The sequence below is a fragment of the Actinoallomurus oryzae genome (assembly GCF_039541955.1).
Classification (GTDB): domain Bacteria; phylum Actinomycetota; class Actinomycetes; order Streptosporangiales; family Streptosporangiaceae; genus Actinoallomurus; species Actinoallomurus oryzae.
Genome location: NZ_BAABHF010000016.1, coordinates 113818 through 229160, shown reverse-complemented (window position 1 = coordinate 229160; position 115343 = coordinate 113818). Strand labels below are relative to the sequence as shown.

Below are 115343 nucleotides of genomic sequence, written 5' to 3'. Positions count from 1 at the left end.
CATGACAGTGTCCGCCCGTCGACGAGCACAATGTCGCCGTGACCGGGGTCACCATCGCCGGGGGAGGGGGTGGATCCCGGACGCGTCATGCGAATCGGCAATGGTCTCCCAATCGTCCAGGATCATCTCGTCGATACGGCGGCGAGCAGACCTTCGTAGTCGTCCACGCAGGGGTCGCAGATCCGCAGGTGGGCGGCGACGCCGGGGAAGCGTCCTTCGGGATCGCCGCCCGCGAGCCGTTCTTCCACGTAGAGGTCGAGTAGATCGAAGGTATCGGCGCAGCCCGCGTCGAGTGGATCCGTTCGCAGGAACCGCTCGAGAGATGACCAGTCGCTCATGATCGCTCCACCTCGTCGAGCGTCAGATACCCGTTGGCGACCAGGTTCGCGCGTATCTTACGCCGTGCGTCGAACAAGGCCTTGTAGAGAGCGTTGCGAGTCGTTCCCAGCTTGCCGGCCAACGCGTCCGCCGGCACGCCGCCCAGTACGAGGGCCGAGAAGATCGTGCGCTGGTATTCGGTCAGTTCCTCATCCACCGCGCGGCGCAGTGCCGAGACCAGGTCCCGCCACTCGGCCTGATCTTCCGGCCGGAGGCCGAACCGGTCAGGCAGCCGATCCCAGTCCTCTTGCTCGATCGGCCATGTCCGCCGCTGCCAGAAGTGACGTCCGATCTTGTTGGACACCTCGAGTATGACGAACTTGTAGGCCCACGTCGTGAACCGGCTGTCTCCTCGGAACTGGCGGACCTTCGCGGTGATCGCGACCAGCGCGTCCGCCGCGGCCTGGTGGGCCAGGTCGTCGAGTTCGGGTCCGTCGATGCCGAGGGCCGCCCGGCGTCTGAGCGCCTCCCGCCGGGCGGCTCGCAACAGCAGGGCGTGGAGGTCCGCGATCGCCTGTTCACGCACCGACCCCGTACCGGCCAACGCGCTCACCCAGTCACGCGAGTCCCGGTACGCGGCCTGCGGGCGCGCGCGCTCGCGTTCCGCGCTATCGGGCGGCTCCGATGGCGACATGATCCGAGCCTACGGTGCCTGGTCCGGACCGGCTCGCATCGGCCCCCGCCACGGTGGCAGATGCCGATTGATCTTACGAAACGCGAACGCCGAACGGATTCGGCGGGATCTCCAGGTAAGCCCGGCCCTCCCCGGCTGCGCTAACCGTCTATTCGGCACCACTACCGAAAGGACACCTCACATGCCGCTCCTCAACCCGGGCGACCGGTTTCCGTCGCTGACGGTCCCGTCTCTGGACGGTGGTTCACTGGCACTGCCTGACGCCCTGCGCGGCCACTTCGGCGTCATCCTGTTCTACCGGGGGCACTGGTGCCCGTACTGCAATGCGCAACTGCGCGCCTTCCAACGTGCCCTCGACACACTCACCGGACTCGACGCCAAGGTCGTCGCGCTCACCGTCGAGGACGAGGCCACAACGCGGGCCTTGGCCGACCGGCACGGCCTCACCTTCCCGATCGGGCACAGCGCCGACGCGGACGAGATCGCCGAGGCGACGGGCGCGTTCGTTAATCAGGACCCGAAGTACCTGCAGTCGACGGGCTTCGTACTCGACGGCGATGGCAAGATCATCGTCAGCGTGTACTCCAGCGGAGCCATCGGCCGACTCGTCCCCGAAGATGTGGCCGGCCTGATCCGTTACCTGCGAGAGCACGCGGCCGACTAGCCACCGGCGCACGAGACTTCGCACACGGCGCTCCAGCAGGCGGAAACGCGGCACAACGCCCGATTTCCGCCTGCGGGCTCCGTCACCACACCCGCCATGCCCACGACTCGGGACAACCCGAAGGTAAGACAGACGCGCTGTGTAGCCGCCAACCATCCATGACTACTTCGCTCAACGGCCGCACAGCGCTGGTGACCGGTGCGGGACGCGGCATCGGGCGGGCGATCGCGCTCGAACTGGCCAAGACGGGCGTCAGTGTGGCACTGGTCGCGCGCTCGCGCGACGAACTCACCGACAGCGCCGCGTCCGTCCGCGAACTCGGCGGCACGGCAATGGTGATCACGGCGGACGTCGCGGATCCGAACCAGCTCGCCCGGTGCGCGACACGCGCCCGTGACGAATTCGGGGGCGTGGACATTCTCGTCAACAACGCCGCCGTCGTGTGGCCGCTCGGTCCGAGCGCCGAGATCGATCCCGACGACTGGGCGGCCGCGATCGGCGTCAACGTCGTGGCCGTCGCCTCGCTGACCTTCGCGCTGCTACCTGCCATGCTCGAGCAGAGGTGGGGCCGAATCGTCAACATCTCCAGCGGCGTCGTCGCCCGCCCCACATCCATGATCGGCGGTAACGCCTACGTCACCGGCAAAGCGGCTCTCGAGACGCACACCGTGAACCTCGCCGCCGAACTGGCCGGCAGCGGTGTCACCGCCAACGCCTTCCGACCCGGATCGGTCGACACCGCGATGCAGGCATGGATCCGCGGTCAGGACCCGGACCGGATCGGTGCGAACCTGCACCAGCGGTTCAGCCGCTCGTACGCGGAAGGCTCTCTGATCGCCCCGGAGCGGTCGGCGAGGTCGCTGCTCGACCGGCTTCCGGGCGAGGAAACGGGGCAGATCTGGGATGTCACCGACTCCGTCTCCCATTCCAGCCCGTAATGGGCCCCTGAAGCAGACCGGCGCTCACACGAGGAGACAGGCCATGACCAAGCTGATCGCATTCGACGTCAACGAAACCCTGCTGGATCTCAGCTCTCTCGATGACGCCTTCGAGGACCTGCTGGGCTCGGCCGCCCTGCGCGGGCAGTGGTTCGCACAGATGCTCCAGCTGTCGTTCGTCGGCGGACTGACCGGCGAGTACGTGGACTTCACCACCGCACAACACGCGGCACTGCACATGCTCGCCGAACGACACGGACGTACCATCACAACCGATGAGGCCACTGCCGTGGTGAACCGGATGAGCTCGTTGCCGGCCCATCCGGAGGTCCCCGACGCCCTACGGCGGCTGCGCGCCACCGACCTCACGCTCGTCGCCTTGACGAACTCCGTCCGAACGGTCGCCGAGGCACAACTGACCAATGCCGGGATCCGCGAGCACTTCGACGAGGTCGTCTCGGCCGACGCTGTGAAGCGGCTCAAGCCGGCTCCGGAGCCCTACCTCGCGGTCGCGCGGGCATTCGGCGTCGATCCGGCGGAAGTTCGCCTGGTCGCGGCGCACTCCTGGGACGTGTCCGGAGCACTCGCCGCCGGGTGCAAGGCCGCCTTCGTCGCACGCCCCGGCATGGTGCCGAGCCCGCTCGGCGGCCGGCCCGACATCGTCGGCGCCGACATCTCCGAAGTCGTCGACCAGATCATGACGATGGACATCGAACAGCAGCGCCCCCACGACCGCGCCGCGACATGGCCGAGGAGCCTCCGTCGGCCTGGCCGAGACCTAGGCCAAGAGTCCTCACGGGCGTACGCGGATGATCGTCTTCCCTTTGCGTCGCGTGGTCGGGTTGAGGGCGGCGACGGCGTCGTCGAGGGGTGCGATGTCACCGATGTTCGTCCGTAGTCGTCCGTCCCGTACCCGCTGGACGATTTCACCCAGTTGGGCACGATCGGCCTCGACGACGAAGTCGACCGCCAGGCCGTTGGTGGGTCGTGCCTCGACCGGGCCGACGACGGACACCAGCGTTCCTCCGGCCCGGATCAGGCCTGCGGACCGCTGCTGGATGTCGCCGCCGATGACGTCGAAGACCAGGTCGACGCCGCCGATGTCTTCGAGTGCGTCGTTGTCGAGGTCGAGGAACTCATGCGCGCCGAAGTCGAGTGCCTTTTGACGGTCGGCGGCGCGTCCGGTGCCGATGACGTACGCGCCGGCCTCACGTGCGAGTTGGGTCACCATGGTCCCGACCGCGCCGGCTGCGCCGTGGGCGAGGACGGTCTGACCGGCCTGAAGGCGGCCGTGCTGGAACAGTCCCTGCCATGCGGTCAGACCTGAGATCGGCAGGGATGCGCCTACGGTGAAGTCGACGTCGCCCGGGAGCGGTGCGAGGTTGCGTGCTTCGATGGCCACGTACTCCGCAAGGGTGCCGTCGCGGTGCCAGTCGGCGAGGCCGAACACGCGTTGCCCGATGGACAGTCCGGTCGTGCCGTAGCCGAGGGCGGTGACCACTCCGGCCAGCTCGTGGCCGGGGATCGATGGTGTCTTGTCACGGCCGGCGCGATCGGTCCAGGTCGATGGCCACTCCATCTCGGTCGGGACGAAGCCCGACGCGTGAATCTGAACGATCACGTCGTTGATCGCTGCCGGCGGCTCGGGCCGCTCGGTCAGCGTCATCCCGGCCGTTCCCGCGGCCTCGTCCGTCACCACAATCGCCTTCATCGGGAAGCTCCCTCCGTCCAGTCCTCGCCGCCACACTCTGTGTGCGACTCTATGGACTGTATCGTCCAGTACAGGTCCGGTACACAGCCCCCGACTGGACGAGGGTCGCCGTCACGGGCCGCCAGGACTGTGCTGCGCCAGTCATATTTGGACGTCACGGTTCAGTTAGTTGAGGGGGCCCGTAGGCTCGCAGCGTCCTCGTGGGCTGATTGTTCGCCACGTTGCGGCGGAATCGGGCTGGGGTTGATCCGGTTGCGAGGCGGAACGCTCGGCTGAAGGCGGACTCGGAGCGATATCCGACTTCGGCGGCGACGGCGGCGACGGGGAAGTCGGTGTCGGTGAGCAGGTCGGCGGCGGTCATCAACCGGATGTGTGCGAGGAGTGCGCCGACGGTCATACCGGTGCAGTGAGAGAAATGCCGGACGAACGTGGCCCGCGACATGTTCACGATCTGCGCGAGACGCGCGATCGGCCAGTCGGCGCCGGGCTCGCGAAGGACGGCGTCGATGACGGCGCGGATTCGGTCGTCGTCGGCCGCGGTCCAGAGCGCGGCTTCGGTGAACCGCCGGTTCGTCTTCCGTAGCACCATCGCGAGTAGCGCACTGCAGAGGTGGGAGAGGACGGCGGCGGTGCCCGGCCCATCGTTCTCAGCCTCCTGTCGCAGGATCGTGCTCAGCATGCGAAGGATCTCGCTCGCGTTGCCCGACCCGGCGAAGGAGATGTGAAGGGGGTTGGGGAGGCTTCGGAAGAACATGGTGCCGGCGCCGGCGCCGTACATGTAGTAGCCGCAGAACAGGTCGATCACCGGCTCACCCGCTGGGCTGTGGAAGGTGGCGAAGTTGTCGCCTGGTGTCATCACCGCTTCCTGCGCGGGCCCGTCGCCTGTCGTATGGATCCGGTGGGCCGGGGCGCTCCACGGGAACAGGACGACATCGCCCGGCAGTAGCTCGATGGGCCGGTTCGGGAGTTCGAGCGTGCAGGTGCCCTCGACCAGCACGTGGAAGGGCGCCTCACCCTCGCCGCACGCAGGCATGTCCATGACGGTCGCGCCGGCAAGGAGGCAGCGCCGGTCCAGATTCGCCTGAACTCTCGCCATGCGAATGATCTCAGTGATCGTGTCCATGAGACGCTCGCGCGGAAAAATGAGACTTTCATGCCTTGTTCACTACATACTACACATCCGAGTCTGGAGCCATGGATGTTCCGAACCGCAGTCTGCGTGCCGATGGCCTCGTCACCGAAAAGGATCTGAGGATGAGCGCGACCGCCGGCGGGAGGGCGGCAAGCGTGTCGGATGAGACGCAGGTACACGGCGTTGACCTGGGCCCGATGCTGGCGGCGATGAAGGCGTTGCGTGACGGCGATTTCCGGCGACGACTGCCCGTCCACGACGGGAGTGCCACGGCGGAACTCTCGCTCGCGTTCAATGAGATCGCCGACCGGAGTCAACACCTCGCGGATGAACTGAACCGAGTTCAGGGTGAGGTGGTGCGTCACGGCCGCCTCGACGAGAGACTTTCGGCCGGCTCAGGCCGAGGGTCGTGGGCCGCAAGCGTGGAACGGGCGAACACGATCATCGACGCACTGGTCCGTCCCATGCTGAACGCCCAGCGTGTCGCGGACGCGGTGGCGGACGGTGACCTCACCCAGCGCATGGATCTGTGTGACGGCGGACGCCCGCTGCGTGGTGAGCTGCGTCGGTTGGGGCTCAGGACCAATCAGATGGTCGACGAGCTCTCGCTGTTCACCGGGGACATGACCAGGCTCGCCCGAGAACTCGGCACCGAGGGGCGGCTGGGCGGTCACGTCCAATTGAACGGTCTGTCGGGCAACTGGCGGGTCGCCACCGAGGCGATCAATACGATGGTGGACCGGCTTACCGCCCAGATCCGCGACATCGCAGCGGTGACCAAGGCGGTGGCCGGCGGCGACGTCACCCGCTCGGTAACCGTCGAGGCGACCGGCGAGCTTCTGGAAGTGAAGTCGACCGTCAACGCGATGGTGGATCACCTGTCGTCTTTCGCCGATGAGTTCACGCAGGTCGCCTGGGAGGTGGGCACCGAGGGACGGCTGGGCCGTCAGGCCCGGGTATGTGGCGTCTCCGGGGTCTGGCGAGACCTGACCGACAGTGTCAACTCGATGGCCGGCAATCTGATCTCGCAGGTCCGTAGCATCGCCCAGGTCGCCACCGCGGTCGCGGAAGGAGACCTCGGCAAGAAGATCGACCTCGAGGCACGCGGAGAGATCCGCGAACTCGAGACGGCCGTCAACACCGTGGTCGACACCCTGTCCTCCTTCTCTTCGGAGGTGACGCGGGTGGCGTCTGAGCTGTGCGGGGAAGGGCGGCTGGGCGGTCAGGTCCGGGTCGAGGGAGTCCACGGCACCTGGGAGCGCCTGACGACGAACGTCAACGAACTGGCCCGGACTCTGACCGATCAGGTCCGCGCGATCGCCGACGTCACGTCGGCCGTGTCGCGGGGGGACATGACCCACCAGATCACCCTCAAGGCCGACGGCGAGGTATCCGCGCTGAAGGACACCGTCAACTTCATGGTCCGCAACCTGCGCGCGAAGGACTGGGTGCAGTCCAATCTGACCCGATTGGCCACGCTGATGCAAGGTCACCGGAATCTGACGGAAATCGCCGATCTGACGTTGCGTGAGCTCGCACCGCTGGTCGACACCCGGTACGGCGCCTTCTTCCGCGCCGGCGCGGACGGCGACGGCGAGCCGATCACGCTGCCGGACGGTCAGGTGCGGCGGCTCACGCTCATCGCCGGGTACGGTCTGCCGGGAGCGGACGCCGACGCACCCACGGTGCTCCCCAAGCGGCTGGTGCGCCAGGCCGCGCTGGAGAAAAGGCCCATCCTCGTGGAAGACGCGCCGATCGGCTACGACAAGATCGGCTCGGGGCTCGGTGAGAACACCCCGGTCAGCGTCGTCATCATTCCGATCCTGTTCGAGGACAAGCTGCTCGGCGTCATCGAGCTGGCCTCGCCGGCGCGCTTCTCCGACGTGCACCTGACTTTCTGCGATCAGATCGCCAACGTGATCGGATTCGCGATCAACGCCGCCCTCGCGAACACCCGTACCGAGGTGTTGCTCGCCAACTGCCGGCGGCTGACACGGCAACTGCAACAGCGATCCGACGACCTGCAGAGGCAGCAGGTCGAGCTGCGGAACTCGAACAACGAGCTGTTGGAAAAGGCGGCCTTGCTCGCCTCGGCGTCACAGTACAAGTCGGACTTCCTGGCGAAGATGTCGCACGAGCTGCGCACACCACTGACCTCGATGCTCATCTACGCCCGACTGCTCGGTGACAACCCGCACGAGAACCTCTCCGAAGAAGAGGTGGACTTCGCCGCCCGCATTCACCGGACCGGTTCCGACCTGCTTCAGCTGATCAACGACAGCTTGGACCTGTCGAAGGTCGAGGCGGGGCGACTTGACGTACGGCCGAGGGAGTTTCCGCTGCGCAGGCTGATCCACAACGTGAGCAGCACGGTCCATCCACTCGCCCGTGACCGTGGCCTCGATTTCCGGGTCGAGGTTTCCGACGACGCGCCCGACGAGATCTGCTCGGACGAGCAGCGAGTTCAGCAGATCCTGCGCAACCTGCTGTCCAACGCGATCAAGTGCACCCCGGCCGGTTCGGTCAGCCTGCGGGTGTGGCGCACCGGTGACCCCGACAAGATCCTGGACGGGGCCCGGGACGTCATCGCCCTCACGGTGCAGGACACCGGAGTCGGCATAGCACGCGACAAGCTCGCCATGATCTTCGATGCGTTCGAGCAAACCGATCCCGCCGGCGGGAAGCACGACGGTACGGGCCTGGGCCTGTCCATCAGCCGGGAACTCGCCACACTGCTCGGTGGCCGCATCGTCGCCGAGAGCGAACCGGGCAAGGGCAGCACGTTCACGCTGTACCTTCCCATCCTCGGTCCCGGACAGGTGTCCGCCGGCGAACCGGAACGACCGGTCACCGAGGGACGCGCGGTCCCCGAGCGGCGGTCCGTCGCCATGGGCGCGGGCGACGGCAAGCGGCCGGTCACCGTTGGCGAAGCAGCGGCCGGTCCGTCAGCGAACGTGAGCCCGTTCGATGAGCGACAACCAGAATGCGCGAGGCGCCGGCTACCGGGCAAGGTTCTCGTCGTCGACGACGACGTCGGCGTCGTCGAGGCGCTGACCGCGCTTTTCGCACGAGTGGGCACTCCAGTGCTGCACGCGCCGAACGGCCAGGAGGGATTGGCACTGCTGCAGCGCACGTCCGACGTGTCACTCGTCCTGATGGACATCATGATGCCCGTGATGGACGGCTATGACGCCGTCGAGGCGATCCGTCGTGTGCCTCGCTACGCCGATCTACCGATCATCGTGCTCAGCGCGGCGGCCACCCCCGGAGGGCGCGAGAAGGCGCTGGCCCGGGGCGCCAGCGAATACCTGCAAAAGCCGATCGTCGACGTGGATCGGCTACTAAAGATCGCCCACGACCTCCTGGACGACGAGCCCCCGCCGCCAACCGTCGGGGACAACGCCGGCTACCGGGCGACGAGCGAAGCGGAGCCGCCGAACCCCGCGTCCGAGGCGCCATCCCACTGAAGGCATGACCCGATCACGCCGAGGGAATTGATCGACGGCGCCGTTTCCAGCGCTTTGCGCCGCTTTGACCGAAATAGGGGAATGGTGACTGATATGGCGGTTCATGCTGAGGCGTTGCGGGGGACGGGAGACCGGAATGGCGGAGGGGAATGACGTCTTCGATGTGATCGTGATCGGTGCGGGCCCGGTCGGCGAGACCGCCGCCGCGCGCGTCGTGCGTGGTGGGCTGACGGCGGCCGTCATCGAGGAACGACTGGTCGGCGGTGAGTGCAACTACTACGCGTGTGTGCCGAGCAAGGCGCTCCTGTGGCCGATGGAACTCGCCGCCGAGGTGGATCGGATGCCGGGGCTCGGGCTTCGCGGCCCGATCGAGGCGCCTGCGGTGTTCGACCGCCGGGACGAGGTGGTGTCCCACTTCGACGACGGCGGCTACGTGAACTGGCTGGAGAAGCTGCCGGCGACGTTCATCCGGGGCCGTGGCCGCCTGGCCGGCCCGTTGCGGGTCGATGTCGCGGGGCCGGAGGGCGGAACCCGGTCGCTGGGCGCCCGGCACGCGGTCGTACTGGCGACCGGTAGCGCGCCGACGATCCCGGATGTTCCCGGGCTGCGGGAGGCGCGTCCGTGGACGAACCGGGAGGCGACCAGCACCCGGCAGGTGCCCAAGCGGCTCATCGTGATCGGCGGCGGGCCCGTCGCGTGCGAGATGACGCAGGCGCTGCACGCCCTCGGCGCCGTCGAGAGCACCGTCCTCGTGCGCGAGGACCGCCTGCTCACCCGGACCGAGCCGTTCGCCGGTGAGCTGGTGGCCCGGTCGTTCGAGGAATCGGGCATCGACCTGCACTTCGGCCGGTCAATCGCTCGGGTCGAACGCCAGGGGACCGACGGGCCGGTGATGGTGCAGACCGATGACGGCTCGCGGTTCGAGGCCGATGAGATCCTCGTCGCCACCGGCCGCCGACTGGGAGTGCACGACATCGGCCTGGAGACGGTCGGGATGCGGCCGGACGGCCCCATCGAGGTGGATGCGACCATGCGGGCGACCGCGGTCCCCGACGGCTGGCTCTATGCGGTCGGCGATGTCAACGGGCTCAACCTGCTCACCCACATGGGCAAGTACCAGGCCCGGATCTGCGGGGACGGCATCGCGGCCCGCGCCCACGGGCGCGCGGACGACCTGCCGTCGCTCCGTGATCGCGCCGACGCCCTGGGCGCTCCGCAGGTCATCTTCACCGACCCGCAGGTGTGCGTGGTGGGACGTACGGGGGCTCAGGCGCACGCGGACGGTTTCCGCACACGCATCGTCGACTACGACATCGGCGCGGTCATCGGCGCCCAGCTGCAGGTGCCCGGGTACGTCGGGCGGGCCCGGCTGGTCGTCGACGAGGACCGCCGGGTGCTGCTCGGCGCGACCTTCGTCGGCCCCGCCGCGGCCGACCTGCTCCACGGGGCCACGATCGCGGTGACCGCCGAGATCCCGCTCGAGGAGCTCTGGCACGCCGTCCCGACGTTCCCGACCACCAGCGAGATCTGGCTCAACCTCCTGCAGGAGTACGGCCTCTGAGGCCCGCACGGCGCCCACAGCCGCAAGGACCGGTCGCGGGGCGCGTGATACCGGGGTGCGGGCGCCACGGCCGGGCCGCTTCGCCTCCGTGGCGGCGTCGATCGCACCGGGCGAGTGCGAGCGCGCGACCAGGCCGGAGCCCGCGCGGTCCCTACCGATCGGAGCTGACGGAGTCATCATGATCACGAATTCGGCATTCGCCGTAGAGCCGTGGGTGGTCCGAGAGCGCGACCTGGACATGGGCACCCTCGCGCAAACGGAGTCGGTGTTCGCGCTGTCGAACGGGCATATCGGCATGCGCGGCAACCTTGACGAAGGTGAGCCGCACGGACTGCCAGGAACCTATTTGAACTCGGTGTACGAACAGCGGCCACTGCCGTACGCGGAGGCCGGCTACGGGTATCCCGAATCCGGGCAGACGGTGGTCAACGTCACCAACGGTAAGTTGATCCGGCTCTTGGTCGACGACGAGCCCTTCGAGATCCGTTACGGCCGGCTGCACGAGCACGAGCGCCTTCTCGACCTGCGCGCCGGCACGCTGACCCGCCGGGCGCACTGGAGTGCGCCGTCCGGCTGTCCGGTGCGTGTCACCTCCACGCGGCTCGTCTCGTTCACCCAGCGAGCCGTCGCGGCGATCCGCTACGAGGTCGAAGCCCTCGGCAGCCCGGTGCGGATCGTCGTCCAATCGGAACTGGTCGCCAACGAGTCGCTGCCCGCACTGAGCGCGGACCCGCGAGCGACCGCGGTACTGGAGTCGCCGCTGGTCATGGAGGAGAACGTCACCACAGAGGACTGCGCCATCATGATCCATCGGACCCGGGTCAGCGGGCTGTCGATCGCGGCCGCCATGCAACACGACGTCGATGCCCCCGACGGCACCCACATGGACATGAGCGGCTCGGGGGATACCGGCCGCCTCACGGTGGTGACCAGGCTGGAACCCGGCCAGCGGCTACGACTGGTCAAGCTCCTGGCGTACGGCTGGTCGGCGGAGCGTTCACGGCCGGCCATGCACGACCAGGTCATGGCGGCGCTGGCCGGTGCGCGTTCGACCGGGTGGGACGGCCTGGTGAGTGAGCAGCGTGCGTTCCTCGACGATTTCTGGTCGGGCGCGGATGTGGAGATCGACGGCGATCCGCAGGTGCAGCAGGCGGTCCGCTTCGGGCTCTTCCACCTCCTGCAGGCCGGCGCGCGGACGGAACAACGGCCCATCCCGGCGAAAGGACTGACCGGCCCCGGCTACGACGGGCACACGTTCTGGGACACCGAGACCTTCGTCCTGCCGGTCCTCAGCTACACCTATCCGAGCGCGGTCGCGGACGCGCTGGACTGGAGGCGGACCACCCTTCCGCAGGCCAAGGACCGCGCCAAGCGGCTCGGACTCCGTGGGGCCGCCTTCCCCTGGCGGACGATTCATGGCGAAGAATGTTCCGGCTATTGGCCGGCCGGCACCGCTGCGTTCCACATCAACGCCGACATCGCATGCGCGGTCGCGCGGTACGTGGACGCGACGCACGACATCGAGTTCGAGCGCGAGATCGGCCTGCCGCTACTCGTGGCGACGGCCCGGCTGTGGCGCAGTCTCGGTCATCACGACGTCGGCGGCCGATTTCGCATCGACGGCGTCACGGGCCCCGACGAATACAGCGCACTGGCGGACAACAACGTCTACACCAACCTCATGGCACGGCGGAACCTGCGCGCGGCGGCCGACGCGACCGTCCGTCACCCGGACGGGGCCCAGCAGTTGGGAGTGACGGTCGACGAGACCGCGTCCTGGCGTGCCGCCGCCGACGCCACATATCTGCCGTTCGACGATCGCCTCGGCGTTCATCCGCAGAACGAGGGATTCACCGAGCACGCGCGCTGGGATTTCGCCGCCACCGAACCCGAGCAATATCCGTTGATGCTTCATTTCCCGTACTTTGAGCTTTATCGGAAGCAGGTGGTAAAGCAAGCCGACCTGGTTCTGGCCCTGTACCTTTGTGGCGAGGATTTCAAATTCGAAGACAAGGTGCGCGACTTCGCCTACTACGAGGCGCTCACCGTACGCGATTCATCGCTGTCCTCGGCCGTCCAGTCCGTGATCGCCGCCGAGATCGGCCAGCTCGACCTCGCCTACGACTACCTCGGTGAAGCCGCGCTGATGGACCTCGACGACCTGGAGCACAACACCCGGGACGGAGTGCACATCGCCTCGCTCGCCGGCGCCTGGACCGCGCTCGTCGCCGGATTCGGCGGAATGCGGGCCGGCGGCGGCCGCATCAGGTTCGACCCGCGCCTGCCGGACGGCATCACGCGGCTCGCCTTCCGGTTGTGCTATCGCGGTCGCCGACTGCAGGTCGTCGTCACCGCGGATACGACGACCTATCACCTGCTGGAGGGCGATCCGCTCTCGGTGATGCACCACGGTGAGGAATTCCTGCTCGGCGAGCAGCCGGTCACGCTCCCGACACCGGCCGCGGCGACTCCGGACTGCTGGATCCGCCAGCCCCGCGGACGCGAGCCCCTGCCACGCCGCGCCGGCGCCCTGCGGCGCCCCCGACCTTAGGACCCCATCAGCCGTCACGTAGGAATCGCCCGAAGCCTGCCCCAACTGACAAGGTTGACAACAATCGTTGAATGTGCGGTTGAAACATTTCCGTATCACCTTGACGGGATCTCTCGCCCGCGCGGGATGAAACTTCAACCACCGTTATTCGGCGTTAACTTGACGGTCCCTCGTCGGGGGACCCGGTGCCCTCTATCGGGTGATCTTCGACGGTGGTAGCGTCCGAATTGGGGGAATCATGGATGCTCTATCCATCAACACGATCCGCGGGCTGTGCCTGGACGCGGTCCAACAGGCGGAGTCGGGGCATCCGGGCACGCCGATGGATATCGCGCCGGTCGCCTACACGCTGTGGCAGCGGTTCCTGCGCTTCGATCCCGCCGATCCGATTTGGCCGAACCGTGATCGCTTCGTGCTTTCGGAGGGGCATGCGTCGGCGCTGTTGTGGTCTCTGTTGCACCTCACGGGCGTGCGTGCCGTCGATCCCGATTATGAGGTGCTCGGACGGTCCGCGGTGACGCTCGAGGACCTGAAGACCTTTCGCCGGTTGGACTCCCACGCGCCGGGCCATCCGGAGTACCGGTGGACGAGCGGGGTGGAGGCGACGACCGGACCGCTCGGCCAGGGCGTGGCGATGTCGGTGGGCATGGCGATGGCCGGGCAGTGGCTGGCGGCCCGATATAACCGGAACGGTTTTCCGATCTTCGACTTCGACGTTTACGCGATCGCGGGGGACGGCTGCATGATGGAGGGGGTCTCCTCGGAGGCCGCCTCCCTGGCAGGTCATCAGCGGCTGACCAACCTGTGCTGGATCTACGACTCCAACCGGGTGACCATCGAGGGGCGTACCGACATCGCCTTCACCGAGGACCTGGCGGCGCGTTTCATCGCCTACGGCTGGAACGTCGCGACCGTGGCCGATGCGAACGATGTGGATCAGGTGGCCCGTGCGCTGCACTCGTTCAAGGCCGAGCGCGAGCGCCCCACGCTGATCGTGGTCCACAGCCACATCGGCTACGGCTCGCCGCTGGAAGGCTCGCCGAGAGTGCACGGCGAGCCTCTGGGCGTCGAGGCGGTCAAGGCGACCAAGCGCTTCCTCGGGATGCCGGAGGACGCGGAGTTCTTCATCCCGGACGGCGTGTACGACTGGTTCGCCAAGGGAATCGGCCGGCGCGGCGCGGATGCCAGAGCCGAATGGGAGGCGCGCTTCAAGGAGTACGCGAGTGTCCATCCGGAGCCGGCCGATGAGATCGAGCGCATGCAACGCCGGGAGTTGCCGGATGGCTGGGAGGACGTGCTGCCGTCGTTCCCGCCCGACCCCAAGGGTACGGCGACGCGCGCGTCGTCCGGACAGGTGCTCAACGCGGTCGCGGAGGCCGTACCGTGGCTGCTGGGGGGTTCGGCGGACCTCGCGCCTTCGACCAAGACCCGCCTCACGTCCGACGGCGCCGGAGACTTCCAACCCGGCGAGCGCGGCGGACGCAACTTCCACTTCGGGGTCCGGGAGCACACCGCGGCCGCGATCGCGAACGGCATGGCGCTGACCAAGCTTCGCCCGTACTGGTCGGGATTCTTGATCTTCTCCGACTACGCCCGAGGCGCGATCCGGCTGTCCGCGCTGATGGAGATCCCGGTCGTGCACATCTTCACGCATGACTCGATCGGCGTCGGCGAGGACGGTCCGACGCATCAGCCGGTCGAGCAGCTCGCGTCGCTGCGGGCCATGCCCGGGCTGCTGGTCTTCCGGCCGGCCGACGCCAACGAGGTCGTCGAGGCCTGGCGGCTCATCGCGGGTCTCCGCCGGGAGCCCGCCGCTCTGGTCTTGTCCAGGCAGCCGCTTCCCACACTGGACCGGTCACGGCTGAACGGCGCGGACGGGGTGGCGAAGGGCGCCTACGTGCTCGCGGACGCCCCGAACGGGCGGGTCGATGTCATCCTGCTCGCCACCGGCTCGGAGGTGGCGCTGGCCGTCGCCGTGCGGGAGGAGCTGGCCGGCGAAGGCATCGGCGTGCGGGTGGTGAGCATGCCGTGCTGGGAGCTGTTCGAGCGGCAACCGCGTGAGTACCGCGACCGGGTGCTGCCGCCGGAGGTGACCGCCCGGGTGGGGATCGAGCAGGCGTCGACGCTGGGCTGGGACCGGTATGTGGGGCCCGAGGGCGCCGTCGTCGGCATGCACACCTTCGGCGCGTCGGCGCCCCTCAAGCAGCTGCTCTCGAAGTTCGGCTTCACTCCCGAGAAAGTGTCCGGAATAGCTCGTGAGCTGGCGATGAGGCGAAAGGAAGTCCGGTGAAACCGACCCAGACCCTGCACGAGCGCGGCCAGAGCCTCTGGCTGGACAACATCACCCGCGGCATGCTCGACTCCGGGCGAATCCGCCGCTACATCGACCGCTACGCGGTGACCGGGCTGACCTCGAACCCGTCGATCTTCGATAAGGCCATCGAGTCCGGCGACTACGACGACGCGATCCGTGCCAAGGCCGGTAAGGGACCCGCGAACGAGGACCTGTTCTTCGAGCTGGCCATCGAGGACCTTCAGCGCGCCGCCGATGAGTTCCTGCCCGTCCACGAGCGCACCGACGGCGTCGACGGATGGGTGTCGTTGGAAGTGTCGCCGCTGCTGGCCTACGACACCGCCGCCACGATCGAAGCCGCGAAGACGTTGCACCGGCAGGCCGCGCGACGCAACCTTCTCATCAAGATCCCAGGCACCACCGAGGGCTTGCCGGCGATCACCGAATGCGTGGCCTCCGGTGTTCCCATCAACGTGACGCTGCTGTTCTCCGCCGACCACTATCGGGCCGCCGCGGACGCCTACCTCACCGGATTGCAGCGCCGGGTCGACCAGGGCCTTGACCCTGCCGTGGGCTCCGTGGCCTCGGTGTTCATGTCCCGATGGGACGTGGCGGTCGCGGCCACGGTGCCCGACCACCTGAAGGACCGGCTCGCGCTCGCGGTCGGGCTGGACACCTACCGGGCGTACCGGCACTTCATGGACTCCGACCGCATGCAGCGGCTGGAGAACGCCGGCGCGCGGGTGCAGCGCCTGCTGTGGGCGAGCACGCGGACCAAGGATCCGGCAGCATCCGACACCCTGTACGTGCACGGGCTGGCCGCACCGCTCACGATCAACACCATGCCCGACAGGACGCTGGAGGCCTTCTACGACCACGGTGAGGTCGGCGCCCCGATGCCCGCCGACGGCGGTGACGCCGATGAGGTCCTCGCCCGCTTCGCCGACGCCGGCGTCGACGTCGCCGCTCTCGCCGAGAGGCTGCAACGTGAGGGCGCGGAGACGTTCGTGACGGCCTGGAACGATCTCATGACCAGAATCTCCGCACAGAGCGCCTCGCTCGTCTGACCTGATCGGAGGACACCGCACCGATGCCCGCAACCCGGCTTCGCGACCGCCCGGCCTGGCAGGCACTCGCAGGGCATCACGCGCAGATCGAGCGACGCCACCTGCGCGAGCTCTTCGCGGAAGACCCCGGGCGCGGCGAGCGTCTGTGCGCGGAGGCCGCCGGGCTCTACCTGGACTACTCCAAGAACCGGATCACCGACGAGACACTGGACCTGCTGGTCCGGCTGGCGCGCGAGTCCGAGGTTGAGCAGCGCCGGGACATGATGTTCGCCGGCAAGCCGATCAACACGTCCGAGCACAGGTCCGTGCTCCACATCGCCCTCCGCATGCCCAAGGGCGCCTCACTGACCGTGGACGGTGTCGACGTGGTCGCCCAGGTCCATGACGTGCTCGACCGGATGGCCGACTTCGCACACCGGATCCGATCCGGTGAGTGGAAGGGGCACACCGGCCGGCCGATCAGGAACATCGTCAATGTCGGCATCGGCGGCTCCGACCTGGGGCCGGTGATGGCGTACGAGGCGTTGCGTCACTACAGCGCGCGCGACATGACGTTCCGCTTCGTGTCCAACGTCGACTCGACCGATCTCGTCGAGGCGACTCGTGATCTGTCGGCGGAGGAGACGCTGTTCATCGTCTCGTCGAAGACGTTCGGCACCCTGGAGACCCTCACCAACGCTCACTCCGCCCGCGACTGGGTGGTCGGGCAACTGGGGTCGGAGGAGGCCGTGGCCCGGCATTTCGTCGCCGTGTCGACCAACGCGGAACGCGTCCGTGAGTTCGGCATCGACACCGCCAACATGTTCGGCTTCTGGGACTGGGTCGGCGGGCGCTACTCCATGGACTCGGCGATCGGCCTGTCGACCATGATCGCGATCGGCCCGGAGCGGTTCGCCGACATGCTGGCCGGATTTCACGCCATGGACGAGCACTTCCGCACTGCTCCGCTGAGCGAGAACCTTCCGGTGCTGATGGGCTTGCTGGCGGTGTGGTACGGCAACTTCTTCGGCGCGCAGAGCATCGGGGTCATGCCTTATGAGCAGTACCTCAAACGCTTCCCGGCCTATCTGCAGCAGCTGACGATGGAGTCGAACGGCAAGCGCGTCACCGTCGACGGCGTGCCGGTCGGCTACGACACCGGCCCCGTCTACTGGGGCGAGCCCGGCACCAACGGCCAGCACAGTTTCTACCAGCTCATCCACCAGGGCACGCGACTCATCCCGGTCGACCTGATCGGTTTCGGTAAGACCCTCAACCCGCTGGGTGACCACCACGACATCCTGTCGTCGAACGTCTTCGCGCAGGCGCAAGCACTGGCATTCGGCAGGACCGAGGAGGAGGTACGGGCCGAGGGCACACCACCGGACGTCGTACCCCACCGCGTGATGCCGGGCAACCGGCCGACCAACGTGCTCCTCGCCGAGAAGCTCACTCCGCGCATCCTCGGCGCGCTGGTCGCGCTCTACGAGCACAGTGTGTTCACACAGGGGACGATCTGGGGCATCGACTCATTCGACCAGTGGGGGGTCGAGCTGGGCAAGCAACTCGCCGTCCGCATCATTCCCGAGCTCACCGGCGAGACCGAACCGCGGCTCACCCACGACTCGTCGACGAACGCGCTGATCCGCCACTACCGGAGGTTGAAGCAGACCTGAGGACAACCGTTTGGGGGGACCATGGCAACGGACAGACCCATGCAGCTGGGCATGGTGGGCCTGGGCCGGATGGGCGCGAACCTCGTCCGCCGGCTGATGCGCGACGGGCACGACTGCGTCGTCTACGACGTCAACGAAAGCACGGTCGACGAACTCGAGGCGGAGGGCGCGACCGGCGCTAAATCGCTTCCCGAGCTGGTGCGCGAGCTCCGCAAGCCCCGAGCCGTGTGGCTGATGCTCCCCGCCGGCATCGTCCAGTCCACGCTCGACCAACTGGTCGAACTGCTCGACGCCGGCGACACGGTGATTGACGGCGGTAACTCCTACTACCGCGACGACATCACCCGAGCCCGCCAGCTCGCCGACAAGCAACTCCACTACATCGACTGCGGCACCTCCGGCGGAGTGTGGGGACGCGAACGCGGCTACTGCCTGATGATCGGTGGCGAGGAGCAGCCTGTGCAGCGACTGGACCCGATCTTCGCCACCATCGCGCCCGGCGCCGCGACCGCGGAACCGACGCCGGGCCGGACCCGCGACGGCACCGCTCCCCACGGCTACCTGCACTGCGGTCCGAACGGAGCCGGACACTTCGTGAAGATGGTTCACAACGGTGTCGAGTACGGAATGATGGCCGCGATCGCCGAAGGGCTCTCCATCATCAGGCACGCCGACGCGGGCAAGAAGGAACGGACCGTCGACGCCGAGACCGCGCCGCTTCGCGATCCCGAGGCCTACCAATACGAGATCGACGTCGCCGAGGTGGCGGAGGTGTGGCGCCGGGGATCGGTGATCTCCTCCTGGCTGGTCGATCTGCTGGCCGACGCGCTGGCCCGATCCCCGCAACTCGACGATTTCCAGGGGCGCGTCTCCGACTCCGGCGAAGGGCGCTGGACGCTGATCGCCGCGATCGAGGAAAGCGTGCCCGCACCGGCCATCAGCGCGGCGCTGCTCGAACGGTTCTCCTCACGCGGGCTCGGGCACTTCTCCGACGCGGCGCTTTCAGCGATGCGAGCCGAATTCGGCGGTCACGCGGAGCAAGCCGCCGGCCGGTGATCCACCAATCCGCGCCGGGGGAGTGGAGGCGGCGCGCTCGCCGGTGCTCGTTGGACAAGGACACGGGGCCCTGATGAGGCCGATCCGGAAGTCGTCACGGCCGGTCCCGCACCGTTCGCCGCTCGACCGAATCACCGCGGCCGACCAGCACGCTCGCGACGAGCCGGGGTGGAAACAGGCCGTGGCCGACGACGCCCGGAGTTGCCGACAGCCGTTCCGCCAGAGTCGCCGGGTCCTCCACCGCACCGTGATAGTCGGCCAGAATCCCACCATCCGGGCTCCTCGGCGCCGTACGCACCGCAACGGGCTCCAGTCGGCGAAGGGTGGCGGGCAGGCCGAACTCCAGCAGCTCGAGCGGGACCGGGCCGTGTAACGCGTCGACGGGCTTCCTCGAATCAGCGATCACGATGAAGCGGCTCGCCGCAGCGGCGACGATCTTCTCCCGGGTGTGCGCTCCTCCACCGCCCTTGACCAGCCAGCCGTCCGGAGCGATCTGATCCGCGCCATCGATCGTGATGTCGAGATGATCGAGGATGTCGAACGGCCGGACGTCAAGGCCCAACTCCGAAGCCGCCCGCATGGTACGCGGCGACGTCGCGACGCAGATGATCCGCAACCTCCGCCGGGCGAGGGCGGGCAGCAGGTAACGGACCGTCGACCCGGTGCCCAGACCGACGGTCATTCCGTCTTCGACGAGTTCGGCCGCGGCCTCGGCGGCCAGCCGCTTCTCCTGCTCGACGTCCACGCTTTCTCATCTCCCCGCATTCCGGAAACAGCATTCCTCGGGGAGGGGCATGACCCAGCGGGATTATGGACGGATGTTGGTGGGGATCCACTGGCCCTCGGAGGTGAGCCGGTCGGCGGTGGCCGGGCCCCACCCGCCGGGTTCGTACGGCTCTGGCGGCGTCTCGAGGTCGAGGACGGGCTCGACGATGCGCCATTGCTCTTCCACGGTGTCCTCGCGGGCGAAGTGGCGCGGGTCGCCGGCGAGCGCGTCCGTGAAGATCCGTTCGTAGGCGCTCTCCACCCGACAGGGGAAATCGACCGATACGGACGCCTCGCGTGTCGCGTCGACCTGTTCAGGATCCTTGGCGAGCAACTCGAACGTCACGCCGGGGTCGGGCGCCAGCCGGAAGCGCACGATGTTGGGGCGCGGCCGGTCGGCGTCGCCGTCCATGAACAGCATGCGTGGCGGCCGGCGGAGCCGGACGGCGATCTCGGTGCTGGTGACCGCGAGCGCCTTACCCGCCCTGATCAGGAACGGCACGTCCGCCCAGCGCCAGTTGTCGATCCACAGCCGCACCGCCGAGTACGTCTCGGTGGTCGACCCCGGGGCGACGCCGGGCGTGTCGAGATAGCCGGCGTACTGACCGCGCACGACGTCGCCAGGGTCGATCGGGCGTATCGCACACATCAACCGGCGCTTCTCGCTGCGTTCGGCCTCGGCGTCGTCGTCGGCCGGAGGATCCATGGCCAGGTATGCCAGGACCTGCAGAAGGTGGTTCTGGACGACGTCGCGGATGGCTCCCACCGCATCGTAAAAAGCCCCCCGGCCGGCGACGTCGAACGCCTCGACCATTGTGATCTCGACCCCGGCGACGTGATCGCGGTTCCAGATCGGTTCCAGCAGGCTGTTGGCGAAGCGGAAGATCATGAGGTTCTGGACCGGGTCCTTGCCGAGGAAATGATCAACCCGGAGCAGCCGTTCCTCGGGGAAGTACCGGTGCAACGTGGCATTGAGCCGACGCGCCGAGGGGAGGTCGTGGCCGAACGGCTTCTCCACCACCAGCCGACCATGGGTGTTCAGGCCCGCGGCCCCTAGTCCTTCGGCTATCGGCCCGAACAATGTGGGTGGCACGGCCAGATAGTGGACGGCGAACGCGTCGCCGATGCGCCGCGCGAGTTCGGCGTAGAGGTCCGGCCGGGTCACGTCGCCGGTCACGGGGGGCGCGAGCCTGTCGGCGAACGTGCCGAAGACGTCTTCATCGACCGATCCGCAGGCGGTGGTGACGCTGGTCCGCGCGTGCTCGCGCAAGGTCGCCGCATCCAGCGGACCGCGATCCACGCCGATGACCTGAACGTCGAGCACACCGCGGGCGGTGAGCCGATACAGCGCTGGAATGATCATTTTTTTGGCGAGATCCCCGGCGATGCCGTACAGCACCAGGACCTGCCCTCGCGGTGTGTTCATTCTGCCCCCACTCGGCCCTCGCGGCACTGTCCAGGCCTTCTGTCCTTCGAATACGCCTATGGGCGGTGCGGGTGGGTATGGACGTATTGAAGTCGTATACCGGCCGGCGGCCCAGCCGTATGCATACCCGGGACCTGGTCCGACCCATCAAGGTCGACCGCTGGGATGGCCGACGGACGCGGGCCGGGATGGCGCGGGGAAGGCTGCGCCGAAACTCATCAGAGGCTGGTATCGGCGGGGGCGGCGGTGAACGAGGGACACAAGACGCATCGGGTGGTCGTGGTCGGCTCGGGATTCGGCGGGCTGTTCGCGGTGAGGGAGCTTCGCCGGGCGCCGGTCGAGGTGACCATGATCTCGCGCACCGCCTATCACCTGTTCCAGCCGCTGCTGTACCAGGTGGCCACGGGGATCCTGTCGGAAGGATCGGTCGCGCCGGCAACGCGCGAGGTGCTGCGAGGGCAGCGCAACGCCCGGGTGCTGACCGGGGACGTCACGCGGATCGATCTCGTCGATCGCACGGTCACGTCGGTGATGCCGGGAAAGGAGACGATCACGCCGTATGACAGTTTGATCGTCGCCGCCGGAGCTGGCCAGTCGTATTTCGGCCATGACGAGTTCGCGGAGCACGCCCCCGGTGTCAAGACGATCGATGACGCGCTCGCGCTGCGCGGATGCCTCTTCGGCTCCTTCGAGCTTGCCGAGGTGGAAACCGACCCGGCCGTGATCGAACGGTGGCAGACCTTCGTGGTGGTCGGCGGCGGCCCGACCGGGGTGGAGATCGCCGGACAGATCGCGGAGTTGACCCGCCGTACTTTGCCGGGAGAGTTTCGCAACGTCGACCCGGCCCGCAGCCGCGTCATCCTCTTCGAGGCGGGCCCGAAAGTGCTGGCCGGCTTCGGCGGGCGGCTGTCGGACAAGGCCGCGCGCGAGCTTCGGCGCGTGGGCGTGGAAGTACGGGTGAACACCAAGATCGTCGGCGTGGACGGGACGGGCGTCGACGTTGTCGCCGCCGACGGCACACGGTCCCGTGTCGACGCCATGTCCAAGGTCTGGGCGGCCGGAGTGGCCGCATCTCCGCTCGGCGCCCAGTTGGCCGGCCAGTGTGGCACGCAAGTCGACCACGCGGGCCGGATCAAAGTCGAACCCGACTGCAGCCTGCCCGGTCACCCCGAGGTTTTCGTCGTCGGGGACATGATGTCGCTGAAGAATCTCCCCGGCGTGGCTCAGGTCGCCATGCAAAGCGGGCGGCACGCGGCCGCCGAGATCCTGCGAAGGCTGCAAGGAGAGCAGTCCAGACGGCCGTTCCATTACCGAGACAAGGGCAGCATGGCCACCGTCGCCAGGTTCCGGGCCGTGGCCGGCGTCGGCCGACTACGATTTGCCGGGTTCCCGGCCTGGCTGATGTGGTTGGTGGTCCACCTCATCTACCTCGTCGGTTTCCGAAACCGACTCACGTCGCTGCTGGACTGGGCTGTCGCCTTCGGCACCGGCGGCCGATCCGAACGAACCGTTACGCGCTCTGCCATACGGCGGCTTCAAGCAGAGGCTCCGCCACGCCTGGGCTCGGACCACGGCTCGGCACAACCATCCCCCAGCGGCACGCCCGGCCGGCTCGGTTCGTCGGCGCCCCCCACGCGGCGACCACCGCAGTGAATGTGTTCGCTCAAGCTGGACGTGCAGATCATGATGGGCCCGCCAGGCCGCGAGTTCACTGGCACTCGGCTGCTTGCAGGGCGTCCGCGGCCGTCAGCAAGGCGGCTCCGAGAAGTACGACGTCCTTCACCAGGAACTGTCCCGCGAGGGACAGCTTCGGTTCCCCGCGGGTCTCCTGCCACGCCTCGGGCATTGTCGCCAAGAAGCTGAGGGTGGTGGCGAACATGCCGACGGCGGCGAGGCTGCCGAAAGCCGACGCTCTCGGCGCAATCGGTTTTGCTGCGATCAACGAACCCAGAACGATCTCGGTAACGCCGATCAATTTGGCGACCTTCTTCTCTCCCAATCTGGAGATAAGCATCGAGAACGGGGGGCTTGAGGTTACGAGGGGCCGGATATTCTCTACCTCGTAGTCTTCAAACTTTATTCGCCCGATCTCCAGCAGGTTGATCACGAGTCCATAGCGGGTGGCCAAAATTCCCGCGTCTTGCGCTATTCTTCTAGCGTCGTGAATCCCCATAATAATCAATCCCCGTCCGATGCGTCGGCTTTATCGATCAGTGTAGGACTCGAAACATCAACCGAGGCTGAGCATCAGGTCATGCTTCACCACCGATGTCGGGGCCGTCGCGATCACTGCCACGCGGAGACACCGGCGGCATCCCGACCGCCGAGGGGATGGAGGGCCTCGGGTACACGAGGCGCTACGCGGCGATGGGCTCGGTGCCGAGGAAGGTCGCCTGCCTTTCGACCTCCTCCAGACGCGGCGGCGCTCGGATGCAAGGACGGCCTCGAAGCGGCGGTAAGCCAGGCGAGCGTTCGCCGACCGTGGTAGGCGGCGCTACAGGGCAATGCCTGCTGGGAGGTCGTCGGGTCGCCGGTCACTCCCACGACGTGCCCGTCCTCCACGAAGTCGGCAAGGCCGCCGCTGGTCAGCCGGTCGCGGCTGATGCCGTCCAGCCAGATCGAAACCCTGTCGTGACATCGGCCACGGTCAAGTGACGGTCGAACCACCGAAAAGCCCGGCCACCCTGTCGGGTGCCCGGACTGCTCGCCAGGTGAAACCTGGTGGGCCGGGCGCCCGGTATCGCCGGAGGTCCGTCAGCCGGGTGCGGCTGCTCTTACTGTGATGGGTTCAGGTTCCCTCTCCTGCGCCACCGCATTCTCTCCAATGACGTCGTTCTCCGCTACCACCGAAAGAGCGACAGAGTCGAACGCTGGACAGGACCGATCAAATCCGGAGGTCCTCCGGGCCGCTCCGGCGTTACACCGCGCGACGCTTTAGCGTGCGCGTTCCGTATTCGATGGTGGTACCGGTCCGCCTTTCATGAGTTTTCATTGCGACCGGGTCCGGCGACCAATGAACGCGCAGGTGAGAGGCCTTCCTGTGGATCGACCGCCGAGGTCACTTGATATATCGCGGGGAAGCATGATGCTCGATCTGAGCGCGCTTTCGTCACCCTCTGCTGGCGGTCGAAGGGAAGAATGTTGAGGAGACAACGGAAAAGGGCGATCGCCCTCGTGCTGTCGATGCTCGTCGCGGCGCTGGTGGGGGCGAATCTGCTGACCGCCCGGTCGGCCATGGCACACGGCGCCTTTATGCAGCCGGGCAGCCGTACGTTCCTGTGCTGGGAGGACGGGCTCACCGAAACGGGCGAGATCGTCCCGCGGAACCCGGCGTGCGCGGCCGCGGTCGCGCAGAGCGGCACGAACTCGCTGTACAACTGGTTCGCGGTTCTGCGCTCGGACGGCGCCGGCCGCACCCGCGGGTTCATCCCGGACGGGCAGTTGTGCGCCGGCGGCAACCCGAACTACACCGGCTTCGACCTGCCGAGCGCGGACTGGCCGGTCACCCACCTGACGAGCGGGGCGAACTTCGACTTCCGCTACAACAAGTGGGCCGCGCATCCCGGCAGCTTCTACCTGTACGTCACGAAAGACGGCTGGGATCCGACCAAGCCGCTGACGTGGGACGAGGTGGAGTCCTCCCCGTTCCTCGTCGCCGACCACCCGCCGAGCACCGGCCCGACCGGCAGCGTCGACGGCTACTACTACTGGTCCGGCAACCTGCCGGCGAACAAGACCGGACGGCACATCATCTACTCCGTCTGGCAGCGGTCCGACAGCAACGAGACCTTCTATGGATGCTCCGACGTCGTCTTCGACGGCGGTAACGGCGAGGTCACCGGCGTCGGCCAGGGAGGCGATCCCGGAGCCAGACCCTGCGATGCCACTTTCGCGGTCACGAACTCCTGGTCCGGCGGATTCCAGGCCGAGGTGACCGTGAGCAACCCGGGCGATACGGCACTGAACGGGTGGACGGTGAGCTGGCTGCCGCCGAATGGTCAGACGGTGAACAGCGTCTGGAACGGCACCCTCACCGTCAGTGGCGACCTGGCGAGCGTACGGAACGCCGACTGGAACCGGTCGGTCCCCGTGGGCGGATCGACCACATTCGGGCTGGTCGCCGACGGCCCGGCCACGGCCCCCACCCTCACCTGCGCCAGCCCGTAGGTCCGGCCCTGTCATGAAAGGGAGAAACGCGATGCCATCCCGGCGACGACCGGTGGCCGTACTGGCCGTACTGGCCGTACTGGTCACTGTCCTCGCGGCGCTCACGGCACTAACGGCGCCCTCGGCCTCCGCCGCGTCGACGCTGAACCAGCTCGCCCGGACCCAGGGCAAGTACTTCGGATCGGCCACCGACAACCCCGAACTCTCCGACAGCGCGTACACCGCGATCCTCGGCGGGGGAGAGTTCGGCTCCACCACACCCGGCAACTCGATGAAGTGGGACGCGACCGAGCCCCAGCAGAACCAGTTCAGCTACGCCAGGGGCGACGCCGTCGTCGACTTCGCCGAAGCGCACGACATGATGGTGCGCGCCCACACGCTGGTCTGGCACAACCAGCTCCCGAGCTGGCTCACCTCCGGCAACTGGAGCGCCACCCAGCTCACCTCGATCCTGCAGAACCACATCGCCAACGTCGCGGGACACTACGCGGGCAAGGTCTACTCCTGGGACGTGGTCAACGAGCCGTTCAACGAGGACGGGACGTACCGGTCCGACCTCTGGTACAACACGCTCGGCTCCGGTTACATCGCCACCGCCCTGCGCGCCGCCCGCGCGGCCGACCCGAACGCCAAGCTGTACATCAACGACTACAACACCGAAGGCAGCGGCGCGAAGAGCGACGCGATGTACAACCTGGTCAAATCGCTGAAGGCGCAGGGCGTGCCCATCGACGGCGTCGGCTTCCAGGCGCACCTCGCGGTGCAGTACGGGTTCCCACCGGGCATGCAGGCCAACCTGCAACGCTTCGCCGATCTCGGAGTGGACGTCGCCATCACCGAACTGGACGTACGGATGGAGCTGCCCGCGGATTCCGCCAAGGTGGCCACGCAGGCCACCTACTACGCGAACGTCACCAAGGCGTGCATCGCCGTCGCCCGGTGCGTCGGGATCACCATCTGGGACTACACCGACAAGTACTCGTGGGTGCCGGGGACGTTCAACGGCCAAGGTTCGGCGCTGCCGTGGGACGAGAACCTCAACAAGAAGCCTTCCGTCTACGACGCCATCGCCACCGCCCTGGGCGGTTCCGGTGACGGCGGGGGCGGCGGCACCGCGAAGTGCGAGGTCGCCTACTCGACGAACGACTGGGGATCCGGCTTCACCGCGAACATCACCATCACCAACCAAGGCCCGTCCATCAGCGCCTGGACCCTGAAATACTCCTATGCCGGCGACCAGCGGCTGTCGCAGGGCTGGAACGGCACCTGGTCGCAGTCCGGAAAGGACGTCACGATCACCAACGCCGGGTGGAACGGAACCCTCGCCACCGGTGCCTCGACCTCGATCGGCGCGAACTTCACCTACAGCGCTTCCAACACCGCGCCGACCGCGTTCACGCTCAACGGCACTGCCTGCGACTGACCACCGCCGCACCCGATCACCCAGGCCGTCCCAGGGTGCCTGGGTGATCGCCGCGACCGTCCTCGCCGCTGACGCGGATGACGGAGGTCAGGCGCGGCGGTCGTAGGTGCGCGGATCCACGGGCTGCTCGGACTTGGGGAGCCCGCCGACCACGAGACGGTAGGAGTCGAGCACGAGCTCCTTCACCAGTTTCTCGTCGATGGTGCCCCCGCCTTCCACCGTGATCCAGTGCCGCTTGTTCATGTGATAGCCGGGGGTGATGTCCGCGTACTGCTCACGCAGGGCTGCGGCGTCGTCCGGATCAGCTTTCAGGATCACGACGGGGCGCCCCGGCATGTCGGTCATGAGCATGAAGACCTTGCCGCGCACCTTGTAGAGGTACCAGTCGGGGTCGAGACGATGCTCCAGTTCGGCGCCGGGCAGTCCCACAGTGCAGTCGCCCGCGATCTTCTGAAGCTCCTGTCCGTCCAAGGTGATCAACTCCTCTGTCGATCGAGTGCCCTGACCGCCCGGCCAGGGACAAGGTGGCGTCTCCCGTACGGCCGCCACGAACGGCGGCGCATGACCGCCGGTCGGGCTGTGGCCGTCCACTCCCTACGGGCGTACGCGGATGACTGTCTTCCCCTTGCGTCGTTCCGTCGGGTTGAGGGCGGTGACGGCGTCGTCGAGGGTTGCGATGTCGCCGATGTTGGTTCGGAGTCGTCCGTCGCGTACTCGCTGGATGATTTCGCCTAGTTGGGTGCGGTCGGCTTCGACGACGAAGTCGATCGCCAGGCCGTTGGTGGGTCGTGCCTCGACCGGGCCGACGATGGATACGAGCGTTCCTCCGGGTTTGATGAGGGCGGCGGATCGCTGTTGGATGTCGCCGCCGATGACGTCGAAGACCAGGTCGACGCTGCCGATGTCTTCGAGTGCGTCGTTGTGGAGGTCGAGGAAGTCGTGTGCGCCGAAGTCGAGTGCTTTTTGGCGGTCGGTGGTGCGTCCGGTGCCGATGACGTATGCGCCGGCTTCGCGTGCGAGTTGGGTCACCATTGTTCCGACCGCGCCGGCCGCGCCGTGGGCGAGGATGGTCTGGCCGGGTTGGAGGTGGCCGTGTTGGAACAGTCCTTGCCATGCGGTCAGTCCGGAGATCGGCAGGGAGGCGGCTACGGTGAAGTCGACGTCGCCGGGTAGTGGTGCGAGGTTGCGTGCTTCGATCGCCACGTATTCGGCGAGGGTGCCGTCGCGGTGCCAGTCGGCGAGGCCGAATACGCGTTGCCCGATCGAGAGTCCCGTCGTGCCGTAGCCGAGGGTGGTGACCACGCCGGCCAGTTCGTGGCCGGGGATCGAGGGTGTCTTGTCACGGCCGGCGCGGTCGGTCCAGGTCGATGGCCATTCCATCTCCGTCGGGACGAAGCCCGATGCGTGGATTTGAACGATCACGTCGTTGATCGCGGCGGGCGGCTCGGGCCGCTCCGTCAGCGTCATCCCGGCCGTCCCCGCGGCCTGGTCGGTTACCACAATGGCTTTCATCGAGATTGTCCCCTTCCTTGGTTTTGTCCCCGGGCGGATGTTCAGATGAAGGTGAATAGCTGGTCGGCGTCGAATCGTGAGATCGGGTTGGTGTAGACCTTCTCCGGGTCGGGGTAGCCGAGGGCCAGCAGCACGGTCGTGGTGTGTCCGGTTTCGCGGATTTTGAACGCTTTGTCGACGCTGGTCGGGTCGAACCCTTCCAGTGGTGTGGCTTCGACGCCGAGTTCGGCGGCCGCCATCATGGTCAGGCCCACCGCCATGTAGGTCTGTTTTTCCATCCAGTGGTTCAGGTCCTTGTAGCTGTAGTTGCGCAGGTTGAGGAAGTCTCGGGTCATTGATTCCCACAGCTCCTGCTTTGCCGGGTCGGGGAACCGGCCGTCGGCCCTCTCCTTCGTGAACACCGCCTCGATGTGGCTGTCGGGCAGGTCCGCCCGGGTGGTGAGGATGACGGTGTGCGACGCGTTCAGGATCTTCTCGCCGTTGTCCTGGAACCGTTCGCCCAGGTTGGCCGCGAGGCGCTCTTTGCCTTCGGGCGTGGCGAGGACGTAGAAGTGGTTGGGCTGAATGTTCGTCGACGACGGCGTGGACCGCAGGAATCTCAGCAGCTGTTGAAGGGTTTCTGCCGGGATGGTCTTGCTGGGGTCGAAATACCTGGTGAGGTGCTTGCTCATGAGCTTGTCGAGATCCATGTCAACCTGCTTTCTTCTTGCGATGAGTGGTGGGCTCGCGTCTTAGTTCTTGCCGCGGGCGATCCGCCGGGGAGATGAGGACGTTGACCGGTGTCGGTGCGACGGCGGTGACGATCGCTGGAGGAGGACGCCGATGCTCATCCCGGCGTACCGGCCGCACTGACGGCGGGGATGTCGATGTCGGTCTGGTTGAGGTTGTTGATGAAGTTGGTCAACTGGGCCTGCACCGCCACCGTGACGATCGCCAGGATCTGCGGGTCGGTGTACCCGGCACCTCGCACCGCCGCCAGCTCGGCGTCACTGACCTGACCGCGGCTCTCCACCACCCGCTGCGCGAAACGAGCGACCGCCGCACGCTTGGGATCGACCGAACTCCCGGCCCGGCCGAGCTCGACGTCCTCGGCCGACATGCCACCGAACTTCGTCGCGACGTGGGTGTGCATCGCCAGGCAGTAACCGCAACCGTTGGCTTGCGACACCGCCAGCGCAATGGTGTGCCGCGTCCTCGCGTCCAGAACCCGACTCAAAGTGCCCTGCAGCGTCATGACCACGTCGAGCACGGTCGGGTTCGACGCGAGAGTCTTGAACATGTTCGGGACGAAGCCGAACTGTGCACCGAGGTTGTCGAGGACGCCCTCCACCTCGTCCGGGACGTCGTCAGGAGAGGGAGCGTTCAGTCGTGACATGGCGAATCAGCCTCCAGTGAGTGGTCGTCAGCCTGGGTTTGCGCTTGAGATTTTTTGGGCTTGTCAGCCCACTTCCTGAAGTGAACACCGCTCGAGACTGGGCTGTCAAGCCCAATCCGGGTATCGTCTGAAGCATGAAACCCACCTCAGGAGCTCGGGAGCCCCACAAGCTCACCGGCAAGGGACAGGCGACGCGGGCCCGCATCCTGGAGCACGCCGCGGAGCTCATCTACACCAAGGGGGTCCACGCGACGAACAACGAACAGCTCCGCCGGGCCGCCGGCGTCAGCGGATCGCAGCTCAACCACTACTTTCCGACCAAGGAGAGTCTCGTCCTTGCCGTGATCGCCTGGCAGGCCGAGCGCGTTCTCGGGTTCCACCGCGGCGAGCGATTCGCCTGCTTCGACAACCTCGACGCGTTCCGGGCGTGGGCGGATTTCTACATCGGCTACGAGCGCGCCTACCAGGAAGGCTGCAGCCTCGGCTCCCTGGCGAGCGAGATCATCAAGACGGACCTTGACGTTCACGACGAGCTCGCGAGCGCGTTCGACCAGTGGAGGGGCATCTTCCGCGATGGAATCGAGCGCATGCAGCAACTCGGCCGCATCAGCGCCGAGGCAGATCCCACGCAGCTGGCCAATCTGCTCCTTGCCGCCTTCCAGGGCGGCATGCTCCTCGCCCAGGTCGCACGGGACATCACTCCACTGAAAGATGCGTTGCAGACGGCCATCGACTACGTGCAGACCTTCGCGACGTCTCACGACGCCGGCGTACTTCAAGCTCGGTAGCCGCTGGTCGCCGGTGTGTCGATGCGATATGTGGGAGTCGTTCCCGATGAAGAGTGGAGAGCGCTGCTGCGTGCCCACCTGGACCGCGCGGACGAGTTCCGGGTGCGCATGCCGGACGGGGAGGGCCCGCTCAGCTATGGACGGGCGCAGTTCGCGGCGCTGCCCGAGGTCACGGTGGGTCCCTGGAGTGGCATGCGCGACGCCGTCGAGTTCGCCGGACCGCTGACACCGGCCGTCCGGGAGCTGTTCGTCGAATTGGAGCCGTCCCTCGAGGAACTCCCTAAGCTCTGGGACTACAAACTCCTGCAGAACGGCAAGGTCATCCTGTCGATCGGCGACTTCCATGATGTGCTGATCGACGTGCCGAGCTGACCCCTGTCAGTAGACCGCTTTGAACACATGCGGCCGCCGGCCCGTCGGTCTTGGCCGGCCCCACGCAAGACGTCAGCGAGCACCAGAACGGCGTAGCAAGATCAACGCGCGCCTGCGCTCGTTCAGGCGGAGGCGCGTCGCACGAGTTCTGGTGCGAAGACGATCCGGCGTGGTGGCTCACCGGGGCCCTCGTCGATCCACTGGGCCAGCAGCCGGATCGCCTCGGTCGCCATCGCGCCGATCGGGTTGCGGAAGGTCGTGAGCGGCGGGTCGGTCCGCTCGGCGGTCCCGAGGTCGTCGTACCCGACCAGGGCGACGTCCTCGGGGACCCGCCGGCCGCGCGCCGCGAGCTCGCGTATCGCGCCCGCGGCCATCAGGTCCGACGCGGCGAAGATGCCGTCGAGACCGGGGAACTCGTCGAGGAGAACGCCGCAGGCTCGCGCGCCGCCGACCTCGGTGAAGTCCCCGTGCACGACGGCGTCGACGCCCAGTCCGGCCTCGCTCAGCTCCTGCCGCCAGCCTTCGAGCCGGTCGTGGCCGGCGTGCATGTCGGCCGGGCCGGCGATCGTCCCGATGGCCCGGCAGCCGCGGTCGATCAACAGCCGTGCCGCCTGACGACCGGCGCCGACGCCGTCGCTCTCAACGATGGACACACGATCGGTACTCGTCCAAGGCGACCCGATGAAGACGGTCGGCAGTCCGAGGTCGGCCAGGCTCTTCGCGAGTCGGTCACCGCGGTGGTGCGAGGCGACGACGACACCGTCGACGAACCGGCCGCGCAGGTACCGCATCAGCCGCTGCTCCTCCTTGCCCGGTTGGGTGAGCAGCAGCACCAGCTGCAGGTCGTGCGCCTTCACCGACCTCGTGACCACGTGCAGCATCCGCGCGAAGAACGGGTCGGCGAAGATCCGCTCGTCCGACTCCGGCACGATCAGCCCGATCGAGCCCGTACGCCGGGTCGCGAGCGAGCGGGCCGCGGCGTTGGGGATGAAACCGAGTCGCCGTACGGCATCGTCGACGGCCGCCTGAGCCTGCGGGCTGACCCGCGCCCCGCCGTTGACCGCACGCGACGCGGTGGCCTTGCTGACACCGGCCAGCCGGGCAACCTGATCTAGCGTGGGCGTCTCGCCCTCGGACCGCACCATCGCCGCCTACGGTACTGGAACGGCGTTGCGTGCGATGACGTCGGCGTACCACAACGCGCTGTTCTTCGGGGTCCGCGCCTGGGTCTCGTAGTCGACGTGCACGATGCCGAAGCGGTGTCCGTACCCGTAGCTCCACTCGAAGTTGTCGAGCAGCGACCATACGAAGTAGCCGCGGACGTCGACGCCGGCGTCGATCGCGTCGAGCGTGGCGTGCAGGTGCTGTTCGATGAAGTCGCGGCGAGCGTCGTCGTGCACCTCCCCGCCGACGACGACGTCGTCGCACATCGCACCGTTCTCGGTGATGTAGATCGGAGGTGCGGCGTACTCCTCGTGCAGCCGGACGAGCAGCCGGGTGAGCGCGGCCGGATCGATCTCCCAATCGCGGGCGGTCGTCGGCAGCCCGCGGCGCGGGAAGACGAACCCTCCGCCCGGGTACGGCGAGGTTCGCGGCCGCGCCGGCCCCTGGATCCGGCTCCCGAGCAGCTCGTCGGGGGCCGCGTCGTACGGCAGCGCGGCGGGTACGTCGCCGTGATAGAAGTTCACGCCCAGGAAGTCCAGCGGCGCCGAGATGAGCGCGAGGTCGCCGTCGTGCACGTACGACGACCACGGCCGCCCCTCGAATGCCATGCCCTCGGTGTCGGCGGCCAGGTCGTCGGCGTACCTCCCCCGCAGGAGCGGGTCGAGGAAGACCCGGTTGTGCAGTCCGTCGAGGCGCCGGGCCGCGTCGACGTCGGCGGGCCGCGCCGGGTCGAACGGGTCGGCGACGGTGAGGTTGAGCGTGATGCCGAGCTGCGGCCGACGGTCCGGCGTGGCGCGGCGACGCACCTCGTCGACGACCAGGCCGTGCCCGAGCAGCAGGTTGTGCGCGGCGACGATCCCGGCGGCCCCTTCCTGACGACCTGGTGCGTGCTGGCCGCCGGTGTAGCCCATGAACGCCGAGCACCACGGCTCATTGAGCGTGGTCCACGCCTCGACGCGGTCGCCGAGTGCGTCGTACACGCTGACGGCGTAGTCGGCGAAGCGGTAAGCGGTGTCACGGTTGGTCCAGCCGCCAGCGTCCTCGAGCACCTGCGGCAGGTCCCAGTGGTAGAGGGTGGGCCACGGAACCATGCCCGCCTCGAGCAACTCGTCGACGAGGCGGCTGTAGAAGTCCAGCCCCTTCTGGTTGACCGCTCCGCCATCCGGCCGGACCCGTGGCCAGGCAATCGAGAAGCGGTATGCCGCGTGGTTGAGGCGCTTCATCAACGCGACGTCCTCGGGCATCCGGTGGTAATGGTCGCAGGCGACCTCAGCGGTGTCGCCGGCGACGATGGCGCCCGGGACCCGGGTGAAGGTGTCCCAGATCGAGTCGGTACGCCCGTCCTCGTCGTAGGCACCCTCGATCTGGAAGGCGGCGGTGGCGGCGCCCCACAGGAAGTGCTGCGGGAAGGCGCGGTATGTCGAAGTCATCCCTTGATGGCTCCTTGCATGATGCCGGCGACGAGTTGCCGGCCGGCGGCGAAGAACAGGAGGAAGAGCGGGACCGTGGCCATGACCGTGCCGGCCTGCAGAAGCGCCATGTCGGCGATTCCCTGACCAGGCGCGATCTTGAGGTGGTCCAGCGCGGTCTGCAGGGTCTGGACGTCGGAGCCCTGAAGCACCACCAGCGGCCACATGAAGTCGGTCCACACCTGCATGAAGGTGAACAGGCCGAGGATCGCCATGGCCGGCCGAGCAGCAGGTACCGCGATGGACCAGAATGTTCGGAACATCGACGCACCGTCGACGCGCGCTGCCTCGATCAGCTCGTCCGGCAGCGCGTCGACGAGGTACTGCCGCATGAAGAAGACGCCGAACGCGGTCACCACCCACGGCAGGATCACGGCCGCACGGCTTCCGCTGAGCCCCATGTTGCTGAACTCCTTCAGCATCGGGATCAGAGCGAGCTGGGTCGGGACCGTCATCGTCGCGACGATGAAGATCATCATCGGGCCGTTGCCGCGGAAGCGCAGCTTGGCGAAGGCGAAGCCGGCGAGAGTGGAGAAGAAGACCACCGATGCCGCCGAGATGCCCGAGATCAGCACCGAGTTCCCGAGCGCGGACCAGAAGTCGATCTGATCGAAGACGCGGCGGGCGTTCTCGAAGAAGTGGCCGCCCGGGACGAGTGGCGGCGTGCTCGCCGCGGCGCGCTCCTTGGTGACCGAGCCGATCACGAACGACCAGTACAGCGGGAATACCGAGCCGACGACGAACGCCGCCAGCAGCGCATAGGTCATGAAGCCGGGACGACGGGCCATCAGGAGCTCCTTCGTTGCGCCGCGCGGGTCAGCAGGAAGCTGCCGAGCGAGACCGCGATGATCAGCAGAACCTCGATCCAGGTCGCGGCCGCTGCCCGTGGATAGGGGTCGGTGGAGCTGTTGGCGGTGTTGAAGACGTACATCGTGAGCGTCTGGAACTCATAGTTCGCACCGCCCTGGTGTTGCAGGTTCGTGTCGAAGAGCCGCGGCTCGGTGAAGATGTGCAGCCCGCCGATCGTCGAGGTGACGATCACGAAGAGCAGTGTGGGGCGGATGCTGGGCACGGTGATGCTCAGGAACTGTCTGACCCGGCCGGCGCCGTCGAGCGAGGCGGCCTCGTACAACTCGTTCGGGATCGCCTGCATCGCCGCGAGCAGGATCAGGGCGTTGTAGCCGGTCCAGCGCCAGTTGACCATCGTGGCGATCGCCAGCCAGCTGGCCGGACGGTTGGCGTGCCAATCGACCCCCGACAGCCCGAGCCCGTGCAACGCGCCGTTGACCAGCCCGGACTGGTCCGCGAACAGTGAGCCGAAGATCAGCGCGGTCGCGGCCGGTGCCACCACGAACGGCGACAGCACGCTCATCCTCCACCACGTCCGCCCGCGCAACTCGGTGTTGAGCAGAGCCGCGACGATGGTGGCGATGATGATCTGCGGGACAGACGAGATCACGAAGATCCCGAGCGTGTTGACCAGCGCCTTGCGGAAGATCGGGTCGTGCAGGACGTGGCTGTAGTTCGCCCACCCGACCCCGGGCCCGTGCGCCACGCCGAACCGCGGCCAGGAGAAGAAGGACAGGTAGGCGGAGTAACCCAGCGGGTAGAGCCCGATGATCAGGAAGACCACGAAGAAGGGCAGCACATAGACGTACGGCGACAGCTTCGTGTCGAGGAGTGAGAGCCGCTGGCGGAACGTGAGCCTGGGACGGACGGGAGGTGCTGTCTCGGCCGGCACGGCCCCCGCCGCCGTGCCGACCGAGGCAGGAGTGTTGTCGATCATCGACTCAGGAGAGACCGGCAACGGCCTGGAGGAACAGCCGCCACGACTCGTCCGCCGACTTGCCCTCGTCGACACGCTGGATCGCCGACTTGAACAGACCGAGGACCTCGGCGTACTTGTCGCCCTTGTACGGCAGCTTCGGGTCGACCGCCTTCGCCCGGTTAGCGAGGATCTTCGAGGTGGGCGCGCCGTGGAAGTACGAATCGGTCGCGTTCTGCGCCGCCAGGACCTGCTCCGAGGCGAGGTTGGCCGGGTAGTTGCCTGCGGCCTTGAACGCCGCGACCTGCTGGTCCTTGTCGGTCAGCCAGTTGGCGAACCGCTTGGCCTCGGCCTGGTGCTTCGACTGCTGCGGTACGGCGAGGAACGACCCTCCCCAGTTGCCACCGCCGCCCGGGAAGGCGTCGGCGATGTCCCAGCCGGTCGAGTGCGGCGCGGCGGCCTTGATGTTGGCGAACATCCAGCCGGGGCAGGGCATCGTGGCGACCTTGTTGTCGGCCATGTCCCTGGTCCAGTCGGGGGTGCCCTGCTGGGCGCCCGTGGAGAGCGTCGGGGCGTACTTGGCGACGGTATTGAAGACCGTGCGCAGCTCGTTGTTGTCGACGTTCACCTTGTTGTCGGCGGTCTGGAAGGGGTACTTCGTCTGGTTCAGCATCGCCTGCCCGACCGAGACGCTGTCGTCGATCCACTTCGCGCCGGGGACGGCCCTCTCGAACTTCACGCCATAGTCGAAGTAGGAGTCCCAGGTCGAGAAGATCTTCGCGACCTGGTCGCGGTCGCTCGGGAAGCCGGCCTTCTTGAACAGGTCGGCGTTGTAGCAGAACGCCTCCGGGCCGGCGTCGGTCGGATAGCCGATCTGCTTGCCGTCGGCGGTCTGCCCGGCCTGGTACTTGTACTCCAGCCAACGATTCGCGAGCGACGGGTCCTTCAGGTCGACGAACTGGTCGGAGGCGCCGGTGGCGAGGAACTCCGGCATCGAGTCGCCCTCGATCGCCACGATGTCGGGCAGCCCGGTGCCGGCCTGCAGGTCGGAGGTCAGGGTCTGCTTCCAGGGGTCCCAGTCGGCAATCTTGGTCTGCTTGACCAGGAACGGGTGCTTCGGGTCGGCGTTCCACTGGTCGACCAGCTTGTCGTAGCCGAAGTCGCTGAAGGTCGTGATCTTGAGGGTGTCGTCCGGGCCGAGAGCCGTCTTGCTCGAGGAACCGCTCGAGCCGCCGCAGGCGGCGGTGAGCCCCACGACGAGGGCGGCGGCCGCGCCGAGCGCGGCCACCCGGCGTACGACACGGCGGCCGCCGGGCTGGGAGAGGGGGTTGTGCATCGGGACGCTCCTGGGTCGGGCGTGTTGGGGTGATCGATGCGTGGAACCGGTTCCACGCATCACTGGCCGATGACTATGGCTCAGATCACAGGATCCCGTCAAGGAGTGCGTGAGAACGCTGATGCGTTCGTGTTCGATGACCGCCCCAGCGTGAGATCGGTTCCACAAAATGCGGAAGGCGGGCATGGAACGCTGTGGGTGCGGAGTGCCATCTGCTCCTCGCCCGCCCACACGAGGGCCGTGCCCTGCGGAAGTCGGTCGACGCTCCGCACGCAACAGCCGCGTGGGAGCGTCGTTCTACGGCCTGTTTCGCCGACAAGCCTCAGCGTGGTGTGGCAACCGAGCGTGGTCAGACGGGCTGGCCCATGGGCCGGATGGTCAGGGTGTTGAGGTCGACGCCCGCCGGCTGGTCGAGGGCGAAGCAGATGGCCTCGGCGATGGGCTGGGGAGGCAGGGCGAAGGGGGGAACGCCGGCGCCTTGCCAGAAGGGTGTGTCGATCATGCCGGGGTTGACAAGAGTGACACCGATGCCGCGGGTCGTGGCGTGCAGACGCAGGTTCTCGGCGAGTCCGGTGGTAGCCCACTTGGTGGCCGAGTAGAGATTGGCGGGAGAGTTCTTCAGCCCGGCGACGCTGCCGATGAGCACCAGCCGTCCGCCAGTGGCCTCCAGGTGGGGCAGGGCGGCATGGGCCAGCAGGGCGGGCCCGAGGACGTTGGTGAGGACCATGGGCGACCACAGTGTCGGGTCGCCGACCCCGATGGAGTCACCGGACATGAATCCGGCGTTGGCCACCGCCGCGTCAAGGGCACCGAAATGCTCCACGGTGCGGGTCACGACCGACTCGGTGGCCTGCCAGTCTGCCGCGTCCGCGACAAGACCCAACAGCCGGTCGGGGTGGCCGGTCTCGTCGAGGAAAGTCTTCAGTTTGCTCTCGTTGCGGCCGGTGACGGCCACACGGTGGCCGCGGTCGAGGAGCAGCCGCGCGGTGTGGGCGCCGATACCGCTGGTCGCGCCGGTGATCAGTACGGTCTTGCTGGCCATGGTCATGCTCCTGAGGTGTGGATGGGGAACGGCGGACGGCGGCCCGCGATGAAGGAGCGCGTTCAAGTGCGCCGACCCCAGGAAATCGGCGCCGTCAGAGGCGGGCAAGGTCGCGTCTATGGGGGGTATGAACGCAACCTCCCTATCGGCCGGACCATGAGTACGCTGGACGAATGGAACCCCCGTCCGAAAGCCGTACCGGTGATCCCACCGACAACCGTTCGGACATCCGTGACTTCCTCATCAGCCGACGCGCCAAGCTCACCCCGGAGCGGGTCGGACTGCCCACCAGCCGGCGCCGCCGGGTTCCGGGACTACGGCGCGAGGAGGTCGCGGCCCTCGCCGGCGTGAGCACCGAGTGGTACACGCGGTTGGAGAAGGGCCACATCAGCGGTGTCTCCGAGGACGTGCTGGAAGCGGTCGCGCGGGCATTGCTCCTCAATGAGGACGAGCGCACCTACCTGCTCGATCTGGCCAAGGCGGCTCGCCCCACCCGCCGCAGGTCACACCGCCGCAAGGACGTCAAGATCCCGTCTTCCGTCCAATGGATGGTGGACTCCATGACCATGGCCCCCGCCTTCGTACGCACCGGCCGTTTGGACATCGTCGCGAGCAACGCGCTGTGCAGGGCCCTGTACTCACCGATGTTCGACAGCGACACCACCGGCGACCGGGGCTGCGCCAACTTCCCCCGTTACTTCTTCCTCGACCCCGGCTCCCACGACTTCTTCGTCGACTGGGAGGAAGGCGCGAGGGCCACGGTCGCAATGCTCCGCGCCGAAGCCGGACGTGAACCTCACGACCGGGCCCTGCGTGAGCTTGTCGGCGAACTGTCCACGCTCAGCCCCGACTTCCGCACCATGTGGGCCAGTCACGATGTCCGAATCCATCACGAAGGCGTCAAGCGGCTGAACCATCCCGAAGTCGGCCGGCTGGAGATGACCTTCCGCTCCCTGAACCTGCCCCTGCCTCAACGGGCCGTACACGACCTGATCATCTACACCTCCGAGCCGGGCACCCCCTCGGAGGACCGCCTCAAACTCCTCGCCAGTTGGTCGGCACCGCAGACCTCACCCACGGAACCGATCCGCCCGCCCCGCTGACCTCACGCGTTCATGAGAGGGATTGATCAGAAATACAAAAAGTGTCCTTGACCTGCAACGACAGGAATTGCTGAGGGTCCTGCCGACTGCAAGGAAAGTGTTCCGGGCACCGAACGGCCCGGCACACAGCCTGCGGGCGAGGACGCGGTCCGCGCCGCCGAGACAGCGACTCGGCGTCCCGCTGCCGCCCAGCTACCGCAACTTCCTGTTGGTCAGCGACGGCTGGGCCGAGATGCCGACCAACGCGGGCACGTTGCGAACGCGGCGGCGACCTGTTGCCCAACGACAGCTTCGGCGCGCTGCTGCTCAGTGCACGCGACAAGTGGCCGGCCGAAGCGAAGGCGGAGGCCTGACGCTCACAGGCCCGGATAGCCCCGCCAAAGAGGCGACGAGCGAGGAATCAGCATCGGCCGCCGACACCCGGGCCACCGATGGTCTCCATCGTGCGAGCGACGTAGCCGCTGTAGGTTCGGCCGGCGCGACCGGGCACAGCGCACGGAGCGGACGGTCGCGTGTCAGGGAACACGCGCAGGCTCCCGGCGGGTAACCGGATCGGCATCGCAGTGCGTCCTGATAGTGGCCACGACGTCGTGGCCGTGAATCGGAGGAACGCGCTGTGATGACGATGGCCGGTCGATACATGGCCGGTGCCGCCGGGCTCGCGCTGGTCGTATCGCTGATGGGATGCTCGGCGAGCGGAAGCGGGAAGAAGACCAGCCGCGTCGAGGGTTCGCCCGTGACGGCGGCTGAGGCGCTGGACCAGGCGGCGAAACGGCTCCGCTCCGTGCAGACCTACCAGGCCTCGGTCTCCGTCTCCACCGTCGTGGGCAGCACCAGGAAACACCTGTTCGGCGAGATCACGAGCCGGTCGAAGGACCAGGCCCTGAAGTACGCCGTCCCCTTCTTTGACGAGGAGGGGAACGCCACCTCGGACTCGACCCAGCTCCTGCTCGGGGACAAGTTGTACATCAAGAACCGGAAGTTGCTCGAGGTCATCCACAAATCCTGGATCGGCATCCCGCTCAGCGGGCTGAAGCCGACCGACACCTACGTCGTGGCCCTGCTGGCCCAGATCCACCAGCCGGACCCGCTGCTGCACGCCAGGATGTTCACCGCGTCCAAGGACGTGCACCTGGTCGGCCGGGAGACGACGGGCGGGACCGCCACCACCCGCTACCAGGGAACGTTCGCCCTCAGCGAGGCGCTGGCCAAGCTGGACCCCACCGAACGTACCGAGGCACAGGCGGTCTACGGACCGTTCGGCACCACCCCGTACTTCGAAGTCTGGATCGACGACCACCAACTGGTCCGCAAGGTCAACATGGTCGGCAAACGCGGGGCGAAGCACCGGATCAACGCGACCATGAACTACTCCACCTTCGACACCCCGGTCTCGATCACCACGCCGCCCTCGAACGACCTGAAGAACCTCCCCGGCCCTGCCACGAAGAACATCCCGATCTGACGCTCAGCCCGAGCGGCGCCCGCGGGAAGGATGACCCGTGGGGCCGCCCCGGCCGGCCGATCAGCCTCTACCGCCTCGCCGAACGCCTCCACCAGATCGGCATCCAGCCCGGCCCCACCCGTTCCACCGCCTCTTCCAACTCGCCACCGAGGTCCCCGCCGCCATCCTCGCCCGCATGCTCGGCATCCACATCAAATTCGCAGTCCAACGGCAACGCGCATCCTCCGGCGACTGGATGACCTACGCCGCCGATGTCAGCCGCCGTATCCCGGAAAACCGATGAACGACGCGTCAGCCCTCGTCGGGTCGTGAGGTCCACCGGTTCTCGACCTTGGCCAGCCGCCAGTAGGCGATCGCGGCGGCCCAGACGGCGACGAACAGGCCGACGATGATGAAGCCGACGTTGTCCAGGTTCAGCCCGGCGACCCAGTTGGTCACCGGGCTGTCCAGGCCTGCGTCGTCGTGGAGCAGGCCGACGATTTCGATGGTGCCGATGACGAACGCGACGGCGACCGACAGGCCGGTGATGGTGAGGTTGTAGTAGACCTTGCGGACCGGGTTGGCGAAGGCCCAGTGGTAGGCGAAGTTCATGAAGGTGCCGTCGAGAGTGTCGAACAGGCTCATTCCGGCGGCGAAGAGCACGGGCAGGATGAGGATGGCGTACCAGGGCAGGCCGCCGGCGGCGCCGCTGCCGGCCAGGACGAGCACGGTGATCTCGGTGGCGGTGTCGAAGCCGAGGCCGAACAGCAGGCCGATCGGATACATCTGGGCGGGGTGGCCGATGGCGCGCAGGAGGCGGCCGAGGAAGCGGTTGAACAAACCGCGCTGGTCCAGCCGTGCCTCCAGCGCCTGCTCGTCGAACTCGCCACGGCGCATCGTGCGCCAGACCGCCAGGATGCCGATCAGGGCGAGCAGGTTGAGGAAGGCGATCAGATAGAGGAAGCCGCCGGAGATGCTCGTACCGATCAGCCCGAGTGTCTGATGGGTCTCAGAGTCCTGGTTCATGAGAGTGCCGGCGATGTGCGTGCCCAGGGTGATGAGCGCGGCCATCGCGATGACGATGCTCGAGTGTCCGAGCGCGAACCAGAACCCGACCGACACAGGGCGCTTGCCGTCGGCCATCAGTTTGCGGGTGGTGTTGTCGATCGCGGCGATGTGATCCGCGTCGAAGGCATGGCGCATGCCCAGGGTGTATGCGGTGACGCCCAGACCGACGCCGAAGACCTTGGTGCCGATCGTGTAATGCTGGGGCGCGACCAGCAGAATCAGCACGCCCCAGGCGACGACGTGCAGCGCGGCGATGACGCCGAGCAGCCCGGCGAGACGGAGCCAGTCCCGTCTGCTCAACGCGGAAAGGACCGTGGACAGACGGGAGGTCATGGTTCGCCTTCCAGCACCTCGTGGACGACTGCGTCGGTGCCGTGGCCGGTCTCCTGGCTGACGGGTCTCGCACCGCCCGCCTTCCCAGGCCCAACGGGCCCAGTGGCATGCGTGGACAGTGCACCCGATCACAGTGGCGAGGGCCGCGCCGGTCCTTCACCGGCTTCCCGAACACCACGGCGCTCACAACGTACGACGGAAGCACGAAGCCTGCAAGGCTGGTTGATCATGCACCCGCCGCGCAGAGTCGTCAGGGCGTGTCGGTCACTGGTGCCTCAGTCCCAGGTCATGGAGAGCGTCGAGGAGCGACTTTCGTGAGGTGCCGTGCCAGGCCACGAAGCCGTCGGGCCTGACGAGGGCGGTGTCGTCCATCGTGGGAAGCACGTGGACGGGCAGGTCGACGCCGGCTGAACCGGTCACCGTTCGCCATCGCCGGCGATCGGCTGGGGTGAAGAGGGTCCAGTGCGAGCCGATCAGGTCGAGCGTGGAGACCTGGCCGGCGGGGCTTGTCCAGCGGTGCGGGAAGCGGTGGCCGGGCCGGACGATGTCGTCCAGGACATTGATGGTGCCGTCGTGTGGGGGATAGCCGTAGAACATCATGCCTCGCAGGTAGTCGACGGCGGCTTTGTCGTACAGAGTGTCCGGGTCGCCTTCCAGCGACTGGTAGCCCTGATGCATTCGGCGGGAGAGAGACAGGGAGGCCCGGGCGGCGGCCTGGCGTTCGGGTTCGTAGGTGCGCAGGAGCGCCGGGGTGAACGGCCCGTGCAGGACCGCGGCGAGCTTCCAGGCGAGGTTGTGCCCGTCCTGGATTCCGGTGTTCATGCCGAGTCCGCCTGCCGAGCTTTGTACATGGGCGGCGTCACCGGCCAGGAAGACGCGGTCTTGCCGGAAGGAGGAGGCCATGCCGATGGCGGCCTCCCACGCGTTGACGGTGTGCAGTTCGATGGGGATCGTTCCGTCCCCGATCGCGGCTGACAGCAGTTCAAGCGTCTTTGCCTCGGTCAGGTCGGCGAGACCGTCCGGCTTGCCCGGATAGTCCATGATGTGCGAGGACCACTGGTCCAGGCCGTTCTTCGACATCAACGTGGCGTAGACCGCGTCGTTGCGCACGAAGCACATGTGCGTCCCCCAATCCCGCAGGACGGGCCCGAGATCGGCGCGGAAGAACGCGGTGTTCAGATGGGAGATGACGCTGCGGTCGGGCATGGTGATCCCCAGCCTGGCGCGCACGTCGCTGCCGGCCCCGTCGGCGCCGATGAGGTAAGCGGCCCTGACCTGTCGTTCCTGGCCCGTGGCGACATCGACGACCCGTGCACGTACGTGATCGGTATGGGCGGCGAGGTCGACCAGCCGTACGCCGAACCGGACCTCGCCGCCGTGGCGCCGGAGTTCCGCCAGCGCCAGGCGCTGAACCTGGTCGTGGGTCAGGACGAGGCGTGGGTTCACCGGGCTGCAGGTCTTGAGCCGCTCGGCGTACGGCGCAGGCAGCCGTCCTTCGTGGAGGGTGACGCCGAGCCCACGGTCCTTGAACACCGTCCGCAGGGGAGGGCCGCCCTCCCAGCCGACCTGCTCCAGCACCGGTCCCAGGCCGACGGAGCGGAAGACCTCCAGGGTGCGAAGGCTCGTGCTCGCACGCGGCACCGTGGATATCGCGTCTCGCTTCTCGATGACCAGTGGCCGGACGCCCCAGTGGGCGAGGAACATCCCCGTCGTCAGGCCGACCGGCCCGCCGCCCACCACCAGCACCGGCACTTCCTCGATATTCATCGCCTACCTCCATCACGTCTCTCGGGGCGATGGGCGACAACGCTGCACGCTCAAGTCGGCTTGAGTGCAAGATGACGGGGGTGGAAGACGAGCGCTACTCGATCAGCCAGGTCGCCCGATGCTTCGATGTGCCGGTATCGACGCTGCGGTACTACGACGACCTCGGCCTACTCCCCGCGGCCGAGCGCCGGGGGAACGTGCGCCACTACGGTCAGGCGGAGTTGCGCCGCCTCGCGCTCATCCAGCGACTGCACCACCGCGGTCTGGTCAGCCTGACCGGCACCGCCGCGCTGATCGCCGAGACCCCGGACTCGGGCGAGCCCTCGGGGCGAGAGGTATTGATCGCCTCAATCGAGACGATCACGAAGCGGATCCACGACCTGCAGGCCGCCCAGCAACTCCTGGAACACCTGCTCACCTGCCCGAAAGCGGATCCGGTACGCGAATGCACCCACCTGCGCGCCGAACTCGGCCAGGCCGTCAACGCCGCACTCGGCACCCGCGGAGCGGCTGGCTTAAACCTGGCGGGACGGTCACCACCGGTGCCGTCCACGGGCCGCGTGACATGGGGGCTCGCACACGCGTGCAGTGGCGAGTAATTGCAAGCTTGATGTAGCTGCAACCTATTTGCAATAGTGCTCCCATGGCTACCTACTCACTGCCGGATCTGCCCTACGACTACGCGGCGCTGGAGCCCGCGATCACCGGGGAGATCCTGGAGCTGCACCACTCCAAGCACCACGCCGCGTACGTCAAGGGCGCCAACGACACCTTGGAGCGGCTGGAGGAGGCCCGGGAGTCCGAGCGGTTCGGGGGTCTGGTCGGGCTGGAGAAGACGTTCGCGTTCAACCTGTCCGGGCACGTGCTGCACACGATCTTCTGGGACAACCTGTCCCCGGACGGCGGGGACCGGCCCGACGGTGAGCTGGCCGCGGCGATCGATGAGCACTTCGGATCCTTCGACGCGTTCGCCAAGCAGCTGTCGACCGCGACCTCCGGCGTTCAAGGGTCGGGCTGGGGGGTGCTGGCCTGGGAGCCGCTGGGCCGGCGGCTGGTGGTCGAGCAGGTCTATGACCACCACGGCAACGTCGGGATGAACACCACGCCGCTGCTGGTCTTCGACGCCTGGGAACACGCCTACTACCTGCAGTACCGCAACGTACGCCCCGACTACGTCCAGAAGCTGTGGTCGCTGGTCGACTGGAGCGACGTCACGGCGCGCTTCGAGGCGGCCCGCGCCAAATGAGACCGCGGCGCCCGCCGAACCGGTGATCGTGCTGCGAACATGTCTCTGCCGGTCCGGCGGGCGCCGCCCACATCGCGGGAGCCGCGATGGTTGATCGAGATCGATCTGCATCAGGATGCAACCGCGTTGAGCGCGGTGCATTCCCTCACCGACCCGTACCGGGTCGCATTTCTCGCCCCTCGTCGTGATATTCGTCCGGACGGTGCGGTTCGGCCGTCAGATCGGCCCGGCCGCCTGTCTACGGGTGAACACGGCCATCAGGTGGCCGAGGCGGACGGCGGCGAGAGTGAGCAGGAAAAGCGCTCCGCACAGGATGGCGCTGGCCGCGGAGGCCGCGAGGCGGTAGTGCAGCGAGAGTACGAGCCCGGCCGCGGCTGATCCGGCCGCGAGCAGGCCGCCGAGTACCGTGGCGGGCACGACCCGGCGGGTCCACAGCAGGGCGGTGGCGGACGGGCCGACGAGCAGCGCCAGTGGCAGGGTGGCGCCGATCGCCGGGGCGGCGGTCACCACGGTGACCGCGAGCAAGCTCAGCAGTCCCGTGTCGATCAGACGGGCAGGGTAGCCGAAAGCCTGTGTCACGTGCGGATCGAAGGCGGCCAGCAGCAGTTCCTTGTGCACGGCCGCGAGCACCGCTACGACGCATGCTGCCACGATGCCTGCCACCACGATGTCGCCGGTCGTGACGGTCAAAGGTGATCCGACGAGCGCTGCGGTCAGGTCTTTGCTGAAGCCTTGCCGGCTGGAGATCAGCACGACGCCGAGCGCCAGCGCGCCACTGACCAGGATCCCGGACTGCCGGCCGGGCTGACCGGAGGCGATACGGCCTCGGCCGGACAGCGCCACCGCGCCCGCCGCGGCGACCGCGGCTCCCAGCTTGATATCCGAGCCCACGATCGTGGCGGCGACGATGCCGAGGAACGCGACATGGCCGAGTGTCTCGGTGAAGAACGCCAGGCGCCGCAGGACGACCTGGACACCGAGGCTTCCGCAGGTCGCTCCCGTGAAGATCAACTCGGCTGCCGCCCGGACGCCGAACCCGGTCATCGGTCTCTCCTGATTGACAACAATTTTCGTTTTTCACTCATGTGGCCGATGCAAGGGAGGGCCGGCGGAACATCGCGCCGCGTTCCTCGGTGGCGATCCGGCAGAGGCGGCACGCTGCCGCGTGATCCGCTTCGGCGTCGCGAGACCCGGGCGCGCCGTGCCGTCGTGACGGCGAGGGAGAGCGTGAACAGTGCGCCCGTCACCACCGTGATCGCGCCACCGGCGGCGACGTCGTAGCTGTTGGAGACGAGTACGCCGATGAGGCCGCCGGTCGATCCGGTGAGGACCGCGACAGCGGTTATGGCGGGTATGCGATGAGTCCACAGGCGGGCGGTGGCGGCGGGGGCGACGAGGATGGTGACGGCGAGGATGGCACCGACGGCGGGTACGGCGACCACGATGACCGCCTCCACCGTCAGGAGCAGCGCGATGTCGATCACGGTGGGCCGGTATCCCGCGGCCGCGTAGCCGCCGGGGTCGAAGGCGCGGAAGGTGAGCTGCCGGCCCGCGACCCCGAGCAGGGCCACGACGAGCACGCCGACCACGGCGACGGCGACCAGGTCGCTGTCACCGACGGTGAAGATCTGACCGACGGTGTAGGCGCTGAGGTCCTTGGAGAAGCCGGACTGAGCGGACAGCAGGACGACGCCGAGTGCGAACCCGGCCGACAGCATGACGCCGATCGCCGTGGTGGTGTCCTGTTCGCGGCGGCGGGACAGGGCCAGGATGCCCAGCACGATGAGTACGCCGAACAGGCCGCCGCCGGCGTACAGGTTGATTCCGGCGATGGCGGCCAGGACGACGCCGGGGAAGGTGGCGTGGGTCATGGCGAGGGTGAAGAACGGCAGCCGGCGGAGCACGATCTGGACGCTGATGAGCCCGCCGACCGTGCCGAGCACGACGGCCTCGATGATGGCGCGGTCGACGGCGGTCACGAGGCCTCCCCTGTCGTACGGAGCCGTGCGGTATGGATCCGGCGGCCGACTGCCGCGGCGGCGAGCGCGACCAGGTAGAAGGCGATGAGGACGAGCACGACCGTGCCGCCGGAGGCGAGCCGCAGTCCGTGGTGGATGGAGGCGTCGTAGCTGATGGCCAGGCCGCTCCAGCCCGCGAGTGCGCCGAGGACGGCGGCGAGGGGAATGATGACGGCGAGCCGGTCCCAGACCGCTCGCGCGGCTGCGGCGGGCACGATGAGCAGCGCGATGACCAGGACGGTGCCGACGGCCCGTACGGAGGCGACCACGACGAGCGCGACGATCGCGTTGGTGGCCAGGTCCAGCGCGCCGATCCGGTAGCCGGCCGCCTGGGCACCCTCCGGGTCGAAAGCACGCGCGATCAGCGGCCGCCGAAGGACTACCAACGCGGCGATGACCAGCACGGTCACCACGAGGGTCTCGGTGAGCTGCTGCTCGGTGACGGTGAGGATCCGGCCGAACAGGAAGGCGGTCAGATCCGCGGTGTAGCCGGACTCCCGCGAGACGAGTACGACACCGATCGCGAAGAACGTGGTGAGGAGTACGGCCAGGGCCGTGTCTTCGGTGACGGCGCGGTGGCGGGTCAACAGGGTGAGGAGTACGGCGGTGAGGCCGCCGGCGATCAGCGCGCCCCAGAAGATGCCGCCCTCACCGGTGAGCAGGTAGCCGATGACCACGCCGGGGAAGACGGTGTGGGTGAGGGCGTCGGTCATGAACGCCAGCCGGCGCAGCAGGATGACCACCCCGACCGTGCCGGCCAGCGCGCCGAGGATGAGCAGTTCGACCAGCGCGCGGGCCATGAACGGGTAGGTGAACGGTTCGATGAAGATCTGATTCATGGGCTTAGGAGTGAGCGACGATGACGCGGTCGCCGCGCAGCTCGAGCGCATGCCCGCCGTAGGTGGCGCGGAGCCGTTCGGGGGTCAGGGTCGCCTGTGTCGGGCCGAAGCCGTACTGACGCCGGTTGAGCAGGCATACCTCTTCGCAGGCCAGGTGGGCCAGGGCGAGGTCGTGGGTGGAGACCACCACGGCCGCACCGTCGGCTTTGAGGGTGGCGATCGCGTCGAGGATAGCTTGTTCGCTGACGGCGTCGACGCCGTTGAACGGCTCGTCGAGTAGGAGCAGGCGGGGTTCGGCGGCGATGGCACGGGCGAGCAGCACGCGTTGCCGCTGCCCGCCGGACAGGGTCCCGAAGCGATGTTTCGCGCGGTCGGCGAGACCGACCTGTTCCAGCGCCCGTGCCGCCGCCTCCCGGTCGGCGGCACGGGGGCGGCGCAGCCAGCCGACCCGCCGGTACCGGCCCATCAGCACGACCTGCCCGACCGAGATGGGGAACTCCGGGTCGAGCATGTCGGCCTGCGGCACGTACGCGACGTCGCGGCGGGCCCCGGCGGGCGTGGTGCCGAGCACGGTGACGCGGCCCGAGGCCAGGGGGACGAGGCCGAGGATCGCCTTGATGAGTGTGGACTTGCCGGCGCCGTTCGGGCCGATCAGGGCGACGGCCTCGCCGGGGGCGACCGTGCCGTCGATGTTCTCCAGCGCGAGCGCCGGCCCGTACGCGACGCCGACCTCGTCGAGATCCAGCGCCGGGACCATCCCCATGGCCTTCAGCTCCTTCGCGGAGGGGTTGTCCACGGCTCAGCCCTTCAGCGCGTTGACGATGGTGGTCGTGTTGTGGCGCTCCATGTCGAGGTAGGTCGCGCCGGGCGAGCCCGCAGGGCCGAGCGTGTCGCCGTACAGGGAGTCCTCGCCGGCCTCGACCTTGACGCCCGCCTGTTTCCCGATGGCCTCGGCGGTCTTGGGCGGCAGTGAGGATTCGGAGAAGATCGCCTTCACTCCGGTCGTCTTGATCTTGGCCGCGAGGGTGGACAACTGCTTGCCGGACAGTTCGGCGGAGGTGTCGAAGCTCGGAATGATCGAGCCGATGAACGTCAGGTGGTAGCGGTCGACGTAGTAGCCGAACGCGTCGTGGTTCGTGACGAGCTTGCGCTGGTCGGCGGGCACCGTGTCGATCTGCTGGGTGATCCAGGAGTCCAGCTGGTCGAGCTTGGCGTCGTAGGTCTTGAGGTTCGCGTCGTAGGTCGCCTTGTCCTTGGCGTCCTTGGCGGAGAAGGCGGCGGCGATGTTGCCGCTCATGATCTCGGCGTTCTTGGGGTTGTGCCAGATGTGGGGGTCGCCGGCGGCCTCCTCGTCGGTGCCGTTGCCCTTGCGGATGGGCACGCCCTTGCTGGAGTCGACGCGGGTGCCGTGGAACCCGGCCGAGCTGATGGTCTGGTCGAGCCACTTCTCCAGGCCTACGCCGCTTTCGACGACCACGTCGGCCTCGGCGATGGCCTGGACGTCGGCAGGGGAGGGCTCGTAGTCGTGCGGGTCGACGTTCGGCTTGAGGATCTGGGTGACCTTGACCTTGTCACCCCCGATGTTGCGGGCGAAGTCGGCCACCTGCGTGGTCGTCGCGACCACCTTCAACTTTCCGCCCGTGGTGTCGGTGTTGCTCGCCGAGCTGGAACCGCTACAAGCCGTCGCCGCGGCCAGCAGCCCCGCGAAGGCAGGTGCGGCCAGCCGCACAGTTCGGATGCGCAACGTATCTCCCGTATCGCTAAGTTGGTAATGAAAACCGATCCCATAGTCGTCTTAATGGTAATGGTTGTCAATATCGATTGATGTCCGTACCGTCGAGCCATGGGACCGGACCCCACCACAGCACCCCGCGAGCCCCGCGCCGACGAGGACGTCGCCGAGCGGCTCCGCTCGGCCGGCCTGTCGCCGACACAGCGCCGGCGACGGGTACTCGAGGCGGTCGAGCACCGGCAGCGCCCGGTCAGCGCGCATGAGCTGTACGTCGAACTGGCCGGCCAGGGGCACCGGGTCGGGATGTCCACGGTGTACCGGGCCCTGTCAGCCCTCGCCGAGGCCGGTCTGCTCCACGTCTTCGCCGGCGACGGCGAAACCCGCTACCGGCTCTGCGCCGCAGGCCGTCACTATCACCTCGTGTGCCGCCGGTGCGGAACCGTGCGGGAGTATCCGGCCGACGACGACGGTGCCTGGCTGGACCGCATCGCGGCCGACGCCGACTTCCAACCCGATCCGCGCAAGGCCGAGGTCCAGGGCGTGTGCGGCACCTGCCTGCGGGCCGGTCAGAACGGTACGGCCGGTTGATGAAGTCGCGTGAACGATGAAGGAACCCGATCCCGTACCGGCCGGACCCACGCTGTGGTCAGTGATCGTCCCAGTGGTCCCCGTGTGCCGCACGGCGATGTCCGTACGACCGGTGAATGCCCGGGTTTCCCGGTAAAAGTCATGGCGAGGTCTTGTCCACGACCGTGAACGCGGCCGTCGCGGCCGTCGCGGCCGAGCGGGCCGGCTTCGAGCTGGGGCGGACCGAACGCGTCGTGGTGGGTATCGCCGTCGGCGTGCTGTCCACCCGGCATCCGGTGGCGCTCGCGGAGCAGACGGCGCTGCTCGACCTAGGCCTGTCCGCAGCGACGGCGGAACCTTTCGACCCGCCCGGCGGTGTCCAGCACGCGGCTTCGCCCCGTGTAGAAGGGGTGGCTCGCGGAGGAGACGTCCACGTCGATGACGGGGTAGGTCTTCCCGTCCGTCCATTCGACGGTCGTCTCGCTGCTCGCGGTGGATCGGGTGAGGAACGCGTAGCCGGCCGATCGGTCCCGGAAGACGACGGGTCGGTAGTCGGGGTGAATGCCAGGCTTCATGTGTCCTGTCCTTTCAGGCGGTCCGGCGGGTGCCGGGTTCGGCCGTGGCGGGCCCGAGCCAGGGAGTGAAGGGGTCGGGCAGCCGCGCCCAGCTGTGTTCTCCGGCGGTCATCTCGATGTCGGTCAGGACCGCCTCGTCCAGTGCGAGGCGAAGTTCGGTGGCGGTGATGTCGATGCCGGTGAAGCGGATCTCGGTGCGCCGGTCGCCGTGCTCGGGATGCCAGTCCAGCGACGCGGTCGTGCGGCGGATGGGAGACGCCTGGCGCCAGGTCGTCGGGTCGGCGGTGTGCAGCCAGCGTCCCGCCGGTTCGATGGCGAGGGCCTCGCCGGCGGACTCCCACGACAGCAGCGTCAGCGGGCGGCTGGCGAGCCAGAGATGGCCGCGAGCGCGCACGATCCCCGAATCCATGACCGGCTCCAGCGCGGCGTACAGACGCTCCGGATGGAACGGGCGGCGGCTGCGCCAGATCAGGGTGCTGACCGGGCCTTCAGGGGCCGGGCAGCCGGGCAGCGCGCCACCGGGTTGCATGCGCTCGTGCACGGCATTCAGGTCGAAGGCCGGCTTGCCCGTCGGCGCGGTGAGGTCCGTGACGGCCTCCAGCTCGAGGGACCACGCCCAGGGGGACAGGTGCGTGAGCAGGCTGTGGCCGATCGCGGCCTCGAACGGATCGGCGTGCGGGCGAACCCAGGTGAGGAAGAGGTCGGCGGTCTCGGCCTGGCGAGCCAGGACGCTCGCGACCGTACGGCCGTCGGTGGGCGCGCCGGCCATCCCACGGTCGGCGAGGCTTTCGCCGCCGCCGAGTTCGCGGGCGATCGCAGCCGGTTCGGCGATCATCGCGACGGTGTCGATCCGGACGCCGACGTCCGCCGTCTCGATGGCGGTGGCGGCGTCCAGCGGATCGGCGATCTCGGGGAGGATCAGCAGCAGCCGGTCGTGCCGGCCCGCCACGCCGGACAGGAAACGCGGCAGGTCCTCCCGGAGCGTGCAACTGACACAGTGGACCACCCGCAGGTGGACCTGCTCGCCGCCGTACGCGCGGGTGAGGAGGTCGCCGCGGTGCCGGTAACGGGCGACGGCGACGCCGAACGCCCGGGTCCGCGCGCACAGCAGATCGGCCAGATCGGCGGCCATGCCGGTGGCGATGGTGACGTGAAGGTCCTGCACCGTCCCTTACCTTTCGCTCGCGGCTACCAGCTGGACTTACGGACGCCGGGGAGCTGGCCGCGGTGGGCGAGCTCGCGGAACCGGATGCGGGAGAGCCCGAACTTGCGCAAAGTCCCCCGGGGGGCGACCGTCCACCGCGTCCCGGTTCCGCAGCCGGATCGGGCTGGCGTCGCGGGGCTGGCGGCTCAACTCGCGTACCGCCGCGGCACGAGCCCGCGGATCGGTGTCCGGCGCCTTGATGAGCCGTTTGAGCTCGGCGCGGCGCTCGGCGTGACGGGCGACGACGACCCGGCGCTGCTCGTTCTTGACGATCTTGCTCTTCTTGGCCATCAGACCCTTCCCCCACGGGCGCGGATCTCGGCGACGACCGCCTCGATGCCCCGCTTGTCGATCGTCTTGATGCCCTTGGCGCTCACGGTGAGCCGGACGTACCGCTGCTCACTCGGCAGCCAGAACCGCTTGCGCTGGATGTTCGGATCGAACCGGCGGCGGGTGCGCCGATGCGAGTGAGAGACGCGGTTGCCGAACGCGGGTTCGCGTCCGGTGACCTGGCAACGACGAGCCATCGTGCTCCTTCCGGGAGGGCTTCGGTTGGGAGCTTACTGGAAACAGTTTTCATTTTCACCTAGGATCGCAGTGCTGCCGTTTGAAAGGAGTCGAGGCATGGCCCGCAACGAGCTACGTCCGATCGTGAAGCTGCGGTCTACGGCGGGGACCGGCTACACGTACGTGACGCGCAAGAACCGGCGCAACACCCCGGATCGGCTGCAACTGCGCAAGTACGATCCGGTCGCGCGGCGGCACGTGCTGTTCCGCGAAGAGCGATGAGTGAGGCGGTCAGCACCGTGTCCGGCCGCCGGCGCCCCAAGCGCAACCCCATCGAGGGCATGACCTATGTGGACTACAAGGATGTCGACCTGCTGCGGCGCTTCATCTCCGACCGCGGCAAGATCCGCAGCCGCCGCGTCACCGGTGTGACCCCTCGCCAGCAGCGGATGCTCGCCGTGGCCATCAAGAACGCCCGTGAGATGGCGTTGCTGCCCTATCCCTCCAGGCCGCACGGGTGAACCTCGGTCGGGGTGGGTGAATTGGGTGCCGGGATCCTGGTTTCCAGAGCACGGGGCGGTTGAGCCGTGGTCGAGGATCAAAAAGCCGCCCGCCGGGCCGCAGCGCGTTTGCCGCGGCCCGCAGTACGCGTGCCGCCGGCGTCGCCGTCAGGGCTACGGCAACCGCTGAGCCAACGCCTTCTTGTCGATCTTGCCGACCGCGGTCAGCGGCATTCGGCCGGCTGCGACCACGGCGTCGGGTCCCTTGCAGGCGGATCAGGCCCTGGCGATCGCCCACTGCCATGCGGCATGTTGCAATTCCGATGCTCCAGGGCAGGGTCAACGAACTCCACGACGAGTTGGCAGAGCCGACCGTCGCCTCGATCTTCGCGCTGTTCTCCACCATCATGAACGCGGCCGTGTCGCGTCAGGAAGATCCCGGGTGGACGGCTACACCGGCGCCCGCTGGTCCGAGCTGATCTCCCAATAACCCGGCCAGTACGACCAGGCCAACCAGCAGATTCCCATCCGGCGGCCGATCCGCGAGGCCCGCGGCCAGATCGAGGAAGCCCCCAGGCCCAGGAGCCGGGCCAGTAGACGCTGGATCCAGCTCCCACCGTTCCTGGTGTGCGACCTGCGGCCGGCACCTGCGGCCGGCCCGCATTCAGTCCGACCGCCGTCGGGCGAGGGCGGGTGTTCCACGGCGCGCTTTCCATGGGTTCTTGCCGCCGCTCGCGCGGATGTGAGCCGCGGATTCGTTTTCACTGGTTTTCACGCCGGTGTCACCGGCGCCGACGCATGGCACGGGGCGTTTCCAGGCGTGTCTCCTGGGCGATTACAGCTCACTAACAAGCCGGACATCTTCCTCTTGACAAGAGCTCGTACGCCTTGGATGGTGTGGGAGCGCTCCCACACACGCCGGCCGAGCCCCCGCGCTCGAAGGGAGTCCTCGCCGTGACCCGGACGGAAACCACCACGCCCTCCGACGACGCGCTGGCGCTGTGGCCGCCGGGTGAGTCCGACGGCTCCAGCTCGGCGATCTCCAACGATGAGGGCAAGGGCTTCGACCGGATGTGCGACCCGGTCCATGGAGGCAACGCCCTCAACGGCAACTGCCCGTCCGGCGCACTGGCGAACGCCTCGCTGTCCAGGCGCTGGTTCTCGCCCAGTTCCACCAGTTGCCGCAGAACGCCTATCCGGCGGTGTCCTGACGGCACACGACGGGGCGAGGACGTCCACGGCGTCCCCCGCCCTCGCCGTGTCGCCGGCCCGTCGCCCCGGTGCCGTACGCGCCGGAGGCCTGAATCGCACAACGCGAGATGAGGTGGTGTCATGCTCGTCCCCGGAACACACCCGAGGACCAGATCCTTGTTGGTGGTGGCTTTTCTCCTGACGTTGCTCGCCGCCTTCACCGGCGGTGTCTCCCTCGCGCCGAAGGCGCGCGCCGCGGGTGGTGGTTACTGGCACACCAGCGGCCGGCAGATCCTCGACGCGAGCGGCCATCCGGTGCGCATCGCGGGCATCAACTGGTTCGGTTTCGAGACGGCGAACCACGTGGTGCACGGACTCTGGAGCCGGGACTACAAGGACCTGCTGAACCAGGTGAAGTCGCTCGGCTACAACACGCTCCGGCTGCCGTACTCCGACGACATCCTCAAATCCGGCACGGTACCCGACAGTATCGACTTCTCCAGCGGCAAGAACGCCGACCTGCAGGGCCTCACGTCGCTCCAGGTGATGGACCACATCGTCGACTACGCGGCGTCCGTCGGGCTGCGGGTCATCCTGGACCGGCACCGCCCCGACTCCTCCGGTCAGTCCGCCCTCTGGTACACCTCCAGCGTCAGCGAGGCCACCTGGATCGCTGACCTGAAGGCGCTCGCGACCCGGTACGCGAACAACCCGGCGGTCGTGGGCATCGACCTGCACAACGAGCCGCACGACCCGGCCTGCTGGGGCTGCGGAGACACCTCGATCGACTGGCGGCTGGCCGCCGAACGAGGAGGCAACGCGGTGCTCTCGGTCAACCCCGACCTGCTCATCTTCGTCGAGGGCATCCAGACCTACAACGGCGACTCCGGCTGGTGGGGCGGCAATCTCGAGGGTGCGGGCACGTACCCGGTGCGTCTTTCGGTGGCGAACCGGCTGGTCTACTCCGCGCACGACTACGCCACCAGCGTGGCCGACCAGACCTGGTTCCACGATTCTTCGTTCCCGGCCAACCTGCCCGGCGTCTGGAACCGGTTCTGGGGCTATCTGTTCACCCAGAACGTCGCGCCGGTCTGGGTCGGTGAGTTCGGCACCACGCTGCAGTCCGGCATCGACCAGCAGTGGCTCGCCGCGCTGGTGAAGTATCTGCGTCCCACCGCGCAGTACGGTGCGGACGCGTTCCAGTGGACGTTCTGGAGCCTCAACCCGAACTCCGGTGACACCGGCGGGATCCTCAATGACGACTGGACGACCGTCAACACCACGAAGGACGCCTACCTCGCCTCCATCAAGTCCGCCGCCTTCGATCCGATCGGCGACGGGGGAAGCGGCGGCGGGGGAGGGCCGGGCAGCGCTGCCTGCGTCGCCTCCTACCATGTGGACAACGACTGGGGCTCCGGCTTCACCGCCACCGTGACCGTGACCGGTTCCGGAACCACCGCCACGAAGAACTGGAAGGTGACCTGGTCCTTCGGCGGCAACCAGTCCATCACGAACGCCTGGAACGCCACCGCCACCCAGTCCGGCGCGAACGTGACGGCGACGAGCGTCTCCCACAACGGCGCTCTCAGCCCCGGCATGTCGACGACGTTCGGCGTGCAGGCGACCTACTCGGGCGCCAACCCCGCCGTCACCCCGGTATGCACCGCCGCATGACCCGTGCCTGATCGCGGTCTGAGGAGGCGTCCGGCCGCGGTGACCGCGCGACCGCGTCCACCGGCCGGCCCGTTGGCCGAGAACGGGTCGGTCGGTGGAGAGGCGCCCTGGTGTTGGCCGGCGACCGACGACGACGCGGTGAGGCGCCGCCTGGGCGCCGCGCCGTCGGACAGGGGTTTGCCGGACATGCCCTTGGGACGCGAGGGCGGTACTCGCCGTTGAAGCCGTTGCCGGGCGGCATGCCGGACAGGGTGGGTCCGGACCTCGTTGGTACGGGTTGCCGACGGGGGCGTCGCCGTTGTCGCCCCCGGCGCTCACGCTGATCGAAGCGCCGGAAGCGACCTCGGGCACGGCGGGCGGAATGTCATCGCTGACGATCCGGACGGTCGATCGAGCTCCTTTCTTCCGCGGGTCGGTCGAAGGTGGTGGTGGGGCGGAGCAAATATGAGCCGGGGAGATATGTCAAGCGCCCGCTGCGCATTGTGAAAACGCGTCGGGGCTGACTATGGCTCAGCTGGTGTTATCGGCGTGGATACACGTGACCGATGAAGCGCCGCCATGAAAGTTTTCATTGGCGAGTCACGCTCAGCGGGAGATCCTCGAAAGGTTTCGGCGGCATACCCGCCCACTGGGAGAGGCAGGGGACAGAGGTAGACCATGATCAGGACTCGAAACATTTTCGAAAGTATTGACACGTTTTCCGGGCGCTATCCACACTGATTCTCCGAGGCGGTTGGGCGTGCCCGGCGTGGCAAGGCCCACCAACTGGCGATGCCTTGGTGGTGTGCGCTCCCGGCGCAGGGACGCGGCGTCGATTCCGCGGGGCTGTCCCCGCGTTTCCGGCATTTCCCATGCTTCAGTTATGGAGGCTCAGGAGTGAGCACCAGAGAAACACTTTCGCCCAAAACGCGGCGATCCGTCCGCCGTTTCCGCCGGGCCCTGGTCGCCCTCGCCGTCGGCGTCGTCGGGACGACGACCGTTGCGCTGGCGGGGGCGGTTCCTTCGAATGCCGCGGAGAGTACGCTCGGCGCGGCGGCGGCGCAGAGCGGGCGGTACTTCGGCACCGCCATCGCCGCCGGCAGGCTCGGCGACTCGGCGTACACCACGATCGCTGGCCGCGAGTTCACCATGGTGACGCCCGAGAACGAAATGAAGATCGACGCCACCGAGCCCCAGCAGGGGCAGTTCAACTTCAGCGGCGGTGACCAGGTCTACAACTGGGCGGTGCAGCACGGAATGCGGGTCCGCGGCCACACCCTGGCCTGGCACAACCAGCAGCCCGGCTGGATGCAGAGCCTCAGCGGCAGCGCCCTGCGCCAAGCGATGATCAACCACATCAACGGCGTGATGGCCCACTACAAGGGCAAGCTCGCCTACTGGGACGTGGTGAACGAGGCCTTCGCCGACGACGGCTCCGGCGGCCGGCGTGATTCCAACCTGCAGCGGACCGGCAACGACTGGATCGAGGTCGCCTTCCGCACCGCGCGGGCGGCCGACCCGAACGTCAAGCTCTGCTACAACGACTACAACATCGAGAACTGGAACGCCGCCAAGACCCAAGGCGTCTACAACATGGTCAGGGACTTCAAGTCCCGTGGCGTCCCGATCGACTGCGTCGGCCTCCAGTCCCACTTCAACAGCGGCGACCCGTACAACAGCAACTTCCGCACCACCCTGCAGAACTTCGCTGCCCTGGGCGTCGACGTGGCCATCACCGAGCTGGACGTCCAGGGCGCCTCGCCCACGACCTACGCCAACGTGACCAACGACTGTCTGGCCGTCTCGCGCTGCGTCGGCATCACGGTCTGGGGAGTACGGGACAGCGACTCCTGGCGGTCCGGCGACACTCCACTCCTCTTCGACGGGAACGGCAACAAGAAGCCCGCCTACACCGCCGTCCTCAACGCCCTCAACGGAGGGTCGTCCTCCCCGCCGCCCGATGGCGGTGGACAGATCAAGGGCGTCGCCTCCGGCCGCTGCCTGGACGTGCCCAACGCGAGCACGACCGATGGAACCCAGGTGCAGCTGTGGGACTGCAATGGCAACAGCAACCAGCAGTGGAGCTACACCTCCGCCAATGAGTTCAAGGTCTACGGCAACAAGTGCCTGGACGCCGCCGGCACCGGCAACGGCGTCAAGGTGCAGATCTACTCCTGCCACGGTGGCGACAACCAGAAATGGCGCGTCAACTCCGACGGAACCATTGTCGGCGTCCAGTCCGGACTGTGCCTGGACGCCGCGGGCCAGGGCACCGGAAACGGCACCCAGATCCAGCTGTACTCCTGCTGGGGCGGCAGCAACCAGAAGTGGTCCGTCTCCAGCTGACTCGGGAGGAGGTTCCCATGTACAGATCACGTATCAGGAAGAAGCGCCGCGCGCTGACTTCGGCGCTGGTAACGGTGGCCACGACCGCGGCCGTCCTCGCGGTCGCCCCGATGGCCACCCCGGCTCGGGCCGACGTCACCGGTGCCCTGCGCGGCGTCGGCTCCAACCGGTGTCTGGACGTGCTGGGTCAGAGCCAGACCGACGGCACCTACCTGCAGCTCTATGACTGCTGGGGCGGCGCGAACCAGCAGTGGACCTCGACCACCGGCGGCCGGCTGACCGTGTACGGCAGCAAGTGCCTGGATGTGCCGAACCATGCGACCACCCCCGGCACGCGGGTGGAGATCTGGACCTGCAACGGTGGTGCCAACCAGCAGTGGCGCGTGAACTCCGACGGCACGGTGGTCGGCGTGGAGTCGGGACTGTGCCTGGAGGCCGTGGGCGCCGGCACGGCCAACGGCACCGCGGTGGACATCGGGACGTGTAACGGCGGTGCCGCCCAGCAGTGGACCGGCCTGTCCGGCCCGCCCGCGACGTGCTCTCTTCCGTCGACGTACCGCTGGACGTCGACGGGTGCGCTGGCGACACCGCAGCACGGGTGGGTCTCGCTCAAGGACTTCACCAACGTCGTCTACAACGGCAAGCACCTGGTCTACGCGTCGAACGTGTCAGGATCTTCGTACGGTTCGATGGCGTTCAGTCCCTTCACGAACTGGTCCGACATGGCCTCGGCCGGCCAGACCGGGATGAGTCAGGCCACGGTGGCGCCCACGCTGTTCTACTTCGCGCCCAAGAACATCTGGGTGCTGGCGTACCAGTGGGGTGCGTGGCCCTTCATCTACCGGACGTCGAGCGACCCCACCAATCCCAATGGCTGGTCCTCGCCGCAGGCGCTGTTCACCGGCAGCATCTCGGGCTCCAGCACCGGCCCGATCGACCAGACGCTGATCGGTGACGGTTCGAACATGTACCTGTTCTTCGCCGGTGACAACGGCAAGATCTACCGGGCGAGCATGCCGATCGGGAACTTCCCGGGCAGCTTCGGCTCGTCGTACACGACGGTGCTGAGCGACTCGACGGCCAACCTGTTCGAGGCGGTCCAGGTCTACAAGGTCCAGGGGCAGAACCAGTACCTGATGATCGTTGAGGCCATGGGGGCGAATGGGCGGTACTTCCGCTCGTTCACGGCCTCCAGCCTGAGCGGTTCGTGGACTCCGCAGGCCGCCGGCGAGAGCAACCCGTTCGCGGGCAAGGCCAACAGCGGGGCCACCTGGACCAACGACATCAGCCATGGTGACCTGGTCCGCGGCAACCCCGACCAGACCATGACCATCGATCCCTGCAACCTCCAATTCCTCTACCAGGGCAAGTCCCCCAGCGCCGGCGGCCCCTACGACCAACTGCCGTGGCGTCCGGGGCTGCTGACGCTGCAGCGCTAGCCCGCGTGACCACGGCGATCGCCAGCCGGCGACCGCCGGTCTGCAGGTGAGCCGGCTGCCCCTCCCGCAACGGAACCGACGGTGTCGAGTCGACCAGGTTCCCGCGCGGGAGGGGCACCTTCGCAGAGCGGCTCACGGTCGGCGACCGGGCCTACAGGAGTCGGGTAGATGTCCCGGCTTGCCCTTATCTCCCCATTGCGCGGCGTCATCCTGCATAGGGGAGGGTTTCACCAGTGGCTGTTCAGAGCGATGAGTTCGCCGACGAGGGCGGGGTGTTGCCGCCATGCATCGGTGAGCGCGGCGTGAACGGCGTGACGGGCCGGTGGGTCCAACAGCCGGGGTCGGCTGCTCTGCGCGTGGTGGGGTTCAATCCGAGGGCGGAGCCGTACCAAACGCGATGCTCTCGTCCTCAGCACGTCGTTCCTGCCGGGAGGCGGGTGATCGACGGTCGCGGACAACGAGGCCCCAAGCGTTTCCTCTGACCGCGGTATCCGCCTCACGACCGTGACCAGTGTCGTGCTGCTTGCGGTGATCGCGGCTGCCGTGAGTTTTGGGGACGGGCGTATGCTGAGCGTCGCTCTCCACGAGGGCCGTGGCTATTTGTGCTCGATTTCCTCTCTCTGAGCGTCGGCGTCCTGTTTCGGCGCGGCACCAGATGAGGGTTTGGCGCGGTCGAACTCTTGCCAGGCGCGGGACAGAAACGGCGGCATCGACGCCAGCAGGTAGATGAGCGTGAATAGGAGCAGGGTCGCCTTCAGATCGATGATGTCGGCGAGGGATCCGGCGAGAAGGCCGCCGAGCGGCATGCCCGCATAGGCTCCGGCGGTGATCGCGCCGAGTACTCGCGCTCGCAGGCGTGCTGGAATGCGCTCGAACTGCATGACGCCCAGCAGGGGGTTGATCGCTCGGGCGGCGAGCCCGGCGACGAAGGTGGTGCCGACCGCGATCCAGAACGGTGCGTCGACCGCCAGCACCAGCGGCCGTGGGATCGCTCCGATGAGGAAGCACACCGCGAAGGTCATTCTTCGCGGCAGACGTGCGCCGACGGCCCCGTAGATGATCGAACCGACGACCGAACCCGCGCCGACGGCGCCGAGTAGCAGGCCGAACGCCCGTGAATCGTGCAACACGTCACGCGCATATGTGGGGAGCAGCACCTGGCTGAGGCCGATGTCGAGCAGGTTGCTCACCAGGATCATGGCGACGGCCCAACGCTGGAGCCGATCGTGCCAGAGAAAGGACATGCCTTCCTTCAGGCCGTGCAGATATCGGCCGACGCCGGGTTCGCTGGTCTCGTGTACGAACTGGGGCACTCCGAAGTGGACGAGGAGCGCCGAGGCCAGGAAGGTGGCCCCGTCGACGAAGAGCAGTGCGGTCGGTCCGAGCCAGGCGATCAGTACACCGCCGAGGGCCGCGCCCGCCCATCTGAGCGCTTCGGTACACGCTGTCGTAGGCGGCGGTCGCGCGTTCCATCGACACTCGTCCGCGTTCGGCGAGATCGGGGATCATCGCCTCACGGGCCGTGTCGCCCGGGGTGGCCAGCAGCCATCGCACGAACAGGAGCGCGAGCATGAGCCCGTACGAGAGGCCGGTGGTGAGGAACAGCGTGGGGATGGCGGCCACGATGAGGCCGCTCATGCGACGCGCGGGGGAGGACGGGCGGAGGCCGATCCGGAGTCGATGTGGCGGGCGTTCGCGGCGGCGGTACGGGGGGCCATCGCCGCGACGCCCGCCACCGTGACGACGCTCGTGATCTCCACCCAGATGGCCGGGCTCGCCCTGCTCGGCGGGGACGGCCGGCCGCTCGGCCCGGTCATCCCTCGGCGTGGACCGCCGGGGCGAGCCCGTCCCGTACGACCCGCGCACAGGGTGCCCGCCCGGCGCCATCTACCCGGCCGGCAAGCTGGCGTGGCTCGCCGCGCACGAGCCGCGGCGACTGGCCGCGGCGCGATACGTCGGCGGGGTCAAGTCCGCCCTGGTGCGCCGGCTCTGCGGAGCCTGGGTCACCGATCCGTCCTCCGCTTCCGCCACCGGGCTTTACGACGTGACGACCGGCCGCTGGCTGGACGGCCCGCGCAACACCCGGCGCGGGTACCTGCCGCGCGTACTCCGTCTCCGGGACCTGGCTGGTCACGTCTCTTCCGAAGCGGCCGCGGAGCTGGGGCTGCCCGCGGGCACGCCGTTGCTCGTCGGCATCGGTGACGGCCCGGCGGCGAACCTGGCCTGCGGCGCCGCCGGTGGCTCACGGTTGTGCCTGTCGCTGGGCACCACCTTCGTGGCGCGGCTGCTGGTACGCGGCCGGGCGGTCCCGGACGGCGCTCTTCCGTTCTTCGTCCAGCACGTCGACGGCGACTGGCACTGTGTCGGCATCCGGCTGGACCTGGACGGCGACGCATACTCCCCGGTCGGAGCGCCGCGGACGCACGTGAGTCAGGCCGAGCTGCCGGCGCTGCTGCGTCCGCTGCTGGAGATGTACGGAGTGACGGAGCTACGCCCGGTCGGAAGCCGGTGCCGGGACGAGGATCTGGTGCGTCGCCTCGCCGCCGAGTGGGGGCTGCCGGTACGGATGAGCGACGCCTACGACGGTACCCGCGGCGCCGCCCTGCTGGCCTTGGACGACCGCGGCGACCTGACCGTGGCCCGCGGCGAGGCGGTCGGCCTGGTAGGCGAGTCCGGCAGTGGCAAGAGCCTCACCTGCCTGGCGGCGATGGACCTGCTGGCACCGTCGCTTCAGATCTCCGGCCAGATTTCGCTACTGATCCTCTCCCATCGGCGATCATGCGATCCGTTCCGTGAGGATCCGCATGATCACCGCGGGAGGAGGACGTGCTTGAAGAGGCTGTCAATCCCCGGCCACGGGCTGCGTGGGACGGGCAAGCCGAACGCGCTGGTCTTCCGGCGTCACGGTCATCCCGAACCGGCCGATGCCGGGCCGGCCAAGGGACTGCCATCGCAGGTAGACGTCGCAACGCCGAGTGCGGTCAGTCCCAGAGGGGGAGGGGCCGGCCGGCGCTATGTTCTCTGGCCGCCTCGTAGATTGCCTGGGCCGCGGCGACGTCCTGGACGGCAGTGCCGGTGGAGTCGAAAACGATGATCTCTTCGGGGCTCAGCCGTCCGGGTCGGACACCGGTGATCACCTCGCCGAGTTCGGCTCGTACGTCGTCCGCGGTCAGCGCGCCGGCCTCGATCGCATGGTGCAGCTCGCCGACCTCGGCGCACTGGTGAAGCACGTCCACGATTACGGCGGAGTCCTTCATCAGCTCGGCGTGGAGCTCCTGTTTGTCCGGGGCGTCGGAGCCGACCGCGGCGATGAACGTGCCCGGTGCGACATCGCGCCGGTCCGCGTACGGCTCGTGCGCCGGGGTCAGGGTGACCACGATCTGGCTCGCGCGGATCGCCTGTCCGGGTTCGGCGACGGCCGACGCCTCGACGGCGTACCGGTCCGCGAGGTCGGCGGCGAACGCGGCGGCGCGCTTCTGGTCGCGGCTCCAGACCAGGATCCGTCGCAGCGGGCGTACGGCGAGGAGCGCGTCGACATGGGCAGCCGCCTGCTCTCCCGCACCGCACAGGGCGAGCGTGCCCGCGTCATGGAGGGCGAGGTGCCGTGCGGCGACCGCGGTGGCGGCCGCGGTGCGCAGCCGGGTGACCGTCGCCGACTCCATCAGGGCCAGCGGCTGCCCGTCGTCGCCGCTGAACAGGGCGATGACGCCGACGATACTGGGCAGTCCCAGCCGGGCCGGGCGGTCGTAGAAGCATGCGCCGATCTTGACCGCCACCACCGTAGAGTCAGCGTCCCGCAAGCCGCTGGCCTTGATGTGAAACTCGCCGGATTCGCTGTCGAGGTGAGCAAGCCGGCTCGGCAACGTCTCTCTGTCGGCGCGACGGGCGAACGCCCGCTCCATGAGGTCGATGTACGCGTCCGACGGCAGAAGCCGTTCGATCTCCGTCCGCGTCAACAGCAGCGTGGGTGGCATCAGCATCGGATCATGGTCGCTCAGAATTCCCGACTCGGCCAATGGAAAATTTGCGGCGTGGGGCGCGTTGCCCTCGGGGGAACGCAGATGATCACGGCGGGCTCATTGCCGGCTGACGCATGCGACTTGTTACCCGTCGGCGCCGTGTTGCTCAGGTGCCCGAACGCCCTGTTCGCCGCATCCCCCCGACCGGCGACCACCACAACCGGAGTTGGGCGGTAGCTCCCACTGACCTCGACATCCCCGGCTCAGATGCGAGGAGGTCCTCGACGGCCTGATCAACGAGTGCATAGCCGCGGCGTAGAAGAAGGCAATGGTCACGGCCGTAATCGAGTATCTGCACCCCACGGGGCTCGCGGGGTTGAACCTGGCCGATCGTGGCCTCGGATTGTGATGGATAGTGGCTTGATTTATTTGCCGCCTAAAGAGTAAATAAATACTGTTTGTCCGTTTCTTGGGGGATCTTGCGGTATCTGTCAACGCCTTCATCCGTTCACACCGAGAGGCCTCCATGAGGATGATTCGCAAGCCTGCCTGGGCGAAGGGGCGCAGGAGATGGCTCGCCCTCCCACTGGCTCTGATGCTGTGTCTCCCCCTGATACCGGTTGCCAGTGGCGCGGTCACGCAGCCCGGCCTCGTACCACCGGACCGCAAGTCCAGCTTCGAGCAGGACGGCGTGGCGCTGGTGCGCATCGTCGTACCCGACCAGGCCGGCATCGAACGGCTCCAGCAGATGGGCGTTGACCTGGCCGAGTACACCAAGTCGGTGGCCGGCGGCATCGAGGTGAACGCCGTCCTCAGCCCGCAGGAGTCCGCGGACCTCAAGGCCAAGGGCTTCGACGTCCGTGGCGCCATCGCCGACCAGGCCGACGCGGCAAAGGTGCGCCGGCAGCGGTCGCAGACGTTGAACTCGCTCGCCGCCCAGGCGCAGGGCACCGACACGCTGACCGCGCTGCGGGCCGAGTGGTTCACCAGCCTGCCCGACGGGCAGCGGTTCCTGAACGTCGAGGTAAAGACGAGCGACAGCTCGGCGACCAACATCCTCACCGTCGCCTGGGACAGCGGGCGGGGCACCGAGATCGGCTCGGGCGGGACCGCGACGATGTCGCGGTTCACCGACGACGGCCAGTACATGTACGACCGGTTCAACTCACCGCTGCCGGTGAACGTGACGCCCAGCAAGGTGCGGATCACCAGCACGAGCGGCGGGTCGGTCACCGTCTCTGTGACGAAGTGGCTGGGTGAGCCCCGCAAGAAGCCGAACCCGCACTACGTGAGCGACTTCGTCGACCACTACATGGATCCAGAAGAGGTCTATCAGCGGATTGACTCGCTGGCCAAGGAGTTCCCCAAGCTCACCCAGTTGATCAATCTGCCCTACAAGACGAACGGCTACCGCCGCGCGGCGCAGGCGCAGTTCGGCACCGCCGCCGCCAGCACGTTCTACGTGTCGTCGAAGGCGTATGGCTCGGACGGCGGCAACGACATCTCGGTGGCGCTGGAGAACCCGGGCACCGCCGGCGCCGCCCTGTCGGTGTCCGTCACCGGCAAGGACGTCGTCGTCCACCTCGCCACGGACGCCGCGGGACAGGTCGCGAGTACGGCCGCGCAGGTCGTGGCGGCGCTTGGCGCCGACGCGTCCGCGGCGAAACTGCTCACCGCGAGCACGTACCGGGGCGACGCGGGGGCCGGCGTGGTGGCTGCCGCGCCGGCGACCAGGCTCTCCGACGGCCTGAAGGCTCCCGCAAGCGTCAAGCGTCAGCCGTTCCAGGTGCAGGCGTTGCGGATCGGCACGAAGCGCAACGGGTCCCAGCCCGGCGTCTTCCTCTACTGCCAGGAGCACGCGCGTGAGTGGGTCACCCCGCTGACCTGCGTGGAGACCGCCGAGCGGCTGCTGCGCAACTACCAGCACGACCCGGCCACCCGGAAGCTGGTCGACAACCTCGACATCTTCGTGGTCCCGTCGGTCAACCCCGATGGCGCCAACTACAGCATGTACGACTACAACTTCCAGCGCCGGAACATGACGAACTACTGCGGCCCGGCGGACTCCGACCCGGCACGCCGTAACGCGTGGGGCGTCGACGTGAACCGCAACTTCTCGGTCGGCTCGTACTTCGACGGCTACAGCGGCGGGTCCGCGAACTGCCGCGGCGAGACGTACTCCGGGCCGAGTGAGCTGTCCGAGCCCGAGGCCAAGAACGAGGTGTGGCTCACACAGAAGTACTCCAACATCAAGTTCGCGATGAACACCCACTCCTACGGCGGCTACTTCATGTGGCCTCCAGGGGCGTACAAGCTGGACGGCCGGCAGACGCTGCCGCCGGTCGACCTCGGCACCGAGACCTACTTCTGGTCCGCGTCCGACCACATCCTCAACGCGGTGCAGCAGTGGCGCGGCACGGCCATCTGGCCCGGCCGCACCGGGCCGGTGACCGACGTTCTGTACTCGGCGGCGGGGAACAGCGCCGACGAGGCCTGGTACAACAAGGGCATCATCGGCTGGGACTTCGAGGTCGGCGCGGACAAATACAACGCACAGACCGGGGAGTACGACGAGGTCGGCTTCCAGCCCGACTTCGCCGAGGGCCACGAGGAGGCGATGGAGTTCGCCAACGGCCAGATCGGCATCCTCGAGGTCGCCCTGGCGTACAGCAAGGACAAGAAGGACCCGAGGTCCAGCCTGTCGGTGACCGGCCAGGACGCGAGCAGCACGAAGTTCACGTTCAAGGTGAACGAGCCGGCGACCGTCTATTACACACTCGACGGCAGCCGGCCGACGCTGAAGTCGCCGAAGCTCGAGGCCGCCGGCCTGCGTGAGGGCGCCGAGTCACTCACCGTTGACAAGACGACCGACGTGAGATGGTTCTCGGTCGACATCGCCGGCAACGTGGAGAACAACTACAAGCCGGACGGACGGCACACCGGCTACCGCCATGAGGTCGTGAGGGTCGGCGGTCACTAGGAAGTGATCACGAGGGAGGTACCGGCTCCGGTCGGTACCTCCCTTCGCCGTCACCGGGCTCAGACGGTGAGGCGAAGCACCGGAGTGACACGGATGATGAGCCGGATCTTGCCGGGTTCGGTGGGCGCACACCCACCGGACGTGGCTGGCCGATGACGGGATCCCCGAGATCGGCCGCGCGGCCCGCCTCGGTCAGAAGATGCGCGGTTTGGGCGGCATCTACGAACATGTGACGCCCGAGACCAAGGAACGGATCCTCGCCCTCCTGCAAGCCCGCTGGGAGTCATCACTCCTCGCACTGCGGCCTCAGGAGCAGGCGGCGCTCATCGCGCTCCTGCCTCGGATGGAAGAAACGATCAAGCAACTGACAGCAGTGCAGCAGGCGGCGGCGAACCGGGGCGCCAAGATCATCGCCCAAATATCGCCCATAGACGCCTGTGGCCCTGCCCCCCAGAGAGGAGGCAGGGCCTCTGACCTACGCTTTCACGTGGTGGGCGATACTGGGATTGAACCAGTGACCTCGACCGTGTCAAGGTAGCCCGGGACAGCGGGCGACCAGCGACAACCTGTGAAGGCGCAGGTCAGCGGCGTCGATAGAGCGCAGTTCAACGAGGTTCAGGGAGACTCTGCGAGGTCGGCGTCGCCCAACTGACGCCCAGCGGCTGGCGTACCGCCTCGCCCTCTCCGCAAGTCGGCGTCGACATTTGCGTCCTTCACCTGAGGTCAGAACCAGCGGATTAAGAGCAGCATTGCGTCCTCGTCATGGCTCGTACGGCTTATCCGACTGCACGGCATCTGGCGGTCGGCTTGGTGTCGTGGCGGAACCACTGAGCGGTCACAGCGCGGCCGTCCGGCAGGTGGTGAACGTCCGGCCCGTCCGCCGGTACGAACCCGGCGGACCGCAAGGCCCCGATACATGCGGCGTTGGTCGTCTCGGTCCCCGCTCGCACCGCTGCAGCGCCGAGGACATGGTGGGCGAAGAACGCGCCGCCGGTGAACAACTCTCCGCCGAGGCCGCGCGAGCGGAAGCGGGGAGCCAGCCATCCGCCCAGTTCGCCAGTGTCGATTGGGACGTCGATCGCTCCTGCGAGCATGCCGCTCACCCGATCGATGGCGATAAGAGCCATGCCTTCCGCGACCGGTTCGCGGATGGGTCTCCCGCGGCCTGGACGTCTGGTGAGCAAGCGGTTCCGTCGGCGCTCAGGTAGCACGTACTCAGGGGGCCATCCGAACCATCGCTGTGCCTCCGGATCACCGGCGGCCGCAGCCGCCATCTTCAAGTCGCGGAGCGTGGGCGTCTGCAGCCGGAGGCGCGGCAGATCAAGCATGTATATGCCACCTGGATGCGCGATAAGGGAATCATGGACGCAACGTCGTGATTAATCATCTCGGCGGGATCTGTGAGGTGTACTGAATTGTGCTGACGCGGCTCCAGTCATTCTTCCCCGAGGTTCCGCGATGAAAATATGGACGCCGGGAGCTGTCGGGTCAGTCGAGTTTTGGGGTACAGCTTGATTCTGAATGTAAGAATTGGCGCCACATGGCATCATGCGGAAATATGGCCGGAGGTGGCTGGCCTGATTGACCTGGTCATCCGAGAGCAGCGGCTCTCGATTCCAGGTGTTGGTGTCGGCGATCCGGTATCGTTCAGCTTTGCCGGGCGGGCCCGGACTGCAGACACCAAAGGATGGTGGCCGGATAACTACTTGCGGGTTGGCGTCAATTCGGCCACTGGGTATGGTGGGCTGGTTTGGTATGTGAGCCCTAAGCGCGCTCAAGCGTCCGGCGATGAGAAGTCTCAGTGGTGTTGGGTTTCCGATAATCCAACACCGCCTGATTTTGATCCTCAGGTTCTTTCGGATCCAGGAAGTCCGCTTTGCTACGACCGGCGTAGCGCTCTGCCGGTTCCCCGTGTGCGTGAAGCTCTCGAGGAATTCTGTCGGACAGGTACAGGCGACAGGCCCGAGTGTATCAATTGGTTGCGCGGCGAGATTAACGGAGAACGCTGGGCTGAGTGAGAAGAAGGAAACAAATAACCTGCGGGTGTGGAGATCTGGATGGACGGTTTCGGTCTGCGGATTCATGGCTCGAACATTCCTAGGTAGACTATCTTGGCGTGCGCCGGAGCTTTGTGTGCCGAAAATCTCATCCGTACGGGTGAGAGTTATGGCGCCTGACTGCGACTGGCCTATCCCACTGTGACGACCACGTTTGCGGCCGTGCGACTTGTGTCCGCGAGCGATCGGGAAAGAACGTCGAGATCCTTGCTTTCCTCTACCTGGCCACCGCGATCGATCTGTGCTCGCGCCGCATGGCCGGCTGGCCGATCGCCGATCACATGCGCCACTGAGATGGTCGTCGACGCGCTGAAGGCCGCGACCCATACCCGGGACGGGTGACTGGGCGGCATGGTCTTTCACCCTGATCACGGCGCGCAATACATTTCGGCCGACTTCGCCGCAGCCTGGAAGAACAAGAACACATAACCGATGGGGACATCAGGGTGCCGCCGTCCGGTCGCTGGCCATCGCAGGTACGCCGCCCGCGCAGCGGGGTGCAGGGTGTTGCGTCCGCAGAGGTGGTGTATGAGTTTCGCCGGTGACAGGCGTAGCGTCGTGATGTGAGGACGGCCACCGCGTAGATCGTTCGAAGTCGTCGAAGACACGAAGGAGTGTGGTTACGCGATGGCCGCAGACAACAGTGTGGACCCTGCCGGCTGGTTCGCCGAGCAGATCGGGGCATGTGAGCCGGATCTGCTGCGAGATGGTCAAGACGATGGCCGAGGCGCTCATGAGCGCCGAAGCCGATGCGATTTGCGAAGCCTGTTACGGGCAGCGCAGCGAGGAACGCATCAACCGGCGGAACGCGTATCGGAAGCGGACCGGCACACCCGTGCGGGGACGGCGGAGTTGGCGATTCCGAAGCTGCGGTCCATAGTGGCTGCTGGAGCGACCCCGTCGCGCTGAACAGGCCTTGGTCCCGGTGGTGGCGACCAGCTATCTGCTGGGGGTTCCGACCCGGCGGGTGACATGCTGGTCGACCAGCTCGGGATCGAGGGCATCTCCAAAAGCCAGGTCAGCGAGATGAGCAAGGTGCTGGACGCGCAGGTGACCGTGTTCCGGGCCGGGTCCTGGACGCCGGCCCGTACTCCTTCGTGTGGATGGACGAGAACCCTTCCCAGCAAGCAATCACCGCTTAACCTGCAACAACGGATCACGCGGAGGCCGACTCATACACCACTCCGCTGGACGTGACCGATGACATCAGTTGCCGCGGTCTATTTGCCCCTTCCTCCGGAGCTGCGGATTGAACATCGGACGGCCGGAGCTTCCCGTCCTGGTTCGTGCATCGATTGGCTGACCTGCGTTGACTGGAGTGAGGGCCGTCAGATGCGGCGGCATTCAAGGTCATATGACGGTCAAATGATCAAGGTTGGTGATCAGGGCATGGGGTATGTGCGCATGCGGTATCGCCGGGATGGGTGTCCGCGGTATACCGCGTACTACTGGGATGTGCGGGGGCGGGAGCGTTCGGCGGGTACGTTCGGGGCGCGTCAGGATGCTGTCCGGGTTTGGCGGCGTGCCGAGGCCCGGGCGGGGAGGGGCGGTTCACCAGGGAGAGCGATTTCACCGGATAGTATTCCCGATGGACTTACAGATGCGGCTTTCCTGTGGAGCTTAAGCCTGATACGGGGAGCGGTATCAAGGCTGGCACAAGGCGGCTCCGACGGTACATGAACGAGATGGGCGTCGACTACGGCGAGCTCTGGACGTACACTCAGGCGCCAGATGGAGTCGCATTTCGTCTGGCGGCTACGCCAAAGAGTCCCTACAGGTGGTTTAAGTGGTGATTCGGAGTTGACCAAGCCGATGAGTGCCTCCGAGATTCTCAGAGGCGCGATGGAATCGGGCATCATCCCCGAAGTCGCCGATATATCAAGGCGTGGTGATGTTAAATGGATACAGGGTGAGCTATCTTATGTGACTTGGATCTCCAAGGGGCCTGAAGGTTTTTTGACCTGGAGCGTCAATGTTGGTGACGCTAAATTCTTCGGTACTATGAAGCCTTACGGGGGAATGTCTGTCAGGGTTCGGGCCATAAATGAAGGCGTACTTTCCTGGCCGCTAAAGGGAGAACGTGAGTCATTGAGGCTTTACCTCGACGAAATCCATCGCGGGATCGAATTTGTCCGCGACCGGGCCGATCTTGCGTCGCTTCTTGCAGAGGAGTCTGATGTGGTTCGCGGTGCGGCATATGCGTGGCAGCCGGCCGCCAGCTATCCCGCAAGATTGGTTCAATCGCTTGTCCTAGCGAGAGATATTGATGCTAACGACCTAATTGATTGTATAGTCGGTAGAATGTCGAACGATGTGCTCATTCTGCCGAATGGGGATCGACTTGAGATTCGAAAACCGGCGGCGTACTGGGCTAAGCAGTACTCCAAGGTCCTTGGCTTTGAGATCCCTTTGCCTCCTTGAATCCATTTCATCTTCTGGCGGAGGGCTGCTGGTCACAGCGTGATCGCGATGCGCCGGTTGGGGCCGTGACGCAGAGAAGCTGCTGGTAGATGGGTTGATCACCACAACCAACACCGGTTACAACCAGGAGCTTCGTTGGGCTGGTGCTCTGTCAGACTGAGGTTCACGCCGGTTAGTGCCTCAGCGTATGAGGCGGATGATCACGTCGGCAACGGATGATTCACCCCACGGTCGGCGGGAGCAGCTCCTCCGGCAGGCCCTGGAAGGTGACCGGGACCTGGAAGCGCCGGATCGCGGCCGTGCCGACGGACGTGTGCAGCGGCGCTGTCGTCGCGGGCCACGGCCCGCCGTGGTGCATCGCCCGGTTGACCGCGACGCCGGTGGGCCAGCCGTTGTAGACGACACGGCCGGCGTGCCGGGCCAGCTCGGCGACGAGCCCGCGCGCCAGGTCGGCGTCGGACGACTCGGCGTGCACGGTCGCGGTGAGCGAGCCGGGCACGGCGGCGGCAGTGGCGCGCAGCTCCTCCTCCGAGGCGTACTCGACGATGACGGAGGCCGGGCCGAAGCACTCCTCCGTCAGCTCGGGCCGGGCCGCGAACTCCGCGGCGGTCACCGCGACCAGGTGTGCGCCGGCGCTCTCCGCCACCGTGCGCGTCCCGGCGGCCAGCCGTTCGACCCCGGTACGGAACGCCTCCGCGATCTGCGGCGTCAGGAGTGACGGCGCCTCGACCGACGCGATCGCCTGGGCCAGCACGGCCTCGAGCCCGTGTCCGGCGGGCAGGAAGAGCAGCCCCGGCTTGGTGCAGAACTGCCCCGACCCGAGCGTGAACGAGCCGACGTACCCGCGCGCGATCTCCTCCCCGCGGGCGGCCACCGCCGACGGCGTGACGAACACGGGGTTGACGCTGCCCAGCTCGCCGTAGAACGGGATCGGGTCGGGGCGGCTGACGGCGGCGTCGAACAGCGCCCGGCCGCCGCGCACCGAGCCGGTGAACCCGGCGGCCTTGACGTTCGGGTCCTTGATGAGCGCCAGTCCCGCCTCCAGCCCGTGCGCGATCGCGAACGTCCCCTCGGGCGCGCCCGCCTTGGCGAGCGCGTCGGAGATGATCTCCGCCGTACGGACCGACGTGCGCGGGTGCCCGGGGTGGGCCTTTACGATGACCGGGCAGCCGGCCGCCCACGCGGACGCCGTGTCGCCGCCGGCGACGGAGAACGCGAACGGGAAGTTGCTCGCGGCGTACACCGCGACGGGTCCGATCGGCAGCAGCGCCCGTACGAACCCGGGTTCGGCGGCGTCCCGTTGGAAGCCTTCCCGGCGCGCCTCGCCGGCCAGGAGGCGCAGCTGCCCGGTGGTACGTTCCATCTCCCCGGTCAGGCGGGCGCGGCCGAGCGCGGTCTCGGCGTCGGCCAGCGTCACCAGCTCGTCGGCGGCCGCCTCCAGGGCGTCGGCGACGGCGTCCAGCAGCGCGACCCGGTCAGGCAGTGGCAGCTCCGCGAGCGGGCGGGCGGCGTTCGCCGCGGTCACGCCGAACGCGGCGACGGTCTCGGGGCTGGTCTCCGGCACGCCCGGCTCCAGTCGTGCGCCGGTCCGCGGGTCGACTCCGTACAGCAACGTCATCGCAGGTCTCCGTCGGTGGGGAAGCGGTTCAGCGTGCCGGGCAGCCGGGAGCCGAGCGGGGACATGTCCCCGTCCGCGCCGAGACGCTCAAGGATGTCCAGGGCCAGGCGGCCGCGATGCACCCGCTCCCGCATGGCGTTGACGGCCAGGTCGCGCAGGTGGCGGCCGACCGGGTAGACGCCGGGGGTGTTGCGCAGGCCGAACTTTAGGTAGATCGGCGCGCCGCAGCGGATCAGCTCGGCCGCGTCGTAGAGGCGGACGAAGCCGCCGAGGTCGTCGGGGGCCTCGACGTAGAAGTCCATCGGCGCGCCGCTCTGCGCCCGCAGCTCGGCGATCTGCCCGATGGTCAGGTCGCTCGGCACGTTGATGGAGTCGCCACCGAGCTTCTCCCAGATGGTGTACGCGGCCGGGTTGACCGGTCCGACCAGTGCCGACACCTTGAACGTGACGTCGGCCGGGAGCACGCCCGCGGCACGCAGCCGGTGCAGCGTCCACAGCACGCCCTCGTCGGCGACGAGCAGGCAGCGCACGCCGAGCGCCACGGCGCGCTCGGCCTCCTCGACGCACTGGGCGAGCTGGTCACGGCCCCGGGCGCGCGGGCCGGAACCGCCGGACGAGGCCTTGACCCCGGCGCCGATGTCCCACGTGCCGCGCGGGCCGACGAACAGGCACAGCTCGATGTCGCACTCCTCGCACGCCTTCACCATCTCGGTGATCTCGGCGTCGGTGAGCATCCAGATGCCACTGCCCTGGCTGATGCGGTGGATCGGCACCTCCAGGCGGTCGATCTCCTCCAGGGCGGCGGCCAGTACCTCCGGCCCCTCGCAGGAGGGCAGCTCGGTCCGCCAGCTCCCCCCGTCGGGGAACCGGGCCTCCGATCCGGCGGGGGCGGTGCTGCGGGCGGGCATGCCGAGCCGGTCGAGCAGGTGCTCGCCGGGATGACGCGAAAAACTCATCACGGACTCCTATGGTCTAAGAATGATCTTGCCGACGTTCTCGTCGCCTTGGCCGAGCAGCGCGACCGCGTCGGGATAGGCCTCGAGCGGCAGCTCGTGGGTGACCAGGGGCGCGAGGTCGAGCAGGCCGGAGGTGAACGCACGTACGGCGTGCGCCCAGGCCGCCGCCGGAGCGCCGAACACGCTGGTCACCGTCAGCTGGCGGCCGACGATGCTCGAGGGGGAGAGCCCCTCCGAAGCTCCGCCCGGGATGCCGGTCAGCACAAGCCGACCGCCCCGGCGCACCTGCCGGGCAGCGGCCGCCGCCGAGTCACGGGCGCCCGCGGTCTCCACGACGACGTCGAGGTCCAGCGCGTCGAGCCGGTCCGGGTGGAAGTAGGCCGTCGCGCCGCCCGCCCGCGCGACCGGCTCCCGGCCGGCGCGGGGGTCGCTGACGACGAGCTCGGCGGGGGAGGAGGCGGCCAGCAGCTGGATCGTCAGCAGGCCGAGGGTACCCGCGCCGACCACGCCGACCCGTTCTCCGGCCAGCGGAGCAGCCTGGAGAACGGCGGCGGCGGCGACCGCCGCCGGTTCGAGCAGCACGGCGGCCCGCAGGTCGGTACCCGCCGGCAGCGGATGCAGCAGACGCGCGGGCACGATCAGGTGGTCGGCGAACGCGCCGGGCCGGGTGAACCCGATCTCGTCGTAGCCGGCACCGCACAGGTTGGTGTCCCCGGCGCGGCATCGGTCGCAGACCTGGCAGTTCACGAAGCCCTCGCCGACCGTCGGCCGGCCGACCAGGGACGGGTCGACGCCGGGCCCGGCCTCTTCGATCGTTCCCGACCACTCGTGGCCGGGGACGATGGGGAACGTCCGGTACGGCTCGGGGCGGCCGCCCTCGTACAGCTCGCGGTCGCTGCCGCAGATGCCCGCCGCGGCGACGCGGACGAGGACCTCACCGGGCCCGGGTGCGGGTACCTCTCCCTTGACCAGCCGCTGGCGGCCCGGCCACTCCAGAAGTACCGACCGGCTCACTTGGTCCTGGCCGGGTCACGTAGGTGCCAGTTGTCGGCGAACAGGTTGAAGTTGGCGCGCTGCCGGGGGAACGCGGCGAGCGCGTCCAGGTCCAGCTCGACACCGAGGCCGGGGGCCTCCGGCAGGGTGAAGTAGCCGTCGACGACCTCGGGGAGGCCGGGTGCCACGCCCTTGATCGCCGAGTCGGCGAAGTCGTTGAAGTGCTCCTGGATCTTGAAGTTGGTGGTGCAGGCGGCCAGGTGGAGGTTGGCAGCGGTCAGCACGGGGCCGCCGACGTTGTGCGGGGCGATGAGCACGTAGTGCGTCTCGGCGGTGGCCGCGAGCTTGCGGGTCTCGGCGATGCCGCCGACGTGGGAGATGTCGGGCTGGATGACGTCGACGGCCTGGAGCTCGAACAGTTCGCGGAACTCGAAGCGGTCGTGGATGCGCTCGCCGGTGGCGATCGGCAGGTCGGTGTGGGCGGAGACCTTGGCGAGGGCCTTGAGGTTCTCCGGCGGGCAGGGCTCCTCCAGCCAGCTCGGCTTGAACGGCGCGAGCAGCCCGGCCAGCCGGATCGCGGTCGCCGGGGAGAACCGGCCGTGCATCTCGACGAGAAGCTCGGCCTCCTCGCCGATGGCGTCGCGGACCGCCTCGACGAGGCTGACCGAGCGCATCGTCTCGGCGTGGTCCAGCTCCATCGTGCCGGTGCCGAACGGGTCGAACTTCAGCGCCTGGTAGCCGTGCTCGACGACCTTCTTGGCCGCCTCGTGGAAGGCCTCGGGGGTGCGCTCGACGGTGTACCAGCCGTTGGCGTACGCCTTGATCCGCTCCCGTACCTTGCCGCCCAGCAACCGCCAGACGGGCTGGCCGAGCGCCTTGCCGACGATGTCCCAGCAGGCCATCTCGACGCAGGCGATGCCGGACATGACGATCTCGCCGGCCCGGCCGTAGTCGCCGTACTTCATCCGGTGGACCAGGTCCTCGGTGTCGAAGGGGTCCGAGCCCCTGATGTGGTTGACCTCGGCCTCGGCCAGGTAGCCGATGAGCGCGTCGGTGTGGTTCAGCATCCGCGCCTCGCCCACACCGACGAGCCCCTCGTCGGTATGGACCTGGACGAACGTGAGGTTGCGCCAGGGCGTGCCGGCGACGTGTGTCGAGATACCGGTGATGCGCATGTGTACGGAGTGCTCCTCGTGTTGCGGGACCAGAGGCGGGGCCACCACGACCTCACGACACGCGGATGTTACCGGTCGCATGGGCAAAGTCAACGGCTAGAAGGTGGTGGGCCGTGTTTTCGGAACTGTGTCTTGACATCAGATTTGTGACCGGTAACACTCCCGGACACGGCAGCGAAATCCAGTCGTAACCCCGGCGTAGCCGCCTGGCCCGACCCAAGGTGGGACATGAGATTCACTAAAATGGCCACGATGGCCACGGGGCTGTTCATGGCCCTCAGCGTGACCGCAGCGTGCGGCTCGAGCACCAAGACCGTCGACAAGAAGGGTGCGGCGGGTGCCGACTCGGCGAAGGGCGCGCTGGTCGGCGTCACCATGCCGACCAAGTCCTCCGAGCGGTGGATCCACGACGGCCAGAACGTGAAGGCCTCGCTGGAGAAGCTGGGCTACAAGGTCGACCTCCAGTACGCCGAGAACGACATCCCCACCCAGGTCAACCAGATCGAGAACCAGATCACCCGGGGCGCCAAGCTCCTGATCATCGCCTCGATCGACGGCACCTCCCTGACGACCCAGCTGCAGGAGGCGGCCGACAAGCACATCCCGGTCATCGCCTACGACCGGCTGCTCACCAAGTCGCCGAACGTCGACTACTACGCCACCTTCGACAACTACAAGGTCGGCGTCATGCAGGCCACGTCCCTTCTCGTCGGCCTCGGGCTGAAAAAGCAGGACGGTTCCGACGGCACCGCCAAGGGACCGTTCAACATCGAGGTCTTTGCCGGGTCGCCGGACGACAACAACGCGACGTTCTTCTACAACGGCGCGATGGCCACCCTGAAGCCCTACATCGACAAGGGCACCCTGGTCGTCAAGAGCAAGGAGACGGACTTCAAGACCGTCGCGATCCTGCGCTGGGACCCGGCCACCGCGCAGAAGCGTATGGAGGACCTGATCACCAAGGCCTACGGCGGCGGCACGAAGGTCCAGGGCGTGCTCTCGCCGTACGACGGGCTGTCGATCGGCATCCTGTCCGCTCTCAAGAGCGCCGGCTACGGCACCTCCGGACAGCCGTACCCGGTGGTGACCGGTCAGGACGCCGAGCTCGCCTCGGTGAAGTCGATCATGAAGGGTGAGCAGTACGCCACCATCTACAAGGACACCCGCCAGCTCGCGGCGGTCACCGTGAAGATGGCCGACACGGTCCTCAAGGGCGGCAAGCCCGAGGTGAACAACACCAAGGACTACAACAACGGCGACAAGGTCGTCCCGTCGATGCTCCTCCAGCCGGTCACGGTCTACAAGACCAACGTCCAGAAGACGCTCATCGACACCGGCTACTACACGGCTCAGCAGCTGAAGTAGCGGGCGGGGGCGGGCGGCGCCACGTGCGCCGCCAGCCCTTCCGGCGTGATCTGAAGGGCATGACATGACCGACGACGCGATTCTGCGGATGAGCGGGATCACCAAGGTGTTTCCCGGCGTCAAGGCGCTGCAGGACGTGAACCTGGTGGTACGGCGCGGCGAGATCCACGCGATCTGCGGCGAGAACGGCGCGGGCAAGTCCACCTTGATGAAGGTGCTGTCCGGGGTCTACCCGCACGGCTCGTACGAAGGCGAGATCGACTTCGACGGCGAGCCGTGCCGCTTCTCCGGCATCCGCGACAGTGAGAAGCACGGAATCGTCATCATTCACCAGGAACTGGCGCTCAGCCCGTACCTGTCGATCGCCGAGAACATCTTCCTCGGCAACGAACGCGCCCATCGCGGCCTGATCGACTGGAACCGGACCAACGCCGACGCCGCCGAACTCCTCGCCCGCGTCGGCCTGGACGAGAACCCGGTCACCCCGGCGATGGACCTCGGGGTCGGCAAGCAGCAGCTCGTGGAGATCGCCAAGGCGTTGTCCAAGGACGTGAAGCTGCTGATCCTGGACGAGCCGACGGCGGCGCTGAACGACGCCGACTCCGCGCACCTGCTCGACCTGCTGCGCGGTCTGCGCGAGCAGGGCATCACCTGCGTGATCATTTCCCACAAGCTCAACGAGATCAAGGCGATCGCGGACTCGACGACCATCCTGCGCGACGGCCGCACGATCGAGACCCTCGACATGGAGAAGGACCTCGTGACCGAGGACCGCATCATCTCCGGCATGGTCGGCCGCGACCTGGAGCATCGTTTCCCCGAGCACGAGCCGACCATCGGCGAGGAGGTGCTGCGGATCGAGGACTGGACGGTGCGCAGCCCGACACAGCACGAGCGCCTCGTCGTGTCCGGCGCCAACCTCACGTTGCGGCGCGGCGAGATCGTCGGCCTGGCCGGCCTGATGGGCGCCGGCCGTACGGAGCTGGCGATGAGCGTGTTCGGCCGCAGCTACGGCGTCGGCATCACCGGCCGGGTCTACAAGGACGGCAAGGAGATCCGCATCAAGTCGGTCGGCGACGCCATCAAGCACGGCATCGCGTACGCCACCGAGGACCGCAAGCGGTACGGCCTCAACCTCATCGAGGACATCAAGCGCAACGTCTCGACGGCGGGGCTCCGCAAGCTCGCCAGGCGGGGATGGGTCCCCGACAACGAGGAGTTCCGCGTCGCCGAGGGCTACCGCAAGAGCATGAACATCAAGGCGCCGAGCGTCCTCGCGGTCACCGGCAAGCTCTCCGGCGGGAACCAGCAGAAGGTCGTGCTGTCCAAGTGGCTGTTCACCGACCCGGACGTGCTGATCCTCGACGAGCCGACCCGCGGCATCGACGTCGGCGCGAAGTACGAGATCTATTCGATCATCAACGAGATGGCCGACCAGGGCAAGGCCGTGCTGGTCATCTCCTCGGAGCTGCCCGAGCTGCTCGGCATCTGTGACCGCGTCTACGCGATGTCGGCCGGGCGCATCACCGGTGAGGTCTCCCGCGCGGAGGCCACGCCCGAGCGGCTGATGCAGTTCATGACCAGATACGACGAGGAGCAGATCGCCCAATGAGCAGCGTCGCACCGGCCCGCCCGGACAAGGGCGAGGCTCCGCCCCCGTCCCGCGGCGGCGTGGCCGACCGGATTTTCTCCGTCAACCTGCGGCAGAGTGGGATCTATGTCGCGTTCGCGCTGATCGTCGCGCTGTTCGCGATCCTCACGCACGGGAGCCTGCTCTCGCCGGAGAACATGTCCAACGTTCTCGTGCAGAACTCCTACATTCTGATCCTGTCGATCGGGATGATCCTCGTCATCATCGCGGGCCACATCGACCTGTCGGCCGGCTCGGTGGTCGCCGTCTGCGGTGCGATCTCCGCCGTGCTGATGGTCAACCACCACGTGCCCTGGCCGCTCGCGGTGGTGCTGACGCTGGTCGCGGGCGCGCTGATCGGCGCGTGGCAGGGCTACTGGATCGCCTACTTCGAAATCCCGGCGTTCATCGTGACGCTGGCCGGCATGCTCATCTTCCGTGCCCTCACGCTCACCGTGCTGGGCAACCAGGGCATCGGCCCGTTCCCCGACCAGGTCCGCACGCTCGCCAACGGCTTCCTGCCCGGCTACTTCGGCAACGTAGGACTGGGCCCGCTGGGCGGCGCGGACCTGTTCACCCTGATCGTCGGCGTGATCGGCGTCGCGGGCATCGTGCTCACCCAGTGGCGGGCCCGCCAGGGCCGCGCGGGGTACGGCCAGAACGTCGGTCCGCTGCCGGTGTTCATCGTGCGGATGGCGCTGGCCGCCTTCGTCGTGATGTTCATCGTGGTGCAGCTCGCGCGGTTCAAGAACCTGCCCGTGGTGCTCATCCTGCTGACCGTCCTGGTCCTGGCATACACCCTGCTCACCACCCGCGCGGTCTTCGGCCGGCACATGTACGCCCTCGGCGGCAACCTCCAGGCCGCCCGGCTGTCCGGCATCAAGACCAAGTCCGTGGTGTTCCTGCTGTTCGTCAACATGGGCGTGCTGGCCGCCATCGCCGGCGTCATCTTCGCCGGACGGCTCAACCAGGCCGGCCCGACCGCCGGCACCAACTTCGAGCTCGACTCGATCGCGGCGGCGTTCATCGGCGGCGCGGCGGTGCAGGGCGGCGTCGGCAAGGTCGTCGGCGCCATCACCGGCGGTCTCATCATGGCCGTGATCAACAACGGCATGTCCCTGCTGGGCGCGCCCAGCGAGCGGGTCATGTTGATCAAGGGCCTGGTGCTGCTCGCCGCTGTCGCGTTCGACGTTTGGGCAAAGCGCCGGGCCGGCACCTCCCGATAAATAGGATCAATCCCATGACCACAGAGCCCGACGACCGAGGCGACGCGCGGGTCACGGCGCGCCCCGGCCTTCGGGACGTGGCCAAGCTTGCCGGGGTGTCGCACCAGACCGTGTCCCGGGTCTTCAAGGATCACCCGAGGGTGAGCACGGAGACCCGGGCGAAGGTCCTGGCAGCGGCCGCCCAGCTGGACTTCCGGCCCAACGCGTTCGCCCGTGCCCTGGCCACCGGCCGGTCGCGCACACTGGGCGTGGTCAGCTTCGACGCGACCCAGTTCGGGCCCGCCTCGATGATCAGTGAGATCGAGCGCTGCGCGCGGGAGGCCGACTACTTCACCAGCGTCATCGCGCTGCAGTCGGCCAGCGAGCGTTCGATCGCCGAGGCGGCCGAGCGGCTGCGCGGCCAGGGCGTGGACGGGCTCATCGTGATCCCCGGCCATGCCCCGCTGACCCAGACCATCAAGCACCTGCCACGGGACCTGCCCGTCGTGGTCATGGAGAGCGAGACGATCGTCCCAGCCGTCGGGGTGGACCAGTACACCGGGCCGAAGGCGGCCACCCGCTACCTCCTCGACCTCGGCCACCGGACCGTGCACCACCTGCCCGGCCCTATGTCGTGGTTGGAGGCGCGCGAGCGCCACCGCGGCTGGCGCGACGCGCTGACCGACGCCGGAGCACCGGTGCCGCCGACCATCCCCGGCGACTGGAGCGCCGGGTCGGGATACGAGCGCGGCCTGGCGCTGGCGGCCGACCCGGAGGTCACGGCGGTGTTCGCGGCCAACGACCAGAACGCTCTGGGCCTGCTGCGCGCCCTGCATGAAGCAGGCCGCAGGGTGCCCGAGGACGTCAGCGTGATCGGCTTCGACGACATCCCCGAGGCGGCGTACTTCATCCCGCCGCTCACCACGATCCGCCAGGACTTCGCCGCCGTCGGCCGGTCCAGCGTGAACCTGCTGCTCGAGCAGATCGAGAGCGGTCGCCGCAGCGAGAGCAAGATCATCATTTCTACCGAGCTGGTCAGCCGGAACAGCGCCGGGCGGGCACCCGCGTAGCCCGTCCCATCCCCGCGCTCGCTGCCCCGTGAAAGGAAGACCATGTCGGCCCATGCCGTCACCGCGTCCACCGCTCGTACGTCCGTGCGGCTCGCGGATGGAAGAGAGATCATCTACTTCGACGACGAGCCCGGGCAGGATCGTTCCACACCCGACCGGCGGGACCTGCCCCCGTACGCGCCCGCCGCCGAGCTGCGCTATGACGTGCTGCACGGCGAGGAGGTCCTCGTCGCCGCCCACCGGCAGAACCGCACCTACCAGCCGGCGCCCGGCGAGTGCCCGCTGTGCCCCTCTCACGGTGACCACCTCAGCGAAATCCCGGCCGCCGACTACGACGTCGTGTCGTTCGAGAACCGCTTCCCCTCGCTCGGCGGCTCGGCCGGCGGACGCTGCGAGGTGCTGTGCTTCACCAGCTACCACGACGGGTCCTTCGCGGCCCTTCCGCCGGAACGGCTGGCCACCGTCGGCCGCGCCTGGGCCGACCGCACGGCGGCCCTCGCGAAGCGCCCCGACGTGGAGTACGTCTTCTTGTTCGAGAACCGTGGCGCGGCGATCGGCGCCACCCTGCCGCACCCGCACGGCCAGATCTACGCCTTCCCGTATGTCCCGCCCACCCCGCGCCGGATGCTCGCCGCCGCCGAGCGGTTCCTCGAGGAGCACGGCCGATGCCTGATGTGCGAGGTGGTCGCGCGCGAAGCCGCCGGGCCGCGCGTCGTGGCCGAGACCGATGGCTTCCTCGCGTATGTGCCCGAGGCCGCCCGCTGGCCGTACGAGGTCTACGTCGCCCCACGCGTCTGCGTCCCCGACCTGCCCGCCCTCGACGCCGCACGGCGCGACGAGCTCATGCGCCTGTACGCCGACGTGCTGCGCCGCTTCGACGCTCTCTACGAGCACCCGACGCCGTACATGGCCTACTGGTACCAGGCCCCGGCTCGTACGAAACGCGACGCGGCGCACCTGTGCGCCCGCGTTTATACGCCCCAGCGCACCGCCGACAAACTGAAGTTCCTCGCCACGAGCGAGACCGGCGGCGGCGCGTACATCAACGACGTGCTCCCCGAGGCCGCCGCTGCGCGCCTCCGTGAGCTCTGAGCCGCTGCTTCATGCTCGACATGCTGGAACGATCATTGCGGGTGCGATAATTCATCCGCGCAGGTCACGAGGTTGATCAACGATCACGTGTCTTGATCTGACGGCGCGCGGGGACTCCGCCTCCGCGGCATGATGATCTGTCGCGCTGCTATGCCCGGCCTATCTCGCCGTAACGAACACGTTCTCCTTCATACGGCTACTGCCGATGAGCGATCGCGAGAAGGAGATAGAGATCTTGGTGCTGCGGCACCAGCTGACGATCTTGCAGCGCCAATCGGCCAAGCCGGCGTTCACGCCGGCCGACCGGTTCCTGCTCACCGGACTGCTCCATCGCCTGCCGACGGACAAGCTCCGGCAACTCCACCTGCTGGTCCGCCCGGACACCATCCTGCACTGGCACCGACGGGCACTCACAGGCCCGATTCTCCGGCGTTTTGCAGGAGAATGTCCACGCCCTGTTGGTCGAAAATTGAACACGACCGATGGCTCCCCTCGGGCCCCTGATTACCGGTTGCGCTTCGCTGACCTGCGGAAACTGAAAGGGGGACCGATCGCATCGGGATTGATCACGGTCGGGTGACGGTCAGCCGATCAAGGGGAGGTGACTGTCGGATCTTCTTGCGTCCGTGTAGCGGGGTGACGGCCCCGCCGGTGCCGAAGAGGCCGCTGAAGATACTCACGCCGGCGGAGTGCGAAGCGATCGTGACCGCGTTGCCCGGACGAGCAGTCGCGTCTGCTGGCCGAGGTCGCCATCCAAGCCGGGCTGCGCTGGGGTGAGCTCGCGGAACTCCGCGCAGGCGACCTGGATCCGGAGACGCGGATGCTCACGGTGGCGCGTACGGTCGTGGAGTTGCGGCCAGCGTTCCATCCGTCGGGTGGGCGGTTTCTGGTCAAGGACTATCCGAAGAATCGGGAGTTCCGCCGTCTGAAACTCAGCTGCCTGCTCGTCTCCCGTCTGGCCGCGTTCGCCGCAGCCCGAGGCATTGGACCAGGTGATCTGCTGTTCGCCGCGCCCGCGGTGCGTCGCCAGCCGACGGTAGGGTGTTGCGGGATCCGGGGAGCCTCGGCGTGACGAGGCCGAATGCGGCTGGGCGGCGGTATCGGCATGGGACGTTGACCGGATACTCGATGGGCCGCTGCCGGTGCTCCTACTGCCGGGGTGCGTATGCCCGATATCGGGCGATGCGTCGGGCGGCCGGGAAGGATCATCCCCGTCTCCGTCGGGGCCTGGACACTGATGGGCATATTCCGCGGGACTGGTTCCGTGAGCAGGTCTGGGATCCGGCGGTCAGGGCCGCCGACATTGACCGGCGGGTGAGGGTGCGGGATCTGCGGCACGCGCATGCTTCCTGGGTGCTGGCCGGGGGAGCGGACTTGCAGATCGTCCGGGAACGACTCGGGCATGCCGGACTGCGGGCTACCGAACGCTACCTGCACACCCTGCCTGATGCCGACGACACCGCGTTGGCCGCTTTCGCTCGGACCCGGACCCGCGTGTTCCGGGCGGCGTCGTGACACTGACCACGGTCAAATGACGGTCGGAGGAACGAAAGCCCGGCCACCGTCTCCGGTGCCCGGGCTGCTGACCAGGTGAAACCTGGTGGGCGATACTGGGATTGAACCAGTGACCTCTACCGTGTCAAGGTAGCGCTCTCCCACTGAGCTAATCGCCCTCGCGAAGCTGAGTGCTTCAGAGGTGGAGACGGGATTTGAACCCGTGTACACGGCTTTGCAGGCCGTTGCCTCGCCTCTCGGCCACTCCACCGAGTGAGGCCTTCGGCAAGACCTCTCCGAGCGGACGACGGGATTCGAACCCGCGACCCTCACCTTGGCAAGGTGATGCTCTACCAACTGAGCCACGTCCGCGTGGTGTCTCCCGGGGGCTTGACCCCCCTGGCGACACGCCAAACACTAGCGGATTCTCAGCCCGACCCCCAACTCGGTAACGCCCTACGGCCCACCGGCGTGGCGTTCCTTCGACCGACGTCTAAGTGTCCTGGGCGTAACGTCGTCGTATGCCCGAACCGTACGGCTCCGACATCGCGCCGGTGGCGGCGCTGCTCGCCGATCGTGCGCGGGCGGCGATGCTCACCGTGCTCCTCGACGGAAGGCCCCTGTCCGCCGGTGAGCTGGCCCGTACGGCCGGTGTCACCCCGGCCACGGCCAGTTCGCATCTCGGCAAGCTCCTCGACGGCGGTCTTGTGAGCGTCGTCAAGCAGGGGCGGCACCGCTACTACCGGCTCAAGGGCGCCGAGGTCGCCTCGGTGATCGAAGCGCTGAGCCTGATCAGTCCGAAGGTGCAGGTGCGCAGCCTGAGGCAGTCGAGGCAGGCGGCGGCGCTGGGGGAGGCGCGCACCTGCTACGACCACCTCGCCGGGCGGGCCGGGGTCGCGCTGTTCGACGCGATGATCGGCCGTGGCCTTCTCGAACCCGCGCTCGACGCCGTCGCCGACGAGCCCGAGCGCAGCGCGTACGAGGTGACCGACAAGGGGGAGGAGAGCCTCGCCGCCATCGGCGTCGACGTGGCCGCGGCCCGGGCGTCGCGGCGGAGGTTCGCCGGGCACTGCCTCGACTGGACCGAGCGCCGCCCTCACCTCAACGGCGCTCTCGGCGCGGCGGTGACGGCCGGCGTGATCGAGCTCGGCTGGTTCGAACGCGGCGCGTCCCGCCGTTCCCTCGTCCTTACCGACAGCGGGCGCGCCGGTCTCGCCGACGTTTTCGGCTGTGTCATCGGCTGAGCGGCCGCTCGGCCTCGCCGCCCGGCGGATCGGAGCCATCGCCACGGCAGAACCGCGGGCTTACGAGGAACCGGCTCGCCCGTTCGCGCGTCCAAGGGCTCGAAGCAAGCGACACCGGGCCTACGGACGTCCTCTTCACCGGAAAACGACGTCCATTTCGGTCACTCACCGTCGCTGGTCAGAGAAGTGTGTCACCAATTGGGCACTACCGACATTTGACCGGCTTGGACACATTAAGGTGACCCTTGCATCACCGATAGGCCGGGGTGTGACGCGCGGGAGGTAGGAACGGGTGAGCGGGGAGCGCAGGTTCTTCCGTCGTGATCGGCTGACCGGGCACATCGCGATCGGAGTCGTTGGTGTGCTGTGTGCCGCCGCCGTCGTGTTCGGCGTCGGAATGGCCAGCGCGAAATACCACCTGTCGGACGTCGGCGGCTGGCTGACGTCCGTCCGGCGTGGCGAGCTCGTCCACGTCAACGGGCTGTCCGGCAAGGTGGACGGCAAAGTCACGCTGTCCGGTTCGACCGGCCACCCGATGAAGGTGATCCAGCAGGGCGGCGTCGTCCTCATCGTCGACGAGGTGACCGGCGTGGTCAGCCGCGTCGACCCGGCGCATCTCAACGTCGTGCAGGGCGCCACGTACCGCGGTGCCGCCGGCATGCAGGTGGTGTCCGGCTCCGGCCAGGCGTACGCGCTGGACCAGCAGAAGGGCAGCGTCCAGCGGCTCGACCCGATGACCCTCGCGACGATGGGCTCGCCCCTCGCCCTCACCGGCCCGCTCGGCTCTTCCGCCATCGACGCGACCTCGGTGCTGTGGGTCCCGGTGCCCGCCAACGGCCAGGCCGCGCCCGTACGCAGCGGGCAGGCCGCGCGGCCCATCGGCATCGGCCGGGCGGGTGACGACCTGGCGCTCACGATCGCCGCGGGCGCTCCGGTGGTCACCGACTTCACCTCCGCCCAGGCCGTCATCATCGGCAGGAACGGCACCCAGGTGAAGGTCCGCCTGCCCTCGACCGTCGCCCAGGCGGCCAAGGGCTCGGTGCTGGCGCCCGCGACCACCGACGGCCAGCTCGTCCCCCTGCTCGCCGGCAACTCCCTCGTCGTGCTGAACACGGGCAGCGGCTCGCTCAGCAGCGTCGCGCTGAAGCTCCCGGCCAAGCACAAGCTCGCCCCGCCGCAGGCGCTCGGCCAGAAGGTCTACATCCCGGACCAGAGCACCGGCAGCCTGATCGTGTACGACCAGGCGACCAACCGGATGGGCCAGCAGGTTCCGGTCACCGGCCAGTCCGGCCCGCTCGACGCGTTCGTCAAGGACGGCCTGCTCTGGGTGAACGGCCCGGACAGCGCCAAGGGCGTCGTGGTCGACGGCGCGGGCGGGCACAAGCCGATCCAGAAGTACACGCCGGACGTGCCGGGCAGCCACAACAGCCCGATTCCGCGAGTGGGCGTGCCGGCCGGCGGTGCCAGCGGCAGGCCGAAGGCCGGCGGCGGTGACGGCCCGCACGGTGCTCCGACCCACCCGCGGCTGCCCAGCAAGCCGCCCATCACCCCGCCGTCGCACAAGCCCGACCCGCCCAAGGTCACGCCGCCGAACGCGCCGACCAACCTGCGGGCGACCCCGCAGCCGGACGGCACGATCAAGATCGACTTCGAGCCGGGCGGCGGAGGAGACGCGACCGGCTACAGGCTGCTCACCTCGGACGGACTGACCGCCACGCCGGACAAGATCGGGCCGCACGGGCCCGACTACACCTTCACCGTCAAGGGCGGCACCTGCGGCCAGGAGTACCAGTTCGCCGTGGCCGCGCTGTACAACAACCGCGACCATGAGTCGGAGGTCGACTCCCAGTACACGACGCCCACCCTGTCGTGCACCGAGCCGGACGCGCCGAGCAACGTCACCGGTACGGGCACGGCCCAGGGGGCGAAGATCGACTGGCAGGCGCCGCCGAGCGCCGACGCCAAGAAGGTCACCTACGCCGTGAACGTCAGCGGGCCGAAGAGCGGCTCCAACCCGAACGTCTCCGGCACCTCGGTGACGTTCGGCAACATCTGGAAGAACGGTACCTACACGGTGAAGGTCACCGCCTCCAACCCGGCGGGCAAGAAGATGACCAGCAACACCGTCAAGCTCGAAGGCCCGGTGAACACCTACGGCATCCACCACGGCGGTAACGAGGCGGACACGAGCTACGTCACGAAGACGCCGGACGCCACCAACCTCAACGACAGCAACGTCGCCGAGGAGATCAAGAACGCCAACACGCAGCAGGTCCAGGTCAGGTGCCAGAAGATGGGCACGCACTACCAGCACCCCAACGGCGATGCCGATTTCTCCGGCAGCCTCTACGACTACATCGAGCACAAGGGTCACATCGGCTACCTGATCGGCTACCTGCCGAACACGCCGCACACCCCGTGGCAGGAGCTCGCCGGACCGGCCATCTGGGAGTGTGCTGACTGATGACGGCGGAGGCGTACGGGGCGCCTGACGCGGAAGCCTTGGTCGGACGGTTCGCTCAGTTGTTCGGCGCGCTGGCCGGCAACATCGAGCGGGTGATCCGCGGTAAGCGGGAGAACGTCGAACTCGCGATGCTCTGCCTGCTCAGCGAGGGTCATCTGCTCCTGGAGGACGTGCCGGGCGTGGGCAAGACCACGCTCGCCCGCGCGATCGCGGCGAGCGTGGACGCGCAGTGGACGCGCATCCAGTTCACGCCGGACCTGCTGCCCTCCGACGTGACGGGTGTCTCGATCTTCAACCAGGCGACCAGCAAGTTCGAGTTCCACCCAGGGCCGATCTTCGCGAACATCGTCGTCGCCGACGAGATCAACCGCGGCTCGCCGAAGACGCAGTCGGCGCTGCTGGAGGTCATGGAGGAGCGGCGGGTGTCCGTGGAGGGGCGGCCGCAGTCGGTGCCGCGGCCGTTCATGGTGATCGCGACGCAGAACCCGGTCGACATGGACGGCACGTACCCGCTCCCGGAGGCCCAGCTCGACCGGTTCCTGATGAAGATCTCCATGGGCTATCCCGACCACACGTCGGAGGTCGCCGTCCTGACCGGCATGCCGTCCGGGCCGGCCGTCGACCACCTGCCCAAGGTCGCCGGGCGCGAGGACATCAAGAACATGATCGACTTCGCGAGCCGGATCCACGTGGCGCCGCCGCTGTACGACTACCTCGTGCACATCGTCGCCGCCACGCGCCAGCACTCCGACATCCGGCTGGGCGCCAGCCCCCGTGCCAGCCTCGCGCTGCTGCGCGCGGTCCGCGTCCGCGCCGCCGCGGCCGGCCGCTCGTACGTCGTCCCCGAAGACATCAAGGCCCTGGCGCCGCACGTGATCGGGCACCGGCTCATGCTCACGCCCGAGGCGGAGCTGCGCGGCCGTACGGCCGGTGACCTGGTCGCCGAGGTGCTCGGCCGGGTCCCCGTGCCCCAGGCGGCCGGGGTCTGACCGTGCTGACGCGGCTCGGCTGGGGGATCGCCGTGCTCTCGGTGCTGCTGTACGCCGCCGGGGCCTGGCTCGGGTACGCCGAACCGGTCGTGCTGGCCACCGGCGGCCTGGTGGCCGTCGTCACGGCCGTGCTGTGGACGCTGCCGCGGCCGCGGCTCGACGTACGGCGGGAGATCACGCCGGACCGGGTCGCGCGCGGCGAGGCGGCCGGCGGCGTCCTGCACGTCACCAACACCGGGCGGCTCCGGCGGGCCGGGATGCGCGCGCACGACGCGTGCGGCGCTGACGCCATCGACGTGGAGCTGCCCGGCCTGCGGCCGGACCGTCCCGAGACGGTGACGTACCCGCTGCCCACGGACCGGCGCGGGGAGATCCCCGTCGGCCCGCTGCGCCTCGTGCGCGCGGACCCGTTCGGCCTGGCGCGGCGCGTGCGGGAGTACGGCGATGTCCAGAAGCTTCTCGTACGCCCCCGCACCGTCGGGCTTCCGCTGATGCCCTCCGGCCGCAACCACCACCTCGAAGGCCCGACGACCGACACGGCCCCGGCGGGCACGGTCACCTTCCACGCGCTGCGCGAGTACGTCGTGGGCGACGACCTGCGGTACATCCACTGGCGGTCCAGCGCGCGCACGGGCACTCTCATGGTCCGCCAGCTCGTGGACGCGAGCCTGCCCCAGACGACCATCGTGATCGACACGAACGAGAACGCCTATCCCGACCAGGACGACTTCGAGCTGGCCGTCGACGCCGCCGCCTCGGTCGCGGCCGGCGCCTCCGCGGCGAGCTTCCCCGTACGGGTTCTGACCGGCGACGGGACTCTCGTCGAGACGCGCGGCGGACCGCACGACATCGAGCTGATCCTGGACCGGCTGGCCGTGCTCCAGGCGCACGACGTGCCGCACGAGGCGCTCGACGTCGCCCGCCGGGTACGCGCGGGCGGGTCGCTCGTGGTCCTCACCGGCGCGCGGGGGGACATCACGCGCGCGGGCACGCTGCGGCGCCGGTTCGACCGGGTCGTGTGCGTGCGGATCCGCCCGGAGGCCCCCGGACCCGGCCTGCCGGGCATCGCGCTGATCGAGATGGCGAACCTGGACGAGCTGCGCGCGGCGTGGGCGGGAGCCGTTCGATGACCACACCGGACGACGTGCCGCCGCCCCCGGCCCGCGGCCCCGTGGACGAGCCCCCTCCCGCGCCGGGTCCGGCGGCCGGCCCCGGCGCCGGCGAGCGATTCGGAGCCGAGGCCCCGCCAGCGGACCCGCACCGCGCGGGAGCGCCGTACAACCCGCGCTCCGCCCATGATCTCGGCACGGCCCAGGGCCGGAGCACCGGCGAGGGCGTGATCATCAACCAGGGTCTGATCACCAACCAGAGCCTGGGCGCCGATGACGGCGCGAGCGCCGACCAGGGTCCGACCATCAACCAGGGCCTGATCACCAACGCCGGTGTTGGTCCCGGCGCGGCCCAGGGCACAGGCGCCGCCGAGGCGTCCGCCGGGAACGGCCCGGGCCGCCCCGCGGCGAAGACCTCGCCCGTACGGCGGACTCCGGCTCCCGGGCCCGTACGCCTGGGTCTCGCGCTCGCCGTCACCGCGGCGCTGGCGGCGGCGGCCGGGCTCGGCTTCCAGCGCGTCTTCGCCCTCCGCGACATCGCGCCGGTCGTCGCGGTCGCCGCCGTCGTCCCCGTGCTCCTGTCGGCGCTGGTCTCCTGGCCCCGGCGGCGCAGCTGGCCCCTCTGGATCGCGATCCTGCTGACGGTGGGCGGCTGGGTGCTCGTCGCCGGTCTCGTCCTCTTCCACGGCGACTTCGGGGTGATCGGCGGGTCCCTGCGCGACTCCTGGAAGGCCATCCTCACCACGCTCATGCCCGCCCCGGGCCGCCCGGAGCTGCTCGTGCTGCCGCAGGTGCTCACCTGGTTCGCGGCGGCCACCGGGGCCGAGACGGTGCTGCGATCGAGGACGAAGGCCGTTCCGGCGCTGCCGTCCGTGGCCGTCTTCGGGGTCGCGCTCCTGCTCGGCGTGGGCGGCCCCCGCTCGAACCTGCCGGTGGCGGCGGCGCTGGTCGGCCTCGCCGCCGTGCTCATCCTCGTCCGCGGCGACGGCCGGGCCGGCCGCGCGCCCGCCGGAGTCGCCGCGGCGGTCGCGCTCGGCCTGGTCGCGATGCTCGCCGGACCCCTGCTGCCCGTCGCCGGCACGCCGTACGACCCGCGTCAGTCCGTCAAGGCGCCGCCGCCGGAACAGCGCGACAGCGTCAGCCCCCTCGACCGGGTCTCGGCGTGGCTGCAGACACCGGACCAGCCGATGTTCACCGTGCACACCACCGCGCCGGAGAACTGGCGGCTCGCCGTGCTCGACCGGTTCGACGGCGTGACCTGGACCTCCGGGGGGAACTTCGTCGCGGCCGGCAACCGGATTCCGGCGCCGACGCGTGTGACCGAGCACCGGCACGGCACCCGTGTCGACCAGCGTTTCCAAATCCAGAACCTGCCCGGCGTGTGGGTGCCGGCCGCCGACCGGCCCACGACCGTCACGGGCCTGGGCGTCACGGTCGATCCCGAGAGCGGCGTGCTCACCTCCGCCCAGCCGCTGCGCACCGGCCAGACGTACTCGGTGCGGTCGACGGCGCGCGACTACGACGCGGACGAGCTCGCCGACGCGGAGCCGGCCCGCGACCCCGAGGCGCTGGCCGCGACGGCCCTGCCCGAGTCGCCCGGCACGACCGCCGCGAACGCCCAGGTGCCCGCCTTCCACAAGCTCGCCGAACAGATCACCGCCGGCCAGAGCACGGGCTTCCTGCGTGCGGCCAAGCTCGCCGACTACCTGCAGAAGGCGGCCACGTACGACGTGTCCGGCCTGCCCGGCCACACCTACGCGCAGCTCGACTACTTTCTCACCCGGTCCAAGCGCGGCACGTCGGAGCAGTTCGCCACCGCGTACGCCGTGCTCGCCCGCTCGCTCGGCCTGCCCACACGTGTGGTCGTCGGTTTCCGACCGGGCATCGGCGGCGACGGTGAGTTCCAGGTGCGCTCGGGTGACGTGCTGGTCTGGCCAGAGGTGGACTTCACCGGGCTGGGCTGGGTGCCGTTCTACCCGACGCCCGAGCAACGGGGCCGGTCGCAGAAGTCCGGCTCGGTGCCGGCGGGGAGCGCCCAGCAGAAGCTGGAGCAGGCGCAGAAGAACGCCGCGGCCAAGAACAAGGGCAACGGCGGCTCCACGAAGCCCAAGCAGCCGACCCCGCCGCCCATCGCCAAGAAGACGCCGCACAAGGCGACGCCCTGGTGGGTGTACGCGGCGGCCGCCGCCCCGCTCATCCCGATCGCGTACCTGGTGGCCGTGCTCGTCCTGCCGATGCTGCGGCGCCGCCGCAGACGCACGGCGGACACGCCCGCGGAGCGGATCGCCGGAGCGTGGGAGCAGACCGTCGAGACGCTGCACGCCGTCGGGCTCCCGCGGGCGACCGCGCTGACCGCGCACGAGGTGGCCGGGTTCGGCGGGCGTACCGTCGCCGGCACCGAACGCCACCTGCGCCCGCTCGCGGACCTGGTCAACCGCGCGGAGTACGCGGAGCGACCGCCGGATCCGGCCGCCGCCGAGGCCGCGTGGCGGCACACGGACCAGATCGGCCGGCTCGTCGCCCGCGCGGCGAGCCCGGTGCGCCGCGCGGGCCGCCGCCTGCACCCGCGCAAGCTGCGAGCGCGCTGACGCCCGGGGCCGTCGAAGCGGCGCCGGGGACGCCGCGTCGCGGGGACCTATCCGGCGTGCGCGCCGCGGATGCAGGCCGGTTTCGACCAGGCGATCGTGGCGGCCTGGCCGTCACTCTGGCCCATGGCGACCATCGCGCCCACCACGAAGCAGTAGCCCTTCGCCGGGTCGAGGCCGCTGATGGTGGTGCTGAGCGTGCGCGGCGGAAGGGCCTGGGGGGCCTCCGAGCCCGCCTGGTCGGCCTGCTGCACCCAGATCGGGTAGTTGTTGTCCTTCGTCAGCTTCCAGCGCAGGCTGACGAGCTGGCCTCGGCCGACCGCGCGGACCGCGCGCGGCGTCGCGGCGTGGATGACGGCCGCCGGGACCGCGGGACTCGTGTTCGGCGCGGACGGAGTCGTCGGGGCCGCCTGGGTCGGGGTCGGCTTCGGCGGGGGCGGCTTGTCGTCGCCGCCGAACACCAGCACACCGGTGACGCCGGCGCCCGTACCCACGACCACCACCGCCAGCACTCCGGCGATGAGGCCGCCGCGCCCCTTCAGACCGCCGGCCCGGGGCGGGCCGCCGGCCTCCTGGAGCATGCGGGGCGTCGGCGTGTGCGTCGGGGGAGCGGTCGTCTGCTGTGGCCCCGGTGCGGGCCCCGGCTGGGGCGCCCACGCCTGCGTCTGCGGCTGCGCCTGGGACGGTGTCTGGGCCCGGGTGGGCGGCGCCGACGGTGCCGTCGGTGGCTTCGGCGGCGGCCCGGTGTCGGGACCCGTCCGGTGCGGGGCGGCGTCGGGGTGGGCGGCCGGCACGTGCGGCTCGAACGAGCGCACCAGCATGTCGAACCCGGGCCCGGTGAACCCGGAGTGGTCGACCTCCGGCGAGGACGTGCTCGCACTGGACACCGCGCCGCTGCTCGCCAGCTCGGTCACCGGCAGCCGCAGCTCCATCTGCAGATGCTGCAGCCGCGTGGCGAACGCCACCGCGCTCGGGAAGCGGTCGTGGGGCGACTTGGCCATGGCCTTGGCGATGAACTCGAAGACCTGAGGCGGCACGTCGGCGCGCTCGATCGGCGGCGGTGGCTCGTTGAGGATGCGCATCATCAGCGGGCCGATGCCAGAACCGGAGCCGGCGCGGAAGGCCGGCCGACCCGCCAGCAGCTGGTACATCGACGAAGCCAGCGCGTAGATGTCGGAGGTCACGCCCGGCGGCTGCCCGTTGACCACCTCCGGCGCGGCGTGGTGCGGCGTGAACGCGTTGGTGTGCGTGGCCTCGGAGGAGTCCACCAGCCGCGCGACGCCGAAGTCGGCCAGCGCCGGCTCGCCGTAGCGGGAGACGAGGATGTTCTGCGGCTTGACGTCGCGGTGCAGCACCTCGGCCTCGTGCGTGGCGGCGAGCGCACCGGCGATCTTCACCCCGATGCGCAGGACGTCCTGCAGCGGCAGCGGGCCCTCGCGCGAGAGCCGGTCGCGCAGCGAGCCGTGCTCGAAGTAGTCCATCGAGATGTACGGCTTGCCGGTGCTCGTCATGCCGGTGTCGAGGACGGTGACGACGTTCGGGTGGCCGGTGAGACGCCCGGTGATCTGGCACTCGCGTTCGAACCGGCGCATCGTGTCGTCGTCCACGGCGTCGACCGACAGCACCTTCAGCGCGACGATGCGGTCGAGGCGCTCCTGGTGGGCCCGGTAGACGACGCTGAAGCCGCCTTCCCCCGCCCGCTCGAGGATGCGGTAGCCGGGGACCTCGTCGATCATGCGGTCCCTTCTTCGTCGATCACGGGCATGACAGGCAACGGGGGGTGTGTCGTGTTGATGGTAGTACGTGTCCCTGACAACGGAGAGAGGTTGCAGGCATGGACACGACCCCCGTCATCGCGCCCGTTCAAGGCATTGTCGTGAGTATCGACGTGACCCCCGGCCAATCCGTTCCCGCCGGGACCCCGTTGGTCGTGCTCGAGTCGATGAAGATGGAGTACGTCGTGGTCGCGCCGGTCGCCGGTGTCGTACGCGAGGTCGCGGCCATCGCCGGCGCGCTCGTCGGCGAGGACGAGACGCTGGTCGCCATCGAGGAGAGCGACGTCGAGGCGGAGGCCGCGCCGGCCGAGGCCGCGGCGGGGGAGCGGCCCGACCTGGCGGAGGTGCGCCGCCGCCACGAGATCGGCCTGGACGCCGCGCGCCCGGAGGCCGTACGGCGCCGGCGCGCGACCGGGCACCGTACGGCACGGGAGAACGTCGCGGACCTGTGCGAGACGTTCACCGAGTACGGCGCGCTGGCCGTCGCCGCGCAGCGGGCGCGCCGGCCCCTGAAGGAGCTGATCGAGAAGACCCCCGCGGACGGCCTGGTCGCCGGGGTCGGGGACGTGAACGGCCGTCCCGCGGTCGTGCTCGCCTACGACTACACGGTCCTGGCGGGCACGCAGGGCGCGATGAACCACTACAAGAAGGACCGGATGCTCGAGCTCGCCGAGCGCCGGCGGCTGCCCGTCGTCCTGTTCGCCGAGGGCGGAGGCGGGCGGCCCGGCGACACCGACACCGCCTCCGTCTCGGGCCTGGACACCATGGCGTTCCACCTGTTCGCGCGGCTCAGCGGCCAGGTGCCGCTGATCGGCATCGCCTCGGGGCGGTGCTTCGCCGGGAACGCCGCGCTGCTCGGCTGCTGCGACGTCGTGATCGCCACCGAGGACGCCAACATCGGCATGGGCGGCCCGGCGATGATCGAGGGTGGCGGGCTGGGCGTGTTCGCGCCGGAGGAGATCGGCCCGATGGCGGTCCAGGTGCCGAACGGCGTCGTGGACGTCCCGGTCGCCGACGAGGCCGAGGCCGTACGCGTCGCCCGGCGGTACCTCGCCTACTTCCAGGGACCGGCCGGCACCTGGGAGGCCGCCGGGCAGGAGGCGCTGCGCGGCCTCGTCCCGCTGGACCGCAAGCGCGTCTACGGCGTCCGTACGGTGATCGAGACGCTCGCCGACACCGGCTCGGTGCTGGAGCTGCGGGCGGCGTACGGGCCCGGGATCGTCACCGCCCTCGCCCGGATCGAGGGCGTGCCGGTCGGCGTGATCGCCAACAGCCCCGCCCATCTCGGCGGCGCGATCGACGCCGACGGCGCGGACAAGGCCTCCCGGTTCATGAAGCTGTGCGACGCGTTCGGCCTGCCACTGGTGTCGCTGTGCGACACACCGGGGTTCATGGTCGGCCCGGAGGCCGAGAAGACCGCCACCGTGCGGCACTTCGCCCGCATGTTCGTCACCGGAGCGAACCTCGACGTCCCGCTCGTCATGGTCATCCTGCGCAAGGCGTACGGGCTCGGGGCGCAGGCCATGGCCGGCGGCAGCCTCAAGGTGCCGGTCGCGACCGTGGCCTGGCCGACCGGCGAGCTCGGGGGCATGGGCCTGGAGGGCGCCGTGCGCCTGGGGTACCGCCGGGAACTGGCCGCGGCCGAGGACCCCGACGCCCTGTTCGACGAGCTCGTCGCCCGCGCGTACGAGCGGGGTAAGGCCCTGTCCGCCGCGACGGTCTATGAGATCGACGACGTGATCGACCCGGCCGAGACCCGCCGCTGGATCGGCACCGCGCTGCGCTCGGCGCCGCGCCGCGAACGCCGGACCCCGCTCGACACCTGGTGACTCGGCAGACTGGTGTCATGTTCGCCCACGCCGGGGGGTTGCTGGCCACCGAGCTGACCGATGTGACCGATGATCTGGCCGCCCTCGACTCATCGGGGTACTGGGCCGTCGTCGTCACCTACGAGGGCCAGGTCACCTGCGCGCGGTTCGGCACCGTACGGCGGGCGCCGCTTCCGTGCGCGCCCTGGCAGGGGCCGCCGCGCGAGTCGTGGACCAGCTCGCTCGGCCGGGACGCCTACGTCGCCGGGGTGGAGACGATCCGCGCGGCGATCGCGGAGGGCACGGTCTACCAGGCCAACCTGTGCCGGGTGCTGTCCGCCCCGCTGCCGGAGGACGACCTCGTCGGCCTGGGCCACGCCCTCGCCCGCGGCAACCCGTCACCGTACGGCGCGGTCATGCGCTTGCCGGGGCTCCAGATCGCCTCCGCGTCGCCGGAGCTTTACCTGTCCCGCGCGGGCGACGTGGTCGAGTCGCGCCCGATCAAGGGCACCGGCCGCACGCCGGAGGACCTCCTGCCCAAGGACCGCGCCGAGAACGTCATGATCGTGGACCTGGTCCGCAACGATCTCGGCCGAGTGGTCGAACCAGGTTCGGTTTCGGTTCCCGCCCTCTGCGCGCTGGAGGAACATCCCGGTCTGGTGCACCTTGTCTCGACCGTACGGGGCCGGCTGCCGCCCGGAGGGGGGTGGCCGGAGCTGATCGCCGCGACCTTCCCGCCCGGATCGGTCACCGGCGCGCCGAAGTCCAGCGCCCTAACGCTCCTTAATGAGCTCGAACCGGTGCCCCGCGGCCCGTACTGTGGAGCCATCGGCTGGGTGGACGCGGACTCCCGGCGTGGTGCGCTCGCGGTCGGCATCCGTACGTTCTGGGCGACCGATGATCGGCTCAGGTTCGGCACCGGGGCGGGCATCACGTGGCACTCCGACCCCCGGCGCGAATGGCAGGAGACCGAGCTGAAGGCGGCTCGGCTATTGGAGGTAGCTTCACGATGAGTTCCGGTCCGGTATGGATCAACGGGGCGCTGCACGCCCCGGAGGACGCGCGAGTGTCCGTGTTCGACCACGGCATCCTCGTGGGTGACGGGGTCTTCGAGACGATCAAGGCCGTGCGCGGCCGGTCGTTCGCCCTCACCCGCCACCTGGACCGGCTCGCGGTCTCGGCCGCCGGGCTCGGGCTGCCCGAGCCGGACCTGGACGCCATCCGTCAGGGCACGCTCGACGTCCTCGACGCCTCACCCAAGTGGGACCTCGCCCGCATCCGCATCACCTACACCAGCGGTGAGGGCCCGCTCGGCTCCGACCGCGGCACGACCGGCGCGACCGCGATCGTGGCCGTCGCGGAGCAGCGGCCGTTCCCGGCGACCGGCGACGTCTCGGTCGTGCCGTGGCCGCGCAACGAGCGGGGCGCCCTGTCCGGGCTGAAGACGACCTCCTACGGCGACAACGCCAAGGCCCTCGCGTACGCCCACGAGCACGGCGGCGCCGAGGCGATCTTCGGCAACCTCGCCGGGAACCTCTGCGAGGGCACCGGCTCCAACGTCTTCCTCGTCCGCGGCGGCCGGCTGATCACTCCGCCGCTGTCCTCCGGCTGCCTCGCCGGGATCACCCGCGCCCTCGTGCTCGAGTGGGTCGGCGGGGAGGAGACCGACGTGCCGCTGGCGGAGTTCGCCGAGGCCGAGGAGGCCTTCCTGACCTCCACCACCCGTGACGTGCAGCCGATCAGGGCGATCGACGGCACGGTCCTGCCGGCCGCGCCGGGCCCCGTCACCCGCAAGGCCATCGAGGTGTTCGCCGAGCGGGGTGCGGCCGACCTCGACCCGTGAGCCGGGTTCCGCTCGCGGCGCCGGAAGCGAGCGCCGCGGGCGGCGGCGCCGTGATCGTGCGTACGGCCCCGCGCCGTCGGGTGTGGGCCAGCGCTGGGAGGCGCTTGGCGCGGGGCCGTACGGTCCTTGACGTCAGGAGTGCCAGAGCAGGTCGTCGAGTTCCGCCTCGATGTCGATGAAATCCGACTCCCGGCCCGCGGCCACGATCTCGTACGTACGGTTGAGAAAGTCGGTCAGGGGCGTGAGCGGAGCCTCGAAGTGGGCGGTACCAAAGGGTGACGAAAGAGACAGGTTCAGCGAGCGGTCGCGGACGTCGTCCGCGGGCCACACCTGAACGTCCCCGTCCCCGACCCGCCGCACCACACCAACGGTCAGCAACTCGCGAGCGAAGATCCACTCCACTGGATCGTCGTCACCGACGTGAAAAGCGACACGGATGGCATAGGGGTCGTCGGCGGCGTACTCCAGGGTCGCGAGCAGCGGGACCGTCGTACGGTCGGGAACGACGAGCCGAAGGCCGACCTCGGCCGAGGCGGTGCTGCTGCTGTTCATCGGGCCATTCCTTCAGGCATCGGACCCGCATCGCGGGCTCTGGGTGAGGACGTCGCTCCCTCCAACGGGTGTCCCCTTCGGTCTCTGACCCGTAACTGCGAGAAGTCCTAAGAACATTCCGCCCCCCGAACACCTGAGCTGACCGGCCTCTCCGACCTGATACCCGCTCTGACCTGCGCGGAAGCGCTATGGTCGATGCGTGTCCGAGTACCTGACCCGCTGGCGTGAGCGCGTACGACGCAACGCTCTGTTGAACAACGCGTGGCGTGTCGCGGTGTTCACCGTGGGCATGGCGGTGCTGCTGGCGGGCATCGCGATGCTCGTCCTGCCGGGCCCGGGCTGGGCCGCGATCTTCGTCGGCTTCGCCATCCTGGCAACGGAGTTCGCCTGGGCCCGCGTCGCCCTGCTGTGGGCCAAGGACAAGGCCGTCAAGGCGAAGGACAAGGCCCTGGCCCCGGAGACCCGCCGAAGAAACCAACTGATCGCCGTCTGCGGGGGAGTGGTGATCGCCGCCGGCGTGATCATCTACCTGGAGAAGTACGGCCTGAACGTCCCCTGGGCCGTGGGCTGATCGCGTCCACACCACCGGCGGCGCGCGAAGAGGTGCCGGAATGCGCTAATCTTTGCTGGCGACGGGGGAACCCGTCCGGGGCGATTAGCTCAGTGGGAGAGCGCTTCGTTCACACCGAAGAGGTCACTGGTTCGAACCCAGTATCGCCCACCCCAGGTCAGACCCTGTCTTCCGGTCAAATGAAGATCGGAAACAGCGGCTTTGGGGAGCACAAGCGGGAGCATACGTGTTCTCAGCTCCCATCGGTAGTCTCCCGCGTCCGGCCTTGCCCTGCCCGATTGCCGGTGGGGTGAGAGGTTGACCGGGAACGGCCATGGGCGACCCGTGGAGAGGTTGGCCGGGCCAGGATGTGGCGTCGACCAGGACTGGCTTCTCGGGAGCACCCGTACTCCCGCTTTTCCGCGCGGGGTGGGCCCCATCCCATGCGGGGTGCCAGTAGCGGCGGGCGTAGTTGATACGCCGGAAGTGTCCCCGGTTGGGGCCGAGGAAGATCCATCCCGCACCGTCACAGTCCCGGCCGCGGCTTACGCACTCGCACTTCCCGTCGCGGGAGTAGATGACGCCCTGGAGGAGTTCGTCCAGGAACGGCGGTAGGTCGACCCGGCTGATGCCGTCGTCGGGGTCATGCGTCCGGTAGGAGTCACTCTTGAGCGGCTCGCGAAGGAACCGGCCAGCGACCTCCGGCAGCTGCCAGTCGAGCTCGTAGTACTCCGCCGCCAGGTACTCCCGCTGCATTCCCTGGACTTCAGTCCACCGCATTCCGGTCCAGCCGAGGGTGACCACCATGACGAAGTCCAGGTCCCGGCCGGACAGCACCGAGGTTCGCTCTGCGGCGAGGACGACCTCCACTGGTGTCGGCCACTTCTTCCTCGCCCGGCCACGGTTGGTCCGGCCTGAACGGCGCCCGCGGGCCCGCGGCGGGCGGGCGGCCGGGTTGGCTTTTAGGCTCGCGCCTGGGTCGAGGACGGCGTCGCCGAGGATGGTGAACAGCAGGCTCCTCGTTGCCCTTGCGGTGGTGTCTGCGTACTCCTTCCGGATGCTGTTCTCCCACGTGGTGATCCCAGCGTCGTGAGGGAGTCCAGTGTGCGGTGTCCAAACTTGGGCAGGATGAATGCCTCGATGTACCACCGGTGGTTGTTCCTGCTGTCCTGCGCCGGCCACCACATGTTGACCCACGTTCAGGGACACGCTGGTGGCGTTCGGGTCTACCCACTCGCCACGGTCGATCTGGCCAAGTTGCTCCCAGCCGTAACGCTCCGCGGCAGCATCGTCATCGAACGGACGACCGATGCTGTCGCGGCTCGCGGACAGGAGCTTGCAGTCGGGGCCGGGCCAGCGGACCCGCCATCAGTCTCCGCGACGCTCGACAAAGGCGTCACCTTCGCGCCGACCGCCGTAACTACAACGGCAAGCACAAGAGCCACGGCCTGCCGTTCCTCGCGCTCACCGACCAAGCAGGCAACCTGATCTGGATATCAGCGGCCCGCCGCGGCGCCGCCGGCGAGGTCACCACCGCCCGCCACGACCACCTGTCCGCCCACCTGCAGCGCGCCGGACCGGGCGCCCTGGCCGACCTCGGCCTCACCGGCCTGCAGCCCGGCCACAGCGGCGGCCCTGACAGCGAGGATCCGGTCATCATCACCGGCTACCCGGACCAGAAAGATCACCCCGCCGAGCGGCAAGCCGACCACGATCTCTATGAGAGAGCCCGGCCTCGTTCTCCTTCGGGGGAGCAGGCCGGGCTTCCCGTGTGTTGTCTGGGGTCAGTTCTGGCTGCGGCGCCGCCACAACACCAGACCACCACCAACACCCAAGACGACCACCAGACCACCAGCGGCCATCAGTGTCGTGTTGCTGCCGCCGCCGGCCGAACCGTCACCGGTCTGCGGGGCCCCCGACGGAACAGTCGTAGGCGTCGAACCATCGTCACCGCCCGGCGTGGTCGGGCTAGTCGTCGGCGTCGGCGTCGGCGTCGGGTGAGGATGATGCGGCTTACACGCCAACGAGTAGAAGCGCGAGCCGAACCGTACGGACGTCACCAGAGCCTTGTTGCCGGTGTCATTGCCGTACCCCACACCGAAGCTGGCGACTGTCGTGGCCTCGGTGTAGGCGCCCTTGCCGATCAGCTCGGCCGGGGAGCCGACCGGGTTGGACTGGCCACCAGGCTCACTCGCCGCGATCTTGCTGGACCACCACTTGCCATCCGCGGTCTTGTTGACCGTGGAGTACGGGTTCGAGGTCTCCATCTTGAACAGCGGCGCGGAGCCTGCGTAGACATGCGCGGTGAAGCTATCGCGGGTGGGGACGTTCTTCAGCGTGTAACCGCTGGTCTTGTGGTGGATCAGCGACGGCCCGTCGAACAGCATCCCGCTGCGGAGCTGTTTCGGTTTCAGCGCGGTCTCGTCGGGGTTGACGTACCAGTCGGCGTTGCACTTGGTTTGGCCGGCGGTTCCGCTGCCCGTGTGGGCTGACGCGGTCGCTGGCACGGCCAGCACGGTTATCGCCGCGGCGCCGGCCATAGTGAGGATTCGTCTCATGCGACAGTTGCTCGATTCTGCGGGGGATGACCTTATGAGACGCCTGTGACTGCTGTGGGGTTGGCCGTTGGCGCATTCAGGACACGCCTGACTGCCAGTAACGCCACAGCAGGCAGAGCGCGACGTGGTGGGTGCGGCTAAGGGAACTCCGCCACCAGGTCAGCGAGACGCCCCGCTCCAGCGATGGCTTGAAGCGGAGCGTCGCAAGCCTCGGTCAGAACGGCCAGGTCGCGTTCTGCCCCACCTCAAGCAGAGGGATCATGCGGAACGCCGCGTCGGTCAGTCCGCCGAACGTGTGCCGCTGGCTCTCGCCGGACGGCCCGTGACCGTACTGATGGCCCGCGAGGTTCCACGTGTAGACCGGCACGTTCGCCGGAACCTGGCCGAGCGGGTCGGCACCGTGGTAGCCACTCCACGCCTGCTCGTCCGTAACGATCACAACCCGGTCATGCCGACGGTAGTTCGCTCGCACGGCCTCAGCGGTGTTCGTACCGCCCATCGACGTGAACTCCTTCAGCGTGGACAGCACCGAAGAGCCCGCGCTGAACCGGACCGGCCGATGGCTCGTGCCGAACTCGACGAGGTCAGCGGAGGCCGCTCGGATGGCGAGGGCCGTACCGAAGATGGCTGCGGAGTCCGCACGGTTCAGACCGGACCGCTGCGAGATCGCACCGAACATCGACCCCGACCGGTCGACCAGGATCAGCGTCCGGCCAGGAAGCGTCGGGACGTTCGACAGCGATGCGTTCAGCGCCTTTTCCAGCGCCCACGACCAGCGCAGTGACGGGGCCGCATTGTAGGCCGCAAGGAACCGGAACGGGAACTGCCGGGACTTCTCCACCTGCTCCGGATCGGCGAGCCGTGCCGCGACCTGCTCGGCGACCTCATCAGACACGCCGGCCTGGTCGAAGTTCCGCAGGTTCCGCAGCAGCGCCATGTACCCCATCGACGGGATCATGGCCTCCCACAGCGCCTTCTTGTCGACCTTGCTGCCCGCAAGCGACAGAGCGTTCTCCCACGTGAGGCCGGCCCGCTTCAGGGCATCGGTGTCGAGGAGACACTCCGGGTTCTCGCCCGCGGACTCGAGGAACGCGAGGTTGTACGCCAGCATCGGCAGGAGGTCCGGGTTGGGGACCGTGCCACGGTTGTGGCGCCGGTCAAGCGCGTACCGGAACAGTTCACCCTGCCACTCCCGCCACGCCTCCGAGTGGGAGCCCGCGACCGGGTGGACCAGGTCGACGACGTCACCGAACCGGAAACCCTTCGAGTCGGTGTCGTACTTCAGCAGGTTCCGCTCCGTGTACAGGCGGCCTACGGCGTCAGCGACACCACGCTTCACCGGCTTGGGGATGTTCCGGCCGTACTTCGAGGTCCAGTAGGCGAGCATCTCGCCGGGCTCGTCCGCGCGCTGCAGGACGGAGTCGATGACTCGCCGGTTCGTGGTCGTCCGGTAGGCGAGGCTGTCGCCGCCGAACGCCGCGGCGCCGGGGCCCTCACCGGCCTCGTGGGTACGCCGCTCGCGGGTGCCCGCGGCGTTGAGGCGCGCCTTGACGTACTCGGCCGCACCGACGAGCGACGCGGACCGCATGTGCGCGCCGTTACGGAGCCAGCCGAGTAGGCGGGCGGTCCAGTCGGCGTCCTCGACGGCGAGCTTATGAATGAGGGAGGTGAAGCGGTCGTCGCGGTCCTTGGCGCGCTCGTAGAACGTGTCTTCACTGACCATGTTCGCTACCGCGAGGAGGAACAGCTCGGACTTCGCATCCCGTGCGTGGCCAGGGGCGCCCTCATAGGTCCGGCCAGATGCCCGCGACTTGGTCTTCACAGGGCTCGATACAGCAGCCCGCGCGTCCGGCCGGTTGAACTTCGACATGAAAAAGTCTCCTTCCGCACCGGGAGGAGACCCTGCTTCAACGCTTGGTGCCCGAGATCAAGTCGGCGAGGGTGACGTAGACGCTCTGCCAATTGAGCTACACCAGCCGTCAGGCTGGCGACAGGACTCGAACCTGCAACCATCCCATTAGAAGTGGAAGTAACCCTTGCCTGCGCACCGGGCACCAGCGATGAAGTTGTGTGTCCTCCCGAGATCAGTGACGGCTCCGGTTCGGTTTCTTTGCGAGAGAAGTAGCCGGGGCCTTCGCACCGGGAGGTGCGTCTTCGACAGTACAGGCCAATGCTGACATTCGCACGCCGGTTAAGTTTGGCGTGTCCTAGAGAGTGCTATAGATGCCTATCGAGGTGCTCAGTCGTAGACGCGTTCCTTCACGGCGAGGATCGACGACAGGGCCCCTTTTACCCGCATCGGGGCGCCATCCGTCTCCTCCAGGTAGGTGAACATCGGTACCGGGCGATCCTCAAGCGCGATCGGCGTCATGTCGTCGTGCCAGCCGTCCGCGGGTTCACCGACGCGGAATGAGCCTTGCTGGATCTCGTGCCAGCCGTCAGCGAGGAGGACCGCGCACACGATGGTGGTCTCGACGCCGTCAACACCTTCATCATCCATGCCTAGGACGATGCTGCACGGTGCTGGGGAGGTCGACTCTTGACATCAGGGGAGTGGCGCGAACCCTGCGGCCATCTGCCTTAACCAGAGATCGCTGCGACTGTTTGCTGACCCAACGCCGTCACCACGCCCCCCAGAGCCGTTGCAGCCGCCGGCGCGAGCGCGTCGACCAGACGGTCCGCCGGCTTCCGCAGACGTCCTCGATCCGGGTTGTCGCCTGAGGCTTCTGCTTCCAACTCCTGCGAAAGCTGCTCTACGGTGACCTGCTGCTGCTCGTCCAGTCCGGAACTGGGCAGGCTTTGCCGGGCGACAGTCGCGAAGTGCACGAGACGCGCAAGGACCTCTGCGTCGATCCCCGAAGTGTTGTTCTGGGTGAAGCCGCTTTGGGTGCCGACAACAACGTTCTGCGAACCATCGATCTGGACGTTGAACGTCGGTCCGCTGGTGGCTTGTGGTGGGGAGAGGAACTCGGACACTGACTTCCCGCTCTCGGCGCACTCCACGCCTCTTGCGGTCAGGCGTGGCTGGATCAGATGGACAGTCTCGGCTACACCACCGCCTTCGACTAGTCTTCTTTCGTTCAGGTAGACGACGGCTTGCCCGACCTCGGCAGCGGTGACCTGCTGGCCGGCATAGTACGAGGCATCTGAATCGAGGAACTCTTCGGTGCTCTTTGGGCTCGTGCCATCGGCGTAGTGACCATAAAGCCAGTTGATCAAGGCGAGCCGGAGAGCGGCTGCTCGGGCTGGCCGGTCGTTCCTACGCTGTCGAAGTTCACTCACTACATCAACCCCGAACTGTGTGATGCTGATCATGCCCATACCGGAGAACTTGAGAACGTCAGCGTCATACAAGCGGGCCGCTAGATTGGACTGTGGTTGGCCTTCGTCGTCCTGCGGAATTTTGATTCGGGCGCGTGTACTGCGTCCGACCTTGTCGTACAGGTACTCAAGGAGGGCGAGTTCCTCAAGGGTGAGATTCATTGCCCGACCATACAGGCCTACTCATCCGCCGGTCTTGGACCCGGGCGGTGATCGACGGCTCGCATGTGCGGGCGCTCAAGGGCGGCCCAAAACCGGTCCGAGCCCGGTCGACCGCGCACGAACGGGCTCGAAACACCACGTCCTGACCGACGGCCACGGCACACCGCTCGCCGTGTCGCTGACCGGCGGCAACCGCAACGACGTCACCCAGCTGATGCCGCTGATCGAGGCGGTCCCGCCCGTGCGGGGGCGGGTCGGACGGCCACGCCGGCGGCCCGACCACGTGCTCGCCGATCGTGGCTATGACCACGACAAGTACCGGCGTCTGGTCTGGGCCAAGGGCATCAAACCCCTGATCGCCCGCCGCGGCACTCCTCACGGCTCCGGCCTGGGAGTCCACCGCTACGTCGTCGAACGCACCATCGCGTTGTTGCACTGGTTCCGCCGGCTGCGCATCCGCTGGGAGATTCGCGCCGACATCCACGAAGCCTTCCTCACCCTGGCCGCCGGCATCATCTGCTGGCGACGCCTCGTCCGCTGATCTTTCTGTTAGGACCTCTTAGTAATCGATCTGAAATCGATAGTCACATCGATGGTGCCGAACTGGACGGCGAAAGCTTCCACGATTGCTCGAAAGTGGGGCCCGGCGATCTCCCAGCAGCGATCCCGCTTGTTCCAGTCGTGACGCGCATGGCCGTCGAGGGCTTCACGGCTCAGGCCTCGGACACTTTGATAGGCGTCGATGGGTCGTCGTGGTCCTGCTGGGTGGTCTCGATATCTGCCCCGACGGGTGGCGTTACCGGGTCGGGGGGCGCCCAACCGTGGAGCGCAATCGCAGCGATGAACGCTTCGACGACCTTCGCGTCGAAGTGGGTTCCAGCGCATCGCCGGAGTTCCGCGATGGCATCTTCGATCGGTCGTGCCGCGCGGTAGGACCGGGTCGAGGTCATGCAGTCGAACGCGTCAGCCACCGAGATGACCCGAGCGAACTCGGGGATCTCCGCGCCGGCCAGCCCCATGGGGTAGCCGGTGCCGTCCATCCGCTCGTGGTGATGCATGATCCCGGCCAGTGCTTCGTTGAGGAACCCGATCTCCCGAACGATCTCTAGGCCGCGCATCGGGTGCAGCTGGATCGCCGCGAACTCTTCCTCGGTGAGCCCACCGTCCTTCTGCAGCACCTTGGTCGGCACGCCGAGTTTGCCGACGTCGTGGAGCATCCCGGCGAAGCGGATCGCGCCGACCCGCTCGGGCCGCATCCCGATCGCCTCGGCGATCATGACCGCGCCGCGGGAGACGCGTTCGCTGTGGCCGCGGGTGTAGTAGTCCTTGGTCTCCACCGCCTGGCAGAGCGCCGCTATCGTCGCGGCGTGGGCCTGCTGCTGAGCTTGCATCTGGTTGAACGCCCAGCGGGCGACGAACAGGGGGGTGAGGACGAGAACGGGGGAGAGCAGACCGAGGAGTGGCCAGATGCTGGCGATGAGCAGGCCGATCATCCCGAATCCGAGGCATTTGGTGGCGAGACGTTGGCCTTCGGTGATCACTTCCCGCCATCCGGCCTGGCGGGAGATGAGCAGGATTGTGCCCAGGAGTATGAGGTTGACGGCGACGAACGTGACCAGGGCGGCGATGAACGGGCCTACGACGTGGTCGCCCCAGTGCTGTTCGGCGATCCGGTAGGCGTGGCCGCCGGATGCCTGGAACACGATGCCGGCGGTGTAGCCGGAGAGGGCGTATTGGGCGCCGTTGAAGAGGCGTTTGATGAGGGTGCGGCGATGGGTCGCGGCGAGTGCGGTGGCGCCGACGAGTGCCGCGCCGGCGGGGCCGAGGAGGACGACGGCGGCGAGGCTGGCGGCGAACGACATGGACACGCTGGCGCGTTCGATGGCGAGTGTGGCTGGTGCTGATTCGGCGATCCAGAACAGGACCGCGAGGGCGGTGAGGGTTTGCCAGTCGATGCCGGCTAATGGGGTGGCGGCGATGACGCCGGCTGCTAGTGCGATGACGCTGCTGGCGTAGATGAGGGCGGCGATGGGAAGTCTGCGCACGGCGGAAGACTATCTGGGGCAATGTGGCCTGGCCAGCCATGTATGACGGATCGTGGCCAGGTCGTCACAGGTCTTTTCCGCGGGCGAGGGTCTCGGCGATAGTGCGTGTCAACGGCAGGCCGGTCGCTTCCTCGACGAAGCCGTAGGCGCCGAGAGCGTTCACCTCGAGGAACACCCAGTCGTCGCCGGTGTCGATGAAGTCGAGCGTGCCGTAGCTGAGCCCCCATTCGGCCATCAGCCTGCGGATCGCCTGGCCGATGCCGTCGGGGATGGCGACCGGCTGCAGGGCTGCGTCGGTCTGATGGGGACGCCAGTCGACGTCGTAACTGATGCCTTTGACCGCTACAGCGAAGGTTTCGCCGCCGATGACGGTCATACGGATGGGCGTGCCGTGGATGAGTTCCTGGACGATCGACGCGGCGCACAACTCGTCGGGCAGCGGGCCGCGGATGCGGGTGGCGAGGACCCAGCCGGGGGTGCCGTGGCGAGGCTTGTAGGGGGCGCGGAATGCCTTGTAGATGTGCGGTGTATCGGGCCTCATCCAGGCGTTCGCTGCAGTGCCGTCACTAGTGATGAGAGTCCGCGGGACGGTGAGCCCAGCGCGTGCCGCGTCGCGGAGCTGCGTCGGTTTGTTCCCCTCGACGGCCGCGAGACGGTCGGGGTGGCTCATCCAGTAGGCGGGCAGTGATCGCAGCACGCCGAGGGCTGCCTCGGTGTCCTCCTGTGCTGCCCAGGCCCGTTGGTCCTCGTCGGCGATATCGGGGTGTCCGGGTATTTTTCCGCCCCAACGCCACAAAACGGAAGTGACTTGTTCGAGGCGGACTGGCCGCCCGTTTCTCGCTTGCATAACGCCGTGCCAGGCCGCATCGGTCAAGACGCAGTCCATTCGAAGTGGTGCCGCGGACAGATCGAGGCGCACCGCATCGACGCCGCGCGACTGCAGGCTAAGGATGATCTTGTCGGAGAACAAGTCGTCCCGGCCGGCGACGACCAGGACGACTCGTTCAACCCGTGAGGCGGTCATCAGGCGACCGTGTCGCCGTTCTGCGTGTCGCCCCAGGTGATAGCCCACTGAGAGAGTGAGGCGGGGTTCTCGACGGCTGGCTGTCCGGCGACCATGGACACCTGCCGCGCCGGGTCGAAGGTGACGCCCGGCAGGCTGGTGGAGAACGCGTTGGGCAGCGGAGCGGCGTGGCCCAGTCCGTAAGGAACCATTTCGGTCCTTTCCGGCGCCGGTCATGTGGCGCCTATGGGAAGTCGGTGCCCGCAAGTAAATGCCAGAAGTAACCTGCGGGGAAGGCGTGTCGCTATTGAATCGAATGCAACAACAGGGGCATGCTGCCCGCCATGGCCCGGCAGCGGCTCCGCCCGCTAAAGAACACCGCGCTACACGAGGCAATCACCACCGCAGGGTGGACTCTCGCCGGCACCGCGAAAGCCGTGAACGGTCGGCGCCGAGAGCAACATCCCGATGACCTACGGGGCCGCGTCCGTAGCGCACTGGCTCGCTGGCGTGATGCCCCGACCGGAGACGATCCCTATCGCGGCTGAGGCGTTCGCGCGGGCGTTGAACCAGCCTGGGCTGCGGGCCGCCAATCTCGGGTGGGGCGTCCGGGGTCAGGTGCGTCCTCTGGCGAGTGACCTGCTGGTGTGTGATGTCGTCGTGGCGGCGGTGATGGAGCACGGGCGTGGCTGCGTGACTGAGCGTGGCGACTAGGGTATCTACCTGCGCAACTGAAGCAGCACCCTGCGCCAGCCATGGAGGCGCAGGGTGCCGTAAAGCGGTCGAGTGGCTTAGCGCTACTCATCCGCTGGTGTTCTGTTCCGCCTGCCGCTTCGCGACCTGACGGTGGAACTCGTTGAGTGTCGCGGTGAGAACCTCGGCGGCGGCCAGCCAGCCGGTCACGTCATCGTCGTGCTTGTGGTCGTTGAGGGGGACCGTGTCGAGCTCGAGCATGCCATTGTCGTAGGCCGTGAGCGTGAAGGTGAGCGTCAGGCCCTTATCGCGCGGGGTCGGCTTGACGTTCATGGTCTCGCGGATGCGGTTGAGGCTCGCGGGCATTGTCACTCCTCGGTGCCGGGGTTCTCGGGGCAATCTTCATCATGGTCTTCGGGCTCGGCATCGTCCGGGGCGTAGCAGGTTGCAGTCCGCAGCGGAGGACTGACCGGACAGCACGCCGCCGCCCAGCCCGATGACGAGAGGCTGGGCGGCGTTCACGCTCAAGCATCAGGCTCAGTGCGGCTGACCTGACGTCTCGATCAGGTCACCCTTGTACTTGCATCCGTCCTCGAAGTCGTGCCGCTCCTGCCAGTTCTAAATCCTGGTGATCTGCGTCATCGACGCGTGCCGCTTGAACCGGACCGTCACCGTCTTCCGGTACGGCACCTTCACCTTCTTCGACGCGACGACCGGTGACGTGCCGAACTGTGGCCATGACACCTTCACGTTCACCAGCAGCCCAATGTTCCCGGTGTTCTTCACGTCGACTTCGGCGTTCAGGCTGTAGTTGCGCCCGTCGTTCAGCGCCTGGACGGGAACACGCCACACCGGGATTCCCTCGCTGCGCATCTTCGCGACGAGCCGTTCCACGTCATCGCTGGCTCCGCGGAGGCTCATCTCGACAACGCCGGCTGCGACGACGGTCGCCGACTTGGGCGGCTCGGAACGAGCCATCGCTTCCGCGGCTTCACCGAGACACCTTCCGTGCATCCGCCGTCTCGTAAGGCTGGTAGCTGACGGGCGACTCCTGGGTGAGGTCCCGAATGACCTTGGCCATGGTTCCCGGGGAGCTGCTCCCATCGAGGATTCCGTTGATGGCGCCCGGACCATGACGGTGCGTTGACGCTGGAGCATTTCGAACTTGTGGTCGGCCGCGCCGGTGGCAGGCAGGGGAATGTCGAGGGCATCGCGGATCGCGGTGAGGAGGGCGCGCTCGGTGGCGTTCATCGCTCACCCCGCTCGGAGGCGAGGGCGATGGTGGCGGCGATACCGAAGCCGATGAGGATGGCCACACGGCGCCTACGTGCGTGGCTGCGCCCATGACGGAGCCGACATAGGTTCGCGACCGTTGGGTCGTATGGATGAACGGGCAGTCGGCCGGACCAACTGAGTGACTACGCTCCAGAGCTGTCATCAGGGAAGATCCGATCCATTGCGATCGCTCCGTCCTCGATCATCGGCCGGATCTGCTTGCGATAGACCTGCTCGGTGACGGTGGTGCCAGCGTGCCCGACGAGGCGTGGGATCTGCTCGATCGGCACGCCGCTGTCGGAGAGCAGGGACGCGAAGCTATGCCGCATCTCCCGCGGGGTCAACTCCGAACCGACCAAGCCGGCCTTGACGATGACCCGGCGGAACTCCCGCCGCACGTTCCCCGCGCTGAGGCCGGTGCCGGTTCGGGTGGCGAATACGAGATCGTTGTTCTCCCACTGGTCACCGGCGGCCCGCCGGGCGACTGCCTGCCGCTCCTACAGGCTTTGCAGCGCGGCAACGCATCGCTGGGGGAGCTTGAGGCTTAGCCGTGTCAGCGGTGGTGAGGACGGCGACGGCCTGGTCGAGTGTGAGGGACTTGGACGGACGACCAGGACGGCCCTTGGGAAGCTGGCACAGCAGCACGACGTTTCGTTTGACCTTGTCGCGTACCTGAGCCCGTGCTACTGACCGCTTCAGGATCGATCGCAGTTCTTGCAAGGTGCGAGTGCTGACTTGCTTCGCCTTGCGTGCCGGCCACTGGTCCACGTCGTCGGCCGAGAGTTCCCGGAGCTTCCGCGCGCCGAGGGATGACGTGCTTGTCGGCGAGGATGCGTTTGGTCTCAAGGATGCTGCTTCCCGGCCGGTGAGCCCGAACTCCAGCCAGTTCCGCACCGCATCGGCGACGGTGTAGCTCCCCGGTTCGAGGAACGAAAGTCAACGTGGTCGACTCAACTAATGCGTACCCATCGCGTCATAATTCACCTGCACTTCTAGACAAGATGTTCACGCGATCCGGCAGGCATCTGCGGTCCAGACCGCGACTCACGGGTCCGCGCAATACCCATGCACCGCTTCCCAAGCACATGGCTGCTGAGAGACGAGTGGTTACACCGCCTTCGCAGTGGGTTGTCCGTATCCGGACAATACGTAGTCCCGCATGGTGGCCTCTGCGTCAACACTTCGCAGGGGGTACCGCCGATCGAGCCGGCGGCAAAGGGGACGCCATGTGCAGCACTGTCACCATGCTCGTGCTCCTGGGGCATGCTCAGCATGACCAGCTGCTCCAACGAAAGCCAACCTGCCGCCCAGCCCGCCACGCCGTCGATCGGGGCACCGACTCGGGCGCAGCGGCCACCCACATGTCCGGTGGACGCCGTACGGCGAATCCTCCCACTATTAGGAGCAGTCCATGATCAGACGACGCATGGCCTCAATCAGCATGGCCTCAATCAGCATGGCAGCGAGCCGCTAGTGTGTTCGAACATGCCGCGCGAGGAAGAGTGGTTCGCGCCGGTTGTCCGCATCAGACGAACCGGCCGTGAGCTCGCAGCGTCATAGATGTGGGGCGGCTCCGTTCGATGGGGGAGGCCCCATCGCCGCGGTCCGCCGCCGGAGGGAGCGGCATGCGATCGGCTGAGCGATACCCGGCACGAAGCCGGCGCGGCGGCGCGGCCGGTCGGCCCGGTGCTTCCCCTCGGTCCTCGCGGCCGGCCGGGTCCGGCGGCTGGGGACGGATGGTGATCGGCTGTGTCTGGGCATGTGGCGGTCTGCTCCTGCTGATCAGCGGCCTGAGCGCCGCCACCGTCTATTACCCTCGGGCCTACCGCGACCTGCACGCCTACGAGCGCGGTGCGCGATGTACGGTCCCCCTGCGGGGCGCCGACTGCACGAGTGACGTCGACGCGGTCGTCACCCGCGTCTACATCGGTCACTCGAAAGTAGATGGCCCCGACAAGGTCACCGTGACCGGGCCCGCAGGGTTCGGGGGGAGTGTCGAACTGGGGGGCTCCGAGCCGGTCCTATCCCACCTGAAGCCCGGGGACCATGTGACGGTTAGGGTCTGGCACTCCAGATGGACCCAGATAGCGGCTGGAGGGCGAGTCCAGGCCACGCGAGAAACGCCGGTGGGAGTTCCGCTCAGCTGGCTCGCAACGGGTCTTGCGTTCTGCCTGTTCGGTCTAGTGGCCTTCGACTACGCCGCACGGTACCTGAGCCGGCGGCTGCATGCCCGCTGGAACGAGACGGGGCAGACGATCTCCGCCGTTGGCAAGACCCTTGTCGCGGCGGCGGTCCTCGCTTTCCTCGCAACGCTTCTGCCGAGGCCGGGGCATGATCCGTCGCCCGGCCCGTATTTCCTCACCTTGGCGCTGTCCATGACAACGACCGGTGGCGTGTTCGTCGCCGTTTGGTGGCTTCGCCGGTACTTCCGGTGAGATCGCCTTGCGTGTGTTCAGGTGGATCGCGGACGAGGCCGTACCCCGTGGCCAAGCCGATCTACCTCGCCTGCCAGCGGAGCCGAAAGCCCTTCGACACCGCCGCATGCTGCGGAAAGCGCACGGCGGCCATAAGGCAGCTGGCGAAAGATACGTAAGAGGCTCGACCCGTAAGCAGGCCAGGCAGATCCTGCCAGCTGGCAAGCGCACGCGACTCGCTTCAGTCAGGCGGCAGGGTTGTAGCAGATGGATGCTGGACGTGCCGCTGGTCATCAAATCCGTGTGCTCGCTGGACCGATCTGTCGTATGAGTACCGGTTCGCGGTTCGCTTCCGGGCGAGCGTGAGTTCTGCCGACGAGGCCAGCGGGGCCGCCAGGCCGGCCTGAACGTCAGTGCGCCGGTCAGTCGACGCCTTCGATGATGCGGAAGTCGCGCTCGACGCCGTCGGAAAGGGCGACCAGCGCCCCCTGGTATGCCGCGCTCTCGTGTGCCGCGACCGTCTGTTCATAGGTGTCGAACTCGGGGTGCCGCCCGTCCGCCGATCCAGGCTTCGAGGCCCCGCTCCCGCGCAAGTCCGGAGCCGTCCACCTGTGCTCTTCATCTATCCGCATTACCATGCTGGCCCGCTTCCTGTATGGAACGCCTCAGGTCGGCAATATTTCCTTCAAGATACGACACCCGCAAAGTCAATTCCTTTAGGCTTGCCCAGGCATACACCAGAAAGCTGGCGAACCCGATCACCGTCGCGCTAACCGTAAGACGCACTCGACCGTCTAGTTTGCGTGAGCATTCAGCGGCGACAATTTCGGCCGAGTTATGGGAGAGGGGGACTGGGGGACAGGTCATCGATAAATGATTCAGGGTTATAAAAAGGCACGATCGGGCAGAAGTGACGGTCGTGACTAGAGCTATCTGGTTCCGAGTAGACTGTTGGTATAAATAGTGCAGCGCCAATGCCCCAAAGACAAGAGCCAAAATAAGCCCAACGAGTTTCGCCATACCATGCTCTGTTCTTCCCTGGGCAGACTTTTCTCTTTCTCAAAACCCCTGAAGACCCCAACGCCCTCGGTCCTCGCTCCGAGGCACGACTTACAAGAGGCGGGATGATCGTCGACCATAGAGCACAGGTGGTTCGAAGGTAAGCCTTTAGCCGACGGTTGCGATTATGAGCTAACCGGAGGTGTGGTCGAAGTGGAGTCTGGAGGTGATGCGGTAGCGGTCGCCGCGGTAGACCGAGCGGACGTGTTCGATGATGCGTCCGGTGGTGTCCTGGGTGGTGCGTTCCACGCACATGATGGGGAAGTAGGGCGGGACGTCGAGCAGGTCGGCCTGTTCGGGGTCGGTGACGCTGGGCTCCAGTGTCTGGGTGGCCTCGGCGACCTGGATCCCGTACCGCTCGCGCAGAAGTCGGTAGAAGTTGCCCGACTCCATGTCGGCCGGCTCCAGGCGCGGCATCAGATGGGCGGGCAGTTCGAGGCGTTCGATGGCGATCGGCTCGCCCTCCACCAGGCGTACCCGCGTCACTCGCAGTACCGGCGCGTCCGGGGCGAGGTCCAGGCGCGCCGCGCGCGGCCTGCCCGCCGGGGTGGTCTCGAAGGAGACCACGTGACTCGTCCAGTCTCCCTCCGCCGGTGGGACGCCCAGGCCGCTGACCGTGGAGTGGGACAGCTGCTGGGTGATCTTGTATGGACTGGTGAACGTGCCGCGGCCGTGCCGGCGGACCAGGAGGCCCGAGCGGGTCAGTTCCTCGATGGCCGCGCGTACGGTCGGGCGTGACACGCCCAGGCGGAGGGCCAGCTCGCGTTCGGACGCGAGGCCGGTGCCCGGGTCGGCGCCCTCGATGACGTCGAGTATGTAGCGACGGACCCGGTCGCGTTTGGCCGTGCCCGGCCGGCCGTTCAGGCCGGTCACACCATCACTCCCCGTGCGGAAAGCGCGCCGAGGACGCGCAGCCGCTCGATGTGGGCTGCCAGGCGGTCGCGGAATTCCTCGTAGTCGCGCGTCCCCTCGCTCCACGCCGCCTCGGCCAGGGCGCACAACCGTGGATAGGCGAGGTAGCGGACGTGGTCGGGCGTCGGGGCGAACTCCGTCCACAGCTGCGCCTGGGTGCCGAGGACGCCGGGGCGACGCCCGTCGAGCGGATCGGCGATGGGGACGTCACCGGCGAGCGGGTCGAACCGGTACACGTCCTCCAGGGTGGTGACGAGGTCGGGCTGGCCCGCCGGCTCGCCGGGACGGGCGCTCTGCGCGTAGTCGAAGTACGTCGGCCGGTACGGCGCCATGATGACCTGATGGCCACGTCTGACGGAACGCACGCCGTGAGCCGGGTCGCGCCAGGCCGTCAGGGTCATGTCCGCGGGGAGTTCGCCGTTGCGTTCCGCCTCGTCCCAGCAGATCGCGCGCCGGCCGTGTTCGGCGAGCGTGTCCTGCATCTGGCTCAGGAACCAGCCGTGCAGCTGCGCGGTGTCGGTGAACCCCAGTGAGGCGGCGCGGCGGCGCGCGGCCGGGCTGGTCTCCCACTGCGTGGTCGGGCACTCCTCGCCACCGATATGGACGTAGCGCGACGGGAAGACCTCAGCGGTGCGGGCCAACACCGTACGGCAGAACTCCAGGGCCTCGTCGTGCACTCCGAGGATGTCCTCGCTGACGCCCCAGCTGGACCAGACCGGGCGTGTCACCTCCGGGTCGTTCCCCAGGTGGGGGTAGGCGGCCAGGGCCGCACGAGCGTGGCCGGGCATCTCGATCTCCGGCACGATCGTCACGCCGCGGCGTTCCGCGTACGCGACCAGGTCACGCAACGTGCGGCAGGTGTAGTAGCCACCGTGCGGCGTGCCGTCGAAGCGTGTGCTGCCGGCCGGCCCCACCATCGACTCGGCTCGCCACGCGCCGACCTCGGTGAGGCGTGGCAGATCCTCGATCTCGATGCGCCAGCCCTGGTCGTCGGTCAGGTGCAGGTGCAGGACGTTGAATTTGTGCAGGGCGATCTGGTCGACGAACTCCTGGAGGAACTCCGGCGGCATGTGGTGGCGCGCGACGTCGAGCATGACGCCGCGCCAGGGCAGCCGTGGTGCGTCCCGTACCGTCGCGCACGGCCACCGCCATACGTCCGGCGGCGCCGTACGCGGGTCGAGCGCCGCCGCCGGCAACAGCTGGCGCAACGTCTGGACGCCGTGGAACAGACCTTCCTCGGCGGGGGCGGTGAGCACCACCTCGCCGGGGTCGATCCGCAGCGCGTAACCCTGCCGGGGCAGGTCCGGCTCGCCGAGCGACAGGCGGACGCGCGGCCCGTACGTCACGCGAGGCCGATCCGGCCCGAGGTAGGCGGTGAGCAGGCCGGCGGCTCGCTCGGCGCCCTTCCCGGCCGACAGGTTCAGGGCCGGGGGAATGACGAACTCGCCGGGGTGGGGCGTGAGCGCGGTGGGGCGAGGAATGATCACGATGGCCTTTCCGGGACGGCGCCTAGCCCTTGACGGCTCCGGCGGTCATGCCGGCGACCAGCCGGCGTTGGATGAGCATGAAGAACACGACGATGGGCAGCGCGAAGAGCGTCGAGCCGGCGATGAGCCCGCCGTAGTCGACGCCGATGTTGGTGGAGAAGGAGGCCAGCCAGACCGGCAGGGTGTACCGGGACTGGTCCTTCATCATCACGTAGGCGTAGATGTAGTCGTTCCACG

The 115343-nt window shown here is 68.1% G+C and carries 103 protein-coding genes, 4 tRNA genes, 5 pseudogenes and 1 riboswitch (2 of these 113 only partly in view); of the genes and pseudogenes, 53 read left to right on the top strand and 59 right to left on the bottom strand.

The features are described from left to right. The 3 genes in view from ABEA10_RS11725 to ABEA10_RS11715 are tightly spaced (at most 33 nt apart) and all read right to left on the bottom strand, a layout consistent with a single transcriptional unit that may run on beyond the window. Positions 1–89: the 5' portion of an HAL/PAL/TAL family ammonia-lyase gene (locus ABEA10_RS11725; RefSeq protein WP_345461614.1), read on the bottom strand. Its footprint begins 1489 nt before the window's first position; 89 of the gene's 1578 nt are visible here — the first part of the coding sequence; it begins with the start codon at positions 87–89; its stop codon lies beyond the left edge, outside the window. A 33-nt stretch (positions 90–122) separates the two neighbouring features. Next, entirely contained in the window at positions 123–338 is a 216-nt protein-coding gene (locus ABEA10_RS11720; protein ID WP_345461611.1) for a hypothetical protein, read from the bottom strand. Continuing rightward, positions 335–1012, bottom strand: a complete 678-nt coding sequence (locus ABEA10_RS11715) for an RNA polymerase sigma factor (protein WP_345461608.1) — start codon at positions 1010–1012, stop codon at positions 335–337. The genes ABEA10_RS11720 and ABEA10_RS11715 overlap by 4 nt, the downstream gene beginning before the upstream one ends. Positions 1013–1193: 181 nt before the next feature. Between ABEA10_RS11715 and ABEA10_RS11710 the strand changes: the two genes are divergently transcribed. The 3 genes from ABEA10_RS11710 (at position 1194) to ABEA10_RS11700 (ending at position 3512) form a co-directional block, all read left to right on the top strand. Beyond that, positions 1194–1676: a peroxiredoxin family protein gene (locus ABEA10_RS11710; protein WP_345461605.1), complete on the top strand. Its 483-nt coding sequence runs from the start codon at positions 1194–1196 to the stop codon at positions 1674–1676. 158 nt (positions 1677–1834) lie between these two features. Further along, positions 1835–2614 (top strand): SDR family NAD(P)-dependent oxidoreductase, encoded by a 780-nt coding sequence (locus tag ABEA10_RS11705; protein ID WP_345461601.1) that lies wholly within the window; start codon positions 1835–1837, stop codon positions 2612–2614. A 43-nt stretch (positions 2615–2657) separates the two neighbouring features. After that, positions 2658–3512 (top strand): haloacid dehalogenase type II, encoded by an 855-nt coding sequence (locus ABEA10_RS11700; RefSeq protein ID WP_345461598.1) that lies wholly within the window; start codon positions 2658–2660, stop codon positions 3510–3512. Here the strand turns inward: ABEA10_RS11700 and ABEA10_RS11695 are convergent. Together ABEA10_RS11695 and ABEA10_RS11690 are read right to left on the bottom strand one after the other, a co-directional pair. After that, entirely contained in the window at positions 3408–4325 is a 918-nt protein-coding gene (locus tag ABEA10_RS11695) for an NADP-dependent oxidoreductase (RefSeq protein ID WP_345461595.1), read from the bottom strand. The two genes, ABEA10_RS11700 and ABEA10_RS11695, sit on opposite strands and share 105 nt — an antisense overlap. Positions 4326–4479: 154 nt before the next feature. Next, positions 4480–5448 carry an AraC family transcriptional regulator gene (locus ABEA10_RS11690; protein WP_345461592.1) on the bottom strand — a complete coding sequence of 323 codons (969 nt, stop codon included), beginning with the start codon at positions 5446–5448 and terminating at the stop codon, positions 4480–4482. 431 nt (positions 5449–5879) lie between these two features. On the opposite strand from ABEA10_RS11690, the gene ABEA10_RS11685 reads away from it, so the two are divergent. The 7 genes from ABEA10_RS11685 to gnd all read left to right on the top strand — a co-directional run bounded on the left by ABEA10_RS11685 (position 5880) and on the right by gnd (position 19107). After that, positions 5880–8924 carry a hybrid sensor histidine kinase/response regulator gene (locus ABEA10_RS11685; protein WP_345461589.1) on the top strand — a complete coding sequence of 1015 codons (3045 nt, stop codon included), beginning with the start codon at positions 5880–5882 and terminating at the stop codon, positions 8922–8924. A 136-nt stretch (positions 8925–9060) separates the two neighbouring features. Further along, entirely contained in the window at positions 9061–10485 is a 1425-nt protein-coding gene (locus ABEA10_RS11680) for a dihydrolipoyl dehydrogenase family protein (protein ID WP_345461586.1), read from the top strand. A gap of 178 nt (positions 10486–10663) precedes the next feature. Next, positions 10664–13036 carry a glycoside hydrolase family 65 protein gene (locus ABEA10_RS11675; RefSeq protein WP_345461583.1) on the top strand — a complete coding sequence of 791 codons (2373 nt, stop codon included), beginning with the start codon at positions 10664–10666 and terminating at the stop codon, positions 13034–13036. A gap of 238 nt (positions 13037–13274) precedes the next feature. Next, a complete protein-coding gene (gene tkt, locus ABEA10_RS11670; RefSeq protein ID WP_345461580.1) occupies positions 13275–15326 on the top strand; it encodes a transketolase in 2052 nt (683 codons plus the stop codon). After that, a complete protein-coding gene (tal, locus tag ABEA10_RS11665; RefSeq protein ID WP_345461577.1) occupies positions 15323–16396 on the top strand; it encodes a transaldolase in 1074 nt (357 codons plus the stop codon). Before tkt ends, tal begins: the two co-directional genes overlap by 4 nt. 23 nt (positions 16397–16419) lie before the next feature. Then, on the top strand, positions 16420–18051 hold the full coding sequence (gene pgi / locus ABEA10_RS11660) for a glucose-6-phosphate isomerase (protein WP_345461574.1): 1632 nt from the start codon (positions 16420–16422) through the stop codon (positions 18049–18051). A gap of 39 nt (positions 18052–18090) precedes the next feature. Next, on the top strand, positions 18091–19107 hold the full coding sequence (gnd, locus tag ABEA10_RS11655) for a phosphogluconate dehydrogenase (NAD(+)-dependent, decarboxylating) (RefSeq protein ID WP_345461571.1): 1017 nt from the start codon (positions 18091–18093) through the stop codon (positions 19105–19107). A 94-nt stretch (positions 19108–19201) separates the two neighbouring features. On the opposite strand, the gene rpiA is transcribed toward gnd, so the two are convergent. Together rpiA and zwf are read right to left on the bottom strand one after the other, a co-directional pair. Then, a complete protein-coding gene (rpiA, locus tag ABEA10_RS11650) occupies positions 19202–19852 on the bottom strand; it encodes a ribose-5-phosphate isomerase RpiA (RefSeq protein ID WP_345461568.1) in 651 nt (216 codons plus the stop codon). A gap of 63 nt (positions 19853–19915) precedes the next feature. Then, positions 19916–21271 (bottom strand): glucose-6-phosphate dehydrogenase, encoded by a 1356-nt coding sequence (zwf, locus tag ABEA10_RS11645; RefSeq protein ID WP_345461565.1) that lies wholly within the window; start codon positions 21269–21271, stop codon positions 19916–19918. A 273-nt stretch (positions 21272–21544) separates the two neighbouring features. Here zwf and ABEA10_RS11640 point away from each other — a divergent pair, with 273 nt between their 5' ends. Continuing rightward, positions 21545–22951, top strand: coding sequence for an NAD(P)/FAD-dependent oxidoreductase (locus ABEA10_RS11640; protein WP_345461562.1), 1407 nt, complete (start codon positions 21545–21547; stop codon positions 22949–22951). Between the two features lie 55 nt (positions 22952–23006). On the opposite strand, the gene ABEA10_RS11635 is transcribed toward ABEA10_RS11640, so the two are convergent. After that, the gene (locus tag ABEA10_RS11635) at positions 23007–23471 is read right to left on the bottom strand and encodes a DUF417 family protein (RefSeq protein ID WP_345461559.1); all 465 of its coding nucleotides are present in this window, start codon (positions 23469–23471) and stop codon (positions 23007–23009) included. 965 nt (positions 23472–24436) lie between these two features. On the opposite strand from ABEA10_RS11635, the gene ABEA10_RS11630 reads away from it, so the two are divergent. Further along, entirely contained in the window at positions 24437–25465 is a 1029-nt protein-coding gene (locus ABEA10_RS11630; RefSeq protein ID WP_425550893.1) for a lytic polysaccharide monooxygenase auxiliary activity family 9 protein, read from the top strand. Positions 25466–25496: 31 nt separating this feature from the next. After that, complete coding sequence (locus ABEA10_RS11625) at positions 25497–26888, top strand: glycoside hydrolase family 10 protein (protein WP_345461553.1); 1392 nt, start codon at positions 25497–25499, stop codon at positions 26886–26888. Between the two features lie 87 nt (positions 26889–26975). Here ABEA10_RS11625 and ABEA10_RS11620 read toward each other — a convergent pair whose 3' ends face one another. The 4 genes from ABEA10_RS11620 to ABEA10_RS11605 form a co-directional block, all read right to left on the bottom strand. Continuing rightward, positions 26976–27359: an MmcQ/YjbR family DNA-binding protein gene (locus ABEA10_RS11620; RefSeq protein WP_345461550.1), complete on the bottom strand. Its 384-nt coding sequence runs from the start codon at positions 27357–27359 to the stop codon at positions 26976–26978. 123 nt (positions 27360–27482) lie between these two features. Beyond that, positions 27483–28355, bottom strand: a complete 873-nt coding sequence (locus ABEA10_RS11615) for an NADP-dependent oxidoreductase (RefSeq protein ID WP_345462210.1) — start codon at positions 28353–28355, stop codon at positions 27483–27485. Between the two features lie 86 nt (positions 28356–28441). Continuing rightward, positions 28442–29089: a nitroreductase family protein gene (locus tag ABEA10_RS11610; RefSeq protein ID WP_345461547.1), complete on the bottom strand. Its 648-nt coding sequence runs from the start codon at positions 29087–29089 to the stop codon at positions 28442–28444. 137 nt (positions 29090–29226) lie between these two features. Further along, positions 29227–29730 carry a carboxymuconolactone decarboxylase family protein gene (locus ABEA10_RS11605; protein ID WP_345461544.1) on the bottom strand — a complete coding sequence of 168 codons (504 nt, stop codon included), beginning with the start codon at positions 29728–29730 and terminating at the stop codon, positions 29227–29229. Positions 29731–29909: 179 nt separating this feature from the next. On the opposite strand from ABEA10_RS11605, the gene ABEA10_RS11600 reads away from it, so the two are divergent. Together ABEA10_RS11600 and ABEA10_RS11595 are read left to right on the top strand one after the other, a co-directional pair. Then, complete coding sequence (locus ABEA10_RS11600) at positions 29910–30563, top strand: TetR/AcrR family transcriptional regulator (protein WP_345461541.1); 654 nt, start codon at positions 29910–29912, stop codon at positions 30561–30563. Positions 30564–30584: 21 nt separating this feature from the next. Beyond that, entirely contained in the window at positions 30585–30935 is a 351-nt protein-coding gene (locus tag ABEA10_RS11595) for a hypothetical protein (protein WP_345461538.1), read from the top strand. Between the two features lie 122 nt (positions 30936–31057). On the opposite strand, the gene ABEA10_RS11590 is transcribed toward ABEA10_RS11595, so the two are convergent. From ABEA10_RS11590 to ABEA10_RS11565, 6 genes are all read right to left on the bottom strand, one after another. Then, the gene (locus tag ABEA10_RS11590; protein ID WP_345461535.1) at positions 31058–32080 is read right to left on the bottom strand and encodes a LacI family DNA-binding transcriptional regulator; all 1023 of its coding nucleotides are present in this window, start codon (positions 32078–32080) and stop codon (positions 31058–31060) included. Between the two features lie 6 nt (positions 32081–32086). Then, entirely contained in the window at positions 32087–33529 is a 1443-nt protein-coding gene (locus tag ABEA10_RS11585) for a glycoside hydrolase family 1 protein (RefSeq protein ID WP_345461532.1), read from the bottom strand. Further along, the gene (locus tag ABEA10_RS11580; RefSeq protein WP_345461529.1) at positions 33526–34356 is read right to left on the bottom strand and encodes a carbohydrate ABC transporter permease; all 831 of its coding nucleotides are present in this window, start codon (positions 34354–34356) and stop codon (positions 33526–33528) included. Before ABEA10_RS11580 ends, ABEA10_RS11585 begins: the two co-directional genes overlap by 4 nt. Beyond that, complete coding sequence (locus ABEA10_RS11575) at positions 34356–35354, bottom strand: carbohydrate ABC transporter permease (protein ID WP_345461526.1); 999 nt, start codon at positions 35352–35354, stop codon at positions 34356–34358. Before ABEA10_RS11575 ends, ABEA10_RS11580 begins: the two co-directional genes overlap by 1 nt. Before the next feature lie 4 nt (positions 35355–35358). Then, a complete protein-coding gene (locus ABEA10_RS11570) occupies positions 35359–36669 on the bottom strand; it encodes an ABC transporter substrate-binding protein (RefSeq protein WP_345461523.1) in 1311 nt (436 codons plus the stop codon). Positions 36670–37018: 349 nt separating this feature from the next. After that, positions 37019–37711, bottom strand: a complete 693-nt coding sequence (locus ABEA10_RS11565; RefSeq protein ID WP_345461520.1) for an SDR family oxidoreductase — start codon at positions 37709–37711, stop codon at positions 37019–37021. 173 nt (positions 37712–37884) lie between these two features. Between ABEA10_RS11565 and ABEA10_RS11560 the strand changes: the two genes are divergently transcribed. Further along, positions 37885–38814 carry a helix-turn-helix transcriptional regulator gene (locus ABEA10_RS11560; RefSeq protein WP_345461517.1) on the top strand — a complete coding sequence of 310 codons (930 nt, stop codon included), beginning with the start codon at positions 37885–37887 and terminating at the stop codon, positions 38812–38814. Positions 38815–39433: 619 nt separating this feature from the next. Then, on the top strand, positions 39434–40279 hold the full coding sequence (locus tag ABEA10_RS11555; protein WP_345461514.1) for an SCO4651 family lipoprotein: 846 nt from the start codon (positions 39434–39436) through the stop codon (positions 40277–40279). Positions 40280–40570: 291 nt separating this feature from the next. On the opposite strand, the gene nicT is transcribed toward ABEA10_RS11555, so the two are convergent. Beyond that, positions 40571–41659, bottom strand: a complete 1089-nt coding sequence (gene nicT, locus ABEA10_RS11550) for a Nickel transporter NicT (RefSeq protein WP_345461511.1) — start codon at positions 41657–41659, stop codon at positions 40571–40573. A 26-nt stretch (positions 41660–41685) separates the two neighbouring features. Further along, positions 41686–41853, bottom strand: a riboswitch (cobalamin riboswitch). 70 nt (positions 41854–41923) lie between these two features. After that, positions 41924–43426, bottom strand: coding sequence for an FAD-dependent monooxygenase (locus tag ABEA10_RS11545; RefSeq protein ID WP_345461509.1), 1503 nt, complete (start codon positions 43424–43426; stop codon positions 41924–41926). 71 nt (positions 43427–43497) lie between these two features. On the opposite strand from ABEA10_RS11545, the gene ABEA10_RS11540 reads away from it, so the two are divergent. Together ABEA10_RS11540 and ABEA10_RS11535 are read left to right on the top strand one after the other, a co-directional pair. Next, positions 43498–44025 carry a MerR family transcriptional regulator gene (locus tag ABEA10_RS11540; protein WP_345461506.1) on the top strand — a complete coding sequence of 176 codons (528 nt, stop codon included), beginning with the start codon at positions 43498–43500 and terminating at the stop codon, positions 44023–44025. Positions 44026–44069: 44 nt separating this feature from the next. Further along, on the top strand, positions 44070–44672 hold the full coding sequence (locus tag ABEA10_RS11535; RefSeq protein ID WP_345461503.1) for a superoxide dismutase: 603 nt from the start codon (positions 44070–44072) through the stop codon (positions 44670–44672). A gap of 216 nt (positions 44673–44888) precedes the next feature. Here ABEA10_RS11535 and ABEA10_RS11530 read toward each other — a convergent pair whose 3' ends face one another. From ABEA10_RS11530 to ABEA10_RS11510, 5 genes are read right to left on the bottom strand one after another with little or no spacing between them, the layout of a single operon-like run. Next, complete coding sequence (locus ABEA10_RS11530; RefSeq protein WP_345461500.1) at positions 44889–45716, bottom strand: metal ABC transporter permease; 828 nt, start codon at positions 45714–45716, stop codon at positions 44889–44891. Further along, a complete protein-coding gene (locus tag ABEA10_RS11525; RefSeq protein ID WP_345461497.1) occupies positions 45713–46651 on the bottom strand; it encodes a metal ABC transporter permease in 939 nt (312 codons plus the stop codon). Before ABEA10_RS11525 ends, ABEA10_RS11530 begins: the two co-directional genes overlap by 4 nt. Beyond that, positions 46648–47529: a metal ABC transporter permease gene (locus ABEA10_RS11520; protein WP_345461494.1), complete on the bottom strand. Its 882-nt coding sequence runs from the start codon at positions 47527–47529 to the stop codon at positions 46648–46650. Before ABEA10_RS11520 ends, ABEA10_RS11525 begins: the two co-directional genes overlap by 4 nt. Positions 47530–47533: 4 nt before the next feature. Then, complete coding sequence (locus ABEA10_RS11515; protein WP_345461491.1) at positions 47534–48325, bottom strand: metal ABC transporter ATP-binding protein; 792 nt, start codon at positions 48323–48325, stop codon at positions 47534–47536. Positions 48326–48328: 3 nt separating this feature from the next. After that, positions 48329–49273, bottom strand: coding sequence for a metal ABC transporter substrate-binding protein (locus ABEA10_RS11510; RefSeq protein WP_345461487.1), 945 nt, complete (start codon positions 49271–49273; stop codon positions 48329–48331). Positions 49274–49372: 99 nt separating this feature from the next. Here ABEA10_RS11510 and ABEA10_RS11505 point away from each other — a divergent pair, with 99 nt between their 5' ends. Next, positions 49373–49849 carry a Fur family transcriptional regulator gene (locus tag ABEA10_RS11505; RefSeq protein WP_345461484.1) on the top strand — a complete coding sequence of 159 codons (477 nt, stop codon included), beginning with the start codon at positions 49373–49375 and terminating at the stop codon, positions 49847–49849. A 308-nt stretch (positions 49850–50157) separates the two neighbouring features. On the opposite strand, the gene ABEA10_RS11495 is transcribed toward ABEA10_RS11505, so the two are convergent. The 4 genes and pseudogenes from ABEA10_RS11495 to rpmB form a co-directional block, all read right to left on the bottom strand. Continuing rightward, the gene (locus ABEA10_RS11495) at positions 50158–50403 is read right to left on the bottom strand and encodes a type B 50S ribosomal protein L31 (protein ID WP_345461481.1); all 246 of its coding nucleotides are present in this window, start codon (positions 50401–50403) and stop codon (positions 50158–50160) included. 13 nt (positions 50404–50416) lie between these two features. After that, positions 50417–51568, bottom strand: coding sequence for a GTP-binding protein (locus ABEA10_RS11490; protein ID WP_345461478.1), 1152 nt, complete (start codon positions 51566–51568; stop codon positions 50417–50419). Positions 51569–51591: 23 nt separating this feature from the next. After that, positions 51592–51690 (bottom strand): annotated as a pseudogene (locus ABEA10_RS51095) (30S ribosomal protein S14); the annotation flags it as partial. A 207-nt stretch (positions 51691–51897) separates the two neighbouring features. Further along, on the bottom strand, positions 51898–52134 hold the full coding sequence (gene rpmB, locus ABEA10_RS11480; RefSeq protein ID WP_345461475.1) for a 50S ribosomal protein L28: 237 nt from the start codon (positions 52132–52134) through the stop codon (positions 51898–51900). A gap of 97 nt (positions 52135–52231) precedes the next feature. Between rpmB and rpmG the strand changes: the two genes are divergently transcribed. The 6 genes from rpmG to ABEA10_RS11450 all read left to right on the top strand — a co-directional run bounded on the left by rpmG (position 52232) and on the right by ABEA10_RS11450 (position 59243). Beyond that, on the top strand, positions 52232–52396 hold the full coding sequence (gene rpmG / locus ABEA10_RS11475) for a 50S ribosomal protein L33 (RefSeq protein WP_345461472.1): 165 nt from the start codon (positions 52232–52234) through the stop codon (positions 52394–52396). Continuing rightward, positions 52393–52635: a 30S ribosomal protein S18 gene (gene rpsR / locus ABEA10_RS11470; protein WP_345461469.1), complete on the top strand. Its 243-nt coding sequence runs from the start codon at positions 52393–52395 to the stop codon at positions 52633–52635. Before rpmG ends, rpsR begins: the two co-directional genes overlap by 4 nt. 933 nt (positions 52636–53568) lie before the next feature. After that, the gene (locus ABEA10_RS11465) at positions 53569–53937 is read left to right on the top strand and encodes a hypothetical protein (RefSeq protein ID WP_345461466.1); all 369 of its coding nucleotides are present in this window, start codon (positions 53569–53571) and stop codon (positions 53935–53937) included. 54 nt (positions 53938–53991) lie between these two features. Then, positions 53992–55479: a cellulase family glycosylhydrolase gene (locus tag ABEA10_RS11460; RefSeq protein ID WP_345461463.1), complete on the top strand. Its 1488-nt coding sequence runs from the start codon at positions 53992–53994 to the stop codon at positions 55477–55479. Between the two features lie 876 nt (positions 55480–56355). Continuing rightward, the gene (locus ABEA10_RS11455; RefSeq protein WP_345461460.1) at positions 56356–57804 is read left to right on the top strand and encodes an endo-1,4-beta-xylanase; all 1449 of its coding nucleotides are present in this window, start codon (positions 56356–56358) and stop codon (positions 57802–57804) included. Between the two features lie 17 nt (positions 57805–57821). Then, the gene (locus ABEA10_RS11450; RefSeq protein ID WP_345461457.1) at positions 57822–59243 is read left to right on the top strand and encodes a non-reducing end alpha-L-arabinofuranosidase family hydrolase; all 1422 of its coding nucleotides are present in this window, start codon (positions 57822–57824) and stop codon (positions 59241–59243) included. Between the two features lie 596 nt (positions 59244–59839). Here the strand turns inward: ABEA10_RS11450 and ABEA10_RS11445 are convergent. After that, the gene (locus ABEA10_RS11445) at positions 59840–60742 is read right to left on the bottom strand and encodes an MFS transporter (protein ID WP_345462207.1); all 903 of its coding nucleotides are present in this window, start codon (positions 60740–60742) and stop codon (positions 59840–59842) included. Positions 60743–60877: 135 nt separating this feature from the next. Continuing rightward, a complete protein-coding gene (locus ABEA10_RS11440; protein ID WP_345461454.1) occupies positions 60878–61060 on the bottom strand; it encodes a hypothetical protein in 183 nt (60 codons plus the stop codon). Positions 61061–61068: 8 nt separating this feature from the next. Between ABEA10_RS11440 and ABEA10_RS11435 the strand changes: the two genes are divergently transcribed. Next, the gene (locus ABEA10_RS11435) at positions 61069–62337 is read left to right on the top strand and encodes an FGGY family carbohydrate kinase (protein WP_345461451.1); all 1269 of its coding nucleotides are present in this window, start codon (positions 61069–61071) and stop codon (positions 62335–62337) included. On the opposite strand, the gene ABEA10_RS11430 is transcribed toward ABEA10_RS11435, so the two are convergent. Continuing rightward, entirely contained in the window at positions 62225–63223 is a 999-nt protein-coding gene (locus tag ABEA10_RS11430; RefSeq protein WP_345461448.1) for an ornithine cyclodeaminase family protein, read from the bottom strand. The genes ABEA10_RS11435 and ABEA10_RS11430 overlap by 113 nt on opposite strands. 574 nt (positions 63224–63797) lie before the next feature. Between ABEA10_RS11430 and ABEA10_RS11425 the strand changes: the two genes are divergently transcribed. Further along, complete coding sequence (locus tag ABEA10_RS11425; protein WP_345461445.1) at positions 63798–66182, top strand: M14 family metallopeptidase; 2385 nt, start codon at positions 63798–63800, stop codon at positions 66180–66182. A 776-nt stretch (positions 66183–66958) separates the two neighbouring features. Here the strand turns inward: ABEA10_RS11425 and ABEA10_RS11420 are convergent. Continuing rightward, the gene (locus ABEA10_RS11420) at positions 66959–67510 is read right to left on the bottom strand and encodes a GNAT family N-acetyltransferase (RefSeq protein ID WP_345461442.1); all 552 of its coding nucleotides are present in this window, start codon (positions 67508–67510) and stop codon (positions 66959–66961) included. A 138-nt stretch (positions 67511–67648) separates the two neighbouring features. On the opposite strand from ABEA10_RS11420, the gene ABEA10_RS51090 reads away from it, so the two are divergent. Both ABEA10_RS51090 and ABEA10_RS11415 read left to right on the top strand, forming a co-directional pair. Further along, the gene (locus tag ABEA10_RS51090; protein WP_425550892.1) at positions 67649–68200 is read left to right on the top strand and encodes an Imm1 family immunity protein; all 552 of its coding nucleotides are present in this window, start codon (positions 67649–67651) and stop codon (positions 68198–68200) included. Positions 68201–68451: 251 nt separating this feature from the next. Continuing rightward, positions 68452–68641: pseudogene (locus ABEA10_RS11415) on the top strand (DDE-type integrase/transposase/recombinase); the annotation flags it as partial. Here the strand turns inward: ABEA10_RS11415 and ABEA10_RS51085 are convergent. Continuing rightward, entirely contained in the window at positions 68608–68847 is a 240-nt protein-coding gene (locus ABEA10_RS51085) for a TerB N-terminal domain-containing protein (protein ID WP_425550891.1), read from the bottom strand. The pseudogene ABEA10_RS11415 and the gene ABEA10_RS51085 sit on opposite strands and share 34 nt — an antisense overlap. Positions 68848–68866: 19 nt before the next feature. On the opposite strand from ABEA10_RS51085, the pseudogene ABEA10_RS11410 reads away from it, so the two are divergent. The 3 genes and pseudogenes from ABEA10_RS11410 to ABEA10_RS11405 all read left to right on the top strand — a co-directional run. After that, a pseudogene (locus tag ABEA10_RS11410) lies at positions 68867–69348 on the top strand (transposase); the annotation flags it as partial. A 504-nt stretch (positions 69349–69852) separates the two neighbouring features. Then, on the top strand, positions 69853–70032 hold the full coding sequence (locus tag ABEA10_RS51080) for a hypothetical protein (protein WP_425550890.1): 180 nt from the start codon (positions 69853–69855) through the stop codon (positions 70030–70032). Then, complete coding sequence (locus ABEA10_RS11405; RefSeq protein WP_345461439.1) at positions 69971–70660, top strand: hypothetical protein; 690 nt, start codon at positions 69971–69973, stop codon at positions 70658–70660. Before ABEA10_RS51080 ends, ABEA10_RS11405 begins: the two co-directional genes overlap by 62 nt. Before the next feature lie 220 nt (positions 70661–70880). On the opposite strand, the gene ABEA10_RS11400 is transcribed toward ABEA10_RS11405, so the two are convergent. From ABEA10_RS11400 to ABEA10_RS11385, 4 genes are read right to left on the bottom strand one after another with little or no spacing between them, the layout of a single operon-like run. After that, entirely contained in the window at positions 70881–72278 is a 1398-nt protein-coding gene (locus ABEA10_RS11400) for an aldehyde dehydrogenase (NADP(+)) (protein ID WP_345461436.1), read from the bottom strand. Beyond that, complete coding sequence (locus ABEA10_RS11395) at positions 72275–73234, bottom strand: PH domain-containing protein (protein ID WP_345461433.1); 960 nt, start codon at positions 73232–73234, stop codon at positions 72275–72277. Before ABEA10_RS11395 ends, ABEA10_RS11400 begins: the two co-directional genes overlap by 4 nt. Positions 73235–73243: 9 nt before the next feature. Continuing rightward, positions 73244–74248 carry a zinc-dependent alcohol dehydrogenase gene (locus ABEA10_RS11390; RefSeq protein ID WP_345461430.1) on the bottom strand — a complete coding sequence of 335 codons (1005 nt, stop codon included), beginning with the start codon at positions 74246–74248 and terminating at the stop codon, positions 73244–73246. Then, positions 74245–75402 carry a mandelate racemase/muconate lactonizing enzyme family protein gene (locus ABEA10_RS11385; RefSeq protein WP_345461427.1) on the bottom strand — a complete coding sequence of 386 codons (1158 nt, stop codon included), beginning with the start codon at positions 75400–75402 and terminating at the stop codon, positions 74245–74247. Before ABEA10_RS11385 ends, ABEA10_RS11390 begins: the two co-directional genes overlap by 4 nt. Positions 75403–75630: 228 nt before the next feature. On the opposite strand from ABEA10_RS11385, the gene chvE reads away from it, so the two are divergent. From chvE to ABEA10_RS51075, 8 genes are all read left to right on the top strand, one after another. Beyond that, entirely contained in the window at positions 75631–76767 is a 1137-nt protein-coding gene (gene chvE, locus ABEA10_RS11380) for a multiple monosaccharide ABC transporter substrate-binding protein (RefSeq protein WP_345461424.1), read from the top strand. A 64-nt stretch (positions 76768–76831) separates the two neighbouring features. Then, positions 76832–78379 carry a multiple monosaccharide ABC transporter ATP-binding protein gene (gene mmsA, locus ABEA10_RS11375; protein WP_285578872.1) on the top strand — a complete coding sequence of 516 codons (1548 nt, stop codon included), beginning with the start codon at positions 76832–76834 and terminating at the stop codon, positions 78377–78379. Further along, the gene (mmsB, locus tag ABEA10_RS11370; RefSeq protein ID WP_285578870.1) at positions 78376–79623 is read left to right on the top strand and encodes a multiple monosaccharide ABC transporter permease; all 1248 of its coding nucleotides are present in this window, start codon (positions 78376–78378) and stop codon (positions 79621–79623) included. The genes mmsA and mmsB overlap by 4 nt, the downstream gene beginning before the upstream one ends. Before the next feature lie 14 nt (positions 79624–79637). Continuing rightward, positions 79638–80672 (top strand): LacI family DNA-binding transcriptional regulator, encoded by a 1035-nt coding sequence (locus tag ABEA10_RS11365; RefSeq protein ID WP_345461412.1) that lies wholly within the window; start codon positions 79638–79640, stop codon positions 80670–80672. Positions 80673–80714: 42 nt separating this feature from the next. Then, positions 80715–81764 carry a galactose-1-phosphate uridylyltransferase gene (galT, locus tag ABEA10_RS11360; protein ID WP_345461409.1) on the top strand — a complete coding sequence of 350 codons (1050 nt, stop codon included), beginning with the start codon at positions 80715–80717 and terminating at the stop codon, positions 81762–81764. 205 nt (positions 81765–81969) lie between these two features. Then, complete coding sequence (locus tag ABEA10_RS11355; protein WP_345461406.1) at positions 81970–82344, top strand: hypothetical protein; 375 nt, start codon at positions 81970–81972, stop codon at positions 82342–82344. 240 nt (positions 82345–82584) lie between these two features. Further along, on the top strand, positions 82585–82836 hold the full coding sequence (locus ABEA10_RS11350) for a hypothetical protein (RefSeq protein ID WP_345461403.1): 252 nt from the start codon (positions 82585–82587) through the stop codon (positions 82834–82836). A 56-nt stretch (positions 82837–82892) separates the two neighbouring features. Beyond that, positions 82893–83279: a tyrosine-type recombinase/integrase gene (locus ABEA10_RS51075; RefSeq protein ID WP_425550898.1), complete on the top strand. Its 387-nt coding sequence runs from the start codon at positions 82893–82895 to the stop codon at positions 83277–83279. An 83-nt stretch (positions 83280–83362) separates the two neighbouring features. On the opposite strand, the gene ABEA10_RS11345 is transcribed toward ABEA10_RS51075, so the two are convergent. The 3 genes from ABEA10_RS11345 to ABEA10_RS11335 form a co-directional block, all read right to left on the bottom strand. Continuing rightward, positions 83363–83437 (bottom strand) — tRNA-Val (locus tag ABEA10_RS11345). A gap of 21 nt (positions 83438–83458) precedes the next feature. After that, a tRNA-Cys gene (locus tag ABEA10_RS11340) sits at positions 83459–83529 on the bottom strand. A gap of 28 nt (positions 83530–83557) precedes the next feature. Then, positions 83558–83630 (bottom strand) — tRNA-Gly (locus tag ABEA10_RS11335). A gap of 149 nt (positions 83631–83779) precedes the next feature. Between ABEA10_RS11335 and ABEA10_RS11330 the strand changes: the two genes are divergently transcribed. From ABEA10_RS11330 to ABEA10_RS11310, 5 genes are all read left to right on the top strand, one after another. Beyond that, positions 83780–84502, top strand: a complete 723-nt coding sequence (locus ABEA10_RS11330) for an ArsR/SmtB family transcription factor (protein ID WP_345461400.1) — start codon at positions 83780–83782, stop codon at positions 84500–84502. Between the two features lie 292 nt (positions 84503–84794). After that, on the top strand, positions 84795–86966 hold the full coding sequence (locus ABEA10_RS11325; RefSeq protein WP_345461397.1) for a hypothetical protein: 2172 nt from the start codon (positions 84795–84797) through the stop codon (positions 86964–86966). Further along, positions 86966–87955, top strand: coding sequence for an AAA family ATPase (locus ABEA10_RS11320; RefSeq protein WP_345461394.1), 990 nt, complete (start codon positions 86966–86968; stop codon positions 87953–87955). Before ABEA10_RS11325 ends, ABEA10_RS11320 begins: the two co-directional genes overlap by 1 nt. Before the next feature lie 2 nt (positions 87956–87957). Next, complete coding sequence (locus tag ABEA10_RS11315; RefSeq protein ID WP_345461391.1) at positions 87958–89085, top strand: DUF58 domain-containing protein; 1128 nt, start codon at positions 87958–87960, stop codon at positions 89083–89085. Beyond that, positions 89082–91652, top strand: a complete 2571-nt coding sequence (locus ABEA10_RS11310; protein ID WP_345461388.1) for a transglutaminase TgpA family protein — start codon at positions 89082–89084, stop codon at positions 91650–91652. The genes ABEA10_RS11315 and ABEA10_RS11310 overlap by 4 nt, the downstream gene beginning before the upstream one ends. Positions 91653–91699: 47 nt before the next feature. Here the strand turns inward: ABEA10_RS11310 and ABEA10_RS11305 are convergent, their stop codons facing one another. Further along, the gene (locus tag ABEA10_RS11305; RefSeq protein ID WP_345461385.1) at positions 91700–93385 is read right to left on the bottom strand and encodes a serine/threonine-protein kinase; all 1686 of its coding nucleotides are present in this window, start codon (positions 93383–93385) and stop codon (positions 91700–91702) included. A gap of 140 nt (positions 93386–93525) precedes the next feature. Here ABEA10_RS11305 and ABEA10_RS11300 point away from each other — a divergent pair, with 140 nt between their 5' ends. From ABEA10_RS11300 to ABEA10_RS11290, 3 genes are read left to right on the top strand one after another with little or no spacing between them, the layout of a single operon-like run. Then, the gene (locus ABEA10_RS11300; RefSeq protein WP_345461382.1) at positions 93526–95253 is read left to right on the top strand and encodes a carboxyl transferase domain-containing protein; all 1728 of its coding nucleotides are present in this window, start codon (positions 93526–93528) and stop codon (positions 95251–95253) included. A 17-nt stretch (positions 95254–95270) separates the two neighbouring features. Further along, complete coding sequence (locus ABEA10_RS11295; protein WP_345461379.1) at positions 95271–96245, top strand: anthranilate synthase component I family protein; 975 nt, start codon at positions 95271–95273, stop codon at positions 96243–96245. Next, complete coding sequence (locus tag ABEA10_RS11290; RefSeq protein WP_329261064.1) at positions 96242–97075, top strand: aminotransferase class IV; 834 nt, start codon at positions 96242–96244, stop codon at positions 97073–97075. Before ABEA10_RS11295 ends, ABEA10_RS11290 begins: the two co-directional genes overlap by 4 nt. A gap of 132 nt (positions 97076–97207) precedes the next feature. On the opposite strand, the gene ABEA10_RS11285 is transcribed toward ABEA10_RS11290, so the two are convergent. Then, a complete protein-coding gene (locus tag ABEA10_RS11285) occupies positions 97208–97627 on the bottom strand; it encodes an SsgA family sporulation/cell division regulator (protein ID WP_285581039.1) in 420 nt (139 codons plus the stop codon). Between the two features lie 199 nt (positions 97628–97826). Here ABEA10_RS11285 and ABEA10_RS11280 point away from each other — a divergent pair, with 199 nt between their 5' ends. Together ABEA10_RS11280 and ABEA10_RS11275 are read left to right on the top strand one after the other, a co-directional pair. Further along, on the top strand, positions 97827–98198 hold the full coding sequence (locus ABEA10_RS11280; protein WP_345461366.1) for a TIGR02611 family protein: 372 nt from the start codon (positions 97827–97829) through the stop codon (positions 98196–98198). Between the two features lie 78 nt (positions 98199–98276). Further along, positions 98277–98348 (top strand) — tRNA-Val (locus ABEA10_RS11275). Here the strand turns inward: ABEA10_RS11275 and ABEA10_RS11270 are convergent. From ABEA10_RS11270 to ABEA10_RS11245, 6 genes are all read right to left on the bottom strand, one after another. Beyond that, positions 98322–99047: a hypothetical protein gene (locus tag ABEA10_RS11270; RefSeq protein ID WP_345461363.1), complete on the bottom strand. Its 726-nt coding sequence runs from the start codon at positions 99045–99047 to the stop codon at positions 98322–98324. The genes ABEA10_RS11275 and ABEA10_RS11270 overlap by 27 nt on opposite strands. Positions 99048–99673: 626 nt before the next feature. Then, positions 99674–99889 carry a hypothetical protein gene (locus tag ABEA10_RS11265; protein ID WP_345461360.1) on the bottom strand — a complete coding sequence of 72 codons (216 nt, stop codon included), beginning with the start codon at positions 99887–99889 and terminating at the stop codon, positions 99674–99676. Positions 99890–99961: 72 nt separating this feature from the next. Next, entirely contained in the window at positions 99962–100735 is a 774-nt protein-coding gene (locus tag ABEA10_RS11260) for a hypothetical protein (RefSeq protein ID WP_345461357.1), read from the bottom strand. A gap of 214 nt (positions 100736–100949) precedes the next feature. Next, complete coding sequence (locus ABEA10_RS11255) at positions 100950–102605, bottom strand: TROVE domain-containing protein (RefSeq protein ID WP_345461354.1); 1656 nt, start codon at positions 102603–102605, stop codon at positions 100950–100952. 369 nt (positions 102606–102974) lie between these two features. Continuing rightward, on the bottom strand, positions 102975–103235 hold the full coding sequence (locus tag ABEA10_RS11250; RefSeq protein ID WP_345461351.1) for a hypothetical protein: 261 nt from the start codon (positions 103233–103235) through the stop codon (positions 102975–102977). An 80-nt stretch (positions 103236–103315) separates the two neighbouring features. After that, the gene (locus ABEA10_RS11245) at positions 103316–104218 is read right to left on the bottom strand and encodes a hypothetical protein (RefSeq protein ID WP_345461348.1); all 903 of its coding nucleotides are present in this window, start codon (positions 104216–104218) and stop codon (positions 103316–103318) included. A gap of 41 nt (positions 104219–104259) precedes the next feature. On the opposite strand from ABEA10_RS11245, the pseudogene ABEA10_RS11240 reads away from it, so the two are divergent. Beyond that, positions 104260–104759 (top strand): annotated as a pseudogene (locus ABEA10_RS11240) (IS5 family transposase); the annotation flags it as partial. A gap of 172 nt (positions 104760–104931) precedes the next feature. Here the strand turns inward: ABEA10_RS11240 and ABEA10_RS11235 are convergent. The 6 genes and pseudogenes from ABEA10_RS11235 to ABEA10_RS11210 form a co-directional block, all read right to left on the bottom strand. Further along, positions 104932–106263, bottom strand: coding sequence for an HD-GYP domain-containing protein (locus tag ABEA10_RS11235; protein ID WP_345461345.1), 1332 nt, complete (start codon positions 106261–106263; stop codon positions 104932–104934). Between the two features lie 64 nt (positions 106264–106327). Further along, positions 106328–107287 (bottom strand): ATP-grasp domain-containing protein, encoded by a 960-nt coding sequence (locus ABEA10_RS11230; protein WP_345461342.1) that lies wholly within the window; start codon positions 107285–107287, stop codon positions 106328–106330. Beyond that, positions 107287–107478: a hypothetical protein gene (locus tag ABEA10_RS11225; RefSeq protein ID WP_345461339.1), complete on the bottom strand. Its 192-nt coding sequence runs from the start codon at positions 107476–107478 to the stop codon at positions 107287–107289. The genes ABEA10_RS11230 and ABEA10_RS11225 overlap by 1 nt, the downstream gene beginning before the upstream one ends. A gap of 589 nt (positions 107479–108067) precedes the next feature. Then, positions 108068–108325, bottom strand: a complete 258-nt coding sequence (locus ABEA10_RS11220; protein ID WP_345461336.1) for a hypothetical protein — start codon at positions 108323–108325, stop codon at positions 108068–108070. Positions 108326–108577: 252 nt separating this feature from the next. After that, complete coding sequence (locus ABEA10_RS11215) at positions 108578–109210, bottom strand: hypothetical protein (RefSeq protein ID WP_345461333.1); 633 nt, start codon at positions 109208–109210, stop codon at positions 108578–108580. 167 nt (positions 109211–109377) lie between these two features. After that, positions 109378–109635, bottom strand: a pseudogene (locus ABEA10_RS11210) (tyrosine-type recombinase/integrase); the annotation flags it as partial. A 1725-nt stretch (positions 109636–111360) separates the two neighbouring features. Between ABEA10_RS11210 and ABEA10_RS11205 the strand changes: the two are divergent. Beyond that, complete coding sequence (locus ABEA10_RS11205) at positions 111361–111669, top strand: hypothetical protein (protein WP_345461330.1); 309 nt, start codon at positions 111361–111363, stop codon at positions 111667–111669. 401 nt (positions 111670–112070) lie between these two features. Here the strand turns inward: ABEA10_RS11205 and ABEA10_RS11200 are convergent, their stop codons facing one another. The 4 genes from ABEA10_RS11200 to ABEA10_RS11185 all read right to left on the bottom strand — a co-directional run. Continuing rightward, on the bottom strand, positions 112071–112241 hold the full coding sequence (locus tag ABEA10_RS11200; RefSeq protein ID WP_345461327.1) for a DUF1330 domain-containing protein: 171 nt from the start codon (positions 112239–112241) through the stop codon (positions 112071–112073). Between the two features lie 598 nt (positions 112242–112839). Continuing rightward, the gene (locus ABEA10_RS11195) at positions 112840–113580 is read right to left on the bottom strand and encodes a GntR family transcriptional regulator (RefSeq protein ID WP_345461323.1); all 741 of its coding nucleotides are present in this window, start codon (positions 113578–113580) and stop codon (positions 112840–112842) included. After that, positions 113577–115106, bottom strand: a complete 1530-nt coding sequence (locus tag ABEA10_RS11190) for a beta-N-acetylhexosaminidase (protein WP_345461320.1) — start codon at positions 115104–115106, stop codon at positions 113577–113579. Before ABEA10_RS11190 ends, ABEA10_RS11195 begins: the two co-directional genes overlap by 4 nt. 22 nt (positions 115107–115128) lie before the next feature. After that, positions 115129–115343, bottom strand: the 3' portion of a protein-coding gene (locus ABEA10_RS11185; protein ID WP_345461317.1) for a carbohydrate ABC transporter permease. 619 nt of this gene lie beyond the right edge of the window; only the last 215 of its 834 coding nucleotides appear in the window; its start codon lies off the right edge, out of view; the stop codon is at positions 115129–115131.

Coding starts and splice junctions, on each gene's coding strand:
- ABEA10_RS11720 (WP_345461611.1), bottom strand. CDS start 338: ATGAGCGACTGGTCATCTCTCGAGCGGTTCCTGCGAACGGATCCACTC.
- ABEA10_RS11715 (WP_345461608.1), bottom strand. CDS start 1,012: ATGTCGCCATCGGAGCCGCCCGATAGCGCGGAACGCGAGCGCGCGCGC.
- ABEA10_RS11710 (WP_345461605.1), top strand. CDS start 1,194: ATGCCGCTCCTCAACCCGGGCGACCGGTTTCCGTCGCTGACGGTCCCG.
- ABEA10_RS11705 (WP_345461601.1), top strand. CDS start 1,835: ATGACTACTTCGCTCAACGGCCGCACAGCGCTGGTGACCGGTGCGGGA.
- ABEA10_RS11700 (WP_345461598.1), top strand. CDS start 2,658: ATGACCAAGCTGATCGCATTCGACGTCAACGAAACCCTGCTGGATCTC.
- ABEA10_RS11695 (WP_345461595.1), bottom strand. CDS start 4,325: ATGAAGGCGATTGTGGTGACGGACGAGGCCGCGGGAACGGCCGGGATG.
- ABEA10_RS11690 (WP_345461592.1), bottom strand. CDS start 5,448: ATGGACACGATCACTGAGATCATTCGCATGGCGAGAGTTCAGGCGAAT.
- ABEA10_RS11680 (WP_345461586.1), top strand. CDS start 9,061: ATGGCGGAGGGGAATGACGTCTTCGATGTGATCGTGATCGGTGCGGGC.
- ABEA10_RS11675 (WP_345461583.1), top strand. CDS start 10,664: ATGATCACGAATTCGGCATTCGCCGTAGAGCCGTGGGTGGTCCGAGAG.
- tkt (WP_345461580.1), top strand. CDS start 13,275: ATGGATGCTCTATCCATCAACACGATCCGCGGGCTGTGCCTGGACGCG.
- pgi (WP_345461574.1), top strand. CDS start 16,420: ATGCCCGCAACCCGGCTTCGCGACCGCCCGGCCTGGCAGGCACTCGCA.
- gnd (WP_345461571.1), top strand. CDS start 18,091: ATGCAGCTGGGCATGGTGGGCCTGGGCCGGATGGGCGCGAACCTCGTC.
- ABEA10_RS11635 (WP_345461559.1), bottom strand. CDS start 23,471: ATGGGGATTCACGACGCTAGAAGAATAGCGCAAGACGCGGGAATTTTG.
- ABEA10_RS11630 (WP_425550893.1), top strand. CDS start 24,437: ATGTTGAGGAGACAACGGAAAAGGGCGATCGCCCTCGTGCTGTCGATG.
- ABEA10_RS11625 (WP_345461553.1), top strand. CDS start 25,497: ATGCCATCCCGGCGACGACCGGTGGCCGTACTGGCCGTACTGGCCGTA.
- ABEA10_RS11615 (WP_345462210.1), bottom strand. CDS start 28,355: ATGACGCTGACGGAGCGGCCCGAGCCGCCCGCCGCGATCAACGACGTG.
- ABEA10_RS11610 (WP_345461547.1), bottom strand. CDS start 29,089: ATGGATCTCGACAAGCTCATGAGCAAGCACCTCACCAGGTATTTCGAC.
- ABEA10_RS11600 (WP_345461541.1), top strand. CDS start 29,910: ATGAAACCCACCTCAGGAGCTCGGGAGCCCCACAAGCTCACCGGCAAG.
- ABEA10_RS11595 (WP_345461538.1), top strand. CDS start 30,585: ATGCGATATGTGGGAGTCGTTCCCGATGAAGAGTGGAGAGCGCTGCTG.
- ABEA10_RS11590 (WP_345461535.1), bottom strand. CDS start 32,080: ATGGTGCGGTCCGAGGGCGAGACGCCCACGCTAGATCAGGTTGCCCGG.
- ABEA10_RS11585 (WP_345461532.1), bottom strand. CDS start 33,529: ATGACTTCGACATACCGCGCCTTCCCGCAGCACTTCCTGTGGGGCGCC.
- ABEA10_RS11580 (WP_345461529.1), bottom strand. CDS start 34,356: ATGGCCCGTCGTCCCGGCTTCATGACCTATGCGCTGCTGGCGGCGTTC.
- ABEA10_RS11575 (WP_345461526.1), bottom strand. CDS start 35,354: ATGATCGACAACACTCCTGCCTCGGTCGGCACGGCGGCGGGGGCCGTG.
- ABEA10_RS11570 (WP_345461523.1), bottom strand. CDS start 36,669: ATGCACAACCCCCTCTCCCAGCCCGGCGGCCGCCGTGTCGTACGCCGG.
- ABEA10_RS11565 (WP_345461520.1), bottom strand. CDS start 37,711: ATGGCCAGCAAGACCGTACTGATCACCGGCGCGACCAGCGGTATCGGC.
- ABEA10_RS11560 (WP_345461517.1), top strand. CDS start 37,885: ATGGAACCCCCGTCCGAAAGCCGTACCGGTGATCCCACCGACAACCGT.
- ABEA10_RS11555 (WP_345461514.1), top strand. CDS start 39,434: ATGACGATGGCCGGTCGATACATGGCCGGTGCCGCCGGGCTCGCGCTG.
- nicT (WP_345461511.1), bottom strand. CDS start 41,659: ATGACCTCCCGTCTGTCCACGGTCCTTTCCGCGTTGAGCAGACGGGAC.
- ABEA10_RS11545 (WP_345461509.1), bottom strand. CDS start 43,426: ATGAATATCGAGGAAGTGCCGGTGCTGGTGGTGGGCGGCGGGCCGGTC.
- ABEA10_RS11540 (WP_345461506.1), top strand. CDS start 43,498: ATGACGGGGGTGGAAGACGAGCGCTACTCGATCAGCCAGGTCGCCCGA.
- ABEA10_RS11535 (WP_345461503.1), top strand. CDS start 44,070: ATGGCTACCTACTCACTGCCGGATCTGCCCTACGACTACGCGGCGCTG.
- ABEA10_RS11530 (WP_345461500.1), bottom strand. CDS start 45,716: ATGACCGGGTTCGGCGTCCGGGCGGCAGCCGAGTTGATCTTCACGGGA.
- ABEA10_RS11520 (WP_345461494.1), bottom strand. CDS start 47,529: ATGAATCAGATCTTCATCGAACCGTTCACCTACCCGTTCATGGCCCGC.
- ABEA10_RS11505 (WP_345461484.1), top strand. CDS start 49,373: ATGGGACCGGACCCCACCACAGCACCCCGCGAGCCCCGCGCCGACGAG.
- ABEA10_RS11495 (WP_345461481.1), bottom strand. CDS start 50,403: ATGAAGCCTGGCATTCACCCCGACTACCGACCCGTCGTCTTCCGGGAC.
- rpmB (WP_345461475.1), bottom strand. CDS start 52,134: ATGGCTCGTCGTTGCCAGGTCACCGGACGCGAACCCGCGTTCGGCAAC.
- rpmG (WP_345461472.1), top strand. CDS start 52,232: ATGGCCCGCAACGAGCTACGTCCGATCGTGAAGCTGCGGTCTACGGCG.
- rpsR (WP_345461469.1), top strand. CDS start 52,393: ATGAGTGAGGCGGTCAGCACCGTGTCCGGCCGCCGGCGCCCCAAGCGC.
- ABEA10_RS11450 (WP_345461457.1), top strand. CDS start 57,822: ATGTACAGATCACGTATCAGGAAGAAGCGCCGCGCGCTGACTTCGGCG.
- ABEA10_RS11440 (WP_345461454.1), bottom strand. CDS start 61,060: ATGACCGGGCCGAGCGGCCGGCCGTCCCCGCCGAGCAGGGCGAGCCCG.
- ABEA10_RS11430 (WP_345461448.1), bottom strand. CDS start 63,223: ATGCTGATGCCACCCACGCTGCTGTTGACGCGGACGGAGATCGAACGG.
- ABEA10_RS11425 (WP_345461445.1), top strand. CDS start 63,798: ATGCTGTGTCTCCCCCTGATACCGGTTGCCAGTGGCGCGGTCACGCAG.
- ABEA10_RS11420 (WP_345461442.1), bottom strand. CDS start 67,510: ATGCTTGATCTGCCGCGCCTCCGGCTGCAGACGCCCACGCTCCGCGAC.
- ABEA10_RS51090 (WP_425550892.1), top strand. CDS start 67,649: ATGGACGCCGGGAGCTGTCGGGTCAGTCGAGTTTTGGGGTACAGCTTG.
- ABEA10_RS11405 (WP_345461439.1), top strand. CDS start 69,971: ATGGAGTCGCATTTCGTCTGGCGGCTACGCCAAAGAGTCCCTACAGGT.
- ABEA10_RS11400 (WP_345461436.1), bottom strand. CDS start 72,278: ATGACGTTGCTGTACGGAGTCGACCCGCGGACCGGCGCACGACTGGAG.
- ABEA10_RS11395 (WP_345461433.1), bottom strand. CDS start 73,234: ATGAGTTTTTCGCGTCATCCCGGCGAGCACCTGCTCGACCGGCTCGGC.
- ABEA10_RS11385 (WP_345461427.1), bottom strand. CDS start 75,402: ATGCGCATCACCGGTATCTCGACACACGTCGCCGGCACGCCCTGGCGC.
- chvE (WP_345461424.1), top strand. CDS start 75,631: ATGAGATTCACTAAAATGGCCACGATGGCCACGGGGCTGTTCATGGCC.
- mmsA (WP_285578872.1), top strand. CDS start 76,832: ATGACCGACGACGCGATTCTGCGGATGAGCGGGATCACCAAGGTGTTT.
- mmsB (WP_285578870.1), top strand. CDS start 78,376: ATGAGCAGCGTCGCACCGGCCCGCCCGGACAAGGGCGAGGCTCCGCCC.
- ABEA10_RS11365 (WP_345461412.1), top strand. CDS start 79,638: ATGACCACAGAGCCCGACGACCGAGGCGACGCGCGGGTCACGGCGCGC.
- galT (WP_345461409.1), top strand. CDS start 80,715: ATGTCGGCCCATGCCGTCACCGCGTCCACCGCTCGTACGTCCGTGCGG.
- ABEA10_RS11355 (WP_345461406.1), top strand. CDS start 81,970: ATGAGCGATCGCGAGAAGGAGATAGAGATCTTGGTGCTGCGGCACCAG.
- ABEA10_RS11350 (WP_345461403.1), top strand. CDS start 82,585: ATGCTCACGGTGGCGCGTACGGTCGTGGAGTTGCGGCCAGCGTTCCAT.
- ABEA10_RS51075 (WP_425550898.1), top strand. CDS start 82,893: ATGGGCCGCTGCCGGTGCTCCTACTGCCGGGGTGCGTATGCCCGATAT.
- ABEA10_RS11330 (WP_345461400.1), top strand. CDS start 83,780: ATGCCCGAACCGTACGGCTCCGACATCGCGCCGGTGGCGGCGCTGCTC.
- ABEA10_RS11320 (WP_345461394.1), top strand. CDS start 86,966: ATGACGGCGGAGGCGTACGGGGCGCCTGACGCGGAAGCCTTGGTCGGA.
- ABEA10_RS11310 (WP_345461388.1), top strand. CDS start 89,082: ATGACCACACCGGACGACGTGCCGCCGCCCCCGGCCCGCGGCCCCGTG.
- ABEA10_RS11305 (WP_345461385.1), bottom strand. CDS start 93,385: ATGATCGACGAGGTCCCCGGCTACCGCATCCTCGAGCGGGCGGGGGAA.
- ABEA10_RS11295 (WP_345461379.1), top strand. CDS start 95,271: ATGTTCGCCCACGCCGGGGGGTTGCTGGCCACCGAGCTGACCGATGTG.
- ABEA10_RS11290 (WP_329261064.1), top strand. CDS start 96,242: ATGAGTTCCGGTCCGGTATGGATCAACGGGGCGCTGCACGCCCCGGAG.
- ABEA10_RS11285 (WP_285581039.1), bottom strand. CDS start 97,627: ATGAACAGCAGCAGCACCGCCTCGGCCGAGGTCGGCCTTCGGCTCGTC.
- ABEA10_RS11260 (WP_345461357.1), bottom strand. CDS start 100,735: ATGAGACGAATCCTCACTATGGCCGGCGCCGCGGCGATAACCGTGCTG.
- ABEA10_RS11255 (WP_345461354.1), bottom strand. CDS start 102,605: ATGTCGAAGTTCAACCGGCCGGACGCGCGGGCTGCTGTATCGAGCCCT.
- ABEA10_RS11250 (WP_345461351.1), bottom strand. CDS start 103,235: ATGGATGATGAAGGTGTTGACGGCGTCGAGACCACCATCGTGTGCGCG.
- ABEA10_RS11245 (WP_345461348.1), bottom strand. CDS start 104,218: ATGAATCTCACCCTTGAGGAACTCGCCCTCCTTGAGTACCTGTACGAC.
- ABEA10_RS11230 (WP_345461342.1), bottom strand. CDS start 107,287: ATGACCGCCTCACGGGTTGAACGAGTCGTCCTGGTCGTCGCCGGCCGG.
- ABEA10_RS11225 (WP_345461339.1), bottom strand. CDS start 107,478: ATGGTTCCTTACGGACTGGGCCACGCCGCTCCGCTGCCCAACGCGTTC.
- ABEA10_RS11220 (WP_345461336.1), bottom strand. CDS start 108,325: ATGCCCGCGAGCCTCAACCGCATCCGCGAGACCATGAACGTCAAGCCG.
- ABEA10_RS11215 (WP_345461333.1), bottom strand. CDS start 109,210: ATGAACGCCACCGAGCGCGCCCTCCTCACCGCGATCCGCGATGCCCTC.